This is a genomic window from Acidovorax sp. K2F (assembly GCF_025246485.1).
Classification (GTDB): Bacteria; Pseudomonadota; Gammaproteobacteria; order Burkholderiales; family Burkholderiaceae_C; genus Acidovorax; species Acidovorax delafieldii.
In genome coordinates, this window is record NZ_JAOBSQ010000051.1 from 1 (window position 1) to 113,772 (window position 113,772).

General features: G+C 65.5%; 105 protein-coding genes and 1 pseudogene (1 of these 106 only partly in view). 37 read left to right on the top strand and 69 right to left on the bottom strand.

What is annotated here, in order from left to right; translation table 11 throughout:
- The 3 genes from N4G42_RS18820 to N4G42_RS18835 all read right to left on the bottom strand — a co-directional run.
- Positions 1-1,962, bottom strand: a 1,962-nt coding sequence (locus N4G42_RS18820; RefSeq protein WP_313771923.1) for a PAS domain-containing protein, incomplete at its 3' end; no start/stop codon positions are given.
- Between the two features lie 209 nt (positions 1,963-2,171).
- A complete protein-coding gene (locus tag N4G42_RS18830) occupies positions 2,172-5,090 on the bottom strand; it encodes an aconitate hydratase (RefSeq protein WP_056058660.1) in 2,919 nt (972 codons plus the stop codon).
- A 198-nt stretch (positions 5,091-5,288) separates the two neighbouring features.
- On the bottom strand, positions 5,289-5,696 hold the full coding sequence (locus N4G42_RS18835; RefSeq protein ID WP_260668265.1) for a hypothetical protein: 408 nt from the start codon (positions 5,694-5,696) through the stop codon (positions 5,289-5,291).
- 110 nt (positions 5,697-5,806) lie between these two features.
- Between N4G42_RS18835 and N4G42_RS18840 the strand changes: the two genes are divergently transcribed.
- The gene (locus N4G42_RS18840; protein WP_260668266.1) at positions 5,807-6,682 is read left to right on the top strand and encodes a helix-turn-helix domain-containing protein; all 876 of its coding nucleotides are present in this window, start codon (positions 5,807-5,809) and stop codon (positions 6,680-6,682) included.
- A 246-nt stretch (positions 6,683-6,928) separates the two neighbouring features.
- Here N4G42_RS18840 and N4G42_RS18845 read toward each other — a convergent pair whose 3' ends face one another.
- Both N4G42_RS18845 and N4G42_RS18850 read right to left on the bottom strand, forming a co-directional pair.
- Entirely contained in the window at positions 6,929-7,231 is a 303-nt protein-coding gene (locus N4G42_RS18845) for an H-NS histone family protein (RefSeq protein ID WP_260668268.1), read from the bottom strand.
- Between the two features lie 159 nt (positions 7,232-7,390).
- Positions 7,391-8,686 carry a hemolysin family protein gene (locus N4G42_RS18850; RefSeq protein WP_260668269.1) on the bottom strand — a complete coding sequence of 432 codons (1,296 nt, stop codon included), beginning with the start codon at positions 8,684-8,686 and terminating at the stop codon, positions 7,391-7,393.
- A 35-nt stretch (positions 8,687-8,721) separates the two neighbouring features.
- Here N4G42_RS18850 and N4G42_RS18855 point away from each other — a divergent pair, with 35 nt between their 5' ends.
- Positions 8,722-9,564: a symmetrical bis(5'-nucleosyl)-tetraphosphatase gene (locus tag N4G42_RS18855; protein WP_260668270.1), complete on the top strand. Its 843-nt coding sequence runs from the start codon at positions 8,722-8,724 to the stop codon at positions 9,562-9,564.
- Between the two features lie 84 nt (positions 9,565-9,648).
- On the opposite strand, the gene N4G42_RS18860 is transcribed toward N4G42_RS18855, so the two are convergent.
- From N4G42_RS18860 to N4G42_RS18870, 3 genes are all read right to left on the bottom strand, one after another.
- Complete coding sequence (locus N4G42_RS18860) at positions 9,649-11,130, bottom strand: DEAD/DEAH box helicase (RefSeq protein WP_260668271.1); 1,482 nt, start codon at positions 11,128-11,130, stop codon at positions 9,649-9,651.
- A gap of 353 nt (positions 11,131-11,483) precedes the next feature.
- Positions 11,484-14,003: an ABC transporter permease gene (locus N4G42_RS18865; RefSeq protein WP_260668272.1), complete on the bottom strand. Its 2,520-nt coding sequence runs from the start codon at positions 14,001-14,003 to the stop codon at positions 11,484-11,486.
- 65 nt (positions 14,004-14,068) lie between these two features.
- Positions 14,069-15,769, bottom strand: a complete 1,701-nt coding sequence (locus N4G42_RS18870) for a C13 family peptidase (protein ID WP_260668273.1) — start codon at positions 15,767-15,769, stop codon at positions 14,069-14,071.
- Between the two features lie 406 nt (positions 15,770-16,175).
- On the opposite strand from N4G42_RS18870, the gene N4G42_RS18875 reads away from it, so the two are divergent.
- A complete protein-coding gene (locus N4G42_RS18875) occupies positions 16,176-16,415 on the top strand; it encodes a hypothetical protein (protein WP_409557850.1) in 240 nt (79 codons plus the stop codon).
- 117 nt (positions 16,416-16,532) lie between these two features.
- Entirely contained in the window at positions 16,533-16,883 is a 351-nt protein-coding gene (locus N4G42_RS18880) for an RNA recognition motif domain-containing protein (RefSeq protein ID WP_056058635.1), read from the top strand.
- A 198-nt stretch (positions 16,884-17,081) separates the two neighbouring features.
- Here N4G42_RS18880 and N4G42_RS18885 read toward each other — a convergent pair whose 3' ends face one another.
- The 15 genes from N4G42_RS18885 to apbC all read right to left on the bottom strand — a co-directional run bounded on the left by N4G42_RS18885 (position 17,082) and on the right by apbC (position 35,285).
- Positions 17,082-18,029, bottom strand: coding sequence for a formate dehydrogenase accessory sulfurtransferase FdhD (locus N4G42_RS18885; protein WP_260668275.1), 948 nt, complete (start codon positions 18,027-18,029; stop codon positions 17,082-17,084).
- Between the two features lie 208 nt (positions 18,030-18,237).
- Entirely contained in the window at positions 18,238-18,630 is a 393-nt protein-coding gene (locus N4G42_RS18890; RefSeq protein ID WP_260668276.1) for a hypothetical protein, read from the bottom strand.
- A gap of 11 nt (positions 18,631-18,641) precedes the next feature.
- The gene (locus N4G42_RS18895) at positions 18,642-19,862 is read right to left on the bottom strand and encodes a formate dehydrogenase subunit gamma (protein WP_260668277.1); all 1,221 of its coding nucleotides are present in this window, start codon (positions 19,860-19,862) and stop codon (positions 18,642-18,644) included.
- Between the two features lie 8 nt (positions 19,863-19,870).
- On the bottom strand, positions 19,871-20,113 hold the full coding sequence (locus N4G42_RS18900; RefSeq protein WP_409557848.1) for a hypothetical protein: 243 nt from the start codon (positions 20,111-20,113) through the stop codon (positions 19,871-19,873).
- Positions 20,110-20,727 carry a formate dehydrogenase FDH3 subunit beta gene (fdh3B, locus tag N4G42_RS18905; RefSeq protein WP_055402827.1) on the bottom strand — a complete coding sequence of 206 codons (618 nt, stop codon included), beginning with the start codon at positions 20,725-20,727 and terminating at the stop codon, positions 20,110-20,112. Before fdh3B ends, N4G42_RS18900 begins: the two co-directional genes overlap by 4 nt.
- A gap of 23 nt (positions 20,728-20,750) precedes the next feature.
- Positions 20,751-23,717, bottom strand: a complete 2,967-nt coding sequence (locus N4G42_RS18910; RefSeq protein WP_056746763.1) for a formate dehydrogenase subunit alpha — start codon at positions 23,715-23,717, stop codon at positions 20,751-20,753.
- A gap of 14 nt (positions 23,718-23,731) precedes the next feature.
- Positions 23,732-23,941: a formate dehydrogenase gene (locus tag N4G42_RS18915; protein ID WP_260668278.1), complete on the bottom strand. Its 210-nt coding sequence runs from the start codon at positions 23,939-23,941 to the stop codon at positions 23,732-23,734.
- Positions 23,942-24,089: 148 nt separating this feature from the next.
- The gene (locus N4G42_RS18920; protein WP_260668279.1) at positions 24,090-24,722 is read right to left on the bottom strand and encodes a molecular chaperone; all 633 of its coding nucleotides are present in this window, start codon (positions 24,720-24,722) and stop codon (positions 24,090-24,092) included.
- Positions 24,719-26,788 (bottom strand): 4Fe-4S binding protein, encoded by a 2,070-nt coding sequence (locus tag N4G42_RS18925; RefSeq protein WP_260668512.1) that lies wholly within the window; start codon positions 26,786-26,788, stop codon positions 24,719-24,721. Before N4G42_RS18925 ends, N4G42_RS18920 begins: the two co-directional genes overlap by 4 nt.
- Positions 26,748-27,482 (bottom strand): DUF3306 domain-containing protein, encoded by a 735-nt coding sequence (locus N4G42_RS18930; protein ID WP_260668280.1) that lies wholly within the window; start codon positions 27,480-27,482, stop codon positions 26,748-26,750. The genes N4G42_RS18925 and N4G42_RS18930 overlap by 41 nt, the downstream gene beginning before the upstream one ends.
- Positions 27,475-28,065, bottom strand: a complete 591-nt coding sequence (locus N4G42_RS18935) for a DUF3305 domain-containing protein (protein ID WP_146871775.1) — start codon at positions 28,063-28,065, stop codon at positions 27,475-27,477. The genes N4G42_RS18930 and N4G42_RS18935 overlap by 8 nt, the downstream gene beginning before the upstream one ends.
- An 83-nt stretch (positions 28,066-28,148) precedes the next feature.
- Positions 28,149-31,040: a formate dehydrogenase subunit alpha gene (gene fdhF / locus N4G42_RS18940; protein WP_260668282.1), complete on the bottom strand. Its 2,892-nt coding sequence runs from the start codon at positions 31,038-31,040 to the stop codon at positions 28,149-28,151.
- The gene (locus N4G42_RS18945) at positions 31,037-33,019 is read right to left on the bottom strand and encodes an NAD(P)H-dependent oxidoreductase subunit E (protein ID WP_260668283.1); all 1,983 of its coding nucleotides are present in this window, start codon (positions 33,017-33,019) and stop codon (positions 31,037-31,039) included. Before N4G42_RS18945 ends, fdhF begins: the two co-directional genes overlap by 4 nt.
- Positions 33,020-33,211: 192 nt before the next feature.
- Positions 33,212-34,168 carry a LysR substrate-binding domain-containing protein gene (locus tag N4G42_RS18950; protein ID WP_260668284.1) on the bottom strand — a complete coding sequence of 319 codons (957 nt, stop codon included), beginning with the start codon at positions 34,166-34,168 and terminating at the stop codon, positions 33,212-33,214.
- Positions 34,169-34,193: 25 nt separating this feature from the next.
- On the bottom strand, positions 34,194-35,285 hold the full coding sequence (gene apbC, locus N4G42_RS18955; protein WP_260668285.1) for an iron-sulfur cluster carrier protein ApbC: 1,092 nt from the start codon (positions 35,283-35,285) through the stop codon (positions 34,194-34,196).
- Between the two features lie 120 nt (positions 35,286-35,405).
- Between apbC and N4G42_RS18960 the strand changes: the two genes are divergently transcribed.
- Positions 35,406-35,978 carry a restriction endonuclease gene (locus N4G42_RS18960; RefSeq protein WP_260668286.1) on the top strand — a complete coding sequence of 191 codons (573 nt, stop codon included), beginning with the start codon at positions 35,406-35,408 and terminating at the stop codon, positions 35,976-35,978.
- Between the two features lie 371 nt (positions 35,979-36,349).
- Positions 36,350-37,612: a patatin-like phospholipase family protein gene (locus N4G42_RS18965; protein ID WP_260668287.1), complete on the top strand. Its 1,263-nt coding sequence runs from the start codon at positions 36,350-36,352 to the stop codon at positions 37,610-37,612.
- A 23-nt stretch (positions 37,613-37,635) separates the two neighbouring features.
- Here the strand turns inward: N4G42_RS18965 and N4G42_RS18970 are convergent, their stop codons facing one another.
- Complete coding sequence (locus tag N4G42_RS18970) at positions 37,636-38,436, bottom strand: hypothetical protein (protein WP_260668288.1); 801 nt, start codon at positions 38,434-38,436, stop codon at positions 37,636-37,638.
- A 274-nt stretch (positions 38,437-38,710) separates the two neighbouring features.
- Between N4G42_RS18970 and metG the strand changes: the two genes are divergently transcribed.
- A complete protein-coding gene (gene metG / locus N4G42_RS18975) occupies positions 38,711-40,831 on the top strand; it encodes a methionine--tRNA ligase (RefSeq protein WP_260668289.1) in 2,121 nt (706 codons plus the stop codon).
- Positions 40,832-40,947: 116 nt separating this feature from the next.
- On the opposite strand, the gene N4G42_RS18980 is transcribed toward metG, so the two are convergent.
- The 3 genes from N4G42_RS18980 to N4G42_RS18990 all read right to left on the bottom strand — a co-directional run bounded on the left by N4G42_RS18980 (position 40,948) and on the right by N4G42_RS18990 (position 44,851).
- Positions 40,948-43,281, bottom strand: coding sequence for an integrin (locus N4G42_RS18980; protein ID WP_260668290.1), 2,334 nt, complete (start codon positions 43,279-43,281; stop codon positions 40,948-40,950).
- Positions 43,282-43,532: 251 nt separating this feature from the next.
- Complete coding sequence (locus tag N4G42_RS18985; protein ID WP_260668292.1) at positions 43,533-44,174, bottom strand: YitT family protein; 642 nt, start codon at positions 44,172-44,174, stop codon at positions 43,533-43,535.
- 164 nt (positions 44,175-44,338) lie between these two features.
- Positions 44,339-44,851, bottom strand: coding sequence for an outer membrane protein assembly factor BamE (locus N4G42_RS18990; RefSeq protein ID WP_260668293.1), 513 nt, complete (start codon positions 44,849-44,851; stop codon positions 44,339-44,341).
- 76 nt (positions 44,852-44,927) lie between these two features.
- Between N4G42_RS18990 and N4G42_RS18995 the strand changes: the two genes are divergently transcribed.
- The 10 genes from N4G42_RS18995 to N4G42_RS19040 all read left to right on the top strand — a co-directional run bounded on the left by N4G42_RS18995 (position 44,928) and on the right by N4G42_RS19040 (position 52,848).
- Positions 44,928-45,134 (top strand): DUF3460 family protein, encoded by a 207-nt coding sequence (locus tag N4G42_RS18995; RefSeq protein ID WP_015015445.1) that lies wholly within the window; start codon positions 44,928-44,930, stop codon positions 45,132-45,134.
- A gap of 64 nt (positions 45,135-45,198) precedes the next feature.
- Positions 45,199-46,062 carry a segregation and condensation protein A gene (locus tag N4G42_RS19000; protein WP_015015446.1) on the top strand — a complete coding sequence of 288 codons (864 nt, stop codon included), beginning with the start codon at positions 45,199-45,201 and terminating at the stop codon, positions 46,060-46,062.
- Positions 46,063-46,125: 63 nt separating this feature from the next.
- Positions 46,126-47,715: an L-aspartate oxidase gene (gene nadB / locus N4G42_RS19005; RefSeq protein ID WP_260668295.1), complete on the top strand. Its 1,590-nt coding sequence runs from the start codon at positions 46,126-46,128 to the stop codon at positions 47,713-47,715.
- The gene (gene queE, locus N4G42_RS19010) at positions 47,712-48,347 is read left to right on the top strand and encodes a 7-carboxy-7-deazaguanine synthase (RefSeq protein WP_260668296.1); all 636 of its coding nucleotides are present in this window, start codon (positions 47,712-47,714) and stop codon (positions 48,345-48,347) included. The genes nadB and queE overlap by 4 nt, the downstream gene beginning before the upstream one ends.
- Positions 48,348-48,372: 25 nt before the next feature.
- Positions 48,373-48,747 (top strand): 6-pyruvoyl trahydropterin synthase family protein, encoded by a 375-nt coding sequence (locus N4G42_RS19015; protein WP_056058569.1) that lies wholly within the window; start codon positions 48,373-48,375, stop codon positions 48,745-48,747.
- 67 nt (positions 48,748-48,814) lie between these two features.
- Positions 48,815-49,195 (top strand): aspartate 1-decarboxylase, encoded by a 381-nt coding sequence (panD, locus tag N4G42_RS19020; RefSeq protein ID WP_260668297.1) that lies wholly within the window; start codon positions 48,815-48,817, stop codon positions 49,193-49,195.
- 2 nt (positions 49,196-49,197) lie between these two features.
- Positions 49,198-50,523 (top strand): adenosylmethionine--8-amino-7-oxononanoate transaminase, encoded by a 1,326-nt coding sequence (bioA, locus tag N4G42_RS19025; RefSeq protein ID WP_260668299.1) that lies wholly within the window; start codon positions 49,198-49,200, stop codon positions 50,521-50,523.
- Entirely contained in the window at positions 50,523-51,194 is a 672-nt protein-coding gene (gene bioD, locus N4G42_RS19030; protein WP_260668300.1) for a dethiobiotin synthase, read from the top strand. The genes bioA and bioD overlap by 1 nt, the downstream gene beginning before the upstream one ends.
- Positions 51,191-52,411, top strand: a complete 1,221-nt coding sequence (gene bioF / locus N4G42_RS19035; protein ID WP_260668301.1) for an 8-amino-7-oxononanoate synthase — start codon at positions 51,191-51,193, stop codon at positions 52,409-52,411. Before bioD ends, bioF begins: the two co-directional genes overlap by 4 nt.
- A 77-nt stretch (positions 52,412-52,488) precedes the next feature.
- Positions 52,489-52,848 carry a 5-carboxymethyl-2-hydroxymuconate Delta-isomerase gene (locus N4G42_RS19040; RefSeq protein ID WP_110960097.1) on the top strand — a complete coding sequence of 120 codons (360 nt, stop codon included), beginning with the start codon at positions 52,489-52,491 and terminating at the stop codon, positions 52,846-52,848.
- Positions 52,849-52,869: 21 nt separating this feature from the next.
- On the opposite strand, the pseudogene N4G42_RS19045 reads toward N4G42_RS19040, so the two are convergent.
- The 6 genes and pseudogenes from N4G42_RS19045 to nadC all read right to left on the bottom strand — a co-directional run.
- Positions 52,870-53,153 (bottom strand): annotated as a pseudogene (locus N4G42_RS19045) (SDR family oxidoreductase); the annotation flags it as partial.
- Positions 53,154-53,350: 197 nt separating this feature from the next.
- On the bottom strand, positions 53,351-54,085 hold the full coding sequence (locus N4G42_RS19050) for a hypothetical protein (RefSeq protein ID WP_260668302.1): 735 nt from the start codon (positions 54,083-54,085) through the stop codon (positions 53,351-53,353).
- A 96-nt stretch (positions 54,086-54,181) separates the two neighbouring features.
- Entirely contained in the window at positions 54,182-54,382 is a 201-nt protein-coding gene (locus tag N4G42_RS19055) for a hypothetical protein (RefSeq protein ID WP_056746779.1), read from the bottom strand.
- A 449-nt stretch (positions 54,383-54,831) separates the two neighbouring features.
- The gene (locus N4G42_RS19060) at positions 54,832-56,664 is read right to left on the bottom strand and encodes a chorismate-binding protein (RefSeq protein ID WP_260668303.1); all 1,833 of its coding nucleotides are present in this window, start codon (positions 56,662-56,664) and stop codon (positions 54,832-54,834) included.
- Between the two features lie 75 nt (positions 56,665-56,739).
- Positions 56,740-57,870 (bottom strand): quinolinate synthase NadA, encoded by a 1,131-nt coding sequence (gene nadA / locus N4G42_RS19065; RefSeq protein ID WP_108498766.1) that lies wholly within the window; start codon positions 57,868-57,870, stop codon positions 56,740-56,742.
- Positions 57,867-58,715, bottom strand: coding sequence for a carboxylating nicotinate-nucleotide diphosphorylase (gene nadC / locus N4G42_RS19070; protein ID WP_260668305.1), 849 nt, complete (start codon positions 58,713-58,715; stop codon positions 57,867-57,869). Before nadC ends, nadA begins: the two co-directional genes overlap by 4 nt.
- Positions 58,716-58,893: 178 nt before the next feature.
- Between nadC and panB the strand changes: the two genes are divergently transcribed.
- Both panB and panC read left to right on the top strand, forming a co-directional pair.
- Complete coding sequence (gene panB / locus N4G42_RS19075) at positions 58,894-59,775, top strand: 3-methyl-2-oxobutanoate hydroxymethyltransferase (RefSeq protein ID WP_260668306.1); 882 nt, start codon at positions 58,894-58,896, stop codon at positions 59,773-59,775.
- 36 nt (positions 59,776-59,811) lie between these two features.
- Positions 59,812-60,651, top strand: a complete 840-nt coding sequence (gene panC, locus N4G42_RS19080; protein ID WP_260668307.1) for a pantoate--beta-alanine ligase — start codon at positions 59,812-59,814, stop codon at positions 60,649-60,651.
- A 71-nt stretch (positions 60,652-60,722) separates the two neighbouring features.
- Here the strand turns inward: panC and N4G42_RS19085 are convergent, their stop codons facing one another.
- The gene (locus tag N4G42_RS19085) at positions 60,723-61,445 is read right to left on the bottom strand and encodes an alpha/beta fold hydrolase (protein WP_260668308.1); all 723 of its coding nucleotides are present in this window, start codon (positions 61,443-61,445) and stop codon (positions 60,723-60,725) included.
- Positions 61,446-61,606: 161 nt separating this feature from the next.
- Between N4G42_RS19085 and N4G42_RS19090 the strand changes: the two genes are divergently transcribed.
- From N4G42_RS19090 to N4G42_RS19100, 3 genes are all read left to right on the top strand, one after another.
- The gene (locus N4G42_RS19090; RefSeq protein WP_260668309.1) at positions 61,607-65,104 is read left to right on the top strand and encodes a DUF2126 domain-containing protein; all 3,498 of its coding nucleotides are present in this window, start codon (positions 61,607-61,609) and stop codon (positions 65,102-65,104) included.
- A 159-nt stretch (positions 65,105-65,263) separates the two neighbouring features.
- Entirely contained in the window at positions 65,264-67,909 is a 2,646-nt protein-coding gene (locus N4G42_RS19095; RefSeq protein ID WP_260668310.1) for a circularly permuted type 2 ATP-grasp protein, read from the top strand.
- A 2-nt stretch (positions 67,910-67,911) separates the two neighbouring features.
- Complete coding sequence (locus N4G42_RS19100; protein WP_260668311.1) at positions 67,912-68,883, top strand: transglutaminase family protein; 972 nt, start codon at positions 67,912-67,914, stop codon at positions 68,881-68,883.
- Here the strand turns inward: N4G42_RS19100 and N4G42_RS19105 are convergent.
- The 9 genes from N4G42_RS19105 to N4G42_RS19145 all read right to left on the bottom strand — a co-directional run bounded on the left by N4G42_RS19105 (position 68,849) and on the right by N4G42_RS19145 (position 75,958).
- Positions 68,849-69,808: an alpha-E domain-containing protein gene (locus N4G42_RS19105; RefSeq protein WP_056065906.1), complete on the bottom strand. Its 960-nt coding sequence runs from the start codon at positions 69,806-69,808 to the stop codon at positions 68,849-68,851. The two genes, N4G42_RS19100 and N4G42_RS19105, sit on opposite strands and share 35 nt — an antisense overlap.
- Entirely contained in the window at positions 69,802-69,957 is a 156-nt protein-coding gene (locus N4G42_RS19110) for an alpha-E domain-containing protein (RefSeq protein WP_082522527.1), read from the bottom strand. The genes N4G42_RS19105 and N4G42_RS19110 overlap by 7 nt, the downstream gene beginning before the upstream one ends.
- A gap of 2 nt (positions 69,958-69,959) precedes the next feature.
- Positions 69,960-71,492, bottom strand: a complete 1,533-nt coding sequence (locus N4G42_RS19115) for a circularly permuted type 2 ATP-grasp protein (protein ID WP_146871749.1) — start codon at positions 71,490-71,492, stop codon at positions 69,960-69,962.
- Positions 71,493-71,584: 92 nt separating this feature from the next.
- On the bottom strand, positions 71,585-72,766 hold the full coding sequence (locus N4G42_RS19120; RefSeq protein WP_260668313.1) for a putative zinc-binding metallopeptidase: 1,182 nt from the start codon (positions 72,764-72,766) through the stop codon (positions 71,585-71,587).
- Between the two features lie 183 nt (positions 72,767-72,949).
- Positions 72,950-73,267, bottom strand: coding sequence for a BON domain-containing protein (locus tag N4G42_RS19125; protein WP_056066545.1), 318 nt, complete (start codon positions 73,265-73,267; stop codon positions 72,950-72,952).
- A gap of 170 nt (positions 73,268-73,437) precedes the next feature.
- A complete protein-coding gene (locus N4G42_RS19130) occupies positions 73,438-73,830 on the bottom strand; it encodes a hypothetical protein (protein WP_056065917.1) in 393 nt (130 codons plus the stop codon).
- A 78-nt stretch (positions 73,831-73,908) separates the two neighbouring features.
- Positions 73,909-74,073 carry a DUF1328 domain-containing protein gene (locus tag N4G42_RS19135; protein WP_010463174.1) on the bottom strand — a complete coding sequence of 55 codons (165 nt, stop codon included), beginning with the start codon at positions 74,071-74,073 and terminating at the stop codon, positions 73,909-73,911.
- Between the two features lie 348 nt (positions 74,074-74,421).
- Positions 74,422-75,828, bottom strand: a complete 1,407-nt coding sequence (locus tag N4G42_RS19140) for a CHASE3 domain-containing protein (protein ID WP_056065921.1) — start codon at positions 75,826-75,828, stop codon at positions 74,422-74,424.
- A gap of 4 nt (positions 75,829-75,832) precedes the next feature.
- Positions 75,833-75,958: a hypothetical protein gene (locus N4G42_RS19145; protein ID WP_260668314.1), complete on the bottom strand. Its 126-nt coding sequence runs from the start codon at positions 75,956-75,958 to the stop codon at positions 75,833-75,835.
- On the opposite strand from N4G42_RS19145, the gene N4G42_RS19150 reads away from it, so the two are divergent.
- Entirely contained in the window at positions 75,951-76,583 is a 633-nt protein-coding gene (locus tag N4G42_RS19150; RefSeq protein ID WP_056065924.1) for a response regulator transcription factor, read from the top strand. The genes N4G42_RS19145 and N4G42_RS19150 overlap by 8 nt on opposite strands.
- Before the next feature lie 125 nt (positions 76,584-76,708).
- Here the strand turns inward: N4G42_RS19150 and N4G42_RS19155 are convergent, their stop codons facing one another.
- The 4 genes from N4G42_RS19155 to gpmA all read right to left on the bottom strand — a co-directional run bounded on the left by N4G42_RS19155 (position 76,709) and on the right by gpmA (position 80,416).
- Positions 76,709-77,146: a response regulator gene (locus N4G42_RS19155; protein ID WP_260668316.1), complete on the bottom strand. Its 438-nt coding sequence runs from the start codon at positions 77,144-77,146 to the stop codon at positions 76,709-76,711.
- Positions 77,147-77,258: 112 nt separating this feature from the next.
- Positions 77,259-78,008, bottom strand: coding sequence for a HesA/MoeB/ThiF family protein (locus N4G42_RS19160; protein WP_056066553.1), 750 nt, complete (start codon positions 78,006-78,008; stop codon positions 77,259-77,261).
- Positions 78,009-78,113: 105 nt separating this feature from the next.
- Positions 78,114-79,550 (bottom strand): S41 family peptidase, encoded by a 1,437-nt coding sequence (locus tag N4G42_RS19165; protein ID WP_056065928.1) that lies wholly within the window; start codon positions 79,548-79,550, stop codon positions 78,114-78,116.
- 122 nt (positions 79,551-79,672) lie between these two features.
- Positions 79,673-80,416 (bottom strand): 2,3-diphosphoglycerate-dependent phosphoglycerate mutase, encoded by a 744-nt coding sequence (gene gpmA, locus N4G42_RS19170; RefSeq protein ID WP_015015479.1) that lies wholly within the window; start codon positions 80,414-80,416, stop codon positions 79,673-79,675.
- An 87-nt stretch (positions 80,417-80,503) separates the two neighbouring features.
- Between gpmA and N4G42_RS19175 the strand changes: the two genes are divergently transcribed.
- From N4G42_RS19175 to N4G42_RS19190, 4 genes are all read left to right on the top strand, one after another.
- On the top strand, positions 80,504-80,911 hold the full coding sequence (locus N4G42_RS19175) for a rhodanese-like domain-containing protein (protein WP_260668318.1): 408 nt from the start codon (positions 80,504-80,506) through the stop codon (positions 80,909-80,911).
- 78 nt (positions 80,912-80,989) lie between these two features.
- Complete coding sequence (grxC, locus tag N4G42_RS19180) at positions 80,990-81,247, top strand: glutaredoxin 3 (protein ID WP_015015481.1); 258 nt, start codon at positions 80,990-80,992, stop codon at positions 81,245-81,247.
- A 108-nt stretch (positions 81,248-81,355) separates the two neighbouring features.
- Positions 81,356-81,814: a protein-export chaperone SecB gene (gene secB, locus N4G42_RS19185; RefSeq protein WP_056065935.1), complete on the top strand. Its 459-nt coding sequence runs from the start codon at positions 81,356-81,358 to the stop codon at positions 81,812-81,814.
- A gap of 52 nt (positions 81,815-81,866) precedes the next feature.
- The gene (locus tag N4G42_RS19190) at positions 81,867-82,880 is read left to right on the top strand and encodes an NAD(P)H-dependent glycerol-3-phosphate dehydrogenase (RefSeq protein ID WP_260668319.1); all 1,014 of its coding nucleotides are present in this window, start codon (positions 81,867-81,869) and stop codon (positions 82,878-82,880) included.
- Between the two features lie 329 nt (positions 82,881-83,209).
- On the opposite strand, the gene lysA is transcribed toward N4G42_RS19190, so the two are convergent.
- A complete protein-coding gene (gene lysA, locus N4G42_RS19195) occupies positions 83,210-84,463 on the bottom strand; it encodes a diaminopimelate decarboxylase (RefSeq protein WP_260668320.1) in 1,254 nt (417 codons plus the stop codon).
- A 121-nt stretch (positions 84,464-84,584) separates the two neighbouring features.
- Between lysA and N4G42_RS19200 the strand changes: the two genes are divergently transcribed.
- Positions 84,585-85,523 (top strand): LysR family transcriptional regulator, encoded by a 939-nt coding sequence (locus tag N4G42_RS19200; protein ID WP_260668321.1) that lies wholly within the window; start codon positions 84,585-84,587, stop codon positions 85,521-85,523.
- A 111-nt stretch (positions 85,524-85,634) separates the two neighbouring features.
- On the opposite strand, the gene coaD is transcribed toward N4G42_RS19200, so the two are convergent.
- From coaD to N4G42_RS19220, 4 genes are all read right to left on the bottom strand, one after another.
- Positions 85,635-86,141 carry a pantetheine-phosphate adenylyltransferase gene (gene coaD / locus N4G42_RS19205; RefSeq protein WP_056065946.1) on the bottom strand — a complete coding sequence of 169 codons (507 nt, stop codon included), beginning with the start codon at positions 86,139-86,141 and terminating at the stop codon, positions 85,635-85,637.
- Between the two features lie 120 nt (positions 86,142-86,261).
- Positions 86,262-86,969: a 16S rRNA (guanine(966)-N(2))-methyltransferase RsmD gene (gene rsmD, locus N4G42_RS19210; protein ID WP_260668323.1), complete on the bottom strand. Its 708-nt coding sequence runs from the start codon at positions 86,967-86,969 to the stop codon at positions 86,262-86,264.
- On the bottom strand, positions 86,966-88,324 hold the full coding sequence (locus N4G42_RS19215; protein ID WP_260668324.1) for a M16 family metallopeptidase: 1,359 nt from the start codon (positions 88,322-88,324) through the stop codon (positions 86,966-86,968). The genes rsmD and N4G42_RS19215 overlap by 4 nt, the downstream gene beginning before the upstream one ends.
- 22 nt (positions 88,325-88,346) lie before the next feature.
- Positions 88,347-89,780, bottom strand: a complete 1,434-nt coding sequence (locus N4G42_RS19220) for a M16 family metallopeptidase (protein ID WP_056746800.1) — start codon at positions 89,778-89,780, stop codon at positions 88,347-88,349.
- Positions 89,781-89,808: 28 nt separating this feature from the next.
- On the opposite strand from N4G42_RS19220, the gene ftsY reads away from it, so the two are divergent.
- From ftsY to N4G42_RS19245, 5 genes are all read left to right on the top strand, one after another.
- Complete coding sequence (ftsY, locus tag N4G42_RS19225; RefSeq protein WP_260668325.1) at positions 89,809-91,236, top strand: signal recognition particle-docking protein FtsY; 1,428 nt, start codon at positions 89,809-89,811, stop codon at positions 91,234-91,236.
- Between the two features lie 117 nt (positions 91,237-91,353).
- Positions 91,354-94,002, top strand: coding sequence for an EAL domain-containing protein (locus tag N4G42_RS19230; RefSeq protein WP_260668326.1), 2,649 nt, complete (start codon positions 91,354-91,356; stop codon positions 94,000-94,002).
- A gap of 133 nt (positions 94,003-94,135) precedes the next feature.
- Positions 94,136-95,209 (top strand): hypothetical protein, encoded by a 1,074-nt coding sequence (locus tag N4G42_RS19235; protein WP_260668327.1) that lies wholly within the window; start codon positions 94,136-94,138, stop codon positions 95,207-95,209.
- A gap of 186 nt (positions 95,210-95,395) precedes the next feature.
- Positions 95,396-96,337 (top strand): RNA polymerase sigma factor RpoH, encoded by a 942-nt coding sequence (gene rpoH / locus N4G42_RS19240; protein ID WP_056065967.1) that lies wholly within the window; start codon positions 95,396-95,398, stop codon positions 96,335-96,337.
- A gap of 115 nt (positions 96,338-96,452) precedes the next feature.
- On the top strand, positions 96,453-97,493 hold the full coding sequence (locus tag N4G42_RS19245) for a Bug family tripartite tricarboxylate transporter substrate binding protein (RefSeq protein WP_260668328.1): 1,041 nt from the start codon (positions 96,453-96,455) through the stop codon (positions 97,491-97,493).
- 92 nt (positions 97,494-97,585) lie between these two features.
- Here N4G42_RS19245 and N4G42_RS19250 read toward each other — a convergent pair whose 3' ends face one another.
- The 5 genes from N4G42_RS19250 to N4G42_RS19270 are packed head-to-tail and all read right to left on the bottom strand — an operon-like array spanning position 97,586 to position 101,771.
- Positions 97,586-98,200 carry an SCO family protein gene (locus N4G42_RS19250; RefSeq protein WP_260668329.1) on the bottom strand — a complete coding sequence of 205 codons (615 nt, stop codon included), beginning with the start codon at positions 98,198-98,200 and terminating at the stop codon, positions 97,586-97,588.
- A gap of 8 nt (positions 98,201-98,208) precedes the next feature.
- Complete coding sequence (cyoE, locus tag N4G42_RS19255; protein ID WP_056746806.1) at positions 98,209-99,111, bottom strand: heme o synthase; 903 nt, start codon at positions 99,109-99,111, stop codon at positions 98,209-98,211.
- Positions 99,108-100,289, bottom strand: a complete 1,182-nt coding sequence (locus tag N4G42_RS19260; RefSeq protein WP_260668330.1) for a heme A synthase — start codon at positions 100,287-100,289, stop codon at positions 99,108-99,110. The genes cyoE and N4G42_RS19260 overlap by 4 nt, the downstream gene beginning before the upstream one ends.
- Positions 100,286-101,041: a hypothetical protein gene (locus tag N4G42_RS19265; protein WP_260668331.1), complete on the bottom strand. Its 756-nt coding sequence runs from the start codon at positions 101,039-101,041 to the stop codon at positions 100,286-100,288. The genes N4G42_RS19260 and N4G42_RS19265 overlap by 4 nt, the downstream gene beginning before the upstream one ends.
- Positions 100,983-101,771 (bottom strand): SURF1 family protein, encoded by a 789-nt coding sequence (locus N4G42_RS19270; RefSeq protein ID WP_260668332.1) that lies wholly within the window; start codon positions 101,769-101,771, stop codon positions 100,983-100,985. Before N4G42_RS19270 ends, N4G42_RS19265 begins: the two co-directional genes overlap by 59 nt.
- 15 nt (positions 101,772-101,786) lie before the next feature.
- On the opposite strand from N4G42_RS19270, the gene N4G42_RS19275 reads away from it, so the two are divergent.
- Positions 101,787-102,008, top strand: coding sequence for a twin transmembrane helix small protein (locus N4G42_RS19275; RefSeq protein WP_056065987.1), 222 nt, complete (start codon positions 101,787-101,789; stop codon positions 102,006-102,008).
- 124 nt (positions 102,009-102,132) lie between these two features.
- On the opposite strand, the gene N4G42_RS19280 is transcribed toward N4G42_RS19275, so the two are convergent.
- From N4G42_RS19280 to N4G42_RS19315, 8 genes are all read right to left on the bottom strand, one after another.
- On the bottom strand, positions 102,133-103,014 hold the full coding sequence (locus N4G42_RS19280) for a cytochrome c oxidase subunit 3 (RefSeq protein ID WP_056065990.1): 882 nt from the start codon (positions 103,012-103,014) through the stop codon (positions 102,133-102,135).
- Positions 103,015-103,079: 65 nt separating this feature from the next.
- Complete coding sequence (locus tag N4G42_RS19285) at positions 103,080-103,307, bottom strand: DUF2970 domain-containing protein (protein ID WP_056065993.1); 228 nt, start codon at positions 103,305-103,307, stop codon at positions 103,080-103,082.
- Positions 103,304-103,939, bottom strand: coding sequence for a cytochrome c oxidase assembly protein (locus N4G42_RS19290; RefSeq protein ID WP_260668333.1), 636 nt, complete (start codon positions 103,937-103,939; stop codon positions 103,304-103,306). The genes N4G42_RS19285 and N4G42_RS19290 overlap by 4 nt, the downstream gene beginning before the upstream one ends.
- Positions 103,940-103,956: 17 nt before the next feature.
- Positions 103,957-104,067 carry a cytochrome oxidase small assembly protein gene (locus N4G42_RS19295; protein WP_225581085.1) on the bottom strand — a complete coding sequence of 37 codons (111 nt, stop codon included), beginning with the start codon at positions 104,065-104,067 and terminating at the stop codon, positions 103,957-103,959.
- Positions 104,068-104,078: 11 nt separating this feature from the next.
- Positions 104,079-105,710: a cytochrome c oxidase subunit I gene (gene ctaD / locus N4G42_RS19300; protein ID WP_056066001.1), complete on the bottom strand. Its 1,632-nt coding sequence runs from the start codon at positions 105,708-105,710 to the stop codon at positions 104,079-104,081.
- Between the two features lie 30 nt (positions 105,711-105,740).
- Positions 105,741-106,910, bottom strand: a complete 1,170-nt coding sequence (gene coxB, locus N4G42_RS19305) for a cytochrome c oxidase subunit II (RefSeq protein ID WP_056066003.1) — start codon at positions 106,908-106,910, stop codon at positions 105,741-105,743.
- 59 nt (positions 106,911-106,969) lie between these two features.
- Positions 106,970-107,446 carry a DUF2244 domain-containing protein gene (locus tag N4G42_RS19310; RefSeq protein WP_056066007.1) on the bottom strand — a complete coding sequence of 159 codons (477 nt, stop codon included), beginning with the start codon at positions 107,444-107,446 and terminating at the stop codon, positions 106,970-106,972.
- A gap of 152 nt (positions 107,447-107,598) precedes the next feature.
- Complete coding sequence (locus N4G42_RS19315; protein ID WP_260668334.1) at positions 107,599-108,501, bottom strand: methyltransferase domain-containing protein; 903 nt, start codon at positions 108,499-108,501, stop codon at positions 107,599-107,601.
- 35 nt (positions 108,502-108,536) lie between these two features.
- Between N4G42_RS19315 and N4G42_RS19320 the strand changes: the two genes are divergently transcribed.
- Together N4G42_RS19320 and N4G42_RS19325 are read left to right on the top strand one after the other, a co-directional pair.
- Positions 108,537-109,259, top strand: a complete 723-nt coding sequence (locus tag N4G42_RS19320; RefSeq protein WP_260668335.1) for a ComF family protein — start codon at positions 108,537-108,539, stop codon at positions 109,257-109,259.
- Positions 109,260-109,375: 116 nt separating this feature from the next.
- Positions 109,376-109,903 (top strand): tRNA (cytidine(34)-2'-O)-methyltransferase, encoded by a 528-nt coding sequence (locus N4G42_RS19325; protein ID WP_056066014.1) that lies wholly within the window; start codon positions 109,376-109,378, stop codon positions 109,901-109,903.
- Here N4G42_RS19325 and N4G42_RS19330 read toward each other — a convergent pair.
- From N4G42_RS19330 to N4G42_RS19345, 4 genes are all read right to left on the bottom strand, one after another.
- Entirely contained in the window at positions 109,896-110,837 is a 942-nt protein-coding gene (locus N4G42_RS19330) for a LysR family transcriptional regulator (protein WP_056746814.1), read from the bottom strand. The genes N4G42_RS19325 and N4G42_RS19330 overlap by 8 nt on opposite strands.
- A 32-nt stretch (positions 110,838-110,869) precedes the next feature.
- Complete coding sequence (locus N4G42_RS19335) at positions 110,870-111,334, bottom strand: MaoC family dehydratase (protein ID WP_056066019.1); 465 nt, start codon at positions 111,332-111,334, stop codon at positions 110,870-110,872.
- A gap of 96 nt (positions 111,335-111,430) precedes the next feature.
- Complete coding sequence (locus N4G42_RS19340; RefSeq protein ID WP_056066024.1) at positions 111,431-112,048, bottom strand: ParA family protein; 618 nt, start codon at positions 112,046-112,048, stop codon at positions 111,431-111,433.
- Positions 112,049-112,177: 129 nt separating this feature from the next.
- Positions 112,178-112,816, bottom strand: a complete 639-nt coding sequence (locus tag N4G42_RS19345) for a LysE family translocator (RefSeq protein WP_056066027.1) — start codon at positions 112,814-112,816, stop codon at positions 112,178-112,180.
- A 257-nt stretch (positions 112,817-113,073) separates the two neighbouring features.
- Here N4G42_RS19345 and kefC point away from each other — a divergent pair, with 257 nt between their 5' ends.
- Positions 113,074-113,772 carry the beginning of a glutathione-regulated potassium-efflux system protein KefC gene (gene kefC, locus N4G42_RS19350; protein WP_260668336.1) on the top strand. The gene runs 1,212 nt beyond the window's last position, so only the first 699 of its 1,911 coding nucleotides appear in the window; it begins with the start codon at positions 113,074-113,076; its stop codon lies off the right edge, out of view.

The following is a 113,772-nucleotide window of genomic DNA, read 5'->3' on the forward strand; positions in this document are numbered from 1 at the left end:
GGCGCGTTTGCGGTCTGTGATGTCGCGGCACACGCCCAGGATGCCCGTCACGCGGCCATGCAGATCGCGGATGGGCGTCTTGATGGTCTCGAACTGGCCCTGGTAGCCGTCTTCGGCGAAGGTGAGCGTTTCCTCATACACCAGCGGCTGCCAGGCCTGCATGGCGCGCTGGTCGTACTTGCGAAAGCGCTCGGCCTCGGCCGCGTTGGTCAGGTCGTAGTCGTTTCGGCCCACCACATCGCGTTCGGGCCGGCCCGCAAAACGCTCGAATACCGGGTTGACCGACAAGTACACCCCGTTGGTGTCCTTCATGAACACCATGTCCGGCATGGCATTGACCACGCTGGCCAGATGCGCCTTCTGCTGGGCCAATTCTTGTTCGATGCGCTTGAGCGCCGTCAAGTCGTAGGCAAACAGCACCACGGCTGCCACCCCTTGCGCCGTCACGCTCTCTGGGGCGATGGTGGTGTGGCGAAACTGTGTGCCGTCAGGGCCGTCAATGCGGTTTTCGAACACCGCGGTCTCGCCCGCAAAGGCTTTTTCAAGGTGCGGGTGGATGCGCGCGAACACTTCGGGCGGGATCACATCCTGCAGCCGCTGCCCTTCCAGCGCCTGGGGCGTGGTGTAGAGCCAGCGTGCCTGCTGTTCATTGACGTACAGCACGCGCAAGTCCCGATCAATCCGCGACACACCACCCGGCACATGGCGCAGCGTGTTGGCCATGAGCGCCTGCTGGGCGTGCGCGGCCTCTTCGGCTTGGTGGTGGGCGGTGATGTCGGTCTGCACGCCATCCCACAGCACCCGGCCATCCTGCAGCCGGCGCGGCGACGAACTCAGGTGCATCCAGCGCACCTGGCCGTCGGTGCGGCGCACCCGAAACACCGCCTCCAGACTGGTCATGGACAGGTAGGACTGGCGCTCTGCCTGCCGCAGGCGATCTATGTCTTCCGGGAGGATCTGCCGGTAAAGCACGCGTGGGTCCTGCAACACGTCTTCGACGCGTACCCCGTTCAGCCGTTCGATGGCGTCGCCCATGTGCACAAAATGCACCCGGCCATCCAGCTCGCGCACGATCTGGAACAACACGCTGTGCGGCAGGTTGCGCCCCAGCAATGACAGACGCCCCTCGCTCTCGCGCAACCGGCTCTCGGCCTCCTGGATGCGCGCAAACGGGCGGCGGATGCCTGCATCAAACACCGCCTGGTACAGCAGCGCATACGCCACCACCCGAAAGCCATGGGACAGCACTCCACCCAGCATCGAATGCCCGCCCAGCGCGCCCACCGTGACCTCACCGCACACGAACGCTCCGGCCGCCCAGGCAAACAGGCGTTCACGCGGTGCCTCTTCGCTGCGGCTGCGGCGATGCAACACCACAGCGCTGGCGGCCAAGGCCAGGGCGAGCCCCACGGCCACCACCTGGCGCAAGGCACCGTCTGCAGCATGGGCAAACCACTGGGGCAGCGGCCCCAGCGACGACCCTGCCAGCACCAGCGTGACACCCCCCGCCGCTGCCAGCCAAGCGCGGGCCGGCCCGGGGGCCGACAAGCGCGTGGCGGTGAGCCCCAAGGTCAGGGCCTCGGCCACACGCGCCCAACTGCTCAGCCACAACGACATGTCGGCACTGCCGGGCGGCATGTGCACAGGGCCGGAGTGCACCAGCACCCCGTGCAGAAAATTGCAGGCCGCCGCTACGCCAAAACCCACCACCAGGACATTCGCGCGCGCCTGCTCCTGCGCCTCCAGGGCGTGCAGGGACACCGACACCACCAGCAGTCCCAGCAGCACCGCCACTAGTTCCAGCAACGGTTCCAGCCCGTGCTGGGCGCCCGCCCCATCCCCCAGCATCTGCGCCAGCGGCACCACGACCAGCGCCAGCACTGCCACCACCAGCACCACGGTGATGGCGGGCGCATCCGACCAGGGCATGCGCGCTGTCGGAGAGCTGTTGGGAGGTGGCATGGACGAAGGGGTGAATGGCAGTGCCAGCGAAATGGCCGCACAACGTCACAAGTGTATCTACGCGTAAGGAAATGACCAGAGCGCTCGCACCATGAAAAACGGGGCCAAAGCCCCGTCCAAGACAACCCGGGACGGCGCTGCGCCCAGGCGTTGCGTGCACGCATCAGCGCAGGGCGCGATGCGGCAAGGAAGAAGGATGCAGCGGGCCCTCAACCCTCCAACAGCTGGCGCAGCACAAACGGCAAGATGCCGCCGGCCTGGTAGTAGTCCACCTCGATGGGGGTGTCGATGCGCAGGGTCACCGTCACTTCCTGGCGCGTGCCGTCGGCACGGTGGATGACCAGCCTCGCATCGCTCTGTGGCGTGAGTGCGGCATCAGGCACCACATCAATCACCTCATTGCCCGTCAGGCCCAGCGTTTCCCAAGAATCGCCCGCCTTGAACTGCAGCGGCAACACGCCCATGCCAACGAGGTTGGAGCGGTGAATGCGCTCAAAGCTGCGCGCCACCACCGCCTTGATGCCGAGCAGTTGCGTGCCCTTGGCGGCCCAGTCGCGGCTGGAGCCGGTGCCGTACTCTTCGCCCGCAAAAATCACGGTGGGCGTGCCCTGCGCCATGTACTGCATGGCGGCATCAAAGATGAACATCTTCTCGCCCTGCAGCGGACCATCGTTCTGGAACAACGTGACGCCGCCCTCTTCACGCGAGCCATCGGCGGTGGGCGGAATCATCAGGTTCTTGATGCGCACATTGGCAAAGGTGCCGCGCATCATCACGTCATGGTTGCCCCGGCGGGCGCCGTAGCTGTTGAAGTCTGCCTTTTGCACGCCGTGCTGCAACAGCCACTGGCCTGCGGGCGAGCTTTCCTTGATGGAGCCTGCGGGCGAGATGTGGTCGGTGGTGATGGAGTCGCCGAACAGCGCCATGATGCGCGCGCCGTGCACCGCCGACGCGGCCGCAGCGCCTTTGTCGAGCGCAAACTGGGCAAAAAACGGCGGCTCGGCAATGTAAGTGCTGGCGGGCCAGGTGTAGGCCGTGCCACTGACTCCCTTGATCTTCTCCCACAGCTTTCCGGGGTCGGTCGCCACCTTGGCGTAGTTTTCGCGGAAGGCCTTGCCGTTCATGGCGAACTTGAGCAGGGCGTGGACTTCATCGCTGGTGGGCCAGATGTCGCCCAGGTAGATGTCCTTGCCCCCCTTGCCCTTGCCCACGGGTTCGGTCATCAGGTCTTTGAGCACCGTGCCCGCGATGGCATACGCCACCACCAGTGGCGGGCTGGCCAGAAAGTTGGCCTTGAGGTTGGGATGGATGCGCGCCTCGAAATTGCGGTTGCCCGACAGCACGGCTGCGCAGACCAGATCGTTGCTGGTGATGACCTCGTTCAATTCCGGGGTGAGGTCGCCCGCGTTGCCGATGCAGGTGGTGCAGCCATAGCCCGCCAGCGCAAAGCCCAGCTTTTCCAGGTACGGCAGCAGCCCGGTCTGCGTGAGGTATTCGGTGACGATGCGCGAGCCGGGGGCCAGCGAGGTCTTGATGTGCGGCTGCACCTTGAGGCCTGCCTCCACCGCTTTCTTGGCCAAGAGGCCTGCAGCCAGCAGCACGCTGGGGTTGCTGGTGTTGGTGCAGCTGGTGATGGCGGCAATCAGCACGTCGCCATTGCCCACTGTGGGGTCAGCCCCCTTGGCGGGCAGCGTGGCTGCGCGGGCCTCGCCGTGCGCAGTGGCCAGTGCAGGTTTGTTGGCCTCCATCTCGACCACCGAGCGCGGTGCGCCGGCCGGCGTGGGCTTACCGTCTGGCGTAGCCTCTTCGGCGACAGCTTCGCCATGGCGGTGGATGTGATGGCGCGTGTGCAGCAGCTCTGCCGGGCGGTTGAAGCCGTTTTGCGCGTTGGGCTTGCTGAACAGCTCAGCGAACTGGCTGCTGACCTTGCCCAGCTCGATGCGGTCTTGCGGGCGCTTGGGGCCCGCCAGGCTGGGGGTGACGCTGCCAAGGTCGAGCTTGACGACCTGCGAATAGTCGACCTCGCCGGCCAGCGGCACACCAAACAGCCCCTGGGCCTTGAAGTAGGCCTCGAAGGCTTCGATCTCGCCCTTGGTACGGCCCGTGCCCTTGAAGTAGTCGATGGTCTTTTCGTCCACCGGGAAGAAGCCCATGGTGGCGCCGTACTCCGGCGCCATGTTGCCGATGGTGGCGCGGTCGGGCAGCGCCAGGGTGCGCGTGCCTTCGCCAAAGAACTCCACGAACTTGCCCACCACCTTGTGCTGGCGCAGCAGCTCGGTCACCGTGAGCACCAGGTCGGTGGCGGTCACGCCCTCGCGCAGCTGGCCGGTCATCTCAAAGCCCACCACATCGGGCGTGAGGAAGTACACCGGCTGGCCCAGCATGGCGGCCTCGGCCTCGATGCCGCCCACGCCCCAGCCCACCACGCCGATGCCGTTGATCATGGTGGTGTGGCTGTCGGTGCCCACCAGGGTGTCGGGGTAGTACACGCCATCCTTGCGCTTGTGCACGCCGCGCGCCAGGTATTCGAGGTTGACCTGGTGCACGATGCCAAAGCCCGGGGGCACCACACCAAAGGTGTCAAAGGCCTGCATGCCCCACTTCATGAACTCGTAGCGCTCTTTGTTGCGCTGGAATTCGAGCTTCATGTTCAGGTCGAGCGAATTCTTCTTGCCGTAGTGGTCGACCATGATCGAGTGGTCCACCACCAGGTCCACCGGCACCAGGGGCTCGATCTTCTTGGGGTTCTTGCCCAGCTTGGCGGCCACGCTGCGCATGGCGGCCAGATCGGCCAGCAAAGGCACACCGGTGAAGTCCTGCAGCACCACGCGCGAGACGACAAAAGGGATCTCGTCGGTACGCGCGGCATTGGGCGCCCAGTGCGCAAGCTGTTGCACATGCTCGGCCGTCACCTTGCGGCCGTCACAATTGCGCAGCACCGATTCGAGCACGATGCGGATCGACACCGGCAGACGCTGGATCTGCGGAAACTGCTTGGCCAGCGCGGGCAGAGAGTAGAACTTGCCCTCCTTGCCCGACGCCGTTTTGAAGCCCTTGAGCGTGTTGGCAAAGGCGTGGCGTGCGGGTCGGGACGACGGTTTGGCTAGCGGCTTGGACGATGAGGCCATGGCGAACTCCTTGATAAGGCAACAGCGTCTATTCTGGCAGTCCCCCATGACGGCGCAATCGTTGGGGGTATGCCGCTGTGTCCCGCCGCCCTGGCGCAGAGGCTCATACGACGCTCTTTTCACCATTTTTGCGGAGAAATCCGCCCAAGCGCTACATCCTTATTCCTCAATAGCTATCAAATATATAGCGCAAAAGAACTAAGCAGCAGCCCATGCAGGCAGGCGGCGCACACCCATCCACTGCAGCTCAGCAATGAGCGCCACCGAGACCACGTGCACCACCAGGTACGCCTGACCCAGCAACGTGGGTGCCACGGCGTTACCGAGCAGCAGCACCAGGCTGGCCAACGCCCATCCAAAGTTGGCAGCGATCAGCGCCCACAGCCCTCCGCGCGGCATGGTGCGCGCGCGGGCAATGCGGGTGGCCAGTGCTGCGTAGCCCAGCAGCAAAACGCCGGACACCACCAGCAGTCCGTGCGGCAGCCCCAGCCATTCGGCCAGCGACGCCGTCAGCAGCAGATGCAAGGCGCCCAGCAGCAGCCCGGTGGACGCATCGAACCAGACCACGGCACGCAAAAGGGAGGGGGAAGACAACAGGTTCAACATGGCAAGCTCCTTGGGGGTTGAAGAAGGCTGCATCGTTGCCGCTGCGGCGCATGGCGTCGATGACATGGCAGGTAATGGCCTGCGGCCTGGTTGGGCCTAGGATGCGAGGCATGACGTCCGCACCCTCCACCTCCTCTCGCCGCACCCCGCGCCATCCGCTGCCGCACCGCAGCACAGCGGTGGGGCCTGCCAGTTTTGGCGACCACCTGCGCACCTGGCGCCAGCAGCGGCACCTGAGTCAGCTGGAGCTGGCCGACGAGGCAGACATCTCCACGCGGCACGTGAGCTTCATGGAAACCGGTCGCACCAATCCCAGCCGCGACATGGTGCTGCGCCTGTGCGAGCGCCTGGCCATCCCGCTGCGCGAACGCAACGCACTGCTGGTGGCAGCCGGCTACGCCCCCATGTACCGAGAACGCGCGCTGGACGACCCGGCACTGACCGCAGCGCGCCAGGCCGTCGAGCTGGTGCTCAAGGGCCATGAGCCCTGCCCCGCCATCGCGCTCGACCGCTGCTGGAACGTGGTGGCTGCCAACCGCGCAGCACAGGCCTTGCTGGCCGCGCACGTGAGCCCTGAACTGCTCACGCCCCCCATCAACGTGTTCCGCCTGAGCCTGCACCCCGACGGCTTGGCGTCACGCATCGCCAATCTGGCGCAATGGCGCCACCACCTCTTCGAGCGCCTGCGCCAGCAGATTCATGCCACGGGGGACCCGGCATTGCTGGCCCTGCAGGCCGAACTGCTGGAATACCCCGCGCCCGATGAATCCACACCGCTCGTGATGGCGGGAGAAATGCTGGGTGTGGTGATGCCGTTTTGTTTCAATAGCGTGCACGGCATGCTGTCGCTCATCAGCACCACGACGATATTCGGCACTCCAGTGGATGTGACGCTGCAGGAGTTAGCGGTGGAATCGTTTTTCCCGGCCGACGCATTTACTGCCCAGGTACTGCGGGAGATGGCGCAAAAATATGCGGCGGATTGACGGCCTGGAGTGGGTTGAACCACAACACGCAGACCGATTTTTTAGGTTCCGTGCGCAATGGCTGGTCGGGAAAGCGGTTTTTGCGGTATCCACCCAGTGAATGCAGGGCGCAGATTTTGTGTCCCCAGCGAGGTATGAAGGATCCAGATGCTGGGCCAGGCTCGGTAGTTCGACGCCCCATGCCAGGCCACCCAAAAAAATAGCCCGCAGTTGCGGGCTATTTTTTAGTACAGCGAATGCCGGCTCTCAGATGGCGAACTTTTCGCGGTTTTCGTTCTGAATCCACTTGGGCGCCTTGCCACGGCCGGTCCATGTCTGGCCAGTCGCCGGGTCGCGGTATTTGGGGGCCACTTTGGTGCCTGCGGTAGAGCTGCGGCCGGTTTTCCCTGCGGCCTTGCCTGCCGGGAACACATCCTGGGCGGTCAGACCATATTCGGCCACCAAGGCGCGCACTTGGGCAACAGCGTCCGACAATTCTCGGCGACGGGCTTCGCTGATTTGTTGCTCAAGCGCTTCACGCTGCTTCAAAAGTTCTTTGTAGCTGGTCATGGTGTCTGAAAAAGAAAATGGGGTTGGTGACGACGCGATTATATGGATAACCGCTGCGAGCACACGCCGGGGTAAAGATTTTGCATTAAGAAACCACAAAAATACTACCTGGCATATTGAGCATCTGGACAGCCGGTGGTCCAAGAAGCCACAAAGGCTTCAAAGTACGCTGTCGGGCTGTGCCAATACGCGGTCAATGCGTTTGCCCTCCAGGGCCAGCACCTCGAATATCCAGCCCACGCACACAATCTGTTCGCCTACGGCAGGTAAATGCCCCGTTTCTGCCATCAAAAACCCCGCCAGGGTGTTATACCGCCCACGGTCTTCCTGCGGCAGATCTCGAATATCCAGGCGCGCCTTGAGTTCGGACACGGGCATCAGCCCATCCAGCAGCCATGCGCCATCACCACGCGGGGTGGCCCAGGCATCGGCGGCAGCGCCGGGCTGCAATTCACCGGTAATGGCTTCGAGCAGATCGTGCGGGGTCATGATGCCCTGCACCACGCCGTATTCGTCCACCACAAACACCATGCGCCCCGAGCGCGCTCGAAACTGCTCCAGCAGCTCCATGCCGCTCAAGGTCTCGGGCAAAAAGGCGGCGGGCTTCACATACTGTTCCAGCGTGCCGGGCGCATCAGGCCCCAGCTCCAGCAACCGGGCCACGCTCACAATACCCACCACCTCGTCCAGAGAGTTGCGACACACGGGGTACCACGAATGCGCGGCATGCTCGCCGCCACGGCCCGCCTGCTGCAAGCCCTGCAACACCGACCACCCTGCATCGAGCCAGCCCACATCACTGCGCGGCACCATCAGCGAGGTCAATGGCCGATCATCCAGGCGAAACACGTTTTGCACCATCTGGTGCTCATGGTGCTCGATCACACCGGCCTCGCGACCTTCTTCCAGGCTGGCAACGATTTCTTCTTCCGTGACCGAACGCCCTGCTGTGTTGTCCACCTGCATCAGGCGCAGCACCCCTTGGGTTGAGAGCGACAACAGGCGCACAAAAGGCTTGGCCACCCGGGCCACCCAGGCCATGGGTCGCGCCACCAGGCGGGACACCGCCTCGGGATAGAGCTGTCCGATGCGTTTGGGCACCAGTTCGCCAAACACGATGGTGACGAAGGTGATGACGGTTACCACCAGCGCGGTAGCGGTGATGCTGGCGGCCCGCACAGGCATCCCGAGCTGCTGCAGCCACAGCCCCAGGTCATCGCTGAACGCAGCCTCTCCGAGGATCCCGTTGAGCATGCCAATGGAGGTGATGCCCACTTGCACCGAGGACAAAAACTGCGTGGGGTTCTCAAGCAGCGCCAGAGCGGCCTGTGCGCCCTTGTCACCCGCCTCGGCCATGGCGGTCAGCCGCGACCTGCGACTTGACGCCAGCGCCAGCTCGGACATCGCGAACACGCCGTTGAGCAGGGTCAGCAGCGCGATCAGCAGAAAATCCATGCTTCACTCAATCAGGTTTGCAACCGACGACCATCATGGCACTTTACTGTATCGGCGACATTCAGGGCTGCGACGACGCCCTGGGGCGCCTGCTGGACACCATCGGCTTTTCTGCCAGCCGTGACACGGTGTACCTGCTGGGGGACCTCGTCAACCGCGGCCCCGACTCCGCTGCCGTGCTACGCCGCTGCATGCAGCAGGGCGACGCCATCCGCTGCCTGCTGGGCAACCACGACCTGCACTTGCTCGCTGCCGCACACGGCGCGCGCAAACCCTCACGCCGCGACACCCTGGCCTCGGTGCTCGACGCCCCGGACCGCAGCGCTTTGCTCGAGTGGCTGCGCCACCAGCCATTGGCGCGGGCCCACGAGCATGCCGGCCAGACCCTGCTGATGGTGCATGCGGGCGTGGTACCTGCCTGGACCCCCACGGACACCCTGGAACGCGCGCAGGAGGTCCATGCCGTGCTGGGTAGTCCGGACCTGCCCGCCTTCTTGCACAGCATGTATGGCAACACGCCGGACCACTGGAGCGATACCCTCACAGGCACCGACCGGCTGCGTGTGATCGTGAACGCGCTGACGCGCATGCGCTTTTGCTCATCCGACGGTGTGATGGATTTTGAAAGCACCGAAAGCGCCAGCGATGCCCCAGAGGGCCTGATGCCCTGGTTTGATGTGCCAGGCCGACGCACCACTGGCACGCTGATGGCCTTTGGCCACTGGTCCACCCTGGGGTGGCTCAACCGCAGCGACCTGCTGGGCCTGGACACTGGCTGTGTATGGGGGGGGTGCCTGAGCGCCGTGCGTTTCGGCGCGACACTGGCTGACCGCGAGCTGCTGCAGGTGCATTGCGAACAGGCGCAGCAGCCGGGCTAAAGAGCTGGGAAACTGGGGATTGACCCGAGCAGTCAACGCGCCCGGGACGGACACCACGGCAACCAGCGCAACGAGCGCCAGCTGTTACTGCGTGGAGGTCTCAGGTTGAACCGCCTTGAACAAGGCTGCCACCTTGCGCTTGGGCTTGATGTTGGCCGAAATGCTGCTGCGCGCAGGCGATTTGGCGGCAGCCTCCCAGGCGGGGGCGGAATCCGCACTGCTGGGTTCGTAAGGCTTTTCGAAGAAGGGATCGCGCGAGGCCACGGCAGGGCGGAAACCCCGGTGGTGTTCACGCGACTCGCGGGGTTCGCGGCGCTCGTTGCGCTCACGCACGGCAGCCGGAATGACATCGCGCGGATCACCGGTCTCGCCCGCTTCGCGCCATGCGCGGCGGCCGTCATTGATGCGACCGCGGGGGCGGTCTTCTTCGTATTCGATGGCTTCGAGATCGATCTTTTTCTTGATCAGCTTCTCAATGTCGGCCACCAGGCGGGCATCGCTGCCCGACACCAGTGTGACGGCCAGGCCGGACGCGCCCGCACGGCCTGTGCGCCCAATACGGTGCACATAGTCTTCCGCATTGAAAGGCACGTCGAAGTTGAACACCGCCGGCACGTCCTTGATGTCCAGGCCGCGCGCAGCCACATCGGTACACACCAGCAGATCAACCTCGCCGCTCTTGAAGGCTTCCAGCGCCTTCAGTCGCTCGTCCTGGCTCTTGTCGCCGTGCAAGGCTGCGGTCTTGAGGCCCTCACGCTCCAGGCTGCGCGCCAAACGGGCGCATCCGAGCTTGCTGTTCACGAAAATGAAAGCCTGCTTGATGCCGCGCGTCTTGAGCACCTGGTGGATGGCTCGGCGCTTGTCGTCATCATTGGCGCTGTAAAAGCGCTGCTCCACCGTGGAGGCCGTTTCGTTCGGGCGGGCCACCTCAATGGTGATGGGGTTTTGCAGGTAGCTGCTGGCCAGGCGCTTGATCTCGGGCGAGAAGGTGGCGCTGAACAGAAGCGTGGTGCGCTGCTTGGGCAGGTAACTCAGGATTCGCTGCAGGTCGGGCAGAAAACCGATGTCCAGCATGCGGTCGGCCTCGTCGAGCACCACGTACTCCACCTGGTTGAGCACCGCATTCTTGGCCTCGATATGGTCGAGCAGGCGGCCCGGCGTAGCCACCAGCACTTCGACGCCTTTTTTCAGCTCGATGGTCTGGGGCTTCATGTCCATGCCGCCAAACACCACCGTGCTGCGCAGTTTGGTGTACTTGGCGTACAGCGCAATCTGCTGGGCCACCTGGTCGGCCAGCTCACGGGTGGGCAACAGCACCAGAGCGCGCACAGGGTGGCGAGCGGGGGATGTGGAACTGCTCTCGTGCTTGAGCAGGCGCTGCAGCAAAGGCAGCGAGAACGCGGCGGTTTTGCCGGTGCCGGTCTGGGCTGCGCCCATCACGTCCTGGCCGGTGAGCACCACCGGGATGGCCTGCGCCTGGATGGGCGTCATGGACTCGTAGCCCATTTCGGCTACGGCGCGCGCCAGCGGCTCAGCCAGCGATAGATTGGAAAAGGAACTTGTCATTTAGCCCTCTATTGTCGCACCGGTGGCCCAAAAAGCGATTTTTCGGGACCGGAGCAGCAAAAATGCAGTAGGCGCAGCCAGTGCATTGGCGAGTATTCGCTATCTATTTGATAGCTATCAGCGCATATGAATTCGGCGCTATCGTCTGTTTTTATTCAAACTCTGGGCCGGCGAGGCCAATGGCCGCAACACCTTGCGCCGCGTGCGGTCGTTGCATCGCGGGGCGAGCAATGTCCCGCAGCTGCCATGACAACCCCCCCTCGGAAAGCGCTCGGCACCGGCCAAAGGCAGGGGACGCTCATGCGGACTCTCCCCCTTTCCGGACGCAGTGCAGTGCGCCTGCTGCTGTCCAGTTACTCGGCAGACCGCCTGAGCGTGTCCACCACCGGGCGCAGCAGCACCTCGCGCAGACCCCACCAGCCTGCGGCCAGCGCCAGCACCGCGCCCGCGAGCGCACCGGCCAGCGGCACCCAGGGGGCGGCGGTCCAGGTGAAATCAAACACATAACGCGCCAATGCCCAGCCCACGCCCACCGCCACCGCGCTGGCCAGAAAGCCCGCCAACAGGCCCACACCCACCAGCTCGGCCCGCTGCACCTGACGCAGCAGGCTGGCACGGGCCCCCACGGCACGCATGATGGCGTACTCGCGTGCGCGCTCTTCGCGGGTGGCCGTGACGGCGGCGAACAGCACCACCAGCCCAGCAGCCAGTGTGAAGGCAAACAAGAACTCCACCGCCCGGATCACCTGCTCCAGCACCCGCTGCACCTGGGCAATGGTGGCGCCCATGTCCACGTTGGTGATGTTGGGAAACTGGCGCACCAGCGCGTTGTCGAAACCGTGGGTTTCTGGAGCGCGGTAGGCGGCCAGGTAGGTGACCGGGACATCCTTGACCTCCGCCACCGGGTACATCACAAAGAAGTTGGCGCGCATAGAGCCCCAGTCCACCTTGCGCAGACTGGTGATGCGGGCCTCGTCCTGCACGCCGCCCATATCGAACTGCAAACGGTCACCCAGCTGCAGGCCCAGCGTCTGGGCAATACCTTCTTCCACGCTGATGGCGCCCTCCTCGCCGGGCGTCCAGCGTCCTGCCACCACCTGGTTGTGGGGCGGTGCCTCCACAGCGTTGGACAGGTTGAATTCTCGGTCCACCAGGCGCTTGGCGCGGTCGTCGGTGTAGTTGTCGGGGCCCACTGGCTTGCCGTTCACGGCCACCAGCCGGCCGCGGATCATGGGGTACCAGTCGTAGCGACCCACTCCGCTGTCCTTGAGCGTCTGCTGAAAGGCCTCCGACTGGTCAGGCATCACGTTGATGACAAAACGGTTGGGGGCATCGGGTGGGGTCGCCTTGCGCCAGCTGCTGATGAGGTCGGTGCGCAGCAGCACCAGCAGCACCAGGGCCAGCAGACCCACAGCCAGGCTGCTGACCTGCACCACGGCATAGGCCGGGCGCGCAGAAATCTGCCGCGTGGCCAGCACGAGCCAACGCGGGGCCGTGCTCTCGTTCACGCTCTTGCGCAGCAGCTTGACCGCCACCCATGACAGGCCTGCAAACAGCGCCACGGCACCGGCAAAACCACCCACGGCAATCAGACCCAGCTTGATGTCACTGCTGACCGCCAGCAACAGCGCGGCAAAGCCCGCAATACCGATACCCAGCACTGCCAGCGAGGCGGGCTTGAGCCCCCCCACATCACGCCGTATCACCCGCAACGGCGGCACCTGCGCCAGCTGCAGCACCGGCGGCAAGCCAAACGCAAACAGCAGCGTGAGCCCCATGCCTAGGCCAAACACCACCGGCCACAGACTGGGCGAAGGCAAGGCCGATTCCACCAATCCCGCCAGCAGTAGCACAAACGCGTAATGCACCACATAGCCCAGCGCCACACCCAAGGAGCTGGCAAACAGGCCGATCAGCGCGAACTCCGTGGTGTAGGCCCCAGCAATGGTGCGCTGACTCTGCCCCAGCACACGCAGCATGGCCGAAGCGTCGAGATGCTCCGCCGCAAACCCGCGCGCGGCCAGCGCCACGGCCACGGCTGACAACAGTGCCGCCAGCAGCGCTACCAGGCTCAGGAATTTTTGCGCACGGTCCAGCGTCTGGCGCATCTCGGGGCGGCCGCTTTCCAGCGACTCCACGCGCACGCCGTGCACTTCGGGCTTCTTGGCCTCGACCACCGCCCAATCGTTGAATGCCTTGATGGCCGACGCCGGGCCGACCACGGCAAAGCGGTAGGTCAGGCGGCTGGCAGGCTGCACGAGCCCCGTGGCGGGCAGGTCGCGTTCGTTCACCATCACACGTGGCGCAAAGCTCATGAAGCCCGCCCCCCGGTCAGGCTCGATGACGATGATGCGCGCGATGCGCAGTTGCGCATCGCCCAGCAACAGCTTGTCGCCCATGGCTAGGTTGAGCGATTCGAGCAGTGGCGCGTCCACCCACACCTCGCCGGGCGCCGGGATGTCACGCGTCGGCTGCTCCAGCGCGCCGGGGGCATCTGCCACCGTGAGGCTGCCGCGCAGCGGGTAACCCTGCTGCACGCTCTTGAGTGCTACCAGCTTGCTGGCGCCGCCCTGCGCATCGCTCGCGCGGCCCATGGTCGGAAAGCCCAGCGTGGTCACCGATTGCAACCCCAGCGCCTTGGCGCGCTCCAGGAATGCAGCGGGCGTTGGGTTGTCGCTGGCCACGACTGCATCCCCCCCCAGCAGCTGCAGGGCGTCGCGCTGCAGCCCGCCTTGCAAACGATCGGCAAAAAAACCCACTGAGGTGAGCGCGGCCACCGCCAGCGTGACCGCCACGATCAGCAGTCGCAACTCGCCCGCACGCAGGTCCCGGGCCAGGGTGCGCCAGCCAAGGCGCAGGAAAGACAGGTTCATGGGCAGACCTTAGCGCAAAGCGAACGGGCTGGCGGGCCGTGGGGTGTTAGAACGTGTTCAACGCATCAGGGCCGCGGGGGTGGCGCTGTGGCGGGGTCGGTCGCCGCAGCTGTCGCCGACACCGGGCTCGGAGCGTCGGCCGCCGGCGCCGGGGCTGCGCTGGAGGCATTTGGTGCCTCCGTCTGCAGCCGCTGTTCCAGCGCCTGCAACACCGGGGCGATCTGTTTGCCCACGCGGATCTGCGGGTTCGAAAAGCCGTCGGCCTTGCCGGCCTCGACCTCACGCTGCTGAATCAACGGCACAGCTTTGGCAAAGGCCTCGGTGAAGGAATGGGTCTGGCGCAGTTGTTCATGAAACACCGCGCGGCCAAAGAAGGTCAGCTCAGACAGCCTGCCGCAGCCATACGAGGTGTGGGTGGCGTCGGCCGCCGTCATGATCAGGGTGCTGTCGGTGGCCAGCGGTTCGATCCAGCCTCCCGAAAAGCAGGCAGACACTGCGATCACGCGGTTGCGGATGCCCGATTCGTCCAGTGCTGCGCGCAGCATCTCCGGCGTCACCGGGGGCACCTGCAGCGGCCAGTGTGCGGCGGCCAGTTCATGGTTGCGTGCACCATGCGAGGTCATGTAAATCACCAGCACATCATGCTCGCGATCCATGCGCGCGGCCAGCGCGGCAATGGCGCGTTGCAGATTCTCGGGCGTCGCCCAGGGGTGGGTCTCAGCAGTTTCAGCATGGTTGAGCAGGTGCAGGACCCGGCCCTGGGCGTCAAACCGCTCCTGCAGCAGCGTGTTGACCATCGTGCTTTCGCGGCGGAACACGTTTTCATCCGCATAGGGCGCGAACACCAACCCATAGACATCCACAACGCCGGGACGCTGAGGCAACAAAGCATCCACCTGCTGCTGCCACAGCAGCTGCTGGTTCTCAAAAAGGCCTTGCGATAGCGCCAGTTGCGCAGGCTCTGGAGGCTGTGCTCCGTCGGCGGACGCGGCCGACGCATCGGCCACCGCCAGGGCGTCTTCCTCCCAGGGCTGGTCCTGAAACTGCCACATGCCCACCCCGACCACCACAGCCATCGCCACGCCAAAGACCGCAGTGCGCACCCGCGATCGGATGAATCGGGCACTCACCACCACCAACGTGACCAGCACCCATACCGTGAGCACGCCGTAGGCCACCCAGAAAAGGATGCTCGCCACCGTCCCATTCCACAGTGCAGGCTGGTGAACCGCCCATCCCATCAGGACATAGAGCACCAGCAAAGGGCCCAAGGGCGCCCACGCCGACAGCACATACCACGCGGCCAGCCCGCCCGAGGGGCCGGGCACACCCAACTCGGGCGCAGGGGTAGGAGCACGCTGTGCTGGCGCCATGGCCCACCAAGCCAGCCACAGCAGCACCAGGCTGCTCCACATGGGGGTGAGCCAGCCACGCATGCTGAACTGGGCCGGGCCCGCGATCTGTAACCGTGCAGCGCCCACCAGCAACGCGCCGCTGATCAACGACAACACCAGCAACTGCCAGGGCGTGGGTGCCGCAGCCCCTGTACGCGGCGCCAGAAACAGTGCAGCGCGCAGTCCTTCGCGCATCCAGCCCCACAGTGAAAGGCGCTCCGTGGCGGAAACGGCCCTGATGGCAGACGATGTGGGCAGGTCTTGCGGCGACCGGCTCAAAGGAACTTCAATTTCTGTGTGGGCCAGTTCTGGTCCCCACTGGCTGGGCAACGTGTCGGCCCAGGTGCTGCTGCTGGCGTTCAGGTCTTTCATGCGCGCATCATGCCATCGTGGGGTGACGCCTTCTGAGGCCATGGAATCCTTCGAAGGTAGGACGCAAGAGGCTGCGGGAACGGGCCAAAAGACGATGGAGAGCGATGGTCGAGCTCCCCATTGCGCCAGCGCCCATCGGCCTTCGCAGGAGGAATCGAGGCACGGGCGCCGTCTTTTTAAAACCAAAAATGATATTAAATAAAAATTAAATAACAAATCGCATATACTTCACTTCGTTGCAGTCACGGCTCTTGACGCCAGCAGTCACCGCAACGCCTGCCTCCCAACGGTCTAACGCGCCGCGGCAGGCCGCCTTTTGCGACCTTGTCGCCCAGTGGGTCTGAAGAGCTGCAGCCCACCGAGTCCCTCGATGCTCACGCAGGTCGATGACGGCCTGCGGTCCCGAATGCACCAGATTTCAAATAACTCCATTTCCATGGGCCAGTACGTCGTTTCGCCCGCGACACACCCGACCGACTGCGGCCGCTTCCGCGCCTCCTTCTCGGTCCATCGTTCAAGTGGCAACGGCAGCTACTGCCGAGTGTTCCGTTTTGACAAAGCCTTTGCCTCGCGCGAAGCTGCCAGGCTCTTTGCCGTCACCCAGGGCTGGCTCCAAGCGTGCATGTCCCATCCCCCTGTGTGCTGAAGCTCTGCTGACCGCAGGCTCCATGTCCTCATCCCAGTTGCCGTGGGCTCCCGCCCACAGTGCTGTACCCCAACGGTGCGCCCTTCGTTGCGTGCCATCCTTCAGAAAGGCTCTTCCATGAGCACCAAGATCTACGTGGGCAACCTGCCCTATTCCGTGACCGATTCCAGCCTGCAAAGCAACTTTGCCGAGTTCGGCAATGTGTCCTCCGCCAAGGTCATGATGGACCGCGAAACCGGTCGCTCCAAGGGCTTCGGCTTTGTCGAAATGGCGTCGGCCGAAGTGGCCCAAGCCGCCATCAGCGCGCTGCACGGCATGTCCGTCGATGGGCGCTCGATTGTGGTGAATCTGGCCCGCCCCCGTGAAGAAGGTGGCGGCGCAGGGGGCTACAGCGCCAATGGCTACAGTGCGAGCAAACGCTCGGACGTCGGCTATGGCACGGGTGGCTACGGCGGCGGCCGCTATTGAGCCCTGTGGCTCATGAAAAAAGCCGGCTCGCTGTAGCCGGCTTTTTTTCGTCTCGCCCCATGCCTTTGCATGGGCCGCAGGCCAAGGCGGGCCGAAGGTGCTCGACGCCGCTGCGGTGGCCGACTCAAGGACTATTGAGCGGCAACGGCCCCAGCACCACCCTGTCTGCGCGGGCGCTAACTATGGAGCGCTGCCGCCTCACACTTCACCAGCAGCCCGGGCGGGGAGCACGACCGGTGCCTGGGCCAGTTCAGGCTGCAGTACCAGGCGGTGCGTAGCGCTGTAGCACACAAACCGGCGGTTGGTGGCGCGCCCGATGGCGCACAGGCCCAACTGCTGGGCCACGGCATGGCCCATTTGGGTCATGCCGCTGCGAGACACCACAATGGGCACCCCCATCTGCGCGGACTTGATGACCATCTCGCTGGTGAGGCGGCCGGTGGTGTAGAACACCTTGTCTGCCCCTGACATGGGAGAGGTTGCGGGGTCTCCTGCACAGTCGCTGGATGAGCACATCTCAGGATTCATCCACATCCAGCCGGCGATGGTATCGATCGCATTGTGGCGGCCGACGTCTTCTACAAAAATCAGCAAGTCCTCCCCCTTGAACAGGGCACAGCCGTGTACCGAACCGGACGACTTGTAGGTGGTCTCCTTGAGGCGAATCGCGTTGACGATGCCGTACAGCTGGCCCTGGGTCAGGCGGGCGTCGGGCAACTGGATGCGGTCCACTTCGTCCATGAGCCCGCCAAACACGCTGCCCTGTCCGCAGCCCGTGGTGACGACCTTGCTGGCCGTGCGCTCTTCGATCCGTGCAATGCCATGGCGCGTGCGCACAGCGGCGGCGTGGACCTCCCAATCGACCGTGATCGATTCGATGTCGAGCACCGATTCGACCAGCCGCTGGTTGCGCAGATAACCCAGCACCAGCAGCTCTGGTTGCGCGCCCAATGTCATCAGCGTCACGAGCTCGCGCTTGTCCACATAAATCGTGAGCGGACGCTCGGCGGGGATCTGTACCTGCTCCCGTGCGCCCAGTTCGTTGACGACCTCCACTGCATGGGTCAGCGGGGCGTGGGCCTGCGTCAGGCGCGGCAGAGAGGGCGAAGACAAAACGGAAGGAGTGGACAAAGAACTGGAACTCATGGGGCAAATATACGCAGTGTGGTGCTACAGCGGTTAGCGCACGGGAATGAACCGCTGTGTGGCCCGGTCCACTGCACCAAGGGGGCAGGCTGGTGCCGTATCGCTCTGCGAGTGCTGGCTCGGCGATGCACCTGGCACATCGCGCCCAGAAAAAAAGCCGCGCCCCACCAGGGAACGCGGCTTCGAGCACAGCGCTGCAGGGCGCGTGTCAGGACTTGGAGGCCGGTGCAGCTGCAGCGGCAGGTACCTGCGTGCTGGGAGGGCTGCTGGCTGTGCCAGGTGGCGAGTGTGCACCAGCAGCCTCTGCAGGCTTGGCCGCTGGCGGTGTGTAGGCGAAGGGGCCAGGGTCCGTGCAAGCAGCACCAGTAGCAGCCGCGGGCTTGGCCGAAGGCGTGGTCTTGCGGTAGTGCGCGGCCACCTTGTCTTGCGACAGGCACAACTTGTAGTTGTCCACCTTACCAGCCCATGCAGCCTTGGCTGCCGCTTCGGCGACCTTGGCGGCTGCCTCGGGGGACGGGGCCGGCAGCTTGGCCGATGCCACAGTGCATACGGCTGCCGCGCACAGCGCCAGCAAAGAGGTGCAGATGCTTGATCTCGTCATGGAGTGGATCCTCATACCTGGGCGGGCTGCTGGCCCGCAGATGCTGTTACCTCGGTCGCTGACTGGCTGGCGCTGCGCTGGCGCGGGATCTTGCCGGCCTGCACATCGTCGTACCACAGCTCATGGTGTTCCTTGGCCCAGCCCTCGCTCACATAGCCGGTGCGCATGGCCTTGTAGGCACCCTTCATGCCCACTGTGCCCATGTAGATATGACCACAGATCAGCGCCATCATCCAGATGGCCAGAGTGGCGTGGATCATGTGGGCGATCTGCATGTCGCCACGCACGTCGCCAAAGCCGGGGATGAGTTTGTCGAGCACCAGGCCAGTGGCCACCACGAAGATGCCGGGGATGGTGATGCCCCACCAGAACAGGCCCTTCTCGCCCGCATTGAAGCGGTGTGAGGGCACCTCGTGATTGCCCTTGCCCAGCATGCCGCCGCCCTTGGCCAACCAGACAAAGTCAGCGCGGTTGGCGATGTTGTCCTTGATGAAGGTAAGAATGATCACCAGCAGCGACACGGCAAACAACGGACCCACAAAGTTGTGAACGTTCTTGAGCGCATAGGTCAACCAGCCAAACAGCGTGGTCCCCAGGATGGGCAGCAGGAAGAACTTGCCAAACGCCATCACGATGCCGGAGATGGCCAGCGCGATGAATGCAAACGCATTGGCCCAGTGGGCCGCGCGCTCGAACGGGGTGAAACGCTCGATACGGCGGGGGCCGGTGCCGTCGGGATGCTCATGCCCCAGCGGGCCTTTCACAAAGTAGAAGATGCCCAAAGCCAGCAACACGATGGCAAACAGCGCCGCACCGTAGGGGATGATCCAGTGGTTGCGCACTTGCCGCCACGCTTCGCCCGCATTGGTGTAGCGCGAGCCGGGATACTGCACAAAGCGCTGGATCAGGTTGCCCGCCTCGGGCGCCTGGGTCACAGGCAAGCTGCTATAGCCTGTCACGCCCTGCCCCACCTGGCGCCACATGGGCGCGTTGTTGCCGGGCTGCACCTTCATGCGCTCGCCATTGGTCTGTTCCGCGTATTTGGGATCAGCGCTGGCATCGGGTTTGACCTGAAAGATATTCTGGCTTTGCACACCCCCCACCGCAGCCGGTGCAGCCGTGGCTGCAGGAACTGCCGCAGATGCTTCGGGCGCAGCAGGCGACGTCTGGGCGCCAGCCAGGCCACAGGCCAAGCTGGCCGCCAAGGCCATGGACCACACGATGTATTTCATGGTGGACCTCACTTCGCCTGGCTGCGGGTGTATTCGTTCTGGCCGTACTGCTGGCGTGCTTTCAACTGCGCTTCCCAGCTGGTTTTGTCGCCGGCTTTCCAGCCAGGCTGCGTGAAGTTGCTGCCGGTGCCGGCGTAAGACGGAGCATCGCTACGGATGCCCATGCCGGTCTGCGGTTTCTCGCCGCAGCCCGTCAATGCCAGGGCGGCCACCGCAGCGGCCAAGGTCATGTGTATGGTGCGCTGCATCATGACTTGCCTCCTGCAGGCTGACCTGCCTGTTGTGAGCCGTAGGCCGTGCCCCAACCCCACACTTCGGCGCCCTTGCCACGCTGCACCACGCGGTTGCGGAAGATATCAGCCACCACATCGCCATCACCGGCCAGCAGGGCTTTGGTAGAACACATTTCTGCGCAGGCGGGCAGCTTGCCTTCGGCCAGGCGATTGCGGCCGTATTTTTCAAACTCGGCCTGGCTGCCATGGGTTTCAGGACCACCGGCGCAGAAGGTGCACTTGTCCATCTTGCCGCGCACACCAAAGGTGCCGGACGATGGGAACTGCGGCGCGCCAAACGGGCAGGCATAACTGCAGTAGCCGCAGCCAATGCACACGTCCTTGTCGTGCAACACCACACCCTCTTCGGTGCGGTAAAAGCAGTTGACAGGGCAGACCGCCATGCAGGGTGCATCGCTGCAGTGCATGCAGGCCACCGAGATGGACTTTTCGCCCGGCACACCGTCGTTGAGGGTGACCACGCGGCGGCGGTTCACGCCCCAGGGTACTTCGTGTTCGTTCTTGCAGGCGGTCACGCAGCCGTTGCATTCGATGCAGCGCTCTGCGTCACAGATGAATTTCATTCGTGCCATGTGTGTCTCCTTGCGTGGCGCGATCAGGCGCGTTCCACGTTGCAGATCGTGGTCTTGGTTTCTTGCATCATGGTCACGCTGTCGTAGCCATAGGTGGTGGCCGTGTTCACGGCTTCACCGCGCACCACAGGTGCCGCACCCTTGGGGTAATACGCCAGCATGTCCGCCCCTTGCCAGCGGCCCGAGAAGTGGAAAGGCATCCACACGGTATCGGGTGCCACGCGCTCAGTGACGAGTGCTTGCACATTGATGCGGGCGCCGGTGGGAGAGCTGAGCCATACGCGCTCGCCGTTGCGGATGCCCCGGTCGGCCGCCGTCTTGGGGTTGATCTCGACGAACGACTCCTGCTGCAATTCCGCCAACCAGGGGTTGGAGCGGGTTTCCTCGCCGCCGCCTTCGTACTCCACGAGACGGCCCGAGCTCATGATGAGCGGGAATTTCTCGTGCACCTTGTCGGCCACGTTTTTCTCCTGCACGCTCTTGTAGAGCGTGGGTAGGCGCCAGAAGGCCTTCTTGTCGTCGTGGGTCGGGTACTTGGCCATGAGGTCAGGACGCGTGCCATACAGAGGCTCACGGTGCTGCGGAATGGCGTCAGGGAAGTTCCACACCACAGCGCGCGCCTTGGCATTGCCGAATGGATGGCAACCGTGCTTGAGGGCCACCCGAATGATCGCGCCCGTGGGGTCGGTCTTCCAGTTCTTGCCCTCGGCCTTGGCCTTTTCGGCATCGCTCAGATCGTCCCACCAGCCCAGCTTCTTGAGCAGCACGTGGTCGAACTCGGGGTAGCCCGTGGTGATCTCGCTGCCCACCGAATGGGAGCCGTCCTCTGCCAGCAGGTTGACGCCATCCTTTTCCACGCCGAAGTTGGCGCGGAAGTTGCCGCCGCCTTCCATCACATGCTTGGAGGTGTCGTACAGATTGGGCGAGCCTGGGTGCTTGAGCTCCGGCGTGCCATAGCAGGGCCATGGCAGGCCAAAATAGTCGCCGCCAAAGTCGTAACCAGTCTCCTTGTCCTTGCCCCCCTTGGCCTTCAGGGTCTTCACATCGAACAGGTGCATGTTCTTCATGTGGGCCTTCAGGCGCTCAGGGCTCTGGCCGGTGTAGCCAATGGTCCAGACCGACTTGTTGATCTCGCGCAGGATGTCCTCGGGCACGGGCTCGTCCATGCCCTTGACCTTCTGCATCTTGTAGTTCTTGGAGAGCTCGGCGGCAAAGCCCAGCTTTTCGGCGAACTGGTGCATGATCATGTGATCGGAGCGGCTCTCCCACAGCGGCTCGATCACTTTTTCGCGCCACTGCAGCGACCGGTTGGATGCCGTGCACGAACCACTGGTCTCGAACTGCGTGGCGGCGGGCAGCAGATACACCGCACGGTTGGGATTCAAATCTTCGGCCTTGCCTGGCATGGCAGCCATCGCGGCGGTGGCGGACGGATAAGGATCCACCACCACCAGCAGGTCCAGCTTGTCCATGGCGCGCTTCATCTCCAGACCACGGGTCTGCGAGTTGGGCGCATGGCCCCAGAAGAACACGCCGCGCAAATTGGAGTCCTGGTCGATCAGCTCGTTGTTCTCTAGCACACCATCAATCCAGCGCGACACGGTGATGCCGTTCTTGGTCATCATCGCGGGCGACGCATACTGCTTCTTGATCCACTCGAAGTCCACTCCCCACACAGCGGCGAAGTGCTTCCACGAGCCTTCGGCCAGGCCGTAGTAGCCAGGCAGCGAGTCTGGGTTGGGACCCACGTCGGTTGCGCCCTGCACGTTGTCGTGGCCGCGGAAGATGTTGGTGCCGCCACCGCTCTTGCCCACGTTGCCCAAAGCCAGCTGCAAGATGCACGATGCACGCACGATGGCATTGCCGATGGTGTGCTGCGTCTGGCCCATGCACCACACGATGGTGCCAGGGTTGTTCTCGTGCAGCATCTTGGCGACCTTGAAAACCTGGTCCTCCTTGACGCCACAAGCCTCTTCCACCTTGTCAGGCGTCCACTTGGCCAGCACTTCGTCGCGCACCTTGTCCATGCCATAGACACGGTCGTTGATGTACTTCTTGTCTTCCCAGCCGTTCTTGAAGATGTGGTACAGCACACCAAACAGGAAGGGAATGTCGGTACCGGAGCGGATGCGCACGTACTCGTCCGCCTTGGCGGCCGTGCGGGTGAAGCGCGGGTCCACCACGATCATCTTGCAGCCGGTTTCCTTGGCGTGCAGCATGTGCAGCATGGACACCGGATGCGCTTCCGCCGCGTTGGAGCCGATGTACAGAGCGACCTTGCTGTTTTGCATGTCGTTGTACGAATTGGTCATGGCGCCGTAGCCCCATGTATTGGCCACCCCCGCCACCGTGGTGGAGTGGCAGATACGCGCCTGGTGGTCGCAGTTGTTGGTCCCCCAGAAGCTCACGAACTTGCGCAGCAGATAGGCCTGCTCGTTGTTGTGCTTGGACGAACCCACAAAGTACACGCTGTCAGGACCGCTGGCCTTGCGCAGCTCCTGCATCTTGGCCGTGATTTCGTTCAGGGCCGTGTCCCAGCTGATGCGCTCGTATTTGCCGTTGACCAGCTTCATGGGATAACGCAGGCGGTACTCGCCATGGCCGTGCTCGCGCAGGGCTGCGCCCTTGGCACAGTGGGCACCCAGGTTGATGGGCGAGTCGAACACCGCCTCCTGGCGCACCCACACGCCGTTCTCGACCACCGCATCGACCGCGCAGCCCACTGAGCAGTGGGTGCACACCGTGCGGCGCACTTCGATCTTGCTGTCGCCGATGCCGACCTTGGCACCTTCGGCAGCGTTGGACTTCTTGACCAGCGTGAGCTGCGAGGCCGCGATGCCCACGCCCACTCCCAGGCCAGAGCGGCGCAGGAACGAGCGACGATCCATGGTGGGCAGGGCCTGCGACAGGCCACGGCGCAGGCTGTGCACAAAAGGCGATGCAGAGCCGTTGCCCTGCACAGAATGGGAAGACTTCTTGGTTAGCAACATGGCGTGCCCCGATGTCAAAGTTGGGTGGTCTTGTAGTACTGCTTCACGCGGGCAGACAGGTGGTAGCCACCGCCCTTTTCGGGTGCGACGCGCGCGGGCTCGGACACCACGGCATCGGACGGCGCGACATGGGGGAGTGCCACCACGGCTGCTGCAGCAGCCCCTACGGTGGCGGCGCCGGAAAAGAAGCTCCGGCGGGAGGATTTTGGCTGGCTGTTCTGCATGCTTGTCTCCAGAAAGGCTGGCAGCTATGAAACGGAATTCATACAGTCTATGTCAGTGTGTAAAAACCCGCCATCGGGCTTTACAACTCCCAGTAACACACTCATCTTTTGTAGCGGCATATCGAGGGTTTACGAGCATCTGGAGGGATCAATCCAACATGTCGAAGCCCTGGGTCTCCACCGACACAAAGGCCCGCGTGAAGTGCGCCACAGCCGCATAAAACCGTGCTTGCGGCTGTGCGGCCAAGGCATCGCAGAGCTGAAGAACCCAGGGCTGCAGATGCGTTGAAAAAAATTCACGCTGCGATGTCAGGTTGCAGACAGCTACATCGTCTCCGGCGATCAGGTAGCGCATGACCTCCAGCAGGTAGGCCACATGGTCCTCGGTCTCGGGCATGGTCTCGTCCCGCGCCAGGCCCAGCTGCTGCAGATCGGTACGCAGACGCGCCAGCGGCTTCTCGTTGAGAAACCCGCTGAGGTAGTGCGAGCCATACAAAAACACCTCGGGCTTGCCCACACCACCAAAGAGCCGGTCAAACTCCTGCGCAATGGCAGCATCGCTGAGCGCACGCGACGCCGCCACCAGTTGCTGCCAGGGCTCCTGCAAAAAGCCGCCATCGGCAGGCGCCTCCGTCACTGCCACCCGCAAGGCCGACAGCAGCTCCGGGTCGGGCGCTGCGTAGTACAGCTGCGACAACAAGCCATACAGCTCGGCGCGGGCGGTTTCTTCATCGAGCGCAGAGCTGCCGCCCAGGGGGGTCAAGGTGGATGGGGCACTCACAGGTCGGTCACTTTCGTCTCGTTTTGTGCGGAATACAGGTCAATCACGCGGCAGTCACTGCACATCTTCAGCCGCTCCAGCGCCTCGCCCTGGAACATGGGGTGGCCCGACAGTTTGCCCAGCATGGCCTCGATGGCTTTCACCGTGCCAAAGGGTTTGCTGCAGCGCACACAGGCCCAGGGCTTGGCCTCGTTGAGCACACGCAGCTGTGCACGCTCGGGCGTGAGCAGCAGGCGCGGCTGCAGGGTGATGGCGTCTTCGGGGCAGGTAGTGGCGCACAGGCCACACTGCACGCAGTTCTTTTCGATGAAGCGCAGCTGCGGCATCTGCGGGTTGTCCTGCAGCGCACTGGCGGGGCAGGCGCTCACGCAGCTCAGGCACAGGGTGCAGCGATCTTTGTTGACTTCAATCGTGCCCAGCGGCGACCCCACGGCAGGCAGAGCAATGGCCGCAGGCCGCTCGTCTACGGGCATAGGGGCCTGCTCGATCAGGTGGTCGAGTGCCATCTCCAGTGTGCTGCGCTTCTCTTGGGCCACCGCAAAGCGTGCAGCCACGGCCGGGGTCTTCTGGCGCGTCTGCCCCAGGGTCTGCAGTGCAGCATCCAGCGCGGTGGGGTGGTTGGCACGCAGCAACTGCACATGGGTGCCGGTGTAGCCCAGGCCGCGCAGGATGACCTGCGCCACGTCCATTTGCGCCTGCAGGCCTTCGAGGTACTGCGGGGCTTCTTCATCGGTACTCAAAACCACCACCTGCGACGCACCATAGGCCATGGCGCTGAGCCACAGGTCCACCCCCGTGCTCGCCGTGTGCCACAGCGCCACCGGGATCACGTTGGCAGGCACGCCTTGCGCCAGCTTCAGCTGAGCAGCACGACCCAGTTCTTCCACCAGCGCCTGGCCGCGCTCCTGGCTGTGCAGCAGCAATACCGCATCCTTGCCGCCGGCGGCGGTGTAGGTGGACAGCAGCGTCTTGAGCTTGGTGCCCTGCTCCGTCGCACTGGGGTAGGCATAGGTCAGTGCGCCCGTGGGGCACACGGTGGTGCAGGCGCCACAGCCCACACACAGGTTGGGGTTCACCTTGATTTGCTGGCGACCCTTGTCGCTGCTGATGGCCTCGGCCGAGCAGATGTCCACGCAGGCATTGCAGCCCACGGTTTCGTTGCGGCTGTGGGCGCAGAGCTTTTGTTTGTAGACAAAAAACTTGGGTTTCTCGAAATCGCCCACCAGCTCGCGCAGCTTGAGCAGCGTGCCCAGGTCCCGCCCGTCCCAGCGCAGGTAACCCTGCGGCAGCGCGTGCTGCAGGAAGGTGGGCGTGGCAGTGGATGAACGCAGGTCCAGCACCAGGTCAAAACGCTCGGTCTGCGCCGTGGCATCTCGGGTGAAGTCGATGGCGCCCGCCACCTGGCACACCTTCACGCAGGCGCGGTGCGACTGGCAGGCGGTCAGGTCGATCTGGTAATCCAGGCCAATCGCGTTTTCAGGACAGGCCGCCACGCAGGCGTTGCAGCGCGTGCACAGGTCCAGGTCGATGGGGTTGTCGGCCGCCCATTGCAGCTCAAACGCACCCAGCCAGCCGGTGAGGCCCGTGATGCGGCCACCCAGCACCGGATAGCGCCGCGCCTGCGCGCCACCGGCATTGCCAGGGCCTTGGGTGAACAGCGTCACATCCAGCACATCCGACACCAGGGCAGCCGCCTGCTCGGCCTGGTCGAGCGGTCCGATGATCAGCAAGCGGCCCGTGCTTTTGTAGGTGACCGTGGGTACGGGCGGAGGGTCGGGCAGCCGGGCGGCCGCCAGCAGCGCGGCGATCTTGGAGCTGGCCTTGGCGGCATCGCGGCTCCAGCCCCCGGTTTCGCGGATGTTCACAAACCGAATGGGCGACACCGCGCCCTCGGTCTGCTGGCCCAGGTCGCCAAACAGGCGCTGCTCCTGGGTGCAGGCCACCACCACGTCCTGCCCGGACTGGATGGCCTTCTGAAACGCCCCCGCCTCGCGCCGGCACAGGGTGGAGAGAAGGGTCAGGTCTTCATGCAGTGCCTCGCCCAGCGCCTTGGCGTTGAGGGGCATCGTCTGGTTGCAGTCGCAGATGAGCGTCGTGGTCATTGTGGGTATGGCTGGCTGGCGTGACCACCGCATCCTGGGCAGAGCGTGGGGCCACCTCAGGCTCGCTAGAGGGAACGCTAGGAACAGCGTTGCATACCCGGGACTGTGCCACGTCTGCGGGGCTTTGCGCCTCCGCATCATCCCGAGGCTGACTGTCCGGCGGGGATATTGCGGTCGCAGGGGCCGCGTCCGGCGCAGCATCACCTTGCAAACCCTGCGCAGCGGTCGCGGCCTTTTTCTCGTGGTCAAAAAAGCCCAGTGCATGCGCACTGGCCATCTTGCGCAGCATGCCTGCAGGCAGCGGGTCGGGCTGGGTGTAGTCGCCGATGTAGATGTCCAGGCCATCCATCACATTGAAGTGCGGGTCGGCAAACAGCTTTTTCATGGCCAGATTGCGCACCTCAGGCGACACGGCACGGGCCACAAACGGTTTGAAGTCGGACGCGGGCGTGAGCGCCTCAGCATCCGCCAACGTGGGCGGCGGTGGCACCTCCGGGGCAGGGACAGCAGGGGCTGCAGGCGCAACGGGCGCTGCCACAGCGGCCACCGGCGCGGGGGTTGCCACCTGGGGGGCGGGCGGCGGCGGGTCCTGCACGGGCTTGCCCGCCAGCACATCCTGCTTGCGCCGCGACCAGCGGCCGAGGAATCCGTCAGCCATGGTCGCCACCTCCTCGCGCGCCTCCCGCATGGCCGCCACCACCACCACCGCCGCCACGCGGCTTGTCGGTGGACACGGACGCGGGGTTGCCAAAGCGGTCCTGCAGCGTGCGAAAGCTCTCGGGCCGCTTGCGGCGCTTGGGCTCGGGCTGGTAATGCTCGGCCACAAAGGCGCGCAGTGCCTCCACCACCTCGGCATCGGCGGGCACTTGCTCCACGGTTTCCTGTGCGTCCAGCCAGCGGCCGGCGTCGTGGTAGCTCAGGCTCACCGCCACCGGGCGGGCCATGGGGACCTCGCCCGCGCCGGTGTCTTCATCCTGGCGCCACATCACAAACCAGCAGGGCGCGGGCGAAGTGAGGTTCAGGTGATAACCCTCGGCGTCGTCGCGGAACAGCTCCACGCGAAAGCCCGGGAACAGCCAGCGCTGCTCGCGCTCGTCCTGGATCAGAGGGCGGGGTTCGGTCCCAAAGGCGGGCTCGTGGATCACCACCTCGGCCAGCGACCACCGCCAGGGCTGCCAGCGGTTGTCGATGTGCTCGCGCCGCATGATCACGGCAACGTCGGTGTAGGGGCGCTCTGTCATGGGCTGCGACTGTACCCCGGAGTAACCCCTTGCCCGCAGCGCGCGGTGCAAAGCCCCACAGCCAGCGTACGGATCACGCGGTGTCAGCCCGGCACGCCAGTGGCCTGCATGACCTCCACCGCCACGGCGCAATATTTGAATTCGGGGATCTTGCCGAACGGGTCCAGCGCCGCGTTGGTGAGCAGATTGGCCGCCGCCTCCACATAGGCAAATGGCATGAACACCGTGCCGCGCGGCGTGCCATCGTCGCGGCGCACGCGCACCTGCACCATGCCGCGCCGCGAGCGGATGCCCACCAGCGCGCCGGGCGCCACGCCCAGCCGCGCCAGTTCGTCACCGTGCAGCGACGCCGTGGCCATGGGCTCGATCGCGTCCAGCACGGTGCTGCGCCGCGTCATGCTGCCGGTGTGCCAATGCTCCAGCTGGCGACCGGTGATGAGCACCAGGGGGTAGTCGGCATCGGGCTTCTCTGCCGCCGGGATCACGCTGGCGGGCACCAACTGCAGGCGGCCCGTGGGCGTGGGGAATTTCTCGGTGAAGACGATGGGCTGGCCGGGGTCGCCCTCTGTGAGGCACGGGTAGGTCACGCTGGACTCGCGCTCCAGCCGGTTCCAGGTGATGCCCTCGATGCTCGCGTACATGGCCTGCCGCATTTCGTCGTACACGGCGGCTACGCCCGACTCTTCGCCTTCGTAGTTCCAGCCAAGGCCCATCCTCTGGGCGATCTGCTGAATGATCCACAGGTCCGGCTGCGCATCGCCCGGCGGGTTCAACGCGCGGCGCCCCATCTGCACCATGCGGTCGGTGTTGCTGGCGGTGCCGGTCTTTTCGGGCCAGGCGCTGGCGGGCAGCACCACGTCGGCCAGCCAGGCGGTTTCGGTCATAAAGATGTCCTGCACCACCAGGTGCGACAGGCTGGCCAGCGCGTGGCGCGCGTGGTTCAGGTCGGGGTCGCTCATGGCGGGGTTCTCGCCCATGATGTACATGCCGCGCACCTTGTGGGGGTCGCTGTCAGGCGCCAGGGCCTTGTGCATGATCTCGACCACGGTGTAGCCGGGGGTCTCGTCCAGCGGAGTGCCCCAGAACTGTTCAAACCACGCATGCGCCCCGGCGTTGTCCACGCGCTGGTAGTTGGGGAACATCATGGGGATCAGCCCCGCGTCGCTCGCGCCCTGCACGTTGTTCTGGCCGCGCAGCGGGTGCAGGCCCGAGCCGGGCTTGCCAATCTGGCCGGTGACGGCGCACAGCGCAATCAGGCAGCGCGCGTTGTCGGTGCCATGCACATGCTGGCTCACGCCCATGCCCCAGAGAATCATCGATGCCCTGGATGTGGCAAACGCACGCGCCACCTCGCGCAGCGTCTCGGCCGGGATGCCGCACACGGGCGCCATGGCCTCGGGGCTGCAGCCCATCACGTTGGCCTTGAGCGCCTCAAAGTTGTTGGCGCGGTCGCGGATGAAGGCCTCATCCACCAGGCCTTCGTCGATCACCGTGTGGATCAGCGCGTTGAGCATGGCCACGTCAGTGTCGGCCTTGAACTGCAGCGTGCGCCAGGCATGGCGGCCGATGTCCGTGATGCGCGGGTCGGCCAGCACGATCTTCGCGCCGCGCTGTGCAGCGTTTTTCATCCAGGTGGCGGCCACGGGGTGGTTGGCCGTGGGGTTGGAGCCGATCACAAAGATCAGCTCGGCATGCTCCACGTCGTGCACCGGGTTGCTCACCGCGCCGGAGCCTACGCCTTCGAGCAGCGCGGCCACGCTGGACGCGTGGCACAGCCGCGTGCAGTGGTCCACGTTGTTGCTGCCAAAGCCGGTGCGCACCAGCTTCTGGAACAGGTAGGCCTCTTCGTTGCTGCCCTTGGCCGAGCCGAAGCCCGCCAGCGCCTTGGGGCCGTGCGTATCGCGCAGCGACCTGAGCGTGCCGGCGGCCAGGCCCAGCGCCTCGTCCCAGGTCGCTTCGCGAAAGGTGTCGCGCCAGTCGGCACCGTAGGGGCGCACCTCCTTGGGCACACCGGGTTTGCGGACCAGCGGCACCGTCAGGCGGTCGGGGTGGTGGGCGTAGTCGAAACCGAAGCGCCCTTTCACGCACAGGCGGCCGTGGTTGGCCGGGCCGTCGCGGCCTTCGACGCTGATGATCTTTTCATCGCGCACGTTGTAGGTGATGAGGCAGCCCACGCCGCAGAAGGGGCAGACCGAGTCGACCTTGCGGTCCACCTTTTGCGAGCCGATGTGCGTCTTGGGGCTGAGCGCTCCCGTGGGGCAGGCCTGCACGCATTCGCCGCAGGCCACGCAGGTGCTCTCGGCCATGGGGTCATCCAGGTCGAAGACGATCTTGCTGTCGGCCCCGCGCAGCGCGTAGCCGATCACATCGTTCACCTGTTCCTCGCGGCAGGCGCGCACGCAGCGGTTGCACTGGATGCAGGCGTCCAGGTTGACGGCCATGGCGGGGTGGCTGAGGTCAGGCGCGGGCTGCTCGCGGCGCAGGGCCTGGAGCGCGGGGCGCACGATGACGCCCAGGCGATCGGCCCAAGCACTCAATTCGCCATGCTGACCTACCGCTGGGGCAGTTTTTGAATCCAATGGGCCTGTAGCGCTAGAAGAATATGCTCCACCAGCTATCAATTCAGGAGTATCTGGTTGGTCATCATTCCATTGGTAGCCAACATCCGGCATATCGGACAGCAGCATCTCCACCACCATCTGCTGGCTCTTGCGGGCGCGGGGGCTGGCGGCCTGCACCTTCATGCCTTGCGTCGGTGCGCGGCAGCAGCTGGGGGCCAGCGTGCGCTCGCCCGCGATCTCCACCACGCAGGCGCGGCAGTTGCCGTCGGGGCGCAGGCCATCGGAGTAGCAGAGGTGCGGAATCTCCACGCCATGGCGCTGCGCAGCTTGGAGGATGGTGTCGCCGGGTTGGGCGGTGACGGGCTGACCGTCCAGCTCAAAGGCCACTCCGCCGGTGTCTTGCAAGCTGCTCATGGCTGGGCTCCCTTCGGCAGTTGCTCCGCCAGCGGACTGTTGCGCGGCTTGGGCAAATCGCCCGGCCAGGGCCCCTCGCCCACTTCGTGCGCAAAGTATTTGTGGATGCAGCGGATGGGGTTGGGCGCAGCCTGGCCCAGGCCGCAGATGGAAGCGTCGGCCATTACCTGTGCCAGATCGTCGAGCAGTTCTTCATCCCACTTCGGCGCTTGCATCAGCGTGGCCGCCTTGGCCGTGCCCACACGGCAGGGCGTGCACTGGCCGCAGCTTTCGTGTTCAAAAAAGCGCATCACGTTCAGCGCCGCGTCGCGCGCGCGGTCGTGTTGGCTGAGCACGATGACGGCGGCCGAGCCGATAAAGCAGCCGTAGGGCTGCAACGTGTCGAAGTCCAGGGGAATCTGGTTCAGGCTGGCAGGCAGGATGCCGCCCGAGGCGCCGCCGGGCAGGTACGCATAGAGCTGGTGGCCGTCCAACATGCCGCCGCAGTATTCGTCGATGAGTTCCTGCACCGTGATGCCCGCAGGCGCGAGCTTGACGCCAGGGTGTTTCACCCGGCCGCTCACGCTGAAACTGCGCAGCCCCTTGCGCCCGTGGCGGCCAAAGCTGGCAAACCACTGCGGGCCGCGCTCCACGATGTCGCGCACCCAGTACAGCGTCTCAAAGTTGTGCTCCAGCGTGGGCCGGCCGAACAGACCCACCTGCGCGATGTAGGGCGGGCGCATGCGGGGTTCGCCACGCTTGCCTTCGATGCTCTCGATCATGGCCGACTCTTCGCCGCAGATGTAAGCACCCGCGCCGCGCCGCAGTTCGATGTGGGGCAGCGGGCATGGCGGATCGGCGCGCAGGTCGTCCAAAGCCCGCTGCAGCAGCGCACGGCAGCCGTGGTATTCGTCGCGCAGGTAGATATAGATGGCCTCGGTGCCCACCACCTGGGCGGCGATGAGCACCCCTTCCAGAAAGCGGTGCGGGTCACGCTCCAAGTAGGTGCGGTCCTTGAAGGTGCCGGGCTCGCCCTCGTCGATGTTGACGGCCATCACGGCCGTGCCCCCACGCTCCCCCGCTTCGCGTGGTCCGCTGCCCCCCGAGGGGGCCGTCGCCTCGCTTGGGGCGGCCCGGCGCTCGGCGAGCGCGGCCTGCTCGCGCACGATGCGCCACTTGCGCCCGGCCGGAAAGCCTGCGCCCCCCAATCCGCGAAGGCCGGAGTCTTCCATGGCGGCCAGCACGGCCTCGGCGTCCATCTCGCCATTGACCAGCGCAGCGGCGGTCTGGTACCCGCCGTGGGCACGGTAGGTGGCCAGGTCGGTGTGTGCGGGGCTGATTCCATCCGGCTGCGCAGGCACGCTCGCCTCCACACACTCAGCAATATCAAAATTAATAGCAACTTGGGCATATGGTTGTAGCGCTACCGCCCGATTGGGCTTTAAATCAACGGCTTCCAGCACCCCACCGACGGTGGCGTGGGGCACCGGGCACTGGTGCACCACCGCCACGGGAGCCTGCTCACACCGGCCCACGCAGGGCACAGCCAACACCTGCACATCGCCCTGCCCGGCCGCGCGCAGGCGCTCGGGCAGCGCGGCCAGCAGGTCGCGGGCGCCCGCCACGCTGCAGCTCAGGCTGTCGCACACCCGCACCACCAGGCGGGGCGCCTGGGCCTCTTCACCACGCACGATCTCGAAGTGGTGGTAGAAGCTCGCCACCTCATACACCTCAGCCATGGGCAGGTTCATCTGCTTGGCGAGTGCCACCAGGTGCCGGTCGTGCAGCACGCCAAAGTGGTCGTTCAGGCGGTGCAGGTATTCGATGAGCAGGTCACGCCGAAAGCCGGTGGCCGGGCGCGGGCCCAGCAGTTGCGCCACCTCGGCCATGGCCGCTTCTTCGGGCTGGCGGCCCTTGAGGCGGCTTTTGCGGCGGATGCGTTCGCGCATGTCGTTGACGGACACGGCGGCGACGGTGGGGGCTTCGGGGGCAAGGTGCATGGACCGGGGGCGTGGGGCGTTGATCTGGTTGTATGCAGGCACCTGCATAGGGTGCCCGGGCCGCCGCAGTGTCGGCCACGGGCGCCTGCGGCGTCAAATTGCCGATGCACATGGGTCGATCACAAAAACAAATGAAACGGCCGTTTTTGCAGCTGCCCATGAATCACCCGCCGCAACCCGTGCGGTCAGCGCTCAATCTGCGACCAGAAGCCCACTGTGTGCTGCAGCGTGCTGCAGCCAGTCGGGGTCCTGCGCCAGTGCCAGCGCTGCATCGAGGGCGCGGGTGGGCTGCACCTGCCGGTGCGACATGAATCCGATGGGGGTGGTCAGCACCGGGCCCTTGAGCGGCAGGGCCTCCAGCCCCTCATGGCCGCGCACGGCATCGACAAGCGCCCCGGGCAGGACGCTGCACAACTGGCCCGCCACCACGCTCAGCGCCAGGGTCAGCACCGAATCGGTTTCCATGGCGGGCATGACCGTGGCGCCTGCCGCGCGGAAGGCGCCATCGACCAGGCTGCGGTTGTGCATCTCCGGGGTGAGCAGGCACAGCGGCAAGGCCGCTGCATCGGCCCAGGCCATGGACGGGCCGATCTGCAGCCCACGCTCCGGGCCCTGGAGCGGGCGCGGTGCGCGGCGCAGCAGAAAGTAGTGCTCGACATACTGCGGCCAGGCCCGCAGCGGGCCGCCGCGTGCGGGCATGCGCTCGGTGTAGCCCAGCGCCAGGTCCAGCGAAATGTTTTCCAGCCCGGCCTCGAGCGCCTGCGAGCTCATCGACAGTGCCACCGGCACGATGCCCGGGTGCCGCGCCTGCAGCTGCGCCGCAAACCGCGCGAGGATGGGCATGGCCGTGGGCACCGCGCCCAGGCGCAGCGTGCCGCGCGGGTGGGCGGCGTCGCCGCTCAGGTCCTGCTGCAGCACTTGGTGCTCGTGCAGCATGCGCTGGGCGGATGCCAGTACACGCTCACCCTCGGGCGTGAAGCCCTCGAAGCTGCGCCCCCGGCGCACCACCACCACGCCAAACTCCTTTTCCAGCGCGCGCAGCGCATTGGAGAGCGCCGGCTGCGTGATGTGGCAAGCCTGCGCCGCCCGGCCAAAGTGCCGGTGCTCGTGCAGCGCCACCAGGTAGCGCAGGGACGCGAGCAGGTTCATGGCGCGGTGGGGTGGCTCAGGAGGATCAGGTGTTCTTGCTGATCGAGATGGTGGGGAACTTGTTCGAGAAGTCCTTGGCCTGCTGGGCGATCTTCACCGCCACATCGCGCGCCACCTTCTTGTAGATCTGTGCGACTTCGCCATCCGGGTCGGCCACCACGGTGGGCTTGCCGCTGTCGGCCTGCAGGCGAATGCTCATGTTCAAAGGCAGCGCACCCAGGTAGTCCATGCCGTAATCGGCCGCCATCTTCTTGCCGCCATCGGCGCCAAAGATGTGCTCCACATGGCCGCAGTTGCTGCAGACGTGGGCGGCCATGTTCTCGACGATGCCCAGGATGGGCACGCCCACCTTCTCGAACATCTTGATGCCCTTCTTGGCGTCCAGCAGCGCGATGTCCTGCGGCGTGGTCACGATCACGGCGCCGGTCATGGGCACACGCTGGCTCAGGGTGAGCTGGATGTCGCCAGTGCCGGGCGGCATGTCGATGATGAGGTAGTCCAGGTCTTTCCAGTTGGTCTGGCGCAAGAGCTGCTCCAGCGCCTGGGTGGCCATGGGGCCGCGCCAGATCATGGCTTCGTCCTGGTCCACCAGGAAGCCGATGGACATGACCTGCACGCCGTAGTTCTCCAGCGGCTCCATGGTCTTGCCGTCTTCACTCTCAGGGCGACGGTTGATGCCCAGCATCATGGGCTGGCTGGGGCCGTAGATGTCGGCATCCAGAACGCCCACGCTGGCACCCTCGGCAGCCAGCGCCAAGGCCAGATTGGCGGCCGTGGTGCTCTTGCCCACGCCGCCCTTGCCAGAGGCCACGGCGATGATGTTCTTGACCTGGGGCAAGAGCTGCACACCGCGCTGCACGGCATGGGCGATGACCTTGGTGGTGATGTTGACCGACACGTTGTCCACGCCCGCCACGCCCTTGGCGGCGGCCACCAGGCTGCGGCGCAGCTCGGGCACCAGGCTTTTGGCGGGGTAGCCCAGTTCCACGTCAAACGCCACGTCGCCACCGGTGATCTGCAGGTTGCGCAGGGCGCGGCTGCTGACAAAATCCTTGCCCGTATGGGGGTCCAGCACGCTGGAAAGTGCGGCCAAAAGGCCCTGTTCGGTGACTGCCATTCAAATAACTCCTGTGGGGCCGGTAGTCTATTCCCAAGCTCCCGCCCCCTGCCGCTGAAGGACAATGCGCACCGCATTGCATCGTCGCTCTCTCCAAAAAGGCCTCCCGTGAAATTCAAGATGTCTGAAAACTCCCTGTTTGCCGTCCTGCTGCGCTCGCCGTGGTGGATCAGCTTTGTGGTGGTGGGCCTCATCACGCTGGCGGCCGGGGCGTTGTTGCCCAAGGAGTACTTTGTCGTGGGCGCGCTGGCAGGGTTCCCCATCTTTGTGGTGGGCTGCATCGCAGCCTGGAAGCAACTGCGCGCGCCCAACCCCGCCAAGGTGGTGGAGATGCTGGAGGCCGTGGGCAGCATGCCCTGGCGCAGCTTCGCCGACACCCTGGCCACCGCCTGGGAACGCGCGGGCTACAGCGTGGAGCGCATGACAGGCAGCAACGCCACCGGGGCCGACATGCGCCTGAGCCAGGGCGGCAAGACCACGCTGGTCAGCGCCAAGCGCTGGAAGGCCGCTACCCACGGTGTGGAGCCCCTGCGGGAGCTGCGCACGGCCATGACCGCTGCCGATGCGTCGGAGGGCGTTTACGTGGCCGCCCTGGGCCAGGTCAGCGAGAACGCCCAGGCGTTTGCCCGGGAGCACGGCATCGTGGTGCTGCAAGGTGACGCGGTGGCGCAACTGCTGCTCAAGCAGCGTTAAGAACCTGTTCACAGTCTTTTTGGAGTTGCACAAGTGCCTTGCCGGGATGGGATGCAAGGCGCGGTGCGCTGCCAATAGCCCGTGCTATTGGCAAGCGCCGCAACGCCGCAGACCGCCCGGCAAGGCACTTGCCCAAAGGGTTGGAGTGAAATCGGGCGATTGGACGCCCCGGCTGCTTGCATGGGCATGAGCCCATGCGGCGCACCCGAAGCATCCACTCCTCCCGATTGCACTCCAATGTAATCTCCAAAAAGACTGTGAACAGGTTCTAAGACCACCTCCTGTGGGGTGGCCCGCACATGCGGGTTTTCCCACATGAGCTGCGCCCGGGCGCCCCTCCACACTGGGAGCCTTACACAGCCCCACCGTCCATGCCCCCCACAACCTCTACCGCAGCCCCTGGCAACGTTCCCGCCACACCCGCCACGGGCCTGCTGCTGACCGGCGGCGGTGCCCGCGCTGCCTACCAGGTGGGCGTGCTGGAAGCCATTGCCGACCTGCGCCAGGCCTGTGGCGAAGGCGGCGGCCCCAACCCCTTTCCCATCATCACCGGCACCTCGGCGGGGGCCATCAACGCAGCCGCCCTGGCCTGCGGAGCCGACCACTTTGACCGTGCGGTACGCCGCATTGCACGCGTGTGGCGGCAGTTCCATGCCAGCCAGGTGTATGGCGCCGACTCGCTCAGCGTGATGCGCAGCGGCGCGCGCTGGCTCACGCTGGTGTCGCTGGGCTGGGCGCTGGCGCGCTGGCGGCGCATGCGGCCCAAGTCGCTGCTGGACAACACCCCGCTCGAAAAACTGCTGGTCAAGATGGTGCCGCTGGTGCGCCTGCCCCGGCTGATCCGCAAAGGGCATCTCACAGCGCTTGCCGTCACAGCGTCGAGCTACAGCTCGGGCGAACACGTCACCTTTTTTGAAGCCGCCGCACCCGTCAAGCCCTGGGTGCGCTCGCAGCGCAAAGCGGCCAGCGACCGCATCACGCACGAGCATCTGCTGGCATCCTCGGCCATTCCGTTCATCTTTCCGGCCAAGGGCATCGAGGTGGATGACCACGTCGAATATTTCGGCGACGGCTCCATGCGCCAGTCGGCGCCCATTGCTCCGGCCATTCACCTGGGGGCCGAGCGCATCCTGGTGATCGGCGCGGGCCGCATGCACGAGCCCAAGGGAGATGCCGCTGCCAACCCCACGGCCACCTACCCCACGCTGGCGCAGATTGCGGGGCATGCGCTGTCCAACATCTTTCTGGATGCGCTGGCCGTGGATGTGGAGCGCGTGCAGCGCATCAACCAGACCCTGTCCCTCATCCCCGAAGAAAAGCGCCTGCACAGCGCACTGCGCCCCATCGAGCTGCTGGTGATTGCGCCATCCCAGCGCCTGGATGCCGTGGCTGCGCGCCACGTGGGCGACCTGCCCACGCCCGTGCGCACCATGCTGGGCGCCCTGGGCGTCACGTCCAACATGGCCGATGTGCGCGGCGCGGCGCTGGCCAGCTACCTGCTGTTCGAGTCCGGCTACACGCAGGAGCTGATGGCCCTGGGCCGGACCGACACCCTGGCCATGCGGGCCGAGGTGTGCCAATTTTTTGGATGGACGGATACCGGTGCCGAGGTGCAGATGCGGCACCACACCTGAGAGGTGCCCGCCGAAGCAACCGCTTACCGGCGGCGAAACCTGCTCGCCCCGCGCCACACGGCCGCCAGCGCCAGCAACGCCGCCAGGACTCCAACACCCTCACCCGACAGTCCGGGCACCGGAGAGGGCGCAGAGGGTGGAGCCGTCACCCGAAACACTTTCAGTTCATCAATGCTGGCAGGGCTGCGGCTATAAAACGCAATACGCTGGAATGCTGGTGACAAACCGGCATAAGACGCCGAGGGAGCTGGCGGATTCAAGTAATCGAATCCCGACAAGCTGGACAGCACCCACATTTGGGTCAGATTGGCTGTGTAGTCAATGCGCAGCACCACGGCGCTGAGGGTATTGAGCGCCACTGCGCTGCACGCGCCGGCCACTGGCTGCAAAGTGTTGTCAAGAATGGCATATACGGGGCTGCCACATGCACCGTTGTTGCCCACTGCACCCGTAGTTACACCTGCATTGATGAAACGAAGGTTCGGCGTGCCGCCGCCAGACTGGGTGCCAAACTGCGAGACGAACTGCACGAAAAGAACACCGGAGTTTTGCAACGGCAAGTCTCGCGCAGCATCATTCAGCTGCGACCCGGCCCGGTACACCACCTTACCCCCTGCGCCTGCCAAACCCGGCACCGACAGCCCCACAGAGTTCGTAAAAAAATCGGTGAACGAAATACTGTCAGAAACCCAGGCTCCAGTCCATCCAGTGCCCCCGTTTTGCCCTACCAGCGATATGTTGTTGGCGTAGGAAAAAGAATCCTCGGCGACGGTGGTAACGACGGGCGCCGCGAGCGACGGCACAGCGCTGAATGACAAGCTCAACAGCCACGTGTACAACGACTTTCGCAAACTCACTCGCGAGACGACCCAACCAGCACACGGACACGACATGTTGAAGACCTGAAAAACCGCAAAGACTGCGCAAGAGTTGGAGAAAGACGCCGCTGGATTTTTCCAGGGCCAGGGGGCGACTCGCGTGCCGCTTGAAATTTTGCCATTGGCGGGGTGGTATCCGTCGCTTGCCCCAAAGCCTCACGCGGCCAGACATACCACAACCCCCTAAAATCGCGGGTTCCGCCTGAGAAAGCCGCTTTTCATGACGACCTCCGCCCGCAAACTCTTCGTTACCACCGCCCTGCCGTATGCCAACGGCAACTTCCACATCGGCCACATCATGGAATACATCCAGGCCGACATCTGGGTGCGGTACCAAAGGATGCAGGGCAACGCGGTCAACTTTGTGGGTGCGGACGACACCCACGGTGCGCCCATCATGATTGCCGCCGAAAAGGCCGGCAAGACGCCCCAGCAGTTCGTGGCCGACATCGCTGCCGGCCGCAAGCAGTACCTGGATGGCTTTCATATCAGCTTTGACAACTGGCACAGCACCGACGCGCCCGAAAACCACGACCTGGCCCGCCAGATCTACCGCGACCTGCGCGACCGTGCTGACGGCAGCCTGATCGAGGTGCGCACCATCGAGCAGTTCTTCGACCCCGAGAAGAACATGTTCCTGCCCGACCGCTACATCAAGGGCGAATGCCCCAAGTGTCACGCCAAGGACCAGTACGGCGACAACTGCGAGGTGTGCGGCACCGTGTACGCCCCCACCGACCTGATCAACCCCTTCTCGGCCCTCTCCGGCGCCAAGCCCGAACTCAAGCACTCCGAGCATTTCTTCTTCAAGCTCTCGGACCCGCGCTGCGTGGAGTTTCTGGAGAACTGGACGCAGGACGGCAAGCTGCAGCCCGAGGTGGCCAACAAGATCAAGGAATGGTTCACCGTCCGCACCAACCCCGACGGCACCACCAGCGAAGGCCTGGGCGACTGGGACATCAGCCGCGACGCACCCTACTTCGGCATCGAGATCCCGGACGCGCCGGGCAAATACTTCTACGTGTGGCTCGATGCGCCCGTGGGCTACCTCGCGTCGCTGAAGAACCTACTGGAAAAGCGCGGCGAAAGCTACGACGCCTACATGGCCGACCCGGCCATGGAGCAGTACCACTTCATCGGTAAGGACATCGTCACCTTCCACACCCTGTTCTGGCCCGCCATGCTGCACTTCAGCGGCCGCAAGACGCCCAACAATGTGTTCGTGCACGGCTTCCTCACGGTGAACAACGGCGAGAAGATGAGCAAGAGCCGGGGCACGGGCCTGGACCCGCTCAAGTACCTGAGCCTGAACATGAACGCCGAATGGCTGCGCTACTACCTGGCGGCCAAGCTGAGCGCGCGCAACGAAGACATCGACTTCAACGCCGAAGACTTCATGCTGCGGGTGAACAGCGATTTGATTGGCAAATACGTGAACATTGCCAGCCGCGCGGCACCACTCCTGCACAAGTACTTTGAAGGAAAGATTCGCGACCACGGATTGAGTGGCGCGGGCGCACACGACGTCATCAAGCAAGTTGAAGCTGCAGAGGCAGCAATTGCGGAGTACTACGAAGCACGAGATTTTGGGAAAGTAACCAAAACGGTCATGGCCTTAGCAGACGTTGTGAACAAGTACGTTCATGAACAAGCCCCCTGGGACATGCTCAAAAAATTCCCCGAATCGCCAAGTGCCCATGAGGTTCTTAGCGTGGCGCTTGAATCGTTTCGGATTCTCACGATTTACCTCAGCCCAATACTCCCGCAAGTGGCTGAGCAAGCATTGGGCTTCCTCAAAGCATCCACAAGCTCTTGGAAGGCCATCCACCGCCCGCTGACTTCGCATCGTCCAGCTGATGAAGCGATCCTGGCCTACAAACACCTGATGCAGCGCGTGACGCCCGAGCAGCTTGAGGCATTGTTTGAGCCCCCTGCGCCCGCTGCACAAGCCCAAACAGCTACAGAAACCGTAGCAGCACCCGGCGGCGAAGAGCTGGCCCCCACGATCACCATCGACGACTTCACCAAGCTCGACCTGCGCATCGCGCTGATCGTGAACTGCGAGCCGGTGGAAGGTTCCACCAAGCTGCTGCGCCTGACGCTGGACGTGGGCGAAGGCCGCACGCGCAATGTCTTCTCCGGCATTGCCAGCGCCTACAAGCCTGAAGACCTGGTGGGCAAACACACCGTGATGGTGGCCAACCTGGCCCCACGCAAGATGAAGTTTGGCGTGAGCGAAGGCATGGTGCTGGCCGCCAGCCATGGCGATGAAAAGGCCAACCCCGGCATCTACGTGCTCAACCCCTGGCCGGGCGCCACGCCGGGCATGCGGGTGCGGTAAGGCACGCAGGGCCGGTAAATACAGCGACGGTCAAGGTTACCGGGGGGGGCGCTGAGCCCCCCAATGCGCCGAATGAGAACAGGGCAGCCCGGTGACGACTGCTCTTCAGCAAGCGCTCAGTACAGATACACCGCGCCCGCGTTGGTGCTGCTTTCGTCCGCCTGGTTGCCCCCAATGCCAGTCGATCCGCTGTCTTCGGTGGACGCACCCACGGCCAGCGTAGTGCCGTCCCCCGATATCGCCACACGGCCACCAAACCGGTCACCGGGGCCGGTGTTGGGCGCCTTCAGGTAGGCCTGTTGCGCCCAGGTGCCCGCACTGCGGCGGAACACCAGCACAGCGCCAGCATCTGCGGCCGCGGTGTTGGCCTGGTCACCATTGAATCCGCGCGCATTGCTGTCGTCGCGGTATGACGGCACCACCAGCGTGTTTCCGTCGCTGGACATGGCCAGGTTGTTGCCGAAACGATGGGGCGTACGGGTGTTGGAGGCTTTCAAATACGCCTGTGACTGCCAGACGCCACCTGCGCGAATAAACACAAACACCGCGCCAGAGTTGAGTGCCAGGGTGTTGCTGGGCGGCGGCACGACGAAGGTGCCGGTGTAGTTGCTGCTGTCTCCATCCATGCCAACCGCCAGCGTGTTGCCGTCGCCCGACAAGATGACCGACACACCGAAGCGGTCCTGTGCCTGGGGGTTGGGGGCCTTCAGGTAGGCCTGCTGCGACCACGCCCCTGCATTGCGTTGGAACACATAGGCCGCACCGGCGTTGGCCAGGGTGTCGTCCGCCGGATCACTCGCCAGGGCGCTGCGCTCGAAGAACGCGCCCACCGCCAAAGTGTCTCCCGCGCCCGACAGGCTGAGGTAGATGCCGAAGAAATCTCCCGCACCCGCGTTGGACGCCTTGAGGTAGCTTTGCTGCGCCCAGCTGGTGCCCGTGCGGGTGAAGACGTAGGCCGCACCAGACGCAGCATAGGCGGCATTGCCGTGTGTTCCGGTCAGGTCGCCATCCTCATTGTATGCCCCGACTGCCAGGGTGTTGCCGTCGTTCGAGAGGGCGACGAACGAGCCGAAAAGATCGTCGGCATCCGCGTTGTTCGCCTTGATGAATGCCTGCTGCGACCAGACCGCACCAGCGCGCGAATACACATAGACAGCGCCTGAGCTGCTGGCCAGGTTGTTGGTGGCGGGCATGGTCGCAAACGTGCCCTTCTGGTCGCCGCTCTCGCCATCCGCGCCAATGGCCAGCGTGTTGCCGTCGGCCGACAGCGCCACGGCATTGCCGAAATAGTCGTTGGCCTCGCCGTTGGGAGCCGTAATGCGTGCCTGCTGCGACCACGTGGCGCCGCTCTTCGTGAAGACGTACACCGCCCCGGTGTTGCCTCCCTCTCCATACGCCCCCACAGCCAGGGTGGTGCCGTTGCTGGACAAGGCCACGCGGTTGCCAAACCGGCCTTCGACGGTGGTCGCCGATGCCTTGAAGTACCCCACGGCGCGCACCATGTCGGCCGCCACAGAAGCTGACGGGGCACTGCAGCCCCCCGCATTGCAGGCCTGCACGGTATAGGTGGCATTCAGCCGCAGATGCAGCAGCACGGGTACGGCATAGGTCAGCCCCGTGGAAGTGGTGGATCCGATCTGCACGGGTGTCAATGGACCTGCGCCATCCGGGTCCTCGTACACCGTGTAGCTGGTGGCACCCGGCGCCGAAGTCCACGAGAAAACCAGCGCCTTCGTTCCGTAGCCGATGCCCAGGCCACCCGGTGCAGGGGGAGCTGGCGGCGGTGGGGGCGGTGGCGGAGGCGGGGTATAGATCGTGCTGCAGAGCACCCTCACCTGGGTGACCAGCGCCACGGCGACTCCGGTGCCAGCTTCGACCGAGCAAGCCTGATCCCCAGGCTGCGCCACCACCGTGACCGCGTAGGCGCTACCGTGAGAGACCAGAGATTCAAACCGGAAAGCGCCGTTCTCTGTCAGCAGCAGATCTGCAGCGCCGTTCAGCCGCAGCCTCAATGCGCCCGCCAGGCCCGTGACGGTCCCACCCACGGCATAGGTGTTGGTGGTGCAGGTCACCCGGATGTTGGAGACAGGGCCCGTCACCACGCCCGTGCCGTTTTCCACCGCGCAGGTCTGGCCCACTGGCTGGGTGCGCACAACAATGTTGTAAGTCTGCCCCTGCGCAACGTTGGTGACATAACTGCCGCTGGCCGTGATGGTCACTTCCGCACCGGTTCCGTTGGCGAGCACCAGCGTGCCCGTCAGCCCCGTCACCGTGCCCCCTACCGGATGCTGCACAACGGAAGGTGGTGGGGGTGGAGGCGGTGGCCCGGCAGAGTCTCCGCCACCGCCACAAGCTGCCAGGGCGCCAGCCACGACCAGGGACAACGTCCGGGCCGCACCGGCAAGCCTCGCACGCAGGGCCTCGGCCGTGGCGGAAAAATTTCGATACATCAGGGGTCTCCGGGTCTGTGAACGGGGGGTGGACGCTTCACCCCTCGGGAGGCACAGACGGGTCCGGCTCCCCCGTGCGGATGCAGGCGGGGTGCCTGGAACTCTATGGCGGGAGGACGCGCAAGCGCACCCCACTGAAGCAGGGTTGACGCAGGGAATGGAATGGCCCGAAGGCGTTGGGCGGGGCCCAGAACCCCAGGGTCTTGTTCAGCGGACGAGGCGCTCAGCCACCGTGCGGGTGGCTCTCTTTCTCAATGGCCCACGTAGCGGCCCGGCCGGTGGCTGATCCACAGGAACCCGCTCATCACCAGCACTGCCAGCACCGAATACGCCACCCGCTCCACCGGCACCACGAACAGCGCGAGCAGCACCACGGTGCCGTCAATCATCATCTGCACCTTGCCCGCACGCATGCCGTAGCGGCCTTGCAAGTACAGCGACACCACCGTGGCCCCGCCCAGGCTGGAGCGGTGGCGTGCCAGAAAGAGACAGCCCGTGCCCAGCAACAGCCCGCCCAGCAGCGAGGCGAACAGCGGGTTGAGATAGTCCACATGCATCACGTGCGGGAACAGCTCGGTCAGCAGCGACAGCAGGCCCACGCAGACAAAGGTCTTGATCGTGAACTCGCGCCCCATGCGCGTCCAGGCAAACCAATAGAACGGCAGGTTGACCACAAAGAACAGCTTGCCAAACGAAATGCTGGTGACGTAATGCAGCAAGAACGCCACGCCCGCCGTGCCGCCCACCAGCAGCCCCGCCTGGTTGAACAGCATGAGCGCCATGGCCACAAACAAGGTGCCTGCGAACAGGGCCTGGGCATCTTCAAAGGCGCCATGGCGCAGGGCGGACAGCGGCGGGGCAGTGTCGTTGGCGGTGGGCGGGGTATCGGACATGGGCGTTCAGCGATGGGGGGCGTGGCAAAGGCGCGGAGGCTTTCCGCCGGTGGAGCACTAGGAACTTGGGGGCAGCCCGGCGCGCATCCAGCGGTCAGTCTGCAAGATGAGAAGCAAGCAACGCGCCAGTGCGGGCCAGAGCGGGCCAGTGCGCGAAGATGCCGCTACTTCCCGCCCTTGAACTCCGGCGCCTCCGTGTCGGCGCCCGTCTGCGTGCGCAGCACGAACTGGTCGGATCCATAGACCACCGTGAAGACCTTGGACTGGTTGGGTGCCTCCAGGTAGCGCCAGTCGGCCCAGGTCTCCTTCTTCAACTCGTAGGGCGTGACCTTGGCGGGCTTGCCCAGCAGGCGGCGCACCTCGTCCATGCGCATGCCGGGCGACACGCGGGCAAAGGTTTCGGGTGTGAGCACCTGACGCAGCGCGCTCATGCGGCCGTCGGGGCCGATGGTGATCATGTAGTTGACCTGGCCAGCAGGCTGGCGGTTGTATTCGAAGGTGCGTGCACCACCGGGCTCGTCCCACACATTCTCGGGGGCGCCGAAGCGGTCGCGCACGTCGGCTTCGGTCGAGACGCCCTCTTTGAGCTCGCTGATGCGTTGCGGGTCGCAGGCGGCAAGCACCAGCAGGGAAAAAGTGGCCGCCGCCAGGGCGGCCGAGCGATATATCAAGCGCATAAATTCGTCCCGGTAAAATCTTGGACCTTCGGTGCATCACTGTGCCTGACGCGTTCCAAGAAAGAGTTCACAGTCCATGTCTATTTTCCGCCGCCCCGACTACCAATCCGACGCCACTCAGTTCATCAACCAGCTCAAAGCAAGCCGTCCCGAGCTGGACCAGCAGCAGCAAGCCGGCCGTGCCCTGCTGTGGGACAAGCAAGTGGACCGCAAGATCTGGGGCGAGTACCGCGACGCCCAGGTGCCCCAGAAGCCCTACGTGTACCAGACCAACGCCGATTGAGCATGTTTTTAGCCACAAGCGCAGGTATTTATTGCGCTGGCAGCTACTGATTCAATAGCAGATCATGACCACCGCGAACGCAGCCGAAGCGGCAGACTCGCCCGGCGCGCCCTCGCTGGATGGAGCCGGCATGCCCGATGTGGTCGATCAGGTGGCCCTGGCGCGCCTGTATGGCGAGCCGCTGTTTGCGCTGCCGCAGGACCTGTACATCCCGCCCGACGCGCTCGAAGTCTTCCTCGAAGCCTTTGAAGGCCCGCTGGACTTGCTGCTGTACCTGATCCGCAAGCAGAACTTCAACATTCTCGACATCCCCATGGTGGGGGTGACCAAGCAGTACCTGGCGTATGTGGACGAGATCCGCAGCCGCAACCTGGAGCTGGCGGCCGAGTATTTGCTGATGGCGGCCATGCTCATCGAGATCAAGTCGCGCATGCTGCTGCCGCCCAAGAAGCAGGAAGGCGGCGAGGAACCCGAAGACCCGCGTGCCGAGCTGGTGCGCCGCCTGCTTGAATACGAGCAGATGAAGATGGCCGCCATGCGCCTGGCCAACCTGCCGCAGTACGGCCGCGACTTTTTGAAAGCCCAGGTCTACATCGAGCAGAGCCTGCAGCCGCGCTTTCCCGATGTGCATGTGGTGGAGCTGCAGGAGGCGTGGCGCGACATTTTGAAGCGCGCCAAGCTCGTACAGCACCACAAGATCACGCGCGAAGAACTGAGCGTGCGCGAGTACATGAGCATGGTGCTCAAGACCCTGCAGGGCCGCCGCTTTGTGGAGTTTGAAGAACTCTTCGAGCCCGAAAAAGGCAGCACCGTGTTGGTGGTGACCTTCATCGCGCTGCTGGAGCTGGCCAAAGAGACGCTGATCGAGATCACGCAGGCCGAAGCCTTCGCCCCCATCTACGTGCGCCTGGCCTACACGCCGGCCTAGCGCCGCCTCCCACTGTTCACCGCCCTGGCCGGTGGCCGTGGCATTACTCCATACCCGCAAGCCATGGCATCCCACGACTTCGACGTTCTCATCGTAGGCAGCGGCCTCGCAGGCCTCTCGGCCGCGCTGCACCTGGCGCCCACGCACCGCGTGGCCGTGATCACCAAGCGCACGCTGCAAGATGGCTCCAGCGGTTGGGCCCAAGGCGGCATTGCCGCCGTGCTGGCCGACGACGACAGCTTTGCCGCGCACATCGAAGACACGCTGGTCGCGGGCGCGGGCCTGTGCGACCTGGCCACCACGCGCTTTGTGGTCGAGAACGCGCCCGAGTCCATCGCCTGGCTGCGCGGCCTGGGCGTGCCCTTCACGCTCGAAGGCGACCAGCTGCACCTGACGCGCGAAGGCGGCCACAGCGCCCGCCGCATTGCCCATGTGACCGATGCCACCGGCGCCGCCGTGCAGCGCACGCTGATTGACGTAGTGCGCAGCACCCCCGGCATCACCCTGTTTGAGCAGCACACGCTGGTGGACCTGATCACCACGCGCAAGCTGGGCTTGCCGGGCCACCGCTGCCTGGGGCTGTATGCGCTGGACAGCGACACCGACGAGGTCGTCACCTTCCGCGCGCCACAAACCATCCTGGCCACGGGCGGCGCAGGCAAGGTGTACCTGTACACCACCAACCCCGACACCGCCACGGGCGACGGCATTGCCGCCGCCTGGCGCGCGGGCTGCCGCGTAGCGAACATGGAATTCATCCAGTTCCACCCCACGGGCCTGTACCACCCACACGAAAAGTCCTTCCTCATCAGCGAGGCCGTGCGTGGCGAGGGCGGGCAGCTCAAGCTGCCGCCCTCGGCAGGCGGCACGCGCTTCATGCTCGACCACGACCCACGTGCCGAACTGGCCCCGCGCGATGTGGTGGCCCGCGCCATCGACTTCGAGATGAAAAAACACGGCCTCGATTGCGTGCACCTCGACATCTCGCACCAGAGCCCCGCGTTTTTGCAGGAACATTTCCCCAACATCCTCGCGCACTGCGCGTCGCTGGGCATCGACATCACCAAGGAGCCCATCCCCGTGGTACCCACCGCCCACTTCACCTGCGGCGGTGTGCTGACCGACCTGGCAGGCCGCACCGACCTACCCGGTCTGTACGCCGTGGGAGAGGTGGCCTGCACCGGCCTGCATGGCGCCAACCGCCTGGCCAGCAACTCGCTGCTCGAATGCATGGTGTTCGCCCGCGCCGCCGCGCAGGCCATCGCAGCAGCCCCGACCACAGAACTGCCCACCGTTCCCGCCTGGGACGACAGCCGCGTGACCGATGCGGATGAATCCGTCGTCATCTCCCACAACTGGGACGAGCTGCGCCGCTTCATGTGGGACTACGTGGGCATCGTGCGCACCAACAAGCGGCTGGAGCGCGCCGCGCACCGCATTGCGATGCTGCAGGGCGAGATCCAGGAGTTCTACGCACACTTCCACGTCACGCGCGACCTGCTGGAGCTGCGCAACCTGGTGCAGGTGGCCGACCTCATCGTGAAAAGCGCCCAGCTGCGCCGCGAAAGCCGGGGCCTGCATTTCAGCCGCGACTACCCCGAGGTGGCAGCGCCTGCCGCCCCCACCCTTCTCGTACCACCGGTGGCCCGATGACCTACAGCGTCAAAGAAATTTTCTACACCCTGCAAGGCGAAGGCGGCCAGGCGGGCACACCCGCCGTGTTCTGCCGCTTTGCAGGCTGCAACCTCTGGACGGGCCGCGAGCAGGACCGCGCGCAGGCCATCTGCCAGTTCTGCGACACCGACTTTGCGGGCACCGATGGCACGCTGGGCGGCAAGTTTGAGACAGCCGCCGCTTTGGCCGAGCTGATCGCTGCGCAATGGCCTGCGGGCGCGGGCCACCGGCTGGTGGTGCTGACGGGTGGCGAGCCGCTGCTTCAGGTCGATGCAGCGCTGATCGACGCGCTGCACGCCCAGCAGTTCCGCATCGCCGTCGAAAGCAACGGCACGGTTGCCGCCCCCGAAGGCATCGACTGGCTGTGCATCAGCCCCAAGGCCGGTGCCCCGTGGGTGCAGCGCAGCGGGCAGGAGCTGAAACTGGTCTGGCCCCAGCCCGGCTTTGACCTGCAGGCGCTGGAGCAGGACACGCAGTTCACCCACCGCTTTCTGCAGCCCATGGACGGCCTGCTGCAGCGCCAGAACACTGCTGCCTGCATTGACGCCTGCCTGGCCCACCCTGCATGGCGATTGAGCCTGCAAACCCACAAGCTCACCGGCATCCGGTGACGCGGTTTTCTTTTCTGGTTCCCGTATGTTGTTCACCATCTCCCAGCGCTTTTTCTTCGACGCCGCCCACACCCTGCGCCGCGAGATCGAGGCCGAAGGCAGCCGTCGCGTACACGGCCACACCTACCACGCCGAAGTGTTCCTGACCGGCCCGCGCGACCCCGCCACAGGCATGGTGCTGGACCTGGGCCTGCTGCGCCAGGGCCTGGCCGTGGTGCGCGAGCAGCTGGACCACCACATGCTCGACGAAGTGCCCGGCCTGGGCACACCCACGCTGGAGAACCTGTGCCTGTTCATCGCCCAGGCACTGCCCGCCGACCTGCGCGCCAGCCTGAGCCGCGTGCGCGTGTGGCGCGAGGCGCTGGGCGACAGCTGCGCGCTGGACTTTCCACAGCCCTGACCGGCCATAGCCCTGCCACCGGCAGGCCACCCCCCAAAAGTTCACAGACTTCACCCAAGGAAGCCCGATGTTCCGCACCCTGCTCAAATCCAAGATCCACCGCGTGGCCGTGACCCAGTGCGAGCTGCACTACGAAGGCTCCTGCGCCATCGACGAAGACCTGCTGGACGCCGCCAACATCGCAGAGAACGAGCAGATCCACATCTGGAACATCAACAACGGCGAGCGCTTTGTCACCTACGCCATCAAGGGCCAGCGCGGCAGCGGCATGATCTCGGTGAATGGCTCGGCCGCACGCCGCGCTGCAGTGGGCGATCTCATCATCATTGCGGCCTTTGCCCAGGTGCACGAAGACCAGGTGGCCACGCACCAGCCGCAACTGGTGTTTGTGGACGACCACAACCGCCAGACGGAACTGCGCCACGCAGTGCCCACGCAGGCCCTGTAACGATGGCGCCGACCCATGACGCTCTGGCGGCCCGCAGCCTGGCTGCCGTCTGGCACCCGTGCACCCAGATGAAGCGGCACGAGGCCCAGCCTCCCGTGGCGATTGCCCGCGCGCAGGGCCAGTGGCTCTACGGCACCGATGGGAAGCGCTACCTGGACGGCATCAGCTCCTGGTGGGTCAACCTGTTCGGCCACAGCCACCCACACATCCAGGCCGCGCTGGTGGACCAGCTGGGCCATCTGGACCACGTGATGCTGGCGGGCTTCACCCACGCGCCCGTGGTGGAGCTGTCCGAACGCCTGGCCGCCCTCACCGGCCTGGGCCATGCGTTCTACGGCAGCGACGGCGCAGCCGCCACCGAGATCGCCCTGAAGATGAGCGCGCACTACTGGCGCAACACCGGCCGCCCTGCCAAGAGCCGCTTTGTGGGCCTGGCCGGTGGCTACCACGGCGAAACCGTGGGCGCGCTGGCCGTGACCGACATAGCGATCTTCCGCGAGGCCTACGCGCCCCTGGTGCGCCTGGCTGACACCGTGCCCAGCCCCGATGCACGCGGCGCAGGCCCCGGCGAGACAGCCCAGGACGTGGCCCGACGTGCCGCTGCGGCGCTGGAGGCGTGGTTGCAGGAGCACCACGCCACCACCGCCGCGCTGATCGTGGAGCCCCTGGTGCAATGCGCAGCGGGCATGGCGATGCACGACCCCGAATACCTGCGCCTGGCGCGCGCGCTGTGCAACCGCTACGAGGTGCACCTGGTGGTGGACGAGATCGCCGTGGGCTTTGGCCGCACGGGCACCATGTTTGCGCACCAGCAAGCGGGCATCCGGCCTGATTTCATCTGTCTTTCCAAGGGCCTGACGGGCGGCACGCTGCCGCTCTCGGCCGTGCTCAGCACCGACGCGGTGTACGCGGCGTTCTACGACGACGATGTGGCACGCGGCTTTCTGCATTCGCACTCGTATACCGGCAACCCCCTGGCCTGCCGCGCTGCGCTGGCCACGCTAGAACTGTTCGACCAGCTGGATGCGCTGAATGCCAACAAGGCGCTGGCGCAACACATCGATGCGGCGTGCGCGCCCTTGGCGCAGCACCCACGTGTGCGCCATGCGCGCCGCCTCGGAATGATCTGGGCCTGGGATGTGGACACCACGCTGCCCGATTTTTCCCGCCGCTACCACCGGCACGCCATGGCGCGGGGGCTGGTGCTGCGACCCATTGGCAAAACGCTGTACGCCATGCCGCCCTATGCGCTCGACGACGAGGCCGTCCAGTGCCTTGCCAGCGGCGCGCTTGATGCGCTGAACGCCACCCTGCAGGAGGAAAGTTGATGATGGGATGTTTTGTGACCGGCACCGACACCGGTGTCGGCAAGACGCTGGTGTCCGCCGGGCTGCTACACGCTCTGGCGCGCCACCACCGCCGCGTGGTGGGCATGAAGCCCGTGGCGGCTGGCCTGGTGCCCTGGGGGGACGACTGGGCCAGTGAAGACGCGATTGCGCTGCGCTCGGCCTCTACCCTGGCCGTGCCGCCATCGCTGGACAACCCCGTGCTGCTGCCCGACCCGCTCTCGCCCCACATCGCCGCGGCGCGAGCGGGTGTACAGATCGACATCGCTGCCATCGTCGCCAGCTACCAAACGCTGGCCGCACAGGCCGACGCCGTGGTGGTGGAGGGGGCAGGCGGCTTTCATGTGCCGCTCACCGATACGCTGACTGGCGCAGACCTTGCCCAGGCCCTGGCCTTGCCGGTGGTGCTGGTGGTGGGTTTGCGGCTGGGCTGCCTGAACCATGCGTTGCTGACCGCCGAGGCCATCCGTGCGCGGGGCCTCACGCTGGCGGGCTGGGTGGCCAACCGGTTGGACCCCGACATGGAGGCGGTGGAGGACAACATTGCCTACCTGCGTACCCGGCTGGGTGCACCGCTGCTGGCCGATGTGCCGCACCAGGAGCTACCCGAACCCGGCAGTCTGGTGTTTGATTTGCCCAAGGACTGGCGATGACAAGCGCCACGGCACCACAAACGTCGTGGCTCGACGAGATCCCCGCGCGCCTGGCCGACATCGAACGCGCCCACCTGCTGCGCCGCCGCCGTGTGGTGCAGCCCGCCGGCGGTGCACGCCTGCTGGTGGACGGCCGGCCCATGCTGGCCTTTTGCAGCAACGACTACCTGGGCCTGGCCGGCCACCCTGCGCTGGCCGAAGCCGCGCGCGAGGCCACACACCACTATGGCGTGGGCTCGGGCGGCTCGCCGCTGGTCAGCGGCCACAGCGCTGCCAACGATGCGCTGGAGCACGATCTGGCGGCCTATGTACAACTGCCCCGGGCCCTGTACTTCTACGCGGGCTATGCCACCAACACCGGCATCATCCCCGCGCTGGTGGGTGACGGCGATGCGCTGTTCTCCGATGCACTCAACCATGCCTGCCTGATCGACGGTGCCCGCCTGTCGCGCGCCACCATCCACCGCTATCCCCACGCCGACCTGGCAGCGCTGGAAGCGCAGCTTGCCGCCAGTCCCGCAAGGCGCAAGCTGGTGATCAGCGATGCGGTGTTCAGCATGGACGGCGATCTCATCGACATCCCAGCCCTGCTCGCGCTGTGTGAGCGCTACGACGCGCTGTTGTTGCTGGACGATGCCCACGGCTTTGGCGTGCTGGGCCCCCAAGGGCGCGGCAGCCTGGCACAGGCGGGGCTGACGGGCCCCCACGCCTCGCGCCGCGTGCTGTACATGGCCACGCTGGGCAAGGCAGCGGGCGTGGCGGGCGCTTTTGTGGCCGGCGATGCAGCCCTCATCGAATGGCTGCTGCAAAAAACGCGCACCTACATCTTTGCCACCGCCGCGCCACCGCTGCTGGCGAGCGCACTGCGCCAAAGCCTGCAGCTCATGGAGGAAGCCGACGACCGGCGCGCGCACCTGGGCGGACTCATCGCGCAACTGCGCCAAGGCCTGTCCACGCTGCCAGCATCGCTGGGCTGGCACCTGCTGCCGTCGCACACCCCCGTGCAGGCCCTGATCATCGGCAGCAACGAAGCGGCGCTGGCGGTGATGGAAGGCCTGCGCGCCAAAGGACTGTGGGTGCCTGCCATCCGCCCGCCCACCGTGCCAGCGGGCACAGCGCGGCTGCGCATTGCGCTGTCCGCCGCGCACACCACCGACGATGTGGCGCAACTGCTGGCCGCGCTGCATGCGCTGGCGACATCGTTGGTGAGTCGCTGACAAGCCGCAGTACCATGCACAGCCCAGGCGCCCTGCCAGTGCAGGCCCTCCCCCTATCCTTCCAGCGAGACGATTCCATGCCCCACCTGACCATCGAATACTCGGCCAACCTGCCCCACTACCCCGAAGCCGAAACGTTGACGGCCCTGAACGCCGCCCTGTGCGCACATCCCCAGGTGCAGGACGAGGCCGACCTGAAGACGCGCTTCATCGTGGCCGACAGCTTCGAGATCGGCATCGCGCCCGCCAACCGCGCCTTTGTGCACGCACAGCTGCGCCTGCTGTCAGGCCGCACGCCCGAAGCCAAGAAGGAGCTGTCCGACCTCATTGCCGCGGTGCTGCGCGAGCGCACCCCCAAGCCCCAGGGCGTGATGGTGCAATTGAGCGTGGAGATCGTCGATATGGACCGGGGCTCGTACGCCAAAGAGCGGCTCTGACGCCGCGCTCCTGCCCCCGCCTCAGGCCCCGTCGCCTGCGTTGCCGGTGATGGGCTGCACGATGCCCGTGATGTAGCTGGAACAACACGGGGCCGCCAGGAACACGTCGGCGGGCGAGATCTCCTCGGGTTGCGCCGGGCGGTCCAGACGCGTTGTGACGCCAACCTTTTCCACTTCCTTGGCCAGGCGCTCCGCCGGGATCAGCGGTGCCCACACCAGCCCTGGCGCCACCGCTTTCACGCGGATTCCCCGGTCGGCCAGTTGTGCTCCAGCACCTGGGTAAAGGCATGGATCGCACCCTTGGTGACCGGGAGCGAAGGGACGGAGGCGGTCACGGAGGAATGTCTTTCTGCCGACAGGGGCTCCAGGTCAACCGGAGCCAAAAAAAGGGGCGCCTGGGCTTCAAGGCCAGTGCGCCCACGGTGGTACGGACGGCGAGTTCAACGACCGGGCCGGGCCAGTACACACTGCCCCGGCCCGGCCGCGTCAGTCGCAGCAACGGTCAGCTGGCATCCTTGGACTTGCCGGTATTGCCCTGGTTGCCGCCAGACGCAGTGCTGGATGCGCTCTGGGAGCCCGCACCTTTCTGGTTCTGCTGACCCGAACTGCCGCTGGTGCGTGTGGAGCGCCACTGGCTGAAGTCATCCGAGAACTTCTGGTAGCGCTCCTTGCGCCAACTGTCGTAGTCGTCATCCAGCATGCGCAGTTGCTCGTCGCGCCACTGCTGGTAGTCGGGATCGCGGTGGCCCCGGCTCTGCTGGGCGGGCGGTGCATTGCGGGTGAAGCCATAGGCGTTGCCATAGCCACCCTGGCCGCGTTCATCATCGCGATAGGGCGAGGCAAAGCGCCCTTCGTCATCGCGAAAACCCTGGCTCTCGTACGGGGCTCCCCAGGCCTGGTGCTGACGGCCTGGGCCGTTGTCGTAGCCCGAGCGGCCCTGAGCCCCATATGCACCAATGCTCTCACGCCCGGTGCGTGGGTAGCCCTGCGACTCGCCACGGCTGCGGTTCAGGCCGTACTGGCCGTAACGTTCGTGGCCATAGCGTTCTTGCTCATAGCGGTCGCTGCGGTCATTGCGGTTCTCGAACTCCTGGCGGTAACCGCCAGGGCTGCTGCCGCGATGGTCTTCGCTGCCGTAGCCCTGGTGGTCACCGCGCTCGGTAAAGCGCATGTCGTCGGCATCGCGGCCCATGCCATGGCGGGAAAAGTTGCTGTCGTCGCTGTCTCTGTAGCCCATGGTGTTCTCCTTGCGGTCAATGGGAATATCAAAAGTTGAAAGTGAATAAGAATGAAAGGGTGCGGCTGGCCACATGCTGTTGTGGCCCGCCCGGTCTCAGGGCTGGCTCTTGTGCGAATCGCGGCTGCCTTGCTGCTTCTGGTCGCGGCCCTGCGCGTGTGTGTCGGCGTCGTTGCGAGCACCTTGCTGGCGGTGGGTGTTGCCGCCCGTGCTCTGCTCGGCCTGCTGCTGCCCGGCGGGCGACTGGCGCTGAGACGAAGGGATGTTGGGCTGGTTCTGCGGGTTGTTTTGAGACATGGTGGCTCCTGTCGAAGTGGTTGAACAAAGGTTGCACACAAAGCCTGCAAAGGCGTCTTGTGTGGGTTCATGTTCGAGGGGCACCGCAGCGCTTTTTGTAGGCCGTGTCCTATAGGCCTGTGGGCCAGGTGCGATGCGGTGTAAGCAAGCGCACAGCAGGTAGCGGGATGCAAAAGGGGGCATTTGCCAGACCGCAGCAACCGGCCTTGCCAGGCCGGTGCGGTCAGGCTGGGTGGGCGCCATGCACGCGCCTACAGCCCTGGCAAGCAGCGTCACATCCTGATGCACAGGATGCGCGTTGGCACGCTCGGCCCGCTGCCTGAACGACCACTGAAGGCAACACACCCATGGCCTGATCCATTGCGCTGAACGGCCCCTGCGGCGGCCGCCAAAACGCCAAACACTTGGGGGGCGGGACGCCAACAGGGAGGCTGCGAGAAAAGGGTTGGCTAGGCGTGCAGCGTGGCGTCCAGCCAGCCGCGCAGGCTGTTGATGAACGCCCAGCCTTGCACGCGGGGAATGTCGGCCACGCGCAGCACGGCCTCCACCACGTGGCCGTCCTGCAGTGCCACGGCGCGGCCCACGCCGGGCAGCAGGCCGCAGGACAGGGGCGGCGTCACCCAGCGCCCATCGACGAGCGCGGCGATGTTGCCGAAGGTGCCTTCGGTGATCTCGCCCGCCTCGTTCCACAGCACCGTGTCGAACACGCCGGGGGTGGTGGGTGCAAACGCCGCGTAGTGCGCGCGCCGCGTGGTCTTGTAGCGCACAAACTCGCTGTGTGCGGCCGCAAAGGGGCGCGGCGCCAGTTGCAGGCGCACAGGCACTGCCGTGGTCTGCAGCGCAAAGGCCTCGGCGCGGGCGCTGCCATCCGCCGCCAGCAGCAGGCGCACCCGCCAGTCGCCATCGCGGTGTTGCAGGGCGGCAATCTGCAGCTCCTGACGCACCGCATGGGCGTTGAACACAAAGCCGAAATGCGCGGCCGCCTCGCCCATGCGGCGCACATGCTGGTCGGCGTGCACGAATTTGCCGTGGTGCAAGCCCAGGGTTTCGAGCACCTCGAACGGAGCGCTGGCCCGCTCGACAAAGGCGCGCTTGTGGTGCCACTCGGACCATTCGGCGCCCGCCCCGGCACCCGAGGTGATGCCGCTGCCAATGCCGCAGGTGGCTTTGGCAACGCCGGCGGAGGCCTCCGCACCCGCACCCGTACCCACGCCACGCAGCACCACGGTGCGGATGGGCACATTGAACGTGGCCGCCACCGGGTGCAGGCCGTCCGGCCCCGTTGCCCCGCCAGGCCGCACCACACCCACCGCGCCGCAATACACACCGCGCGGCGCGGGCTCCAGCGCGCGGATCATCTGCATGGCGCGCACCTTGGGCGCCCCCGTGACGGAGCCACAAGGGAACAGCGCCGCAAAAACCTCTGTCAGCGTGGTGCCGGGCCGCGTGCGCGCCGTCACGTCCGAGGTCATCTGCCACACCGTGGGCAAGGCCTGCGTGGCAAACAGCGCAGGCACCTGCACGCTGTGCGGCAGCGCAATGCGCGACATGTCGTTGCGCAGCAGGTCCACGATCATCACGTTCTCGGCACGCTCCTTGGGCGCCGTGCGCAGGTGCTCGGCCTGCTGCGCGTCCTGCTCGGGGGTGGCGCCGCGCGGGGCCGTGCCCTTCATCGGGCGGGCCAGCAGGGTGCCGCCTTCAGGCGCGTCCAGCCAGTCAAAAAACAGCTCGGGCGACACCGACAGCACCTGCTCGTCACCCGCCTGCAGGTAGGCGGCATAGCCCCCGGGCTGCGCGCGCAACAGTGCAGCAAACAGGGCCTGCGGCGAGCCCTGAAGCGTGCCGCGAAAGGGCGCGGTGTAGTTGACCTGGTACAGCTCGCCCGCCGCGATGGCCTGCTGGATCTGCGCCAGTGCGGCGTCAAACGCCTCGCGCTCGGGGCTGTCGTCCCACACTACCTGCGCTGGGGTTGCCGCTGCGGCCGCATCCGCCGCGTCGTCGGTCCCGGGTTGGGGCGCGTCGTACACGGCGAACCAGGCCAGCGGGCCGTCGGCCGCATGGGTCTGCAATGCGGCATCGAAGGCCGGGGCGGCCTCGTAGCGCACATGGCCCACGCACCAGCGTCCTTGCTGTGCGGCGGCAAACACGGCGTCGAGCACACCGCGCACCTCGTACAGTGCCTGGGCCACCAGCACCTCGCGTGGGGCCTCGAAACGGTGGCGCAGGCGCGCGGCGCCTGCGCTCAGCGGCTGGGTGAAGTCAATGTGGCAACTAGAAGTCAAAGCAGGCGGAGGCGCTAGTGGATCATGCGCCTGTAGCTATCAAAACATGAGCAAACATCAACACGTCGTGCGCACTCAGGCAGCGCCCAGGTGGGGCAACAGTGCGCCGGTGGGCTGACCGTTCTTGAGCGCCGCCGTGAAGGCCAGCATGCGGTCAATCGGCTGGCGCGCACGCGGAATCAGTGCAGGGTCCACGTGCACAGCGTTCGCACCGGTCTCCAGCACGCGGGCCACATCGGCCAGGCCGTTCATCGCCATCCAAGGGCAGTGCGCGCAGCTTTTGCAAGTGGCGCTGTTGCCCGCCGTGGGGGCTTCGTAAAACATCTTGCCGGGGTTGAGCGTGCGCAGCTTGTGCATCATGCCGTTGTCGGTGGCCACGATGAACTCGGTGGCGTCCATCTCGCGCGCGGCCTTGAGGATGGCGCTGGTGGAGCCCACGGCGTCGGCCAGGGCCACCACGTCGGCGGGGCTCTCGGGGTGGACCAGCACCTTGGCATGCGGGTGCTGCTGCTTGAGCAGCTCCAGCTCCAGCGCCTTGAACTCGTCATGCACGATGCAGGCACCGTTCCAGAACACCATGTCGGCGCCCGTCTCACGCTGGATGTAGGCGCCCAGGTGGCGGTCGGGCGCCCACAGGATCTTCTGGCCTGCGGCCTTGAGGGCGCTCACGATGTCGAGCGCGCAACTGGAAGTCACCAGCCAGTCCGCGCGCGCCTTCACGGCCGCGCTGGTGTTGGCGTAGACGACCACAGTGCGGTCGGGGTGCTGGTCGCAGAACGCGCTGAATTCGTCGATGGGGCAGCCCAGGTCCAGAGAGCAGGTGGCGTCCAGGTCGGGCATGAGCACGGTCTTTTCCGGGCTCAGGATCTTGGCCGTTTCGCCCATGAACCGCACGCCGCTTACCACCAGGGTCTGCGCCGCGTGGTCGCGGCCAAAGCGGGCCATCTCCAGCGAGTCGCTCACCAGGCCTCCAGTTTCCTCGGCCAGGTCCTGCAGGTCCGGGTGCACGTAGTAGTGCGACACCATGACCGCATTCTTTTCCTTGAGCAGGCGACGGATCTTGTCCTTGAGCGCGGCACGCTCCGCCTGCGAAGGTTCGGGCGGCACACGCGCCCAGGCGTGTTTGGTGGAGCAGACGACGCCTTCCTCGGTATCGAGCGGCTGCTCGTACTCCACGTCGATGCGGTTCAGTACAGCGGTGGTCATGACAGCTCCTGCAGGCGCATCGAAAAGTCGGTGGCCTTCACGTCCTTGGTCAGCGTGCCGATGGAGATGCGGTCCACGCCGGTCTCGGCCAGTTCGCGCAGGCCGTCGAGCGTGACGCCGCCCGATATTTCCAGAATCGCACGGCCCGCGTTGATGCGCACCGCTTCGCGCAGCATGGTCAGGGGCATGTTGTCCAGCAGCACCATCTTGGCGCCAGCCTCCAGCGCCTCGGCCAGTTGCTCCAGGGTTTCGACTTCGATCTCGATGAACTTTGCCTGAGACGCCACCCGCTCGGCCGCGCGCAGCACGGCGGTCACGCCTCCCGCAGCAGCAATGTGGTTCTCTTTGATCAGCACCGCATCGTGCAGGCCAATGCGGTGGTTGGTGCCGCCGCCCACGCGCACGGCATATTTCTGCGCCAGGCGCAGGCCGGGAATGGTCTTGCGCGTGTCCACGATGTGGGCACGGGTGCCAGCCACCACATCCACATAGGTACGGGTCTTGGTGGCCACGGCCGACAGCAGTTGCAGGAAGTTGAGCGCCGTGCGCTCGGCGCTGAGCAGCGCGCGGGCATTGCCTTCAATCTCCAGCACCACCTGGTCGGGGGCGCAGCGCTGGCCTTCGGCCACATGCCAGGTGATCTGCACCGTGGGGTCGAGGGCGCGCAGCGCGGCCTCGGCCCAGGGGGCGCCGCAGATGACGGCGGCTTCGCGTGCCAGGATGCGCGCGCGGGCGCGGCGGGCGGGGTCGATCAGGCCGGCGGTGAGGTCGCCGGTGCCCACGTCTTCGGCCAGGGCGCGGGCCACATCGGCCTGGGCCAGGGCCTTCACTTCGGTATCGCTCATGGGGGTCTTTGCGGGGGAATGTGCGGAATATGTCGCAGCTGTCATGGGCCGCGAGCATACCGGGAACGCAAAGGCCACTGTGCCAGCGCTGGCCCCTGGGGCCCGCGCTGGAAACCAATAAGTACACCCAGTATTGGTCGCATAGACTCGCGGCAATTTTTTGGCTCCACCGCGCTATATGACCGCCACCAGCCCTGTTTCGGCCACGCCCTATGGCACGCTGCCGCCCGCATCGCCCCTGCCCCAGCGCAAGCCCGTGAGCCTGCCGCGCCTGGCGCAAATGCGCGCGGCGGGCGAGAAGATCACCATGCTCACCGCCTACGACGCCACCTTTGCGGCCGTGGCCGATGCGGCGGGGGTGGAATGCATTCTGGTGGGCGACTCGCTGGGCATGGTGTGCCAGGGCCTGCCCAGCACGGTGGGAGTGACGCTGGACACCATGGCCTACCACACGGCCAGCGTGGCGCGCGGCCTGCACCGCGTGCAGGGCACGGCCTGGCTGGTGGCCGACCTGCCCTATGGCACCTACGCCGAAAGCCGCGAACAAGCGCTGCGCAGCGCCTGCGTGCTGATGCAGGCGGGTGCACACATGGTCAAGCTCGAAGGTGGTGGCTGGACGGCGGCCACGGTCGAATTCCTGGTGCAGCGCGGCGTGCCCGTGTGCGCCCACCTGGGCCTGACGCCGCAAACGGTGCACGCGCTGGGTGGCTACCGCGTGCAGGGCAAAACCGACGACGCGGCCCGCACGCTGCGCAAAGAGGCCCATGAGCTGCAGGACGCAGGCGCCGCCATGCTGGTGCTGGAGATGGTGCCCGCAGCGCTGGCCGCCGACATCACGGCCGAGCTGCCGCACTGCCACACCATCGGCATCGGCGCGGGCAACGGCACGGCCGGCCAGGTGCTGGTGTTGCACGACATGCTGGGCATGAACCTCGGGAAGATGCCGAAGTTCGTGCACAACTTCATGCAGGACGCGGGCAGCGTGCGCGGCGCCATGGAGGCGTATGTGCAGGCCGTGAAGCAAGGGCGTTTCCCGGACAACGCTGTGCACGCCTGGTGAGCCCTTTTCCTCTCTCCTTCTGACCCCTCCGACCCCATGCTGATTGCTCGCTCCATTGCCGACCTGCGCCAGGCCCTGGCCCCCTACCGCCGCCCTGCGTTTGTGCCCACCATGGGCAACCTGCACGACGGGCACATTGCCCTGGTGCGCCAGGCCAAGCCCCTGGGCGATGTGACCGTGGCCAGCATCTTTGTGAACCGCCTGCAGTTTCTGCCGCACGAGGACTTTGACAGCTACCCGCGCACCTGGGAGGCCGACTGCGCCCAGCTGCAGGCCGCCGGTTGCGATGTGCTGTTTGCCCCGCGCGAGACGGACCTGTACCCCGAGCCCCAGACCTTCAAGGTGCACCCTGACCAGCAGCTCGCCGACATGCTGGAAGGGCACTTTCGCCCCGGCTTTTTTGTGGGCGTGAGCACGGTGGTGATGAAGCTGTTTGCCTGCGTGCTGGGCGCCACCGGTGGCGTGGCGGTGTTTGGCAAGAAGGACTACCAGCAGCTCATGGTGATCCGCCACATGGTGCGGCAGTTTGCGCTGCCCATCGAGATCGTGGCGGGCGAGACCTGCCGCGCGGCCGATGGCCTGGCGCTGAGCTCGCGCAATGGCTACCTCAGCCTGGACGAACGCCAGGAGGCTGTGGCCCTGTCGCAGGCCCTGAAGCGGCTGGCGCAGCAGTGGCTGGATGCCAGCGACCGCAGCACGCTGGAGACCCAGGCGCAAGACGCGCTGCGCGCCCGGGGCTGGGCGCCCGACTACCTCACGGTGCGTCGCCGTGCCGACCTGCTGCTCGCCACGGCCGACGATGCCGCAGGCACACTGGTGGCGCTGGGTGCTGCACGGCTGGGCAGCACGCGGTTGATTGACAACCTGGAGTTCTGATTAGCTATCATTTCAATAGCTATTCAGGCATGTACCACTAGCGCTTCCTGTCAAAAATCCTTCTAACCAATTCAAATCCACCCGTTGCGGGCCAGCCACTGCACCAGCAAGCGGGTCACCACCTCGGGCTGCTCCATGGTCAGCATGTGGCCGCTGTCGGGCAGCAGGTGGTGTTCGGCGCCGGGCACCAGCGCCGCAATCTCTGCCGAGCATTCCGGCGGCGTGAGCTGGTCGGCCGCGCCACACACCACCAGCACGGGGCAGGCCACCTGCGGCAGATGCACCCGCGCATCGGGCCGATGGATCACGGCACGGTTCTGGCGCACCAGGTGGTCGGGGCCCGCGTCCAGCACAAAGTCCAGATAGGCCTGCACCAGCTCCGCCTTGGCGGCGTTCGCGGGGTGGAAGGCCAGGGCCACGTTGGGCTCGATGACCTCGCGCACCCGGCCCTGTTCAAACAGCGCGATGGCACCTTCGCGCAGGGCGCGCATGTCGGGTGTCTCGGGTCGCGCGGTGGTGCCCAGCAAGGCCAGCCCCGCAACCCGCTGCGGCGCCTGGCGCGCGGCCTCCATGGCGACCATGCCGCCCATCGACGCACCGGCCAGCACCAGCGGCCCCGCGTGCTGTGCCAGCAGCCGTGCGGCAAAGTCCTCGATGCGATGCAGGTTCACATCCTGGTGGGCGGTGGCGACCTCGGGGCGCAGCGCGGCGGGCAGCAGCGGCAGCACGCCGCGCCACATGCGTTCATCGGCGGCCAGACCGGGCAGGAGCAGAAGTTGGGGGGAGTGGGACATGGATGAAAAGAGGCTTCACCAAGTTGGTGCGCGATGAGAAGCATGCAGACAGCCCCAGCAGCGGGGCACGGACCGCACATTGTGAACAGCCGATGACCGCTTGTCACCGCCTCCGGAATAGTTGCCCGCGATGGCTCGGGACTTGCTAGCATGGCCTGCATATGCCCATCCACGCCGCGCTCCACCACGTTACGCATTACCAATACGACCGGCTGGTCGGCCTCGGGCCGCAGACGATCCGATTGCGGCCTGCGCCCCATTGCCGCAGCAATGTGATTTCGTACTCGCTCAAGGTCGAGCCCGCGCAGCACTTCATCAACTGGCAGCAAGACCCGTTTGCCAACTACCAGGCACGGCTCGTCTTCCCCGAGAAGACGCGCGAGTTCAAGGTCACGGTGGACCTGGTGGTGGAGATGGCGGTGTACAACCCCTTCGACTTCTTCCTGGAGCCCGAGGCCGAGAACATCCCTTTCAAGTACAGCAGCGATGTGCAGCAGGAGCTGGCGCCCTACCTGGCCACCGACCCGATGACACCGTTGGTGCAGGCCTATCTGGACAAGGTGGACCGCAGCAAGCAGCGCACCATCGATTTCCTGGTCAAGCTCAACCAGCAGGTCTCGCAGGACATCCGCTACCTGATCCGCCTGGAGCCCGGCGTGCAGACACCCGAGGAAACGCTGCAAAAGGCCAGCGGCTCGTGCCGCGACTCGGGCTGGCTGCTGGTGCAGCTGCTGCGCCACCTGGGGCTGGCGGCGCGGTTTGTGTCGGGCTACCTGATCCAGCTCACCCCCGATGTGAAGGCGCTCGATGGCCCCAGCGGCACCGACCACGACTTCACCGACCTGCACGCCTGGTGCGAGGTCTACCTGCCCGGCGCGGGCTGGATCGGCCTGGATGCCACCAGCGGCCTGATGGCGGGCGAGGGCCATATCCCGCTCGCTTGCACACCCCAGCCCTCGGGCGCCGCGCCGATTGAAGGTGGCGTGGACAAGGCCGAGGTGGAGTTCAGCCATGAAATGCGCGTGACGCGCATCTACGAATCGCCCCGCGTGACCAAGCCCTACACCGAAGACCAGTGGCAGGCTGTGCTGGCGCTGGGCGAGCAGGTGGACGCCGACCTGGTGGCGGGCGACGTGCGGCTGACGATGGGCGGCGAGCCCACCTTTGTGGCCGTGGGCGACCGCGACGCGCCCGAGTGGAACACCGACGCGCTGGGCCCCACCAAACGCGGCTTTGCCACCGAACTCACGCACAAGCTGCGCGCCGAATACGGCCAGGGCGGCTTCCTGCACTTTGGCCAGGGCAAGTGGTACCCGGGCGAGCAGCTGCCGCGCTGGGCACTGTCGATCTGCTGGCGCGCCGACGGCCAGCCCGCGTGGCAGAACCCCGCGCTGTTTGCCGACGAACGCAACCCCTCGCACTACACCAGCGCCGACGCCGAGCGTTTTGTGCGCCACCTCACGCGCAAGCTGGGCGTGACGGACCGCTACATCCAGCCCGGTTATGAGGACACCTTCTACTACCTGTGGCGCGAGCGGCGCCTGCCGGTCAACGTGGACCCGTTTGACGCGCGTCTGGACGATGAGCTGGAGCGCGCACGCCTGCGCCGCGTGTTTGAGCAAAAGCTCGACAGCGTGGTGGGCTATGTGCTGCCGCTGCAGGCGGGCGAAGGCGCAGGCACGCTGGCGGGCAGCGTGTGGAGCACGGGGCCGTGGTTCTTCCGCGACGACCGCATGCTGCTCATCCCCGGCGATTCGCCCATGGGCTACCGCCTGCCGCTGGACGCCCTGCCCTGGGTGAAGGCGTCGGACACCGAGCACCTGATCCCGCAAGACCCGACCGCACCCCAAGGCCCGCTGCCCGCTGCGACCACGCTGCGGGCGCGGTATTCCCTTCCAGCGGGCCCCGTCACCGGCGACCGTGACCTGCCCTACCTGGCGGGCGCCACCGCACCGGGCGAAGCACGCCGCGTGGTGCAAGGCACCGCAGGCGGCGACCACGCACGCCAGGCCGGGCAGCCCGACCCGCATGCGGGCATGCAGCCCCCGGGCAAGTTCCAGTCGGCCGCAGGCCTGTCGCGCACTGCCCTGTGTGTGGAAGTGCGCGACCCGCGCCGCGCCAGCGGCCCCAAGGCCGAGAAGGTGGGTGAGAAGTACGGCGTGCTCTACGTCTTCATGCCCCCGCTGGCGCGCCTGGAGGACTACCTGGACCTGCTGGCGGCCATCGAGGCCACGGCCAAAGAACTGGGCATGAAGATCGTGCTGGAAGGCTACCCGCCGCCGCGCGACGCACGCCTGAAGGTGCTGGCCGTGACGCCCGACCCCGGCGTGATCGAGGTGAACATCCACCCCGCCAGCCACTGGAAGGAGCTGGTGCAGCACACCGAGTTTCTGTACCAAGCCGCGTGGGAGACCCGCCTGTCGGCCGAGAAGTTCATGACCGACGGCCGCCACACCGGCACCGGTGGCGGCAACCACTTTGTGATGGGCGGCGCCACACCGGCCGACTCGCCGTTCTTGCGCAAGCCCGAGCTGCTGGCCAGCCTGCTGCTCTACTGGCACAACCACCCTAGCCTGAGCTATCTGTTCAGCGGCCTGTTCATCGGACCCACCAGCCAGTCGCCACGCGTGGACGAGGCGCGCAACGACCAGCTGTATGAGCTGGAGATCGCACTGCGCGAGATCGAAACCAACCGCGCAACCTATGGCCAGGACATGCCGCCGTGGCTGGTGGACCGCACGCTGCGCAACATCCTGGTGGACGTGACGGGCAACACCCACCGCAGCGAGTTTTCCATCGACAAGATGTTCTCGCCCGACAGCAGCACCGGCCGCCTGGGCCTGCTGGAGCTGCGCGCCTTTGAGATGCCGCCCCACGCCCACATGAGCGTGGTGCAGCAGCTGCTGCTGCGCGCCCTGATCGCCCGCTTCTGGAAGACGCCCTACCGCGCGCCCGCCGCCCGCTGGGGCACCGAGCTGCACGACCGCTGGATGCTGCCCACGTTCATCCAGCAGGACATGCACGACGTGGTGGCCGAGATGAACGCCGCAGGCTACGCGTTTGACGCGGCCTGGTTTGCACCGCAGTTCGAGTTCCGCTTCCCCATGGTCGGCACCGTCCAATCGATGGGTGTGGAGCTGACCCTGCGCAACGCGCTGGAGCCCTGGCATGTGATGGGCGAGGAAGGCTCAGCCGGGGGCACCGTGCGCTATGTGGACTCGTCGCTGGAGCGCATCGAGGTGCGCGTGACGGGCATGAACGAAAGCCGCCATGTGGTCACCGTCAACGGCCAGCCGCTGCCCCTGCAAAGCACGGGCACGACCGGCGAGTTTGTGGCGGGTGTGCGCTACAAGGCCTGGAACCCGCCCTCGGCCCTGCACCCGACCATTGGCGCCCATGCGCCGCTCACGTTCGACATCGTTGACACCTGGATGAACCGCTCGCTGGGCGGCTGCCAGTACCACGTGGCGCACCCGGGCGGGCGCAACTACGACACCTTCCCGGTCAACGCGTATGAGGCCGAAAGCCGCCGCCTGGCGCGCTTCTCGCGCATGGGCCACACGCCGGGCAGGCTGGCGGTGCCGCCTGCGACGATTGAGCTGCCGGGCAGCCGGGAGTTTCCGTTCACGCTGGATCTGCGACGCAAGATGCGGAGGTAGAGAAGCCCCCCTGAGTCGCTGCGCGCCTTCCCCCCAGGGGGAAGACGCCCTTGCTGCGGGGCGACCCTTGCTTGGCGTCTCTGGCATCGGCCCCGCCAGTTTCGACGGTGCGGGTTACCCGCAGAGTGTTGTCGACCAAATGCCCGAAAATCGAGCGCAGTGAACCACCTCAACGACAGCCTTCCATCCCCCGACCCTTCTGACAGCGCAGCCCAGTTGGCGGCTGCACTGGCGCCTGCTGCGGCGGCCGGGCATTTTGACGAGTTGCGGGGTGCCAGCGTGGCGGACGCCCCCGGCGCTGCCACTGCACCAGCCACTCCCAAATCAATAGCAAACAAGCCAGATATCACTAGCGCCTGGGGCCAATTCTTTGATCAATTGGGGCCCGAGGGCTTCCAGGACCTGGATCGGCGCATGCAGAGCCTGCAGCGCCAGGTGCGCGACAACGGCATCACCTACAACGTGTACGCCGACGCCGACGGCCCGCAGCGGCCCTGGTCAGTGGACCTGTTCCCGCTGATCCTTTCGCAGGGCGACTGGGCACACATCGAGCGCGGCGTGCTGCAACGCGCGCGCCTGCTCAACCGCGTGATGGCCGACGTGTATGGCCCGCAGGAGCTGCTGCGCAAAGGCCTGCTGCCCAGCGCGCTGGTGCAGGGCCACCCGGGCTACCTGCGCGCCATGCATGGCGTGCAGCCCGTGGGCGGCACCCATTTGCACATCGCGGCGTTCGACATGGCGCGTGATGCGCAGGGCGACTGGTGGGTGGTGACGCAGCGCACGCAGGCGCCCTCAGGCCTGGGATATTTGCTGGAGAACCGGCTGCTCATCTCGCGCCTGTTCCCCGAGGCGTTCAGCCAGATGCATGTGCAGCGCCTGGCCGCCACCTACCGCGCACTGCTCGACGGGCTGCGGCAGATGAGCCCGGCGGGGGCGGATGCGCGCATCGTGCTGCTCACGCCCGGCCCGTACAACGAGACCTACTTTGAGCACGCGTACCTGGCGCGCTACCTGGGCCTCACGCTGGTGGAGGGCAACGACCTCACCGTGCGCGATGCGCGCCTGTACCTCAAGACGCTGCACGGCCTGCAGCCGGTGCACGGCATCCTCAAGCGCCTGGACGACGAGTTTCTGGACCCACTGGAGCTGCGCAGCGACTCGCGCCTGGGCGTGCCAGGCCTGCTGCAGGCCATCCGCGCGGGCAATGTGCTCGTGGCCAATGCGCCGGGCTCGGCGTTCCTCGAATCGTCGGCGCTGCTGGGCTTCATGCCCGCGCTGTCGCGCCACCTGCTGGGCGAAGAGCTGGCCCTGCCGTCGCTGCCCACCTGGTGGTGTGGCGAGCGCTCGGCCATGCAGGCGGTGCTGCCGCAGCTCGCGCACAGCGTAATCCGCCCCACCTGGCCCATGGCGCAGCGCGTGCCCGTGCTGGGCGGTGCGCTGTCGGCGCAAGACCTGGCGCAGTGGTCCGCACGCATCGAAGCCCAGGGCGACGAATACACCGTGCAGGCCCACCTGCCGCTGTCGCAAATGCCCACCTGGCGCAGTGACGCCGCAGAGGGTGCGGGCCAGGACGGTGGCCCCATCGCCCCCCGCTCGGTGATGCTGCGCGTGTTTGCGGTGTGCGACGGCCCCGGCTCGTGGCGCGTGCTGCCGGGCGGGCTGGCCCGCCTGGCCCAGGGCGACAGCGGCATCACATCCATGCAGCGCGGCGGCAGCAGTGCCGATGTGTGGGTGCAGACCGATGGCCCCGTGGACACCACCACGCTGCTGGCCCACAACCAGGCCGCGCCCGCCGTGGTGCACCGCAGCCGCCAGGTGACCAGCCGCGCGGCCGAAAACCTGTTCTGGCTGGGCCGCTACACCGAACGCACCGAGAACGTCACGCGCCTGGCGCGCATCACGCTGCAATGCCTCAATGGCGAGGACCAGACCTCGCAGCCGCTGCTGACCTGGCTGAGCGCCATGGGCGTGAGCCAGGGGCTGGTGCTGCCGACCGTGCCTGCGGCCGGGCAGGCACGGCGCGTGTTCGAGCGCTCGCTGATCGCCGGGCTGACGCAGCCCGCGCAGGTGACCAGCGTGGGCTTCAACCTGCGCGGTATCTTGGGCGCCGCATCGGCCGTGCGCGACCGTTTGTCGCAGGAACACTGGAACCTCATCGTGCGCGCCGAGGCGGAGTTTTTTGCGCCCCGCACCGGGGCCGAAGACGACGGCGACTATTCGCCGCTGGACGCGCTGCGCCAGCTGGAAGTGCTGAGCGGCCACACCGCAGCCATGACGGGCCAGCAGACCGACCGCATGACCCGCGACGACGGCTGGCGCCTGCTGTCCATCGGGCGCCACCTGGAGCGCCTGGGCTTTCTGGCCTCGGCGCTGGAAAGTGGCCTGCAGACCGGCGCCGTGCACGATGAGGGCGGCTTCGAGGCCATGGTGGCGCTGTTTGACAGCACCATCACCTTCCACGCGCAGTACCAGCAGCGGCGCGACATGCCCGCCCTGCTGGACCTGCTGGTGATCGACCGCGACAACCCCCGCTCGCTGGCCTGGGTCGCGCAGACGCTGCGCGGGCGCATTGCCAAGATCGAAGCGACCGCCGGTACGCCCTGCGAATCCGCCGCCACGGGCATCCCCGAAGCGTCCGACCTGTCGCTGGTGGCCCTGTGCGCACAGGACGCCGAAGGCCGCCATGCCACTCTGGAGGAATATCTGGGCCGGTGTGTGCGGGGCGTGATGGGCTTGTCGGATGTGCTGGCCACGCGCTACTTCACGCATTCGGCGGATGCACTTCGGCACAGCGTAGGAGCTTGACCATGAAGCTGCGCGTCATCCACGAAACGGTGTACCACTACAGCCCGGCGGTGCAGAACGCCCAGCACATGGCCCATCTGCGTCCGCGCACCGGTGTGGTGCAGCGTGTGCTGACCCACAGCCTGCAGGTGGACCCCGCCCCAACACAGTGCAACATGGTGCAGGACGTGTTTGGCAACACCCGCGCGTTCTTCAGCCTGCCGTTCACCCACGAGCAACTGCGGGTGCGCGCCGAAAGCCTGCTGGAGACCCTGCCCGTGCCCGCCGCACCGCCCGGCGAGCCCTGGGAGGCCGTGCGCGAGCGCCTGGGTTATCGGCGCGGCCAGCCCTACCACGCGGCCACCGAGTTCAGCTTTGCGTCGCCCTATATTCCCCGGCATGCCGACTTCGTGGCCTATGCCGCCGAGAGCTTTGCACCCGGCCGCCCGCTGATGCAGGCCGCCCGCCACCTGATGTCGCGCATCCATGCCGACGTTGCCTACACCGCCAACGCCACCGACGCGGGCACGCCCGCGCTCGAATCGTTGCGGCTGCGCCGGGGCGTGTGCCAGGACTTTGCCCACGTGATGATCGGCTGCCTGCGCAGCCTGGGCTTGGCGGCGCGGTATGTGAGCGGCTACCTGCTGACCGAGCCCCCGCCCGGACAACCCCGGCTGGTGGGGGCCGATGCCTCGCACGCCTGGGTGTCGGTGTGGTCACCGGCAGCCGACGAAAGTGATGGCGCATCAGGCGACAACACCTGGTTTGACCTGGACCCCACCAACGACCGCGCGGCGGGCGAGGACTACGTGACCCTGGCCATCGGCCGCGATTTTTCGGATGTGTCGCCGCTGCGCGGCGTGATCCACGGCGGCGACCACCATGTGCTGCAGGTGGGCGTGACGGTGGAGCCGGTGCCGGCCGCTATGGCCGCTGCGCCAGACGCACCAGATACACCCCTCACACCGCCGCAGGCACCAGAAAGTCCCGGCTGATCCGCGCGCCCAGGTCGTTCACCCGCTCCAGGAACTGGGTGAGGTAGGCGTGCAGTCCATGGGTCAGGATTTCATCGATGCGTGCGAACTTCAGGTGCGCCAGCAGCCGCCCCGCGTGCCGCTGGGTCTCGGCCGACTGGCCGCTGCCCAGCATGTCGAGGTTGCCCAGCACCTCTTTCATGCAAGCGTGCAGTGAGCGGGGCATGTCGGCCCGCAGGATCAGCAGTTCGGCCACACGTTCGGGCGTGATCACGTCGCGGTACACCTTGCGGTAGGTCTCGAAGCCCGACACGCTGAGCAGGATGGCGCTCCAGTGGTAGAAATCGTAGTCTTGGTCCTGCGCCGTGGCCGCGCCCATGAAGTCGCTTTGCACCGCGTGAAACTTCACATCCAGCAGCCGCGCCGTGTTGTCGGCCCGCTCCAGAAAGGTGCCCAGGCGCATGAAGTGCAGCGCCTCGTCCTGCAGCATGGTGCCCACCGTCACACCCCGCGAGAGGTGCGAGCGGAACTTCACCCATTCGAAGAATCGCGCCGGGTCCTGCTCCAGTGCACCGCTGGCGATCAGGCGGTTCACTTCGAGCCAGGTCTGGTTCTGGATCTCCCAGGCCTCGGTGTTGAGCGCACCGCGCACCGCCCGCGCGTTCTCGCGTGCAGCCTGCAGGCAGGCCACGATGGACGACGGGTTGGACGGGTCCTTGACCATGAAGTCGAGCACCTTGGCGGGCGTCACCTCGCCATGCTGGGCGATGTAGGCAGGCAGCAGCTCGCTGATGGACAGCAAGCCCTGCCAGCCCAGGGTGGCCACCTCGGTCGATTGGGGTAGCAACGCACTCTGGTAGTTGACGTCGAGCATGCGTGCGGTGTTCTCTGCCCTTTCGGTGTACCGGGCCATCCAGAACAAATGATCGGCGGTGCGGCTCAGCATGTGATCTCCTTCTTGGACGAGGGCAGAGAACCCCGAGCGTGTTGCACACGCTTGCGGTATTTTTTCGAAAGCCCCGCTGCGCAGGGCTTTTCTGCCCGTTCGGTGTAACGGGCCATCCAGAACAAATGATCGGCGGTACGGCTCAGCATGGTCATTCCCTCCCTTGGCGTTGTGTTTGCATTGGTGGTGACGGTATGTGTGCTGTAGCGGGCTGATCGCCCAGCACCCAGGTGTCCTTGGTGCCCCCGCCCTGCGACGAATTGACCACCAGCGATCCCTCCTTGAGCGCCACGCGCGTGAGGCCGCCCGCCACCATCTGCACCTTCTGGCCGCTGAGCACAAAGGGCCGCAGGTCGATGTGGCGGGGCGCAATGCCGCTGTCCACATAAGTGGGGCAGCTGGAGAGGCTCAGCGTGGGCTGGGCGATGTAGCCGTCGGGCTTGGCGATGACTGCGGCGCGGAAGGCCTCGATCTCGGCCCGGGTGGCCGCGGGGCCAATCAGCATGCCGTAGCCGCCCGCGCCATGCACCTCCTTCACCACCAGTTCATGCAGGTGGTCCAGCACGTACCGCAGGTCGTCCGGCTTGCGGCACATCCAGGTGGGCACGTTCTGCAGGATGGGCTCCTCACCGAGGTAGAAGCGGATCATGTCCGGCACATAGGGGTAGATCGACTTGTCGTCCGCCACGCCTGTGCCCACGGCGTTGCAGATGGCGACATTGCCGGCCCGGTAGGCGGACATGAGCCCCGCACAACCCAGTGTGGAGGTGGGGCGGAAGACATCGGGATCGAGGAAGTCGTCATCGACCCGGCGGTAGATCACGTCCACCCGCTGCAGCCCGCGCGTGGTGCGCATGTACACAAACTGGTCCTTGACCACGAGGTCCTGCCCCTCGACCAGCTCCACGCCCATCTGCTGCGCGAGGAAGGCGTGCTCGAAATAGGCGCTGTTGTACATGCCGGGGGTCAGCACCACCACGGTCGGGTCGGCCGCACCGGCCGGGGCGCTGGCGCGCAGGGTGTCCAGCAGCAAGTCCGGATAATGCGCCACCGGTGCCACCTGGTGCTGAGCGAACAGTTCGGGGAACAGCCGCATCATCATCTTGCGGTCTTCGAGCATGTAGCTCACGCCGCTGGGCACGCGCAGGTTGTCTTCCAGCACGTAGTACACGCCCTCGCCTGCCGCATCCGGTGCCCGCACGATGTCGATGCCGCTGATGTGGGAGTAGATATCGAGCGGCACATGAACGCCGACCATCTCCGGCCGGAACTGGGCGTTGCGCAGGATCTGCTCGGCAGGCACGATGCCTGCGCGCAGGATGTCCTGGCCGTGGTACACGTCGTGGATGAAGCGATTGAGCGCCGTGACCCGCTGCACCAGGCCCCGCTGCATGTGCGCCCATTCCTGCTGCGGAATGATGCGGGGGATCAGGTCGAAGGGGATGAGCCGCTCGGTGCCCGCGCCGTCTTCGTCCTTGGCGCCGTAGACGGCGAAGGTGATGCCCACGCGCCGGAAGATGACCTCGGCCTCGGCGCGCCGCGCCTGCATGGATTCGGCACTCTGGCGCGCCAGCCACTGGGCAAACCGCGCATAGTGGGGCCGTACATCACTGCCCGCCCAGCCTGCCGCACCGCCCAGGCCGGCCAGGGGCAGCCGGGTAACCATCTCGTCGAACTTCTGCATGAGAGCCAATCTCCTGCAAGCCCTCAAGCAAGTTCCAGGCCGTTTTCATGCCCGGCCGACAGCCACCGTCAATATTTCGGCCGAATCGCTCTCTAGCGCCGGTCTTTATTGGCTGTTTTGCTATTCTTTTTGATACCTTGATTCGCAGCCGGCGAGGGTGGCGGCATGGGTACCATGGTGGCCACAGGGGCAGGACGCGCGGCCGCTGCACGCACCATGTCGTGCACAAAGCGCAGCTTGGCCAGCACCTCACCCGCCAGCGCGAACGGGTAGGCGTCAGGTTGACCCAGGCTGCGCGTAAGGCTGTTGAGCAGCAGCGTCAGCGGCACCAGGTGTTGCACCATGGACTGAAAGTCGGGCGCCGGGCTGGCAAAGGGATCGATGGCGCTGCTGCGCTGCGCGCCATAGATACCGGGAATGGTGACCTCGGTGGCATAGCTGGCCGAGGTTTCCAGCAGGTCGATCATGTGCAGGTAATGGGCCCAGGTTTCAGCCCAGTCTTCCCAGGGGTGGGCGGCGGCATAGGCACTCACATGGTGGTTGGCCCAGTCACTGCCCTCGTTGCCCTTGGCGTAGTGCGCCTCCAGCGCCGCTGCGTAGTCCTGGCGCTCGTCACCAAACATCTGTCTGAAGTCGTCCAGCCGCCCGCCGTCGCGCACCAGCTGGTCCCAATAGAAGTGGCCGGACTCATGGCGCAGGTGACCGATCAGAGTGCGGTAGGGCTCACCCAGCGCGATGCGGCGGCGCGCGCGTTCGTCGTCGTCCGCCTCGGCCACGTTGAGCGTGATGGTCCCACTGTGGTGGCCCGTCAGCACAGGCGGTCCGCCCGGCACCTCGGCCAAAAACTCGAACACCGGACCGGTACGCCCGGGCGCCGGCTCCAGGCCCAGGCGGGCCAGGCTGTAGAACAGCCGCCGCTTGGCTGCTTCGATCTGCATCCAGCGCCCCATGTTGGCGGGCTCTGACAGGTCGGGCATCACCCGGGTCTGGCGGCACGACACACACAGCTCCGCAAAGTCGTTGGCGGGTATCGCGAAGTTGCAGGCTTGATGGTCCGTGTGGTTGCGGCACATGCGGTACAGGCGCCCGCTGTAGTGCGCACTGCCCTGCCCCCCTTGGCGGCGCCACAGGTCGGCACCGTCCTGCGGTGCAGGGGCCAGGGCAGCCATGGTCAGCACATCGGGCAAGAAGGCCAGCGCACTGCCGCAATGCAGGCACTGCACGCTATCGAAAAACACCAGATGACCGCAATGGTCGCAATTGAATACCCGCATGGTGTGGAGCTTATACCCCGTGGACCGGAGCAGTGAGGAGAAACAACGCACGGCCCCCTTTTGCAGCGCTAAGGTGGGCCCATGAAAAAAGCAGGCCCCGGGACATGCCCGGAGCCTGCTTCAGGATCCAAGCCACTGCGCCAGGGGCATGGGGCCCCGGGTGCAGGGCGTCAGCCCTACCGGTCAGGGCCGCACAACGATGCTGTTGCGCACTTCGCGCACATGCTTGGTGTTGCGCGCAATGTTTTCGGCTTGGTTCTTTTCAGCCTGCGACTTGGCAAAGCCCGACAGCTGCACCGTGCCATTGAGCGTTTCCACGCTGATGGAGGTGGCAGACACGTTCTTGTCTTCGGCCATCTTGGCCTTCACGGCGGTGGTGATGCCAGCGTCATCCACATAGGAGCCAACTGTTTGCTGTTCGCGGGCCACCGAGCAACCAGTGGCTGTGACGATGGTGATACCGGCAACTGCGGCAAAAGCGAGGGCACGTGCGTATTTCATGGTGTTTTCCTTGTTCAAGAATGGTTGGGAACGCGGGTGCTGGGACATGTTCAGTCCACCGGTCTGTTGCACCCTCCGCGACCGGCGGACTGTGGGAAAAAGGACAGCGCTGGCGCATAGCCAGGCGCTGCGGGCGAGGCACCAGCGTGCAAACACCGGTGCGCTAGCCCTCAGTATGCATTGCGCCGGCGGGACATCCACATCGCCACGGTGGCCAGCAAAGCCCCCGATGCAGCGGCGATGACCAGCGACTTGCCGGGCTGCTCGGCCACATACTTGCCGGTGACTTCGGCTGCCTGCTGGATCTGGCGGCGTGCACGCGCGCTGGTCTCGGCGCAGTAGTCGATGCTGCGAGCAGCCAGGTCCTGTGCACGGGCGGCCAGGTCATCAATCGCCGGGTCGGTCTGGCGGCGCAGGGCGCGCACGCTTTCTTCGGCCTTGTCCAGCGACTGGTCAGCGGCAGCCCGGGTGGTCTGCACTGCGTCCTGCGCGCTTTGCAGCACGTCATCGGCCAGGTTGCGAACACCGTGGGTCACTTTGTCGGTAGCGGTCTGAAGGCTCATGGGGAAACTCCTTGGGGTACGGGGTACAGGGGATGCGGGAGGGGGTGAAGGGCAGCAGTCCAGGCGTTGCGGCCTGACTCACCCCTTTTTCAGGAGCCCCAGCACAAAGGTGACGACAGCCATGATCACGAACACGAAGAACAGAATCTTCGCAATGCCCACGGCACCGGCAGCAATGCCGCCAAAACCGAAGAGGGCTGCAATCAGCGCGATCACCAGAAAAACAACTGCGTAGTGCAACATTTCCATCTCCTTATGGGTGGCCGGCTTGCCGGCAGATCGGGTGGCGCCAAAACCTCAACGCCTGGGACCAACTGTAGGTATCTCCCTGTGCCCTGGATGCCGGTGCGCGGCGCGCGCCCATGTCGGCGGCGCAGTGGGGGTCATGTAGGACGGCGCGCACTGGCCGGACCGGACGCACGGTAGCGCGCACAAGCGGCTGCAGCGCAGGTACGCCACGACAGGACGCTGGCTCCGGGCAGCATGGCGTGCCCACAGCCCACAGCCCGCAGATGTCGCACGTGGGCCTGCATGCGCTGCGCCACGCAATGCAGGGAATAAGGGAGATGCAGGAAGAGGGCGGCGTATGCCTCAGGCGTCGTGTGCAGCGGCGTTGCGGCGCGGCTCCGACGAGGTGCGCGGCAGCGGCAGCACGGCCGACAACAAGGTGCCATTGCCAGGCCGCGAAGTGAGCGTGAGACGCCCGCCCGCTGCCTCGACCCGGTGGCGCATGCCAGCCAAGCCGTGCGAGGTGGGGCGCACGGTGCCAGGGTCGAAACCCACACCATCATCGCGCACCTGCACCGCCACATGCGTGGGGTAGCCGTGCACAGACACCAGCACCTTGCTGGCCTTGGCGTACTTGCCGATGTTGGTCAGCGCCTCTTGCACCATGCGATACACCGTGAGCTGCGCTGCGTCGGGCAGTTGAACGGCCTCCAGACTGGTCTCAACCTCAATGCCTGCGCGCTCGGCGTATTCGCGTGTCAGGATCTCCAGTGCGGCGGTGAGCCCCAGGTTCGACAGCGACGACGGTCGCAGGTCTTCGATGATGCGACGCTTGAGCGCAATGCCGCTGTTGAGCGTTTCGGTGAGGTGCTTGAGGCGCTCGGCAATGTCGGGCGCAGTGGCGTCGATCTTGGATTTGAGGCGCGCCACATCCAGCTTGGCAGCCGTCAGCAGCGCGCCCAGCTCGTCGTGCAGTTCCCGCGCCAGATGACCCCGTTCTTCTTCGCGCACCTGCTGCAAGTGGTTGGCCAACTCGGACAACGTGGCCGTGCGGTCGCGCACCAGTCCTTCCAGGCGGTCGCGCTCACGCTCCAGCACCTCTTGCTCGCGCAGGTTGACGGTCTGAACCGCCTGCGTCTGGCGCAGGTACATGTAGAACGCCAGCAGGCCAATGGCAGTGACCGTGGCAATGCCGATGCGCGACAGCATCAGAGACTGCTCGATCTGCTCGCGCCCCTGTTGCAGGCGCTGGTCGCTGCGGGCAATCAGCTCTTGCGCGTGCTGCCGGATCGCCTCCATGTGCTCCTTGCCCACATCCGTGTTCAGAATGAACTTCCATGCGTCTTCGTTGCCCTGGCGGCGCAGGCGCAGGCTCAGCTCCATCTCAGCCAGCTTGCGCGAGATCTGCCGCGACAGCAACGCAAACTCCTGCATGTCCTCGGGCGACGCCATGAACTGGTTGCGCAGGCGATCCAGGTTGGTCTGCACGGTCGCTACGGCCTTGTCATACGGTTCCAGGTAGGTCTCGTTGCCCGTAAGCAGATAACCCCGCTGGCCGGTTTCGGCATCCAGCATGCTTTGCAGCAGCTTGTTCACATCGGCCCGCGTGGTCAGCCCCTGGGCCAGTTGTTCCACCGCGTCCTGCGAACGCATGTGCCCCGTTTCATTGATGCCCACCAGCACCATGGCCGCCAACAGCGCCATGGGCAGGCTCAAGGCCATCTGTCGGACTTTTGGTAACCAACGCCGGGTGTTTTCTTGGAGATTCATACGCTTATTCTGGATAATGACCCGTTACCTGCCAGGTGCGCCAGCCATGCAACGGCATGCCGAGCGCCTGGACTTCAATACACACCGGCAGCACCTTTGCTGCCGCCTCGAAAGAAGCATCAATGATCAAGATTGGCATTGTGGATGACCACGCGATTGTTCGTTCCGGGCTACGGCAGTTCTTGTCCGAGCACGTGGACTTGCGGGTGGAAGGCGAGGCCGCCAACGGCCGCGAGGCCATCGACCTGGTGCGCAACAAGGAAATCGATGTGCTGCTGATGGACCTGTCGATGCCTGGCCAAAGCGGGCTGGACGCGCTGGCCATGCTGCGCGCCAAGGCGCCCGACATGGGCATCCTGATCCTGAGTGGCTACCCTGAAGAACACTACGCGATCAACCTGATCCGCCAGGGTGCCAGTGGTTACCTGAACAAGGAGTGCGAACCGTCGGAGATCGTGGAGGCCATTCGCACCATTGCTCTGGGCCGCCGCTACCTGACGCCTGCCGTGGCCGAACTGCTGGCACAGCAACTCAACCGCAAGGACGATGCGCCACCGCATGAGCAGCTGTCTGAGCGAGAGTTCCAGGTGTTCCTGAAGCTGGCCAAGGGAGAGACGGCGGGCGATATCGCCAAGTCGTTGTCGCTGAGCGTGAAAACGGTGAGCACGTACCGCACACGCCTGATGGAAAAGATGAGCCTCTCGTCCAACAGCGACCTGACCTACTACGCACTCAAAAATCGCCTGATCGACTGACATCCAGGATCTGGCCAGAGCCCGGCGCTGCCGGGCGTAGGCAGGTCTTGCTTTTGCGCTGAAAAAGAAGGAAAAAGAAGCACCCCGACTGCCGCATGCACCCACGCACGCGGCGGCGGGTTGTGTCACTGTGATGCGCCCGATGATGCGGCAGACAGACCGCCGCCGCTACCGGCCTCCAGCCCGTGGGCCGGGCTGCTGTGCTGTACGCAGTATTCCACCAACGCGTCGATCTCGTTGGATTTGTCAAACACTGCATCCACACCCAGCTGCGCACAGCGCATGCGTACATCCGGCGTGGCGTAGTTGCTGAGCACCACCATTTTTTGGCCGGGCCGCCGCGTGCGGCATGCAGCCAGCACACCCAATCCGCTGCCCTGGCGCAAGAACAGATCCACGATGGCCAAGTCCCATTCCTCAGGGTGCGAGGACAACCAGTTCGTACCGTCGTCTTCGGTTTCTGCCACGCCCACCGCTTCTACAGACGCCAACTCCTCCAGAGTTCCGATCAGGTTCTCGCGGATGGTCGCGTTGTCTTCAACAATGTAGGTGCGCAGTTTCACGGGCGGGTCCATGTGTACGGACAGTGCGGGTCACGCTGTCCTAGCCTTGAATTTAAGGCTTCCATGCGCCGGATTCTGCCAGCCACAACACGCTGGCCATGTAGGAAAAATCCTACCGCGCAACACACACCTTGCAATGGGCGTGGCGCTGAACGCGCATGGTGCTCCACTCCATGGCCCGGCCATCGAGCATCAGCAGCCGCCCCGCCAGCGACTGACCTACGCCCGCTATGAGCTTGAGCGCCTCGGCTGCCTGCATCGCACCCACCACACCCACCAGCGGAGCAAATACACCCATCGTGGAGCAGCGGACTTCTTCAAACTCCGCATCCGGCGGGAAGATGCAGGCATAACAAGGCGACTGCGCATCGCGCGGGTCCACCACCGTGATCTGCCCATCGAACTGGATCACAGCCCCCGCCACCAAGGGCTTGTTGTGACGGACACACGCCGCATTGACCGCCTGGCGGGTCGCATAGTTATCGCTGCAGTCGAGTACCACTGTGGCATCGCGCACCAGACTGTCGAGAGCCGCCGCATCCACCCGGGCCTGCAGTGCGGTGACCTGCACCTCGGGGTTGATGTCGGCCATGGCCTGCGCCGCCGACTGGACCTTGGGACTGCCCACGCGCGCGGTGGTGTGCGCAATCTGGCGCTGCAGGTTGGTCAGGTCCACCACATCGTCATCGACCAGTGTGATGTGGCCCACACCGGCGGACGCCAAGTACAGCGCAGCCGGCGACCCCAACCCGCCAGCGCCGATGATGAGAGCATGGGCTTCCAACACCCGCTCCTGCCCCTCGATGCCCACCTCGTCGAGCAGGATGTGGCGGGAATAGCGCAGGAGCTGGTCATCGGTCATGGGAAGGCGGGCCTGAAGCGGCCAAAAAATCAACGGTGAAACAGGCAGACATGAAAAAGGCTGGATTCCTCGCGAAATCCAGCCCGGGGTCGGAGCGCGAAAGGCTCAATTCTCTTTCTTTTCTTCCTTGCGCTCTGTCAGCGTCTTGCTGACCAACACAGGGCGACCCTTGAGCTGATTGAGGGCCTGCACCAGCTGGAAGTCCTTGTCCGAACCGAATTCGGGCACCTTGCGGTCGGCCGCAGGCTTCTTGGCTTCTTCTTCCATGCGCTTGCGGGCTTCCTCACGGGCCTTTTCACGGGCTTCGTCCTTCTTCTCTTCACCCTGGCCGCTGTTCAAGTGCTTGTCCAGATCTGCCTCGCGCATGCGCAAGGCGGCAAAGATGTTGCCCTCTTCCGACTCGTCAATCATCACGTCGGGCACGATGCCCTTGGCCTGGATCGACTTGCCACTCGGCGTGTAATAGCGGGCGGTGGTCAGCTTGATGCCCGTGTCAGGCCCCAGCGGACGCACGGTCTGCACCGAGCCCTTGCCAAAGGTCTGGCTGCCCATGATGGTGGCGCGCTTGTGGTCCTGCAGCGCACCAGCCACGATCTCGCTGGCGGAGGCAGAGCCTTCGTTGACCAGCACCACCAGCGGCACCGCCTTGAGGGACGCGGGAAGGCGTTTGAGCGGATCACCGCCGCCGCGGCGCTGGTAGTAGTCGGGGGCAGCCTTGTAGGTGGCCTTGCTGTCGGCCAGCTGGCCATTGGTGGTGACCACGGTCACGTTCTCGGGCAGGAAAGCCGCAGAAATTGCCACGGCTGCATCCAGCAGGCCGCCGGGGTCGTTGCGCAGGTCCAGCACCAAGCCCTTGAGGTTGGGCTCCTGCTTGTAGACCTCTTCCACCTTGCGCACAAAGTCATCCACCGTGCGCTCCTGGAATTGCGACAGGCGGATCCAGGCGTAACCGGGCTCGATCACCTTGCCCTTCACGGACTGGGTCTTGATCTCTTCGCGCGTGATGGTGACGGGGAACGTGCGGTTCTCGTCCTTGCGGAAGATGGTGAGGGTGACCTTGGTGCTGGGCTCGCCGCGCATGCGCTTGACGGCGTCATTCAGCGCCAGGCCCTTGACGGCGGTTTCGTCGATCTTGGTGATCAGGTCGTTGGTCTTGAGGCCGGCGCGGAAGGCCGGCGAGCCTTCGATGGGCGACACGATCTTGATCAGGCCGTCTTCCTGCGTGATCTCGATGCCCACGCCCACGAAGCGGCCGGAAGTGCCCTCGCGGAATTCCTTGAAGGACTTCTTGTCGAAGTACTGCGAGTGCGGATCCAGGCTGGAGACCATGCCGGAGATGGCGTCGGTGATGAGCTTCTTGTCATCGACCGGCTCGACGTAATCGGTCTTGACCAGGCCGAACACGGCGGACAACTGCTGGATTTCTTCGAGCGGCAACGGCGTCATGGCGCCACGCGCCACCGTTTGCAGTGACACCGTGGTGAGCGCACCCGCCACCACGCCTACCGATACCCATCCTGCAATCTTGAGTTTGTGGCCCATACAACACCTTTTACCGCTTCGAAACCAATATACACCTTGGAAGGGCCAAACCCGCCGCAGTTCCGCATGGATGCTCACTTTGGCGGGGATAAGCGGGGTTTTCCCCGCTCTTTACCTGCGATTTACGCTTTGCCCTGCGATGCCACGGCGGCTGCGGCCTTGGCCGCCGCTTCGGCATCGCCCAGATAGTAGTGACGGATGGGCTTGAGGTCGGCGTCGAGCTCGTATACCAGTGGAATCCCGTTGGGAATGTTCAGACCCACGATGTCGGTCTCGGAGATGTTGTCCAGATACTTCACCAGCGCGCGGATGGAGTTGCCATGCGCAGCCACCACCACCCGCTTGCCCGAGCGGATGGCGGGCGCCATGGCCTCGTTCCAGAACGGCAGCACGCGGGCCACGGTGTCTTTCAGGCACTCGGTCAGGGGCACATTCTCGGCAGCCACCCCAGCGTAGCGGCGGTCACCACGCTCGCTGCGGGGGTCGGTGGCTTCCAGCGCTGGCGGGGGCGTGTCATAGCTGCGGCGCCATACCAGCACCTGCTCGTCGCCATACTGCTTGGCCATGTCGGCCTTGTTCAGGCCCTGCAGGGCGCCGTAGTGGCGCTCGTTCAGGCGCCAGTCCTTGACCACGGGCAGCCAGGTGCAGTCCATTTCGTCCAGCGTGTACCAGAGGGTGTGGATGGCACGCTTGAGCACGCTGGTGAACGCCAGATCGAACTCGTAGCCCTCGGCCTTGAGCAGCTTGCCGGCCGACATGGCCTGGGAGACACCGGTGGGCGTGAGGTCCACATCGGTCCAGCCGGTAAAGCGGTTTTCAAGGTTCCAGGTGGATTCGCCGTGGCGGATCAGAACGAGCTTGTACATGGTTTCCCCAGGAAAGGCAGGTCAAAAAAATGCGGGCCAAAACCCAGCATTCTAGAATTACGCTGTTCGCCAACCCAAGGAAGCTTCGTGAAATTCATTATTGATAACTGGTATCTGTTCCTCGTTGCGCTGGCTTCGGGCAGCATGTTGCTGTGGCCGGTCCTCAAGAACGCCAGTGGCGGTTCGCTGACGCCAGCACGCGCCGTGCAGCTCATCAACCGCGAAAAAGCGGTGGTCATCGACGTGTGCGAAGCCGAGGAATTCGCCACGGGCCACGTGACTGGCGCCAAGAACGTGCCCGTGTCCCAGCTTGAAGAGCGCCTGCCCACCGTGATCAAGAACAAGGCCCTGCCCGTGGTGCTGGTGTGTGCCAGCGGCGCACGCGCCAACCGCGCCGTCGCCATTGCCAAAAAACTGGGCTACGACAACGCCCAGGCACTCGCTGGTGGCATGAAGGCCTGGCGCGAAGCCAGCCTGCCTGTGGAAAAAGCCTGATCCGCCCCCAGTTATTCGGTCAGCGCTAGTCTTGCGACTGGTTTTTCAGTCCCACAGGAAGAAAGAGGAAGGTTCGCCATGCAACCCGTGAAGATGTACACCACCGCCGTCTGCCCCTATTGCATCCGGGCCAAGCAGATCCTCAAGTCCAAGGGCGTGGAGCAGATCGAGGAGATCCGCATCGACACCGACCCCGCCGCCCGCAGCCACATGATGGAAATCACCGGCCGCCGCACGGTGCCGCAGATCTACATCGGCGACACCCATGTGGGTGGCCACGACGATCTGGTGGCGCTGGACAGCCGTGGCGAGCTGATGCCCTTGCTCGGCGCCTGACCCCCTGTCTGGGCGCTGCATAATGCAGCCCCATGTGCCCGCTGCGGGAGCTGCTCCCCGGCGGGTTTTGTTTTGCTAGCAATTTCGTAAGAGCAAAGAGACTTCACCATGGCCGACCAAGAAAACCCCGTGTTCCAGATCCAGCGCGTCTACCTCAAGGACATGTCGCTGGAGCAGCCCAACTCCCCCGCCATCCTGCTCGAACAAGAGCAACCCAGCGTGGACATCCAGCTGGGCGTGGAAGCCACCCCCGTGGCCGAAGGCATCTTTGAAGTGGCTGTGACCGCCACCGTGCAGACCAAGATCAAGGACAAGACTGTGTTCCTGGTCGAAGCCAAGCAAGCCGGCATTTTCGAAATCCGCAACGTGCCCGAAGACCAGATGGGCCCCATCATGGGCATCGCCTGCCCCCAGATCGTGTACCCCTATCTGCGCGGCAATGTGGCCGACGTGATCAACCGCGCTGGCTTCCCGCCCGTGCACTTGGCCGAAATCAACTTCCAGGCCATGTACGAGCAGCAGCAAGCCCAGGCCGCAGGCCAGGCCTCGCCCATCATCACGCAGTAAGCATTTACAGGCATTTTTGCCTGTAGTGCTGGATGAATAAGCGCATACAGCTATGAAAATCATAGTATTGGGCGCTGGGGCCTGGGGGACAGCGGTGGCCATGAGTGCCGCCCAGCACCCCGCAGGCCATGCCGTCACCTTGTGGGCGCGCGATGCCGCCCAGGCGGCCCAGATGCAGACGCAGCGGCAGAACGCGCGTTACCTGCCGGGCATCACCCTCCCCCCCTCCCTCACTCTGGCCCATGGCGACTTTGCTGCGCTGTGGACCGGGGCCGACCTCGTCATCGTTGCCACGCCCATGGCGGCTTTGCGCGGCATGCTGCAGGCCTTGCATGGCTGCGCTGCCCCTGTGGCCTGGCTGTGCAAGGGCTTTGAGGCTGCAACCGCTGGCAATTCCAGGTCTTTTGGGCTGCTGGCGCATGAAGTACAAGCCCTGGTAGCTCCTGAACTGATAGCAGGCGTATTTAGCGGCCCCAGCTTTGCCCAAGAAGTGGCGCTGGGCCAGCCCACCGCCCTGGTGGCTGCCAGCCCCCATGCGCAGGTGCGCGATGCGCTGGTCAACGCCTTTCACAGCCCGAGCGTGCGCGTGTATGCCAACGAAGACATCGTGGGCGTGGAAGTGGGCGGCGCGGTGAAGAACGTGCTGGCCATTGCCACCGGCCTGTGCGACGGGCTTGCGCTGGGTCTCAACGCCCGCGCCGCACTCATCACGCGCGGCCTGGCTGAGATGACGCGGCTGGGCCTGGCGCTGGGCGCGCGGCCCGACACCTTCATGGGCCTGTCCGGCCTGGGCGACCTAGTGCTGACCGCCACCGGCGACCTGTCGCGCAACCGGCGCGTGGGCATGCTGCTGGCCGAGGGCAAAACCCTGCCGCAGGCCGTCGAGTCGCTGGGCCATGTGGCCGAGGGCGTTTACAGCGCCCGCACCGTGGCGCAGCGGGCGGCCCAGCTGGGGGTGGACATGCCCATCACCCGCGCGGTGGTGGCGCTGCTGGATGGCCAGCTCACGCCGGCCGATGCGGTCGTCACGCTGATGGGGCGCGGGCCCGCGTCCGAGCTGATATGACCCCAATAGTGATGCCCAAAACAAAAGGCCCCTGCGGAATTCCACAGGGGCCTTTTGTTTGGTGGCGCTGATGCAATGCGCTCCGCGGGTGGATTCAAAACACCCCAAACAGCATCAGCAGCAGCACAACCGACAGCGGGACGCCAAGTAGCCAGGCAATGAGAGGCATGGGGATCTCCTTGAAAGGTGAGAAGTTCAGGTGGTTTCACTGTATTTCTCACCCCGGCTGGTGCTTGTCCGGCTTTGCACCCCAAACCCGTAGGCCCTCACCTACCCGCACCTCTTGCCGGCTCGGCCCGCGGCGCCCCTGAGCAGCGCTGCGGCCTGGCTTACAGCCCCAACTCCAGCGCCAGCAGCTCGTCCACCGTCTGGCGGCGGCGGATCAGGCGGGCCTGGCCGCCATCCACGAGCACCTCGGCAATCAAAGGCCGCGTGTTGTAGTTGGAGGACATGCTGGCGCCGTACGCCCCGGTGTCGTGGATCACCAGCAGATCACCCACCTGCGCGGCGGGCAGGTCGCGCGGCAGCACCACGCCGCCGTCGCCCTGGGTGAACACGTCGCCCGACTCGCACAGCGGGCCCGCCACCACCGTGGGGTGTTCGGCCGCCGTGGAGCCATCACGCCGCAGCACGCTCATGGCGTGGTAGCTGCCGTACATGGACGGGCGCATGAGTTCGTTGAAGCCGGTATCAACCAGCACAAAGTGGTTGTTGCCCGCGTTCTTGGTGGCGCGCACCTGGCCCAGCAGCACGCCCGATTCGGCAACCAGGAAGCGGCCGGGCTCGATCTCCAGGCCGAGCTTGTGGCCCACGATGGCCTCGGCCTGCTGGCGCGCGGCGTCCCACAGGCCGTGGTAATGCTGCGTGTCGACCACGGGGTCGCCGCTGCGGTAGGGGATGGACAGGCCACCACCGGCGGAGATGGCGTGCAGGTCATGCCCTGCCGCATGCGCCGTGCGCACCAGGTTGACCATGGCGCCACACACTTCCTGCAGGTGGCTGTAATCCACACCCGAGCCAATGTGCATGTGCAGGCCCACCAGCTTCAGGCCATGCTGCTTGATCGCATCCAGCGCCGCAGGCAGGTCGGTGTGCCAGATGCCGTGTTTGCTGTGCTCGCCACCCGTGTTCGTCTTGTTGCTGTGGCCGTGGCCAAAGCCGGGGTTGATGCGCAGCCACACCGCATGGCCGGGCGAACGCGCGCCCAGCTGGTGCAGCATGTCGATGGAGCCTGCGTTGACCGGCACGCCGTGCTCCACCACGCAGTCAAGCGTAGCAGCGTCGAACAGGTCGGCGGTGAAGACGATCTCCGACGGCCCTTCGACGCCTTTACCCGCCACATAGCCCGCCGCCATCGCACGCAGGATCTCGCCACGCGAAACGGCATCCACCTTCACGCCCTGCTCGCGCATGAGCTTCAGGATATGGATGTTGGAGCAGGCCTTCTGCGCAAAACGGATGGTCTCGAAATTGGACACCTGCGCAATGCGCTGGCGTATGGTGGCCGCGTCATACACCCACAGCGGGGTGCCAAACTGGTCAGCCAGGGCCCATAGCTGGGCGGGGGAGAAAGGGTTGGACATGGGCGGCTCCAAAGGCAGAAGGCGTGAACGATGCGCGGATGATGCCGCCATCCATGTATTCAGTCGAATGCTTTGATTTACGCCATCCATTCAATATGGATATGCTCTGCACATGACTGGCATGACCGAGCCCCCCCTGGCCCACCGCATCACCCACCGCCACATCGAGGTCTTCCGCGCCGTGATGACCGCAGGTAGCGCCACCGGGGCAGCCGACCTGCTGCACAGCTCGCAACCCACCGTGAGCCGCGAGCTGGCGCGGCTCGAATCGCTGCTGGGCTATGCCCTGTTCGAGCGCGTGCAAGGCCGACTGCGCCCCAACGCCCGGGCGCTGGCGCTGTGGGACGAGGTGCAGCGCTCGTGGCAGGGGCTGGAGCGTGTGGTGGACCGGGCCGTGGCCCTGGGCCGGTCGGGGGCTGTGCAACTGTCGGTGCTTTGCCTGCCCGCGCTGGCCCATGCACTGCTGCCGGGTGCGGCGGCACGACTGATGCAGGCGCACACCGAGGCACGCTTGTCCGTCACACCGCAGGAATCGCCCCTGCTCGAAGAATGGATGAGTGCCCAGCGGTTTGATCTGGGCCTGTGCGAACAGACCACCGCCCCGCCGGGCACACGGGCCGAGGTGCTGCTGACCCTGGACGAGGTGGCCGTGCTGCCCGCCCACCACGCTTTGGCACGCCAGCCGGTGCTGCAACTCAGCGACTTTGCCGGTGAATTCTTTGTAAGCCTCTCGGCCGACGACCCCTACCGCCGCCTGATCGACGCCCGGTTTGCCGAGGCGGGCGTAGAGCGCACGCTGCGCGTGGAAACCCACAGCGCCGCCGCGGTGTGCGCCATGGTCGAGCAGGGCCTGGGCATCGCCATCGTCAACCCGGTCACCGCCCTGGCCGCCGCCAGCGAGCGGCTGGTGCTGCGGCGGCTGGCGTTTTCTATCCCGTTCAGCGTGACGGCGCTGCTGCCGCTGTACCGCCCGCCGCTGCCCGAGGTGGTGCCCATGCTGGAGGCCCTGCGCGCGCAGGCCCAGGCCATTGCAACACAGCTGCCGCCCGCCATGGGCTGATGCAACAGGATCTACAAACTATGATTTTGATAGCATTCAAGGCATATCGCACTAGCGCTATCAGCACAAAGAAGCCACACCGGGGATCCTTGCGCGTTTCGGACAGTGTCCTCAGCCGCCCGGCGCCGCCAGGCTGCGCACCTTGACCGCCAGCCGCTCTTCGACCGAGGGCGACACGAACTTGGTCACCTCGCCACCCAGCACCGCAATCTCGCGCACAAAGGTGCTGCTGATGAACTGGTACTTGTCGCTGGGGGTGAGGAACACGGTTTCCACCTGGGGCATCAGGCTGCGGTTCATGCCCGCCAGCTGGAACTCGTAGTCAAAGTCGGTCACGGCACGCAGGCCACGCACCATGGCCTTGCCGCCGCGCGACACCACAAAGTCGCGCAGCAGGCCCGAGAAGGGCTCGACCTGCACCTGGGGATACATCTTCACGGCCTCGCGCACCATCTCGATGCGCTCTTCCAGCGAGAACAGGGTCTTCTTGTGGTGGCCCGCCGCCACGGCCACGATCACACGTTCAAACAACTGGGTGGCCCTGCGCACCACGTCTTCATGGCCCAACGTGATGGGGTCAAAGGTTCCGGGGTACACGGCGAGCACGTTCTGGGCCATGGCTGGTTGTCTCCTGTCTGGCGATTGACGTTGGCCCCGGCCCCCGGGGCGCTCCCCGCAGGGCCCGCCGGGCCGCGTGCGCGCATTATGCAGTGCAGTGCAACATGAACCGGCGTTGGCTCATTCTGTGGTGGCTGCCACAGGGCGCAGCAGGTGCGCATGCACGGCGCCAGCCTTCAGATGCCGGTACACGGCCAGGCCGCTCCCGGCCAGTTCCTCGTCCGTCCAGGCGCGGGGCGCTTCGAGGTAAATAAAGCCCTGGGTGGCCACGGCCTTGGCAGCGGCCTGAAGAGCGGGTGCAAACAGCTCGCCGTCAAAGGGCGGATCCAGCAGCACCAGGTCCACACTGGCAGGTGCGGCCTGCTTGAGGGCGGCCACGCCGTCGCCGCGCTGCACACGCACGGCGCTGGCTTGCAGCTTGGCCTGCAGCACCTGCAGCTGGGCCACCAGCGCAGCGTCACTCTCCACCAGTTGTACTGACGTGGCGCCGCGCGAAGCGGCTTCGAGCCCCAGCGCACCGGTGCCCGCGAAAGCGTCCAGGCAGCGCCAGCCAGAGAGGTCCTGGCCCAGCCAGTTGAAGAGCGTTTCGCGCACGCGGTCGGGCGTGGGACGCAGGCCGGGGCGCTGGGCCACGGGCAGGCGGGTGCGCTTCCATTGCCCACCGATGATGCGGATTTCGCCCGCGCCCTTGGGGGCGGCCGCCGCCGCAGCTTTGTCCTTGGCGTTTTTCTTGATGGTCTTGGGGTCCACAGGGGCCGCCGCGGCTGCGGCCTGGGCCTTGCGGATTTCGGCGGTGATGGCGCTGCCGCGCAGGGTCGATCGGCTCATGGCTGCTTGCCTCCCACCACCACGGTCACCATGCGGCCGGGTTGCAGCTTTTGGGCCATGACAGTGCGCACATCGGCCACCGTCAGGGCCTCGACCTTTTTGGCCCACTGGTCCAGGTAGTCCAGGGGCAGGTCGTTCCAGGCGATGTTGGCCACGTTGCCCAGCAGCTTCTTGTTGCTGTCGATGCGCAGCGCAAAGCCGCCGATGAGGTTGTCCTTGGCGGCGCGCAGCTCGGCCTCGGTGGGGCCTTCGGCCACAAAGCGGGCGATCACGTCACGCGAGACCTGCACGGCCTGGGCGGCCTGGTCGGGGCGCGTCTGCAAGCCCACGGTGAAGGCCCCGGCATGCAGGCCGGGGGCGAAGTAGCTGTAGACGCTGTAGGAGAGGCCGCGCTTTTCGCGCACTTCGTGGGTCAGGCGCGACACAAAACCGCCGCCGCCCAGGATGTGGTTGCCCACCAGCAGCGCGAGGAAGTCCGGGTCGCGGCGCTGGAAGCCCGGCTGGCCGATCAGCACGTGGGCCTGGGCCGAGGCAAACGGAATGGCCTTCTCGGCAGGTGCCGTCAGCGCCGCCACTTCGCCCACGGGCGGCAGCGGTGCGCAGCCCGCACTGGCAGGCAGGCGCGACAGCAGCGTAGCCACCAGCGTCTGCGCCTGGGCGCGCGATACGGCGCCCACGATGCTGACCTTGGCGCGGCAGGCGGCCACGTACTGCGCGTGAAAGGCCTGCATGTCGGCCACGCCAATGCGCGCCAACGTCTCTTCGGTGGTGCGCACGCCATAGGGGTGGCTGCCATACACCGCAGCGGCAAACGCATGGTTGGCCACGGTGGCGGGGCGCGTGTTGGCTTCTTTCAGGCTGGCGCTCCAGCGGGCGCGGTCGCGTTGCCAGACGTCGTCAGTCGTCGTGGGCTCGGCAATCTGGCGGGCTGCCAGCCGTGCAGCGCGCTCCAGCAGCGGCGGGTCGGTCAGCGAGCGCAGCACGTAGTGCAGCGTGTCGTTGTCGGCATTGGCTTCAAAGCTGGCGCCCAGATCGGCCCAGGCCTCACCCAGGCCGTTTTCGTCCAGCGCGGGCTCGGTGCTGGCGTCGCGCCCAGCCTTCACGCCCTTGCTGGCCATGGCAGCGACGGCGTTGGCCAGGCCGGACTGGCCTGCCGGGTCGCGGCGCGTGCCGGCGTCAAAATCGATTTGCACGTCCACCATGGGGATGACCGGGCTTTCGACCAGATAGACCTTGGCGCCGCCCGGCTCCGTCCAGTGCTGAATGGGCAGCAGCGCCCAGGCCGAATTGGAGGAAAAAAGGGCGATAGCGCTAGTGCATAAAGCACGGACAGCTATGTTTTTGATAGTAATCATGGGCAGTTTCCGCAGGGCGGGTTCAGCGGATGGCAGCGCCCGGGGGCAGCTGGGGACGGGCGCGGGGGGCGTCCAGGGGCTGGGGCAGCAGCGTGGCCACGGTGAGCTGGTCGTCGCCAAAATACCTGGCAGCCACGGCCTGCACCTGCGCCGGGGTCACGGTGCGCAGCAGGGCCAGCAGGCGCTCGTTGGCGTCCAGCGGAAAGCCCTGCACCCAGTTGCCCCCCAGTTCCTGCGCCTGGCTCATCACCGAGTCGCGCTCGTACACCGTAGAGGCGATCCATTGCGTCTTCACGCGGTTCAGCTCGGCCTCGCTCACCCCATCCTTGGCCACACGGGTCACCTCGGCCCGCAGCGCGTCTTCGACCTGTTGGGCGGTCTTGCCCGCAGCGGGCACGCCGCTGAGCATGAACAGACTGGGTCCGCGCCCGGTGACCATGGCGGAGCTGCTGGCGCTATCGGCCACGCGGTTGGGCCCCTGGGTCAGTGCGCGGTCCAGCCGGGCACCGTCATAGCCATTGAACACGGCCGACAGCACCATCAGCGCGAGGGCGTCGCGGTCTTCGTCGGTGAGGTTGTCCACGCGGTCCAGGCTGGGCGCGCGGAAGGCCAGGGCCACATAGGCCTGCTCTGCCGGGGCCTTGACGGCGATGCGCCGCAGGCCCTTTTGCTCGGGCTCGGTGCGCGGTTTGCGCGCGGGCAGCGCGTGCACGGGCAGGCTGCCGTAATACTTTTCGGCCAGCGCACGCACCTGGGCCACATCCACATCGCCCGCCACCACCACGGCGGCGTTGGTGGGGGTGTACCACTGGCGGTGGAAGGCGCGCACGTCATCGGGCGTCATCGCGTCCAGGTCGCTCATCCAGCCCACGATGGGGCGGCGGTAGGGCGACGCATTGAAGGTGGCGGCAAACAATTGTTCGGCCAACACGGCCCGGGGCTGGTCTTCGGTGCGCAGGCGGCGCTCTTCCTTGACGACCTCGATCTCTTTCTTGAACTCCTCGTCGGGCCAGTGGTTGTTGGCAAACCGGTCCGATTCGAGCTTCATCACGTCCTCCAGCCGGTTGGACGGGATCTGCTGGTAGTAGCCGGTGTAGTCACGGCTGGTGAATGCGTTCTCCCGCCCACCCAGCGCCGCCACGCGGCGCGAGAACTCGCCCGGCGGCAGGGTCTTGGTGCCCTTGAACATCATGTGCTCCAGCGCATGGGCCACGCCCGAGGTGCCGTCCACCTCATCCATCGAGCCCACACGCACCCAGACCATGTGCACCGCCGTCGGGGCGCGGCGGTCGGGCTGCACGATGAGCTGCATGCCGTTTTTGAGCGTGAACTGCTGCGCGCCAGAGGCCGTGGCGGACGGCGTGGTGGAAGGTTGAGACACCGGGGTGGTTGCCGCAAAGGCAGCCCCGGACGAGAGGCAGGCCAGCAGGCCCAGTAGGGTGAAAGCGCGTTTCATAGAATGGGGTGATTCTAAGAACCCGCCAATGTTCAGTTTTTTCAAGAAAAAGCCCGCTCCTTCGCCCGCCCCCACCGATGTGCCCGCCCCGGCCCAGCCGGTAGGCACACCGGCGCCCACCGTGGTTGCGCCCGTAGCGCCCCCCCAGCCCGCCACGCCGCCCGTGGCTACCCTCAACCCGCCAGCGCCCGCTACACCGGCTCCCGTGGCGGCGCCCGCCCCGGCAGGCTTTGGCTGGCTGCGCAACCCGTTTGGCAACAAAGCCCCTGAGCCCGCTGCGCCGCCCCCCGCAGCACCAGCGCCCGTCACTGTGACCCCGCCAGCGCCCGTGGCGATGCCTCCAGTGGCACCGGCCGTCGCACCGACGCCCCCTGCAGCACCGGCAGCCACAGCGCCCGCCGCTGCTCCAGTGGTTGCAAGCCCTGCATTGCCCCCCGTGGCACCCCCGATTTCCGTTGCTGCACCTGCGCCGGTTGCACCACCCACGCCCGCCACACCACCGGCTGCGCCAGCGGCAGCATCTGCAACCTCGGCTGCGCCCACTGCCCCGGCGCCTGAGCGCAAAGGCTGGCTGGACCGCCTCAAGGCGGGCCTGCGCAAGACCGGCAGCAGCATTGCCACCGTCTTCACCGGCACGCAGATTGACGACGCGCTGTATGAGGAGCTGGAAGAGGCCCTGCTGATGGCCGACACCGGCGTGAAAGCCACCACGCACCTGCTGACGGACCTCAAGCGCCGCGTGAAGGACAGCAAGACCACCGACCCTGCGGCAGTCAAGGGCCTGCTGGCCGACGCGCTGGCCGACCTGCTGCGCCCGCTCGAAAAAGCCCTGGTGATTGGCGAGCACACCCCCACCGTGATCATGGTGGCCGGCGTGAACGGCGCGGGCAAGACCACCTCCATCGGCAAGCTCACCAAGCACCTGGCGGGTGAAGGCGCCGCCGTGCTGCTGGCCGCCGCCGACACCTTCCGTGCCGCTGCCCGCGAGCAGCTGGGTGTGTGGGCCGACCGCAACACGGTCGAGATCGTGAGCCAGGAAGGTGGCGACCCCGCCGCCGTGAGCTTTGATGCCGTGACCGCTGGCAAGGCGCGCGGCAAGGATGTGGTGCTGGTGGACACCGCCGGCCGCCTGCCCACACAGCTGCACCTGATGGAGGAGCTGAAAAAGATCCGCCGCGTGGTCACCAAGGCCGACGCCACGGCCCCGCACGAGGTGCTGCTGGTGATCGACGGCAACACCGGTCAGAACGCGCTGGCCCAGGTGCGCGCGTTTGACGATGCGCTGCAGCTCACCGGCCTGATCGTCACCAAACTGGACGGCACGGCCAAGGGCGGCGTGCTGGCCGCCATCGCGCAGGAACGCCCCATCCCGGTGTATTTCATCGGTGTGGGCGAAAAGCTCGAAGACCTGGAAACCTTCAACGCCCGCGAATTTGCCCAGGCTTTGCTGAGCTGAGCCTCGCGATCTCCCCTCAACCTTTTGAGCAATGGCCCCATCCGGGGCCATTTACACGTTTACGGATCGCAACGTTTCCTCCATCATGGGCTTTCCCCTCGGAAAGCACGGAGGCCCATGTTCATTGAGCTGGTCAAAGGCGTTGCGTTGCTGCTGGCGCTGTGCTTTCTGCATGGGTTCAACATCCGCGTCTGGCGCCAGCACCCGTGGGTGGGCCAGGTCTTTTCGGGGCTGATCTTCGGCGGGATCTGCGTGGTGGGCATGCTCACCCCGGTGGTGCTGATGCCGGGCGTGATCTTTGACGCGCGCTCGGTGGTGCTGAGCATGGCCGGCCTGTTTGGCGGCCCGCTGGTGGCGGGCATTGCGGCGCTGATGGCGGCCACCGGGCGCCTGTGGCTGGGGGGCGCGGGTGCCGAGGTGGGGCTGATGGTGATCGTGCTGTGCACGGCCATGGGGCTGGTGTACCGCGAGGGCCGCGCCCGGGGGCGGCTGGGGGTGGAGCCCATCCCCCTCGCGCTGTTCGGGCTGCTGCTGCACACGGCGGTTATCGCGCTGTTTCAGCTGCTGCCCGCCGAGGCTGTGCAGCGCATCAACCAGACGCTGGCCCTGCCCTATCTGCTGACTTTCACCCCCGCCACCGTGGTTCTGGGCCTGCTGCTGCACGATGTGGAGCAACGCATGGCCACCGAGCGTGCACTCACTGGCACGGCAGCCCGCCTGCATGCCATCACGCAGGCCATCCCCGATGTGCTGCTGGTGCTGGATGCCCAGGGCCGGTATGTGGAGGTACTGTCCCCCAACGACGCCACCCTGGTCGCCAGCGCCCCCGAGCTGGTAGGTAAACGGCTGCACGATGTGCTGCCCGCCGAGCAGGCAGAACGGTTCATGGCGCTCATCCAGGACACGCTGCAGTCTGGCCAGACCCACAGCGTGGAATACGAGCTGCAGACCCTGTCAGGGCTGCGCCAGTTTGAAGGACGCACCCAGCCCCTGGGCGTGCAGGTGGGTGGCCAGGCGGCTGTGGTGTTCCTCGCCCGCGACATCACCAAGCGCAAGCAGGCTGAAAGTGCGCTGCGCGAGTCCGAGCTGCGTTTTCGCTCGCTGCTGCGCAATATTCCGTCCATCTCGGTGCAAGGCTACCTGCAGGACGGCACCACCAGCTACTGGAACCAGGCGTCCGAGCAGCTGTACGGCTACACGGCCGAAGAAGCCCTGGGCGGCAACCTGCTCGACCTCATCATCCCGCCGCCCATGCGCGACGGCGTGCGGGCACACATGCAGCACATGTTCGCCACCGGCGAGGTGATCCCGGCGGGCGAGCTGCAACTGCAGCGCAAGGACGGCACGCCGGTGCATGTGTTCTCCAGCCACGCCTACATCCAGGTGCCGGGCCACCCGCCCGAGATGTTCTGCATCGACATCGACATCTCGGGCCGCAAGGCCGCCGAGGACGAGGCACGCTACCTGGCGTTCTACGACGCACTCACGCAACTGCCCAACCGCCGCCTGCTGGTGGACCGGCTGCAGCAGGTGCTGGTCAACGGTGCGCGCTCGGGCCTGACCACGGCGGTGCTGTTTGTGGACCTGGACAACTTCAAGACCCTGAACGACACCCGGGGCCATGAGGTGGGCGACCTGCTGCTCAAGGACGTTGCCCAGCGCCTGCGCAGCTGCGTGCGCGAGCAGGACACCGTGGCCCGCCTGGGGGGAGACGAGTTTGTGGTGGTGCTGCAGAACCTGAGCAGCGACGCCCCCGAGGCCGCCGCCCAGGCGCGCACGCTAGGCGAGCTGATCCTGGCGCAGTTGCGCCAGCCCTACGAGCTGGCGGGGCACGAACACCACTTCACCGCCAGCATCGGCGTGACGCTGCTCACCCACCAACGCGACTCGGTGGACGAGGTGCTCAAGCAGGCCGACATGGCCATGTACCGTGCCAAGGACGCCGGGCGCAACACACTGCGCTTTTTTGACCCCGACATGCAGCAGGCCGTGAACCGCCGCGCCCTGCTGGAAACCGAGCTGCACAACGGCCTGCGGCGCGCGCAGTTCCTGCTGCTGTACCAGCCGCAGGTGGACAGCCAGGGGCGCGTGACCGGCGCAGAGGCCCTGGTGCGCTGGCAGCATCCGGTCCAGGGCATGGTGCCGCCGTCGGAGTTCATCCCGCTGGCGGAAGAATCGGGCCTCATCCTGCCACTGGGCCACTGGGTCATGGAAACCGCCCTGCGCCAGCAGGCCCGCTGGCGACAAGACCCGCAGTTTGCGCAGCTGAGCCTTGCCATCAACGTGAGCGCACGCCAGTTTCTGCAAGACGACTTTGTGGCCCAGGTGCTGGCGCTGGTGCAGCAGACCGGCGCCAACCCCGCACAGATCAAGCTAGAGCTGACCGAAAGCCTGCTGCTGGACAACGTGGACAGCGTGATCGCCACCATGCGCGCCCTCAAGGCCCATGGCCTGGGGTTTTCGCTGGACGACTTTGGCACGGGCTACTCGTCGCTCAGCTACCTCAAGCGCCTGCCACTGGACCAGATCAAGATCGACCAGGGCTTTGTGCGCGACGTGCTGCTGGACGCCAGCGACGCGGCCATCGCCCGCTCCATCATCGCGCTGGCTGGCAGCCTGGGCCTGTCCGTGATCGCCGAGGGGGTGGAGACCACCGCCCACTACCAGTTTCTTTTGGCCCATGGCTGCCAGGCTTTCCAGGGCTACCTGTTTGGCCGCCCACTGACGCTCGAAGACTTTGAAAGCCGGGTGCGGCAACAGGTGTAGCGGGGGGGCGGAGACTGCCACCACGCCAGCCATCGGGTACCCGGCAAAAGGAAGCCAGAAAGAGGGCAAGGCAACATTCAAGTTCTTTCTCCGTGGCGTCGACATCTCTGTGTGGAAGCCCTGGAGGTGTCCCATGAAGATTGAATCGTCCGCCCTGCAGATGCAGGCCCAGCACGTTGCCAGCCGCGTGCACACCCAAAGCAGCCACTTTGAAGCCTGGGTCGGCGATCGCCGCCCCACCAGTGCCCCTGGCCTTACCCGAGCGACCCCGGCCGTACAAATTTCTAGCACAGCACGCCTGGCCCGCGCCGCCCAGGAGGCCATCGACCCCAACCATGCCCCAGATGCCGCGCCCGGCAGCAGCCCCAGCGACGGCCTGACACCCCAGCTGGCCATGATCCGCGACCTGATTGCCCGCATGACGGGCGTGCAGGTGCGGGTGTACACCGGCCAGACGGAACCCGTGCCTTCCCCACCCGCCAGCCGCCCCGACACGACGCCGACCGCCGATGCAGGCCGTCCCCGTGCCGGGTGGGGCCTGCTGGTGGAGCAGCGCGAAGTGGTCGTAGAAACCGAAAGCACCCAGTTTGCCGCCCAGGGCACCGTGCGCACCGCCGACGGGCGGGAAATCCGCTTTAGCCTGCAGCTGGATATGCAGCGCAGCTACCGCCAGGAATCATCGTTCAGCCTGCGCCTGGGCGACGCTGTGGCGGTAGACCCGCTGGTCATCAACTTCGACGGCTCGGCCGCGCAGTTGCAGGACCTGCGCTTTGCGTTCGACCTGGACAGCGACGGCCAGACCGACAACGTGCCCCTGCTCTCAGGCAACCGGGGCTACTTGGCCCTGGACCTGAACCACAACAGCCGCATCGACAACGGCCGGGAGCTGTTCGGCCCCGGCACCGGCGACGGCTTTGCCGAACTGGCCGCCTATGACAGCGACGGCAACGGCTGGATTGACGAGGCGGACCCGGTCTTTCAGCAGCTGCAGGTATGGACCCCGTCGGCGGATGGCGCCGAGGGCGCCGGCAGCCTGCGCACCTTGGCCGACGTGGGCGTGGGCGCACTCTCCACCAACGCCATCGCCACCCCTTTTGCCCTGCGCACCGCCGACAACGCCAGCCTGGGCACCGTGCGCTCCACCAGCGCCTACCTGCGGGAAAACGGCAGCGTGGGCACAGTGCAGCAGGTGGATCTGACCGTCTGACGATATTGCAGCGACAGCCCGCTACTATGATTTTTATAGCTTCGCAGGCATGAAAAACTAGCGCTTGATGGCAATTTGACTCAAAAAATTCCAACGGTATCAATGAGCAACCCGACGGGAACTCCGGGCTTAGCACTCAATCATAGAGAGTGCTAATATCATGGCTTAGAGGAAAGGATTCCCGGAATGAACATTCAATCTGGAACCGCGACGATGTCTCTGGCGCCCGCCAATCCCTGGGCGCTGGTGCCCCCCTTGGGCAATCTGGACGCCTACATTTCGGCCGTCAACCGCCTGCCCCTGCTCACGCACGAAGAAGAACAGACTTACGCACGCCAGCTCAAGGACAACAACGATCTGGACGCCGCCGGCCGGCTGGTGATGTCGCACCTGCGCCTCGTGGTTTCGATTGCACGCCAGTACCTGGGCTACGGACTGCCCCATGGCGACCTGATCCAGGAAGGCAATGTGGGCCTGATGAAGGCTGTCAAGCGCTTTGACCCCGACCAGGGCGTACGCCTGGTGAGCTACGCCATGCACTGGATCAAGGCCGAGATCCACGAATACATCCTGAAGAACTGGCGCATGGTCAAGGTGGCGACCACCAAGGCGCAGCGCAAGCTGTTCTTCAACCTGCGCTCCATGAAGCAGGGCTTCAAGGCCGATGCATCGGCCGCCGATGCCGCCACGCACCGCGACACCCTGTCGGACCATGAGATCGACGCCGTGGCCGCGCAGCTCAATGTGAAGCGCGAAGAAGTCATCGAAATGGAAACCCGCATGGCGGGTGGCGACGTATTGCTGGACCCGGCCCCCGCCGACGATGGCGAGCAGGCGTTTGGCCCCATTGCCTACCTGGCCGATGCATCGCACGAGCCCACGGCCATGATCGAGTCGCGCCAACGCGACGCCCTGGCTACCGACGGCATTGCCAACGCGCTGGCCAGCTTGGACGACCGCAGCCGCCGCATCGTGGAAGAGCGCTGGCTCAAGGTCAATGACGACGGCAGCGGCGGCATGACGCTGCACGACCTGGCGGCGGTGTACGGCGTGAGCGCCGAGCGCATTCGCCAGATCGAAGTGGCTGCCATGAAGAAGATGAAAAAGGCCCTGGCCGAATACGCCTGACCGGTCCGGGCAGCGGGGTTAATATCCCCGGCTGCAGAAGTTGCCTCGCGGGGCCCCAGTTCTGGGGCCCCGCGTCGTTTGGGCCCCCGAATATTCTTCAAGGAGATTGCACCCCATGCCCTCACGTCCCGCCTTTCCTGGCCGTGTTTCCCGCCGTGCTTCGCTGTTGATCGCGCTGGCTGCCGCGTCCCCCTGGGCCTTGGCCCAAAGCGCTGGCAAGGCTGCTGCCACTGCGCCCGCGCCGCTGGCCTGGCCCACCAAGCCGCTGAAGATCATCGTGGGCTTTCCTGCGGGATCGTCGCCAGACCTGACGGCACGGACGTTCTCGGAACCCTTGTCCAAGGCCCTGGGCCAGCCCGTGATTGTGGACAACAAGGTGGGCGCAGGCGGCAACATTGGCGCCGACGCAGTGGCCAAGGCCCGTGACGATCACACCATCGGGCTGATGATCAACGGCAACATGACGATTGCCAAGCTGCTGAACCCGGCGGTTCCGTATGACCCGATCAAGGACCTGGCACCGCTGAGCCTGATTGGCACCTCACCGCTGATCCTGACTGCACCCGTCAACCAGCCCGGCGTGGCCGCCAACAGCAATGCCCGCGACTTCTTCGTGGCAGCACGCAATGGTGGTGACAAGTGGAGCTACGGCACGCCAGGCGTGGGCACGGTGGGCCACATCGGCACCGAGCTGCTCAAGGCGCGCAGCAACATCAACCCCGTGCATGTGCCCTACCCTGGCTATCCCCAGGTGGCCAACGCGATGCTGGGCGGCCAGCTGCAGATGGCGCTGCTGCCCCCGGCGCTGGCGCAGGCCCAGGTGCGTGCGGGCAAGCTGCGCGCGATCGGCGTGACCTCCTCCGGGCGCAGCCCGCTGGCACCCGAGGTGCCGAGCCTGGCCGAGGCAGGCATCAGCAACTTCAACCTGGAGATCTGGAACGCCTTCGCAGCGCCTTCCACCATGCCCAAGCCCATCCAGGCCAAGCTGGCCGCGCTGATCAGCGAGATCGCCCGCAGCGAAGACGTGCGCAGCAAGCTGTTCCAGCAAGGGTGGCAGACGGTGGGCTCGTCTCCCGAAGGCCTGGCCAACCGCATCAAGGCCGACACCAATCTGCTGGGCGGCGTGATTGCGATGCGGGGCATCAAGGCCGAATAAGGCCCAAGAGCATCAGCTCATGCGGGGCCGCACAGTGCCTCGCATAACGGCGGCCTGGCACAGGCCCCGGGTCACTCAGGGGCTGGAGGGGCTCAGCCCCCGGCCTCGGCCAACAACACCTTCACATCGGCCGCCAGGGCCTGTGCGCCGCTGCCATAGCGGTTGTAGACCCGCAGGCGCCCTGAGGGGTCGTACACGTAGCTACCTGCAGAGTGGTCCATGGTGTAGCTGGTGGGCGTCTTGCCATCGACTTTCTTGTAATAGATCTTGAAGTCCTTGGCGACAGCGGCCAGCTGCTCGGGTGTGCCATGCAGCGCCAAGAAGCTCGGGTCGAAGTTGGCCATGTAGGCCTTGAGCACTTCGGGCGTGTCGCGCTCCGGGTCCACCGTCACAAAAATGCCCTGCAGACGGCCTGCGTCCTTGCCCAGCATCTGCTTGACCTCGGCCAGCTCCTGCATCGACGTGGGACACACGTCGGGGCACTGGGTGTAGCCGAAGAACACCACCACCACTTTGCCGGCAAAGTCCTTGATGTGGCGTGGCTGGCCGTTGTGGTCTGTCAGGGGAAGGTCGCGGGCGTACTCAGCGCCGGTGACGTCCACGCCGCGGAATTCGGCCTTTTTCTCGGAACACGCACTCAGGAGGCCTGTAGCGCATATGGATATTGCACCAGCCGCTATCAATTGAAGAGCTTTTCGTTTCTGCATGGAGATCATCACAGCACATAGTGGTCCACTAGCAGTGCAGCAAACAGCACGCTCAGGTGGATAAGGGAGAAGCGGAAGGTCTTGCGGGCCAGAGCGTCCGAATAATTGCGCCAAAGCGCGAACGCGTACCCGCAGAAACCCAGACTGAGGAGCACGGCGGCAACCAGATAAATCCAGGAACTCATGCCGTAGATGAAAGGCATCATGCACCCGGCCAGCAGGATCAGCGTGTACAAGAACACCTGCAACCGCGTGAACTCGTTGCCGTGCGTGACCGGCAGCATGGGCAGGCCAGACTTGCGGTAGTCCTCCACCCGGTACAAGGCCAACGCCCAGAAATGCGGTGGCGTCCACAAAAAGATGATGAGGAAGAGGATAAGCGCCTCGGGCCCTACATCGTTGGTCATGGCCGCCCAACCCAGCACCGGCGGCATGGCCCCCGAGGCGCCGCCAATGACAATGTTCTGGGGCGTCAAGGGCTTGAGGATCACGGTGTAGACCACCGCGTAACCCACAAAGGTGGCAAAGGTGAGCCACATGGTCAGCGGGTTGATCCAGACATACAGCAGCACGGAGCCTGCGGCACAGAGTACGGCCGAGAACAGCAGGGTCTGCGCGTTGGACAGCTCACCCTTGGCCGTGGGCCTCCATGCGGTGCGCTTCATCTTGGCGTCAATGCCTTGCTCGACGATGCAATTGAACGCGGCTGCAGCACCCGCCACCAGCCACACGCCCAGGCAGGCCAGCGCCATGTGGCCCAGTTGTGCAGCGTTGGGCAGGCCGGGCACGGCCAGCACCATGCCGATCAGCGCACAAAAGACGATGAGCTGTACCACGCGGGGCTTGGTCAGCGCATAAAACTGCTGGAACCGCGAGGGCGGCACAGCAACGGCGGAGGGGGCAACACTCATGCAGATACTCTCGATGCGCCCGTGGGCGCGGAAAACTCTCGGGGCGCGGGCGCTGCGCGGCTGGACACCAGGGCCCAGGTCAACACCACCACCAAAGCTGCGGCACCGCCGGTATGCAGCACCGCCGCCACCAGGGGCCAGTCCAGCACCACGTTGGACAAACCCGTCACCAGTTGCAGCAAGGCCAGCCCGCCGATCCACCGCGCCTGCGCGGGCAGCACGCCACTGCGGTGAAAGCGCCAGGCCACCAGGCCCAGCGCCAGTAGCACCACATAGGCCATCAGGCGGTGCACATAGTGAATGGCGGTGAGCGCTGCAAAGCTGATGTGGCTGCCGTCTTGCAGCAGGCCCAGCTTGCGCCAGATCTGGAAGCCTTGCGCAAAGTCCATAGCGGGCCACCAGCTGCCTTGGCAGGTGGGGAAGGTGGTGCATGCCAGCACCGCGTAGTTGGTGCTGACCCAGCCCCCCAGCACCACCTGAAGGGCGAGCAGCAATGCCGTCAGTACCAGCCCCCAGCGCAGCGCGGGGGACAGGGCCACCGGTGAGCGCCCCTGGGCACTGTGGGTGTGTCGTACCGCCTGCACACACAACAGGGCCAGCAGCACCAGGCCACCGATCAGGTGCAAGGTAACGATGGCGGGAAAGAGCTTCATGGTCACCGTGAGCGCGCCAAACGCACCCTGCAGGCACACCCACAACAAGGTCACCGTAGGCCACCAGGGACTGAGCGGAGGCGCCTGCCCGCCATCGCGCTGGGCGCGCCGCAGCTGCACCCACGAGGAGACAGTGATGACAATGATCAGCACCCCCACCCCCGTGGCGAGATACCGGTGGATCATCTCGATCCAGGCCTTGCCGTGGGTCACCGGGCCGGTGGGCATGGCCTGCTGGGCGGCTGAAATCTCAGCGCGGGCGCCCACCGGGCTGGCACTGCCATAGCAGCCAGGCCAGTCGGGACAACCGAGGCCCGAGTCGGTCAGGCGCGTGAAAGCGCCAAACAGCACCAGATCAAACGTGAGAAACAGCGTGAGCACCGTGAGCGCCTGCAGGCGCCGCATGGGAGAGCTGCGGCGGTTACGCGCCCACACCCAGACCAGCGGCCCCAGGGCGATCACCAGGCCGAGCAGCATCAGCTCGAGCACTGGAGCCAGGTCGTACAGCGGTTGGGTATCGGTCATGGCTTGACCGGCCGCCCCGGCTCGTCCCACGAAGAAGAAGCGCGCAGCAGACGCTCCAGGTCACGCTTGGCCTTGGCGGCGCCACCGGTGTCCATGGCGGCCGGAAAACGCATCATCCAGTTGCCCATCGGGTCCACCACGTAGAGGTGGTCCGCCAGCTGCTGGCCCGGGGCAGGCTCCAGCCAGGCCTTGAGCGCGCCCGGGTCCACCCGCAACACGGTAGCCTGTTGCAGGGCGGGAGTGAGGGCGGCCGGAGGCAAAGCGTTGTCGTTGATCAGCCAGACCCAGTCCACACGGTCCTTTTCCTTGCCAAGGCTCTCGCGCAGCTGGCGCTGCAGGTACAGGTGCTTCTGGCAGGCCGGATCACAGTCGCCCCCCGCCACGCTCACCAGCAACCATTGGCCTTTGAGGGCCTCCAGCCGGGCAGGTCCCCCATCGAGCGTGGAGGCTGTGAGCGCAGGCACCGTGCGCTGGGGATTGATCAACTCGCCGTAATTGCGCCGCCCCTCCGGGCGGATCACGTAGTAAGTGAAGTACGAGGCAACCACCGGCGCCGCGCAGATCAGCAGCACGCCCAGCATCTTCCAGCGCCCATGGCGCGCACGCTGCACGGTGGCGACCGCGTCCCCCGCCTCGGGCAAGGTGTGCACGGTCAGCCCCAGCGGGTGCTCTGCACGGGCACCCGCCTGTGAATCAGGCGGCAGGCTGGCTGCGCGGGCGAATGAACCGTCGGACGATTTGGAACCAGACATAAAGGAGTGCTATCAGGCCGCAGAGCCCGAACCATTGAAATGCGTAACCGTAGTGTTTTTCGACGCCTGCACCGACCACAGGCCAGTCGCGTTGCAGGCCATCGCCCGCGTCGCCTGCCGGGCCTGTCTGTAACACCGTAAGGGGGGCGAGCGCCAGACCGGTTTCGGCACGGAACGCTGCCAAGTCGAGATTTTGCCGGATGCGGGAAGACCCCTGTGTGCTATTGCCCCCTTGGAACTCATACAGCCGCGAGGGCGCCAGGGCCACGCGGCCTTGAACGCGCACCTCGGTGTCAGCCGGCGTGGTCACGGAAGGCAGCTGGGTGCGGTCCTGAAAATTGCGCCCCACCCATCCGCGCTGCACCAGCACCACCCCAGCACCCCCGCCAGAAAGCTGCAGTGGCGTGAGCACAAAAAACCCAGGGCGCCCCTGCATCTGCCGATTGTCCAGATACACCGTGTGTTCAGGCAACCAGCGCCCCTGCAGCACCACAGCACGGTGTACGAGGGCCTGTTGCGCCTCGGGTGTCTGGTTAGTCAGGTCTGTCAGCGTGCGTCCATCAATGGCCGGCAAGGTGGCGCGCGCATCCAGCATCGCCTGCAGCGACTCTTTCTGGGCGGCTCGCGACAATTGCCAGCGCCCCAAAGAGGCGGTGGCCAGCATGCCCACCACAGCAGCCAGGGTAATGAGCCAAAAACGCAGGTCCACAGGACGGCGAAGGGGGGTCACAGGATAATGCGCTCCATGAAATACCTCGTAGTGCTGGCGTTCCTCGCCATTCTGGCCAGCCTGGCATCGGCCCTGTTCTTCATGATGCGCAATGGGCGCGACGACAAGAGCAAGGGCAACCACATGGCCAAAGCGCTGGCCGTGCGTGTCGGGCTGTCCATCGTGCTGTTTTTGTGCATTCTGGTGGCCTGGCAGCTGGGATATATCCAGCCCACCGGCCTGCCCGCCACCCGTTGACCTGAGGGCTTGGTCCGCAGCCTGGGGGGCTTGGGCCCATCACAGGCCACCACTGGTAAGCACGCAGAGGGTGGAACAAAAAAAGCGCCGCGAGGCGCTTTTTTTGATGGCGTCCGGGTCTGACTTACATCCAGTAGACCAGCACGTACAGACCCAGCCACACCACGTCCACAAAGTGCCAGTACCAGGCCGCACCTTCAAAGCCAAAGTGCTTGTCGGCCGTGAAGTGGCCTTTTTGCAAGCGCAGCGTGATCACCAGCAGCATCAGCATGCCCAGGAACACGTGGAAGCCGTGGAACCCGGTAAGCATGAAGAACGTGGAGCCGAACACACCCGAGCTGAGCTTGAGGTTCAGGTCGGTGTACAGGTGGTAGTACTCATAACCTTGCACCAGCAGGAACACGAAACCCAGCAGCACCGTGGCCCACATGAAGCCGATGGTCTTGCCACGCTGGTTTTCACGCAGGGCGTGGTGGGCAATGGTCAGCGTCACGCCGGAAGTCAGCAGCAGCGCCGTGTTGATCGTGGGCAGCCAGAAGGGGCCCACCGTCTGGAAGGGCTCGATGATGCCGGCCGGCGAAGCGGTGGCGCCAGCGGCGAGGCTGGGCCAGACGGCCTTGAAATCGGGCCAGAGCAGCGCATTGTCCAGGCTGCCCAATGCAGGCACCGAGTGCGAGCGTGCCCACCACAGGGCTGTGAAGAACGCGCCGAAGAACATCACCTCGGAGAAGATGAACCAGCTCATGCTCCAGCGGTACGACAGATCGATCTTATGACCATACAGGCCACCTTCGCTCTCACGCACCGCGTCGCCGAACCACTGGTACAGCGTGAACAGCCACCACACCAGCCCCACGGCCAGAGAATATTTACCCCAGTCGTGACCATTGATCCACTGGCCTGCGCCGAGGATCACAAAGAAAAGACCGGCCGCGGCCATCACCGGGTGGCGGGACTCGGCGGGCACATAGTAGTACGGGGTTCCGCCGTGGGTTGATGCACTCATTTCAGCTCCTGATTCTCAAAATCTTTGTTTTCAGTATTTGTTCGCACGAACCAGCCAACACACACTCACACAATCCAGTTCACCAGCCCGATCAGACCAATGACGAGCAAGAAAACCGCGATCAATCCCACCACGATGATGTGAATCGGGTTGAGCTTTTCGACATCTTGCTGGTACTCGCTGCCTTTGCGCAAGCCAATCAGCGACCATGCCACTGCACGCACTGTGCGCAGCAACGAGCCCTTGCGTTGCGAGGGCTTGACGTCTGCCGATGGCTCCAGAGGCGCACTCATGACCCGGCTCCTCGCATGCCTACAGAGCTGGGCGCGGGCAGCACCACCGCCGCCGTCGATTCGGGAGCTGCCGGTGTCTTGCCGCCCACCTCGAAGAAGGTGTACGACAGCGTGATCGTGGTGACGTCTTTGGACAATTTCGGATCAATCACGAACGCCACGGGCCAAGTTTTCTTTTCACCGGGCTCCAGGGTGTACTGATTGAAGCAAAAACATTCCAGCTTGTTGAAATGCGCAGCGGCCTGCCGGGGCGCGTAACTGGGAATGGCCTGAGCGGCCATGCGGCGGTTCTGCACGTTCTGGAACTCGTACATCACCGTCGTCAGTTCACCAGGGTGCACCTGCACGGAACGCTGCGCCGGCTTGAAGTCCCAGGGACCGCGCGAGTTCGCATCGAACTCCACGGTGATGGTGCGCGACTTGTCCACCTGGGTGTTGGCGGGTACGCGTACATCCTTGCCAGCCACACCGTTGCCAGGCACCTGCCGCTCGGATAGCGACAGGATGTTGATGCCCGTCATCTCGCAGATGTGCTTGTAGATCGGGATCAGCACGTAGCCGAAGGCGAACATGCCGGCCGCAATCACGACCAGCTTGCCGACCATCTTGGCGTTTTCGCGGTGCAGGCTCATGGGGTGGGCCAGTGGCTTCAGCGGGACAGCAACACCACCTTGACCATGAACCCGACAAAGAACACCACCGCCACGGACGCCAGAATCAGCGCCAGCCGCAGGTTGCTCTTTTTTTGCTCGGGGGTCATGGACATGGTGTTCAGCCGATCACGCGGGTTGCAGTGGCGTCCAGTTTGGGAGGATTCTCAAACGTGTGGAAAGGCGCGGGGGAAGGAACTTCCCACTCCAGGCCCTCGGCACCGTCCCATGGCTTGGCGGGGGCCTTGGCGCCGTTGCCACGCATGGCAGGCACAACGACCGCCAGGAAGAAGTACACCTGCATCAGACCGAAGCCAAACGCACCCACCGAGGCAATCGCGTTGAAGTCAGCAAACTGCATGGGGTAGTCGGCATAACGACGGGGCATGCCAGCCAGGCCCAGGAAGTGCATCGGGAAGAAGGTGATGTTGAAGGTGATCAGCGAACCCCAGAAATGGATCTGGCCACGGGTTTCGGAATACATCACACCGGTCCACTTGGGCAGCCAGTAGTACACACCAGCAAACATGGAGAACAACGAACCTGCCACCAGCACGTAGTGGAAGTGAGCCACCACGTAGTAGGTGTCCTGCAGCTGGATGTCGATGGGCGCCATGGCCAGGATCAGGCCGGTGAAACCGCCCATGGTGAACACGAAGATGAAGCCCACGGCAAACAGCATGGGGGTTTCAAACGTCATGGAGCCACGCCACATGGTGGCGATCCAGTTGAAGATCTTCACGGCCGTGGGCACGGAGATCAGCATCGTGGCGTACATGAAGAACAGCTGGCCGGTCACGGGCATGCCGGTGGTGAACATGTGGTGGGCCCACACGATGAACGACAGGATCGCGATGGACGAGGTGGCGTACACCATGGAGGCATAGCCAAACAGCTTCTTGCGGCTGAACGCGGGAACGATCTGGCTGATGATGCCGAAGGCCGGCAAGATCATGATGTACACCTCGGGGTGACCGAAGAACCAGAAGATGTGCTGGTACATCACCGGGTCACCACCACCGGCGGGGTTGAAGAAGCTGGTGCCGAAGTGACGGTCCGTCAGCGTCATGGTGATGGCACCGGCCAGCACAGGCATCACGGCGATCAGCAGGTAGGCGGTGATGAGCCAGGTCCAGGCGAACATGGGCATCTTCATCAGCGTCATGCCGGGGGCACGCATGTTCAGGATGGTCACGATGATGTTGATCGAGCCCATGATGGAGCTGGCACCCAGGATGTGCATCGCGAAGATGCCAGCGTCCATGGAAGGGCCCATCTGCAGCGTCAGCGGTGCGTACAGTGTCCAGCCCGCAGCGGGAGCGCCACCGGGCATGAAGAACGAGCTGACCAGCATCAACGCGGCAGGAATCATCAGCCAGAAGCTGAAGTTGTTCATGCGCGCAAAGGCCATGTCGGATGCGCCGATCTGCAGCGGGATCATCCAGTTCGCAAAGCCCACGAAGGCCGGCATGATCGCGCCGAACACCATGATGAGGCCGTGCATGGTGGTGAGCTGGTTGAACAGCTCGGGGTTCACCAGTTGCAGGCCGGGCTGGAACAGCTCGGCGCGGATCAGCAGGGCCAGGATGCCGCCGACCATCAGCATGGTGAACGAGAACAGCAGGTACAGCGTACCGATGTCTTTGTGGTTGGTGGCAAACACCCAGCGGCGCCAGCCGGTGGGGCCATGGTGGTCGTGGCCGTCGTGTGCGTGGTCGCCAGCGTGCCCGTGGTTGTCGAGTACTGCGCTCATGGTGAATTCCTCAATACGATGGGGCGATGATTACTTGCCACGCTGGGCCACAACTTCAGCTGGCTGCACCAGCTGGCCGGTCTTGTTGGACCAGTTGTTCTTGGTATAGGTGACCACGGCGGCGATGTCGGTGTCGCTCAGCTGTGCCCATGCAGGCATGGCGCCGTTGTTCTGACCCTTGAGCAGCACCTGGATCTGCTTGGCATGATCGGCATCCAGCACCACGGCGGCGCCGTCGAGGGGCTTGATGGGGCCAGCGCCCTTGCCGTTGGCCTGGTGGCAGGCGGCGCAGTTGGCCGCATACACCTTCTCGCCGCGCTTGAGAATGTCGTCCAGTGCCCACACCTTCGTGGGGTCGTCCAGCTTGGCTGCGGCCTTCTTCTTTTGTTCGGCCACCCAGGCGGTGTAGTCCTCGGCGGACACCACCTTCACGTGGATGGGCATGTAGGCGTGTTCCTTGCCGCACAGCTCGGCGCACTGGCCGTAGTAGTCGCCGATCTTCTCGGCGCGGAACCAGGTGTCACGCACGAAACCGGGGATCGCGTCCTGCTTGATGCCGAAGGCAGGCACCATGAAGGCGTGGATCACGTCGTTGGCCGTAGTGATGATGCGGATCTTCTTGTTGACCGGCACCACCATGGGGTTGTCCACCTTGAGCAGGTAGTTGACGGGAGCGTCCTTGACGTTGCCGCTGTCGGACATCACGCGGTGGCTGCTGTCCAGCGTGGAGATGAACGCCAGGCCTTCGCCTTCGCCCGTGATGTAGTCATAGCCCCACTTCCACTGGTAGCCCGTGGTCTTGATCGTGAGGTCGGCGTTGGTGGTGTCCTTCTGGGCCACCAGCACCTTGGTGGCGGGCAAGGCCATCAGGATCACGATGATGAACGGAACAATGGTCCACACCACTTCAACCGTCACCGACTCGTGGAAGTTGGCAGCCTTCGCGCCCTTGGAGCGGCGATGCTTCCAGATCGAGTAGAACATCACGGAGAACACTGCAACAAAGATCACCGTGCAGATGATCAGCATCATCCAGTGCAGAAAGTGCTGCTCTTCTGCGATCTTGGTGACGGGCGGCGCCAGGTTCAGCTGGTTGACTGCAGGGCCGCCAGGCAGGTCCTGGACGGCATGGGCTGCAGAGCCCACCCATGCACCGGCAATCAGCAGCAGAGAAGCCAGCTTGTTGGAAATGCTCTTCATAGTTCTCACTTACTTCTAAGCCTCAATTTAACCAATCCCTTTCGCGCGCCTGCGTGGGGTCAGGCAGCGCGCAAGGCCATGCGGATCTCCGATGCCAAGGCCGGTCGGAGCTCTGGGCGCACATAGCGCCCCACCTCCACCGAACGGCCCTGCGCAGACAGCGTGATCAGCGAATGGTCTCCCGTCTTGGGCTCTACGCGAACCCGGCTCCGGTCAAACTCCGCGCGCTCCAGCCTGCCTGCTGTCTCCAGCTCCACCACAAGGCGCGAGCCCTGCAATGAAATCCTCTCGCCATCCGCCGCATGGCGACCGTACATGGCGAATGCAATCCCTACTGCCACGATTTCAAGCCAGGCGAAGGGCATCACCAGGTGGGCGCCGAGCATCCAGAAGAATGTCGCGATCCCCAGGGACACCACACACAGCGACAGGTACATCCAGCCCAATTGCGTCGGCGTGACCGAACAATTGCGAACCAGACGCCAGTCAATGCGCTGACCCGACACCGTGGCAAAACGAAAAACCAAGCCCGTCACCGTGAGTGCTCACAAGACTGCCGGCTGCAGCACACGTTGCGCCTTGGGCACAACAGGCACAGCCTGCCAAATTGCGCGGGAAGATGCCCGAAATCTCAATAACCAAGAATTGTAGCGTGCCTTGTTCCAAGTCATTGACACGCCGTTACAGGTTAGTTCTCAGTGCCGCCCTTGCGCAACATGGCGCGCATGTCCTGCAGCGACACCGCACTGCTGGAACTGACGCGCACCCGGGGTGCAGGCTTGAAGGCATGGCCATAGATGATTTCAAAAGTCAGTGCCAACTGACCATCCTGGCCCAGATCGGCCAGACGCTCGGACAGCACTTCGTAGAGCTTGTCGCGCCAGCGCCGTCCGCGCAATGAGGGAAAGCGATCAGGATGCAAATTGACACCCAGCTCGCGCAGCTCCTGAACCAGCCGCTCGGGAGTGGCAAATGTGAGCGTGATGCGCTCCATGTCCATGACCGGCTCTGCAAAACCTGCGTGCACCAGCATGTCGCCCCAGTCGTGCATGTCGGTAAAGGCATGGCCCGCAGGCGGCCAGCCCAAGGCGGCGTACACGCCATGCAGTTCGCGCAGCGTGTCCGGTCCGAGACACGAGAACATCAGATAACCGTCCACCGCCAGGGCGCGGTGCCAGCGGCCAATCAGGTCTTGCGGGTCGGCCGCCATGTGCAGCGCCATGTTGGACCACAACATCTGCACACTGGCATCGGCCGGCGGCCCCATTTGCAGGGCCCCAGCCCCCCAGCGGGCGGGGTTCCACCAGGGCTTGGACAATGCCTGCCTCGCAACGGGTTCGCAATGCGCGCTGGTCTCGTACACCTGGCAGCGCGCCTGCGGGTAGCGAGCACTCACCAGGGCATGCGCCTGCAAACCGCCACGCACTGGGTCCCAGTGGCACCAGGACTCTGGGGCCTGGCGAATCCACTGCAGTCGGTCCTCCATGCGGCGCGCCACTTCTTCGTGCAGCCAGGGGGACGCAGCCGGCGCTGCGGCATGCCAGCGGGCGGCGGCAACAGGATCAATGGTGGGGGGACGCTCGGAGGACATGGGCGGTACAGAAGGACGCGCGAGTATATTGATTCATGCTCTTTTTGGGTTTGCCAGGGATTTCACGCCGCCTCCACGCCTGGGTGGACAAAGTGCCCAGCCAGTGCGCCGTGTGCCACGCCTGGCCGTCGCAGCGTGTCTGCAATGCGTGTTTGATGCGGTTTGCCCAGCCTGCCACGCGTTGCCAGCGCTGCGCCCTGCGGGTGCCCGCAGGGATTGCTGTGTGCGGCGCCTGCCTGCAGAACCCGCCCAGCTTCGACGCCTGCATTGCCGCCGTGGACTACGCTTACCCCTGGGCCGACGCCCTGGCGCAGTTCAAGTTTCGCGGCGATCCGGGGTGGGCCAGGGCCTTGGCCACCCTCCTGCGCAGCACGCCCTGGATGGAGCCGGCGCTGGACGCGGCCGACCGAGTACTGGCGGTTCCCCTGTCCACCGAGCGCCTGCGCGAGCGGGGCTTCAACCAGTCGGCCCTGCTGGCGAGGCAGCTGGCTGGTGCCAAAGCGGACTGCCACACGCTGTTGCGCCTGCACGCCACCGAGGCACAAAGCGGCCTACCCCGGGCGCAGCGGCTGCGCAACCTGCGTGGCGCCTTCGCCGTTGAACCCGCCCGCGCAGCCAGCCTGCGCGGCCAGCGGGTGGTACTGATCGACGACGTGATGACCACGGGCGCCACCCTGCATGCTGCTACGTTGGCACTGCGCGAGGCGGGTGTCGCGCACGTCACAGCCGCTGTGCTGGCGCGCACGGAGCTGGACTGAAAAGCACCAGACAGGTAGCGAACAGGAACCGAGGAGGTAGTGCACACCTACCAAAGGGATACTTTTGATTACGAGCGGTTGCTCAACTCACAGGTCCAACGATGACAATGGCGGTCATGTTCCATATCGTCCTCGTCGAACCCGAGATCCCGCCCAACACCGGCAACGTGATTCGCCTGGCGGCCAACACCGGGTGTTCGCTGCACTTGATCGAGCCCCTGGGGTTCTCGATGGAAGACCGCCAGATGCGTCGTGCAGGGCTGGACTACCACGAATACGCCAGCGTGCAGGTCCATGCAGGCTGGACGGCCTTTCTGCGAGACACCCAGCCGGACCCGACCCGCATGTTTGCGATGACCACGCATGGCTCACAACCCGTGCACTCCACGTGCTTCCTGCCCGGCGACTGGATGGTGTTTGGCGCTGAAACGCGGGGACTCCCCCCCGAGTTGCGCGAAAGCTTCCCCCCGGCGCAGCGCCTGCGCCTGCCCATGGTGCCGGGTCAGCGCAGCCTCAATTTGTCCAACGCGGTGGCGGTGACCGTGTTCGAGGCTTGGCGCCAGAACAGCTTTGCCATGCCCGACGGGCAGGTCATGGTCGAGCCCGAGGGCACGATCATCAGCGGGTTCGCGCAGCTCAACTGAGCTGGCCGGACTTTTCCGCCATGGCACGGGGCACGTGTTCGGTCAGGAAGTCCAGAAACACCCGCGTGCGCGCGGGCAGCATGCGGCCCGAGGGCAGCGCCGCATAGATCGTGTAACGCGAAAAGATCCAGCCGGGCAGGATGTGGACCAGTTCGCCGCGGGCCAGGTGCTCCTCGGCCAGCAGGCGCGACGTGACAGCCACGCCCGCCCCGTCCACAGCAGCACGCATCAGCAGCTCGGTGCTGACGGACTGCAACACCGCCGGCGCGTCCACTTCTTCGTCCGGCACGTCTGCCCGCAGCGACTGCAGGCGCAGCTTGCGGCCGGGCCCTGACTGCAGGCGCACGGGCGCGCTCGAATCGCGCAGGTAGTCGTGGTGAATCAGGTCTTGTGGCTCACGGGGAATGCCCCGGCGCTCCAGGTAGTCGGGGGACGCCACCACAATCGCCTCCCCCTGCACCAGGGGGCGCGCGACGATGTTGGCGTCAAAGTCCTCGCCCGCCACCATGATGGTCACATCGAACTCATCCACTCGGCTGGAGGCATAGGCGTCCATGCTGATGTCCAGCATGAGCTTGGGGTAGTAGGCATGCCACACCGCCACCATGGGTGCCAGAAAGTTGGTGGCGAGCACTGGTGCCGCCACGATGCGGATGGTGCCGCGCAAATCTCGCGTGCTGGCAGCGGCAGCGGCCTCGGCATCATCGATCTCGTGCAGGATGGCGCGCACCCGCTGCAGGTACGACTCGCCCGCGTCGGTCAGCGCCAGCTTGCGGGTGGTGCGTTGCAGCAGGCGCGTGCCCAGATGCTGCTCCAGCTCGGCCACCATGCGGGTGACCACGGGGGGTGACATGTCCATGGCGCGGGCAGCGGCGGCAAAGCCGCCCTCTTCCACCACGCGCTCGAAGATCTTCATGGCTTGCAGGCGGTCCATGGTTCAGACCTCCTGCCCGGTGGCGACCCGACTCAGGCCGGGGCGCCGAAGTTGCGTGCGAGCGATTCGGCCACGCACACCGGCTTGTCGCTGCCCTCGCGCTCCACGGTCACCAGCCAGGTCATCTGCATGCCATCGGGCGCCACGGGCTCGGCAGCCTGCAGCGTGAGACGCGCTCGCAAGCGGCTGCCCACCGGCACCGGCGCGGTGAAACGCACCTTGTTCAGCCCGTAGTTGACGCCCATGCGCGCACCCTCGATGGTCAGGCCGGTCTCGAAGAATTGCGGAATCAGCGACAGCGTGAGAAACCCGTGCGCAATGGGCGCACCAAAGGGCCCGGCCTTGGCGCGCTCTGGGTCCACATGGATCCACTGGTGATCGCCCGTGGCCTGGGCGAACAGGTTGACCTGTTCCTGCGTGATGGTGATCCAGTCGGTCACGGCGACCTCCTGGCCCACGCAGGCGCTGACTTCGGAATAAGAGCGGAAGATTTTCATCGTTGCAATGTAGCCCTGCGCTCCGGCGCGCCTTGTCTGCCGGGTGACAGGTGTTTTCCCGGGGGATTGGATGTACGTCGTGCTTCACGCTGTCCTTCAAGAATTGAGCCACGTGCAGATCCCTTGCCACTGCTCCAGGTCGCGTGCCACGCGGCCAGGGGCCACGTCAAACAGCGTGAGGCCGTGTGCTGCCAGGTGGATGTAGTTCTGCGTGTCACGCAGATAGCCCAGCACCGGAAACCCCAGGCTGTCCACAAAATGATGCAGTTGCTCGGCCGCCTTGGTGCGCGCATCCACCCGCATGCCGACGATGCCCACGGGCACCCCGGCGGCGTGGCGGTGCTCGGCCAGCTGGTCCAGAAAGGCCCGCGTGGCAAAGATGTCGAACACGCTGGGCTGCAGCGGCACGATGACTTTGTCAGCCAGCTTGAGCACATCGTTCAGGCGCCAGCCGTGCAGGCCAGCGGGCGTGTCGAGTACCGCATGCGTAGTGCCCTTGGGCGGGCGGCTGATGACGTCCGAGCTGGTGTCCCAGCTGCCGATGGGGCGCGCAGCGGGCGGGCGCAGGCCCAGCCACAGCCGGGCGGACTCCTGCCGGTCGGTGTCGCCCAGAATCACGGGATGCCCCTGGCTGGCAAAGTAGCCCGCGATGTTGGTGGACAGCGTGGACTTGCCCACTCCGCCTTTCGGGTTGGCGACAACAACTACTGGCATGACAAGCTCCTTGGAATCTGCAGGTCCATGAAAATACAAGCCAAATCAGCCTCAAGCGCAATATTCATATACGCTAGCAGCTATCAAATAAGAAGCAACCTCTGACACCCTAGCGGTGCCACAGCCGCCTCAGGCGTGCTGACCACCGCGCTTGACGAAGAACAGCCCCGCCCCCACCGCCATCAGCAAACCGCCAAACACGCGGTTCTGCGCCCGCACGGCCCGCGCACTGCGCATCAGGCGGCGCAGCGCGCTCGCCCCCGCAGCGTAGCCGTGCATGACCACCACGTCCACCGTCACCGTGGTGGCGGCCATCACCAGCAGCTGCGTCCACAGCGGGCGCGTGTCGGTCATGAACTGGGGCAGCACGGCCACCATGAAGATGATGCCCTTGGGGTTGGTGGCGTTGGTCAGAAAGCCGGTCAGGCAGCGTTTTTGCCAGGTGCCCGCCGACTCGGTCTCATCACCTTGTACCGGCGATTTATCACCAGCACGCCATTGGCAGAAGCCCACATAGATCAGATAACACGCGCCCAGCACCTTGACGATGCTGAACGCCACCTCGGACGCCAGCAGCAGCGAGCCCACGCCCGCGCCGGCAATCAGCAAAATCAGCAACAGGCCCAGCTGCAGGCCCAGGATGGTGGCGCCCGTCTTGCGCACACCGAACGACAGACCATGGCTCATCGACAACACAGCCCCCGAGCCCGGCGACACCGCAATCAGGCACGACGCCGCAAAAAAAGCCAGCCAAGTCTGCAAATCCATGGGTCACCGTGCCTGTGTGCGAAGAAGGGCCCGCATCTTAGCAACGCAGGGCTCCATGCACCATGATCGGCATAAAAACAGGCTCAGGCGCTAGATAATCATGCCTTAATAGCTATCAAATGAATAGCGCCATAGATCCAACCCACGGCACCCAACCCAACGCCTTGCAGCGGTGCCAGAATCTGCCACACCCGCCCCACTCCTCGGGGGCGCGGTGTTCTGCCTCCCCACGACGACCCCCAAGCGCACGCCCATCCATGGAACACGCCCCCACCTGGCTCACCTACGGTTTCCTGTACCTCACCGCTGCCGTGCTGGCCGTGCCCATTGCCAAGGCGCTGGGCCTCGGCGCCATCATTGGCTACCTGGCAGCGGGCATCGCCATCGGGCCCTGGGGCCTGGGGCTGGTGAGCAACGTGCAGGACATCCTGCACTTCGCCGAGTTCGGCGTGGTGCTCATGCTGTTCCTGGTCGGGCTGGAGCTGCAACCCAGCCGCCTGTGGGCGCTGCGCCGCCCCATCTTTGGCACCGGCACCGCCCAGGTGCTGGGCTGCGCAGCGGTGCTGTTCGCGCTGGGTGCGCTGGCCGGCCTGCCCTGGCGCGTGAGCCTGGTGGGCGCGCTGGGCCTGGCGCTGTCGTCCACCGCCATTGCGCTGCAATCGCTGGCCGAGCGCAACCTGATGCGCACACAAAGCGGCCAGGCCGGCTTCTCGATCCTGCTGTTCCAGGACGTGGCGGCCATCCCCATCCTGGCCCTGCTGCCCGTACTGGGCGCGGCCGCCGGTGAAGGCGCAGGCCACACCCCGGGCGAGATGGTGCTGGAGGTGCTGAAGATCGTCGGCGTGATCGCCGCCATCATCCTCGGCGGGCGCCTGCTGCTGCGCCCCGTGCTGCGCTGGATCGCCAAGAGCAACACCCCCGAGATCTTCACTGCCGCCGCGCTGCTGCTGGTGGTG

Bases quoted from the DNA above. Each gene is read 5' to 3' on its own strand.
- N4G42_RS18830 (WP_056058660.1), bottom strand. From the start codon at position 5,090: ATGGCCTCATCGTCCAAGCCGCTAGCCAAACCGTCGTCCCGACCCGCA.
- N4G42_RS18835 (WP_260668265.1), bottom strand. From the start codon at position 5,696: ATGTTGAACCTGTTGTCTTCCCCCTCCCTTTTGCGTGCCGTGGTCTGG.
- N4G42_RS18840 (WP_260668266.1), top strand. From the start codon at position 5,807: ATGACGTCCGCACCCTCCACCTCCTCTCGCCGCACCCCGCGCCATCCG.
- N4G42_RS18845 (WP_260668268.1), bottom strand. From the start codon at position 7,231: ATGACCAGCTACAAAGAACTTTTGAAGCAGCGTGAAGCGCTTGAGCAA.
- N4G42_RS18850 (WP_260668269.1), bottom strand. From the start codon at position 8,686: ATGGATTTTCTGCTGATCGCGCTGCTGACCCTGCTCAACGGCGTGTTC.
- N4G42_RS18855 (WP_260668270.1), top strand. From the start codon at position 8,722: ATGGCACTTTACTGTATCGGCGACATTCAGGGCTGCGACGACGCCCTG.
- N4G42_RS18860 (WP_260668271.1), bottom strand. From the start codon at position 11,130: ATGACAAGTTCCTTTTCCAATCTATCGCTGGCTGAGCCGCTGGCGCGC.
- N4G42_RS18865 (WP_260668272.1), bottom strand. From the start codon at position 14,003: ATGAACCTGTCTTTCCTGCGCCTTGGCTGGCGCACCCTGGCCCGGGAC.
- N4G42_RS18870 (WP_260668273.1), bottom strand. From the start codon at position 15,769: ATGAAAGACCTGAACGCCAGCAGCAGCACCTGGGCCGACACGTTGCCC.
- N4G42_RS18875 (WP_409557850.1), top strand. From the start codon at position 16,176: ATGCACCAGATTTCAAATAACTCCATTTCCATGGGCCAGTACGTCGTT.
- N4G42_RS18880 (WP_056058635.1), top strand. From the start codon at position 16,533: ATGAGCACCAAGATCTACGTGGGCAACCTGCCCTATTCCGTGACCGAT.
- N4G42_RS18885 (WP_260668275.1), bottom strand. From the start codon at position 18,029: ATGAGTTCCAGTTCTTTGTCCACTCCTTCCGTTTTGTCTTCGCCCTCT.
- N4G42_RS18890 (WP_260668276.1), bottom strand. From the start codon at position 18,630: ATGACGAGATCAAGCATCTGCACCTCTTTGCTGGCGCTGTGCGCGGCA.
- N4G42_RS18895 (WP_260668277.1), bottom strand. From the start codon at position 19,862: ATGAAATACATCGTGTGGTCCATGGCCTTGGCGGCCAGCTTGGCCTGT.
- N4G42_RS18900 (WP_409557848.1), bottom strand. From the start codon at position 20,113: ATGATGCAGCGCACCATACACATGACCTTGGCCGCTGCGGTGGCCGCC.
- fdh3B (WP_055402827.1), bottom strand. From the start codon at position 20,727: ATGGCACGAATGAAATTCATCTGTGACGCAGAGCGCTGCATCGAATGC.
- N4G42_RS18910 (WP_056746763.1), bottom strand. From the start codon at position 23,717: ATGTTGCTAACCAAGAAGTCTTCCCATTCTGTGCAGGGCAACGGCTCT.
- N4G42_RS18915 (WP_260668278.1), bottom strand. From the start codon at position 23,941: ATGCAGAACAGCCAGCCAAAATCCTCCCGCCGGAGCTTCTTTTCCGGC.
- N4G42_RS18925 (WP_260668512.1), bottom strand. From the start codon at position 26,788: ATGCCCCTCAACGCCAAGGCGCTGGGCGAGGCACTGCATGAAGACCTG.
- N4G42_RS18930 (WP_260668280.1), bottom strand. From the start codon at position 27,482: ATGGCTGACGGATTCCTCGGCCGCTGGTCGCGGCGCAAGCAGGATGTG.
- N4G42_RS18935 (WP_146871775.1), bottom strand. From the start codon at position 28,065: ATGACAGAGCGCCCCTACACCGACGTTGCCGTGATCATGCGGCGCGAG.
- fdhF (WP_260668282.1), bottom strand. From the start codon at position 31,040: ATGAGCAGCTTGCAAGACACCGGCGGAGTGGCCTTTGAGCTGGACGGT.
- N4G42_RS18945 (WP_260668283.1), bottom strand. From the start codon at position 33,019: ATGCACCTTGCCCCCGAAGCCCCCACCGTCGCCGCCGTGTCCGTCAAC.
- N4G42_RS18950 (WP_260668284.1), bottom strand. From the start codon at position 34,168: ATGAACCTGCTCGCGTCCCTGCGCTACCTGGTGGCGCTGCACGAGCAC.
- apbC (WP_260668285.1), bottom strand. From the start codon at position 35,285: ATGGCAGTCACCGAACAGGGCCTTTTGGCCGCACTTTCCAGCGTGCTG.
- N4G42_RS18960 (WP_260668286.1), top strand. From the start codon at position 35,406: ATGTCTGAAAACTCCCTGTTTGCCGTCCTGCTGCGCTCGCCGTGGTGG.
- N4G42_RS18965 (WP_260668287.1), top strand. From the start codon at position 36,350: ATGCCCCCCACAACCTCTACCGCAGCCCCTGGCAACGTTCCCGCCACA.
- metG (WP_260668289.1), top strand. From the start codon at position 38,711: ATGACGACCTCCGCCCGCAAACTCTTCGTTACCACCGCCCTGCCGTAT.
- N4G42_RS18980 (WP_260668290.1), bottom strand. From the start codon at position 43,281: ATGTATCGAAATTTTTCCGCCACGGCCGAGGCCCTGCGTGCGAGGCTT.
- N4G42_RS18985 (WP_260668292.1), bottom strand. From the start codon at position 44,174: ATGTCCGATACCCCGCCCACCGCCAACGACACTGCCCCGCCGCTGTCC.
- N4G42_RS18990 (WP_260668293.1), bottom strand. From the start codon at position 44,851: ATGCGCTTGATATATCGCTCGGCCGCCCTGGCGGCGGCCACTTTTTCC.
- N4G42_RS18995 (WP_015015445.1), top strand. From the start codon at position 44,928: ATGTCTATTTTCCGCCGCCCCGACTACCAATCCGACGCCACTCAGTTC.
- N4G42_RS19000 (WP_015015446.1), top strand. From the start codon at position 45,199: ATGACCACCGCGAACGCAGCCGAAGCGGCAGACTCGCCCGGCGCGCCC.
- nadB (WP_260668295.1), top strand. From the start codon at position 46,126: ATGGCATCCCACGACTTCGACGTTCTCATCGTAGGCAGCGGCCTCGCA.
- queE (WP_260668296.1), top strand. From the start codon at position 47,712: ATGACCTACAGCGTCAAAGAAATTTTCTACACCCTGCAAGGCGAAGGC.
- N4G42_RS19015 (WP_056058569.1), top strand. From the start codon at position 48,373: ATGTTGTTCACCATCTCCCAGCGCTTTTTCTTCGACGCCGCCCACACC.
- panD (WP_260668297.1), top strand. From the start codon at position 48,815: ATGTTCCGCACCCTGCTCAAATCCAAGATCCACCGCGTGGCCGTGACC.
- bioA (WP_260668299.1), top strand. From the start codon at position 49,198: ATGGCGCCGACCCATGACGCTCTGGCGGCCCGCAGCCTGGCTGCCGTC.
- bioD (WP_260668300.1), top strand. From the start codon at position 50,523: ATGATGGGATGTTTTGTGACCGGCACCGACACCGGTGTCGGCAAGACG.
- bioF (WP_260668301.1), top strand. From the start codon at position 51,191: ATGACAAGCGCCACGGCACCACAAACGTCGTGGCTCGACGAGATCCCC.
- N4G42_RS19040 (WP_110960097.1), top strand. From the start codon at position 52,489: ATGCCCCACCTGACCATCGAATACTCGGCCAACCTGCCCCACTACCCC.
- N4G42_RS19050 (WP_260668302.1), bottom strand. From the start codon at position 54,085: ATGGGCTACAGAGACAGCGACGACAGCAACTTTTCCCGCCATGGCATG.
- N4G42_RS19055 (WP_056746779.1), bottom strand. From the start codon at position 54,382: ATGTCTCAAAACAACCCGCAGAACCAGCCCAACATCCCTTCGTCTCAG.
- nadA (WP_108498766.1), bottom strand. From the start codon at position 57,870: ATGACCACCGCTGTACTGAACCGCATCGACGTGGAGTACGAGCAGCCG.
- nadC (WP_260668305.1), bottom strand. From the start codon at position 58,715: ATGAGCGATACCGAAGTGAAGGCCCTGGCCCAGGCCGATGTGGCCCGC.
- panB (WP_260668306.1), top strand. From the start codon at position 58,894: ATGACCGCCACCAGCCCTGTTTCGGCCACGCCCTATGGCACGCTGCCG.
- panC (WP_260668307.1), top strand. From the start codon at position 59,812: ATGCTGATTGCTCGCTCCATTGCCGACCTGCGCCAGGCCCTGGCCCCC.
- N4G42_RS19085 (WP_260668308.1), bottom strand. From the start codon at position 61,445: ATGTCCCACTCCCCCCAACTTCTGCTCCTGCCCGGTCTGGCCGCCGAT.
- N4G42_RS19090 (WP_260668309.1), top strand. From the start codon at position 61,607: ATGCCCATCCACGCCGCGCTCCACCACGTTACGCATTACCAATACGAC.
- N4G42_RS19100 (WP_260668311.1), top strand. From the start codon at position 67,912: ATGAAGCTGCGCGTCATCCACGAAACGGTGTACCACTACAGCCCGGCG.
- N4G42_RS19105 (WP_056065906.1), bottom strand. From the start codon at position 69,808: ATGCTGAGCCGCACCGCCGATCATTTGTTCTGGATGGCCCGGTACACC.
- N4G42_RS19110 (WP_082522527.1), bottom strand. From the start codon at position 69,957: ATGCTGAGCCGTACCGCCGATCATTTGTTCTGGATGGCCCGTTACACC.
- N4G42_RS19115 (WP_146871749.1), bottom strand. From the start codon at position 71,492: ATGCAGAAGTTCGACGAGATGGTTACCCGGCTGCCCCTGGCCGGCCTG.
- N4G42_RS19120 (WP_260668313.1), bottom strand. From the start codon at position 72,766: ATGCGGGTATTCAATTGCGACCATTGCGGTCATCTGGTGTTTTTCGAT.
- N4G42_RS19125 (WP_056066545.1), bottom strand. From the start codon at position 73,267: ATGAAATACGCACGTGCCCTCGCTTTTGCCGCAGTTGCCGGTATCACC.
- N4G42_RS19130 (WP_056065917.1), bottom strand. From the start codon at position 73,830: ATGAGCCTTCAGACCGCTACCGACAAAGTGACCCACGGTGTTCGCAAC.
- N4G42_RS19135 (WP_010463174.1), bottom strand. From the start codon at position 74,073: ATGTTGCACTACGCAGTTGTTTTTCTGGTGATCGCGCTGATTGCAGCC.
- N4G42_RS19140 (WP_056065921.1), bottom strand. From the start codon at position 75,828: ATGAATCTCCAAGAAAACACCCGGCGTTGGTTACCAAAAGTCCGACAG.
- N4G42_RS19150 (WP_056065924.1), top strand. From the start codon at position 75,951: ATGATCAAGATTGGCATTGTGGATGACCACGCGATTGTTCGTTCCGGG.
- N4G42_RS19160 (WP_056066553.1), bottom strand. From the start codon at position 78,008: ATGACCGATGACCAGCTCCTGCGCTATTCCCGCCACATCCTGCTCGAC.
- N4G42_RS19165 (WP_056065928.1), bottom strand. From the start codon at position 79,550: ATGGGCCACAAACTCAAGATTGCAGGATGGGTATCGGTAGGCGTGGTG.
- gpmA (WP_015015479.1), bottom strand. From the start codon at position 80,416: ATGTACAAGCTCGTTCTGATCCGCCACGGCGAATCCACCTGGAACCTT.
- grxC (WP_015015481.1), top strand. From the start codon at position 80,990: ATGCAACCCGTGAAGATGTACACCACCGCCGTCTGCCCCTATTGCATC.
- secB (WP_056065935.1), top strand. From the start codon at position 81,356: ATGGCCGACCAAGAAAACCCCGTGTTCCAGATCCAGCGCGTCTACCTC.
- N4G42_RS19190 (WP_260668319.1), top strand. From the start codon at position 81,867: ATGAAAATCATAGTATTGGGCGCTGGGGCCTGGGGGACAGCGGTGGCC.
- lysA (WP_260668320.1), bottom strand. From the start codon at position 84,463: ATGTCCAACCCTTTCTCCCCCGCCCAGCTATGGGCCCTGGCTGACCAG.
- N4G42_RS19200 (WP_260668321.1), top strand. From the start codon at position 84,585: ATGACCGAGCCCCCCCTGGCCCACCGCATCACCCACCGCCACATCGAG.
- coaD (WP_056065946.1), bottom strand. From the start codon at position 86,141: ATGGCCCAGAACGTGCTCGCCGTGTACCCCGGAACCTTTGACCCCATC.
- rsmD (WP_260668323.1), bottom strand. From the start codon at position 86,969: ATGAGCCGATCGACCCTGCGCGGCAGCGCCATCACCGCCGAAATCCGC.
- N4G42_RS19215 (WP_260668324.1), bottom strand. From the start codon at position 88,324: ATGATTACTATCAAAAACATAGCTGTCCGTGCTTTATGCACTAGCGCT.
- N4G42_RS19220 (WP_056746800.1), bottom strand. From the start codon at position 89,780: ATGAAACGCGCTTTCACCCTACTGGGCCTGCTGGCCTGCCTCTCGTCC.
- ftsY (WP_260668325.1), top strand. From the start codon at position 89,809: ATGTTCAGTTTTTTCAAGAAAAAGCCCGCTCCTTCGCCCGCCCCCACC.
- N4G42_RS19230 (WP_260668326.1), top strand. From the start codon at position 91,354: ATGTTCATTGAGCTGGTCAAAGGCGTTGCGTTGCTGCTGGCGCTGTGC.
- N4G42_RS19235 (WP_260668327.1), top strand. From the start codon at position 94,136: ATGAAGATTGAATCGTCCGCCCTGCAGATGCAGGCCCAGCACGTTGCC.
- rpoH (WP_056065967.1), top strand. From the start codon at position 95,396: ATGAACATTCAATCTGGAACCGCGACGATGTCTCTGGCGCCCGCCAAT.
- N4G42_RS19245 (WP_260668328.1), top strand. From the start codon at position 96,453: ATGCCCTCACGTCCCGCCTTTCCTGGCCGTGTTTCCCGCCGTGCTTCG.
- N4G42_RS19250 (WP_260668329.1), bottom strand. From the start codon at position 98,200: ATGCAGAAACGAAAAGCTCTTCAATTGATAGCGGCTGGTGCAATATCC.
- cyoE (WP_056746806.1), bottom strand. From the start codon at position 99,111: ATGAGTGTTGCCCCCTCCGCCGTTGCTGTGCCGCCCTCGCGGTTCCAG.
- N4G42_RS19260 (WP_260668330.1), bottom strand. From the start codon at position 100,289: ATGACCGATACCCAACCGCTGTACGACCTGGCTCCAGTGCTCGAGCTG.
- N4G42_RS19265 (WP_260668331.1), bottom strand. From the start codon at position 101,041: ATGTCTGGTTCCAAATCGTCCGACGGTTCATTCGCCCGCGCAGCCAGC.
- N4G42_RS19275 (WP_056065987.1), top strand. From the start codon at position 101,787: ATGAAATACCTCGTAGTGCTGGCGTTCCTCGCCATTCTGGCCAGCCTG.
- N4G42_RS19280 (WP_056065990.1), bottom strand. From the start codon at position 103,014: ATGAGTGCATCAACCCACGGCGGAACCCCGTACTACTATGTGCCCGCC.
- N4G42_RS19285 (WP_056065993.1), bottom strand. From the start codon at position 103,307: ATGAGTGCGCCTCTGGAGCCATCGGCAGACGTCAAGCCCTCGCAACGC.
- N4G42_RS19290 (WP_260668333.1), bottom strand. From the start codon at position 103,939: ATGAGCCTGCACCGCGAAAACGCCAAGATGGTCGGCAAGCTGGTCGTG.
- N4G42_RS19295 (WP_225581085.1), bottom strand. From the start codon at position 104,067: ATGACCCCCGAGCAAAAAAAGAGCAACCTGCGGCTGGCGCTGATTCTG.
- ctaD (WP_056066001.1), bottom strand. From the start codon at position 105,710: ATGAGCGCAGTACTCGACAACCACGGGCACGCTGGCGACCACGCACAC.
- coxB (WP_056066003.1), bottom strand. From the start codon at position 106,910: ATGAAGAGCATTTCCAACAAGCTGGCTTCTCTGCTGCTGATTGCCGGT.
- N4G42_RS19315 (WP_260668334.1), bottom strand. From the start codon at position 108,501: ATGTCCTCCGAGCGTCCCCCCACCATTGATCCTGTTGCCGCCGCCCGC.
- N4G42_RS19320 (WP_260668335.1), top strand. From the start codon at position 108,537: ATGCTCTTTTTGGGTTTGCCAGGGATTTCACGCCGCCTCCACGCCTGG.
- N4G42_RS19325 (WP_056066014.1), top strand. From the start codon at position 109,376: ATGTTCCATATCGTCCTCGTCGAACCCGAGATCCCGCCCAACACCGGC.
- N4G42_RS19330 (WP_056746814.1), bottom strand. From the start codon at position 110,837: ATGGACCGCCTGCAAGCCATGAAGATCTTCGAGCGCGTGGTGGAAGAG.
- N4G42_RS19335 (WP_056066019.1), bottom strand. From the start codon at position 111,334: ATGAAAATCTTCCGCTCTTATTCCGAAGTCAGCGCCTGCGTGGGCCAG.
- N4G42_RS19340 (WP_056066024.1), bottom strand. From the start codon at position 112,048: ATGCCAGTAGTTGTTGTCGCCAACCCGAAAGGCGGAGTGGGCAAGTCC.
- N4G42_RS19345 (WP_056066027.1), bottom strand. From the start codon at position 112,816: ATGGATTTGCAGACTTGGCTGGCTTTTTTTGCGGCGTCGTGCCTGATT.